The 81,256-nt window shown below is 67.7% G+C and carries 44 protein-coding genes; 22 read left to right on the top strand and 22 right to left on the bottom strand.

The window, feature by feature from the left end:
• The first annotated feature begins 138 nt into the window (after positions 1–138).
• Entirely contained in the window at positions 139–918 is a 780-nt protein-coding gene (locus tag ABZW96_RS30110; RefSeq protein WP_355079110.1) for a purine-nucleoside phosphorylase, read from the top strand.
• Positions 919–2,415: a phospho-sugar mutase gene (locus ABZW96_RS30105; RefSeq protein WP_355079108.1), complete on the top strand. Its 1,497-nt coding sequence runs from the start codon at positions 919–921 to the stop codon at positions 2,413–2,415. It abuts the gene before it with no gap.
• A gap of 11 nt (positions 2,416–2,426) precedes the next feature.
• On the opposite strand, the gene upp is transcribed toward ABZW96_RS30105, so the two are convergent.
• Complete coding sequence (gene upp, locus ABZW96_RS30100; protein WP_355079106.1) at positions 2,427–3,050, bottom strand: uracil phosphoribosyltransferase; 624 nt, start codon at positions 3,048–3,050, stop codon at positions 2,427–2,429.
• Between the two features lie 145 nt (positions 3,051–3,195).
• Here upp and ABZW96_RS30095 point away from each other — a divergent pair, with 145 nt between their 5' ends.
• Genes ABZW96_RS30095 through ABZW96_RS30075 form a run of 5 tightly spaced genes read left to right on the top strand, consistent with a single transcriptional unit; the run spans position 3,196 to position 6,601 of the window.
• Positions 3,196–3,516, top strand: coding sequence for a hypothetical protein (locus ABZW96_RS30095; protein ID WP_355079104.1), 321 nt, complete (start codon positions 3,196–3,198; stop codon positions 3,514–3,516).
• A gap of 4 nt (positions 3,517–3,520) precedes the next feature.
• A complete protein-coding gene (locus tag ABZW96_RS30090) occupies positions 3,521–4,633 on the top strand; it encodes a C40 family peptidase (protein WP_355079102.1) in 1,113 nt (370 codons plus the stop codon).
• Complete coding sequence (locus ABZW96_RS30085) at positions 4,630–4,971, top strand: hypothetical protein (RefSeq protein ID WP_067803443.1); 342 nt, start codon at positions 4,630–4,632, stop codon at positions 4,969–4,971. Before ABZW96_RS30090 ends, ABZW96_RS30085 begins: the two co-directional genes overlap by 4 nt.
• Positions 4,968–5,315 carry a YbaB/EbfC family nucleoid-associated protein gene (locus ABZW96_RS30080; RefSeq protein WP_355079100.1) on the top strand — a complete coding sequence of 116 codons (348 nt, stop codon included), beginning with the start codon at positions 4,968–4,970 and terminating at the stop codon, positions 5,313–5,315. The genes ABZW96_RS30085 and ABZW96_RS30080 overlap by 4 nt, the downstream gene beginning before the upstream one ends.
• A 26-nt stretch (positions 5,316–5,341) precedes the next feature.
• Positions 5,342–6,601: a primosomal protein gene (locus tag ABZW96_RS30075; protein WP_355079098.1), complete on the top strand. Its 1,260-nt coding sequence runs from the start codon at positions 5,342–5,344 to the stop codon at positions 6,599–6,601.
• On the opposite strand, the gene ABZW96_RS30070 is transcribed toward ABZW96_RS30075, so the two are convergent.
• The 3 genes from ABZW96_RS30070 to ABZW96_RS30060 all read right to left on the bottom strand — a co-directional run bounded on the left by ABZW96_RS30070 (position 6,602) and on the right by ABZW96_RS30060 (position 10,230).
• Complete coding sequence (locus ABZW96_RS30070; protein ID WP_355079096.1) at positions 6,602–7,258, bottom strand: hypothetical protein; 657 nt, start codon at positions 7,256–7,258, stop codon at positions 6,602–6,604.
• A 107-nt stretch (positions 7,259–7,365) separates the two neighbouring features.
• Positions 7,366–8,463 carry an adenosine deaminase gene (locus tag ABZW96_RS30065; RefSeq protein WP_355079094.1) on the bottom strand — a complete coding sequence of 366 codons (1,098 nt, stop codon included), beginning with the start codon at positions 8,461–8,463 and terminating at the stop codon, positions 7,366–7,368.
• Between the two features lie 477 nt (positions 8,464–8,940).
• Entirely contained in the window at positions 8,941–10,230 is a 1,290-nt protein-coding gene (locus ABZW96_RS30060; RefSeq protein WP_355079092.1) for a thymidine phosphorylase, read from the bottom strand.
• 15 nt (positions 10,231–10,245) lie between these two features.
• Between ABZW96_RS30060 and ABZW96_RS30055 the strand changes: the two genes are divergently transcribed.
• Complete coding sequence (locus tag ABZW96_RS30055; RefSeq protein WP_355079090.1) at positions 10,246–10,434, top strand: hypothetical protein; 189 nt, start codon at positions 10,246–10,248, stop codon at positions 10,432–10,434.
• Here the strand turns inward: ABZW96_RS30055 and ABZW96_RS30050 are convergent.
• Positions 10,431–10,832, bottom strand: coding sequence for a cytidine deaminase (locus ABZW96_RS30050; RefSeq protein ID WP_355079088.1), 402 nt, complete (start codon positions 10,830–10,832; stop codon positions 10,431–10,433). The genes ABZW96_RS30055 and ABZW96_RS30050 overlap by 4 nt on opposite strands.
• A 276-nt stretch (positions 10,833–11,108) precedes the next feature.
• On the opposite strand from ABZW96_RS30050, the gene sdhC reads away from it, so the two are divergent.
• Genes sdhC through ABZW96_RS30030 form a run of 4 tightly spaced genes read left to right on the top strand, consistent with a single transcriptional unit; the run spans position 11,109 to position 14,500 of the window.
• A complete protein-coding gene (sdhC, locus tag ABZW96_RS30045) occupies positions 11,109–11,507 on the top strand; it encodes a succinate dehydrogenase, cytochrome b556 subunit (RefSeq protein WP_083863252.1) in 399 nt (132 codons plus the stop codon).
• A 2-nt stretch (positions 11,508–11,509) separates the two neighbouring features.
• Positions 11,510–11,941, top strand: a complete 432-nt coding sequence (locus tag ABZW96_RS30040) for a succinate dehydrogenase hydrophobic membrane anchor subunit (protein ID WP_039796191.1) — start codon at positions 11,510–11,512, stop codon at positions 11,939–11,941.
• 16 nt (positions 11,942–11,957) lie between these two features.
• Positions 11,958–13,727, top strand: coding sequence for a succinate dehydrogenase flavoprotein subunit (gene sdhA / locus ABZW96_RS30035; RefSeq protein ID WP_355079085.1), 1,770 nt, complete (start codon positions 11,958–11,960; stop codon positions 13,725–13,727).
• Positions 13,727–14,500, top strand: coding sequence for a succinate dehydrogenase iron-sulfur subunit (locus ABZW96_RS30030; RefSeq protein WP_355079083.1), 774 nt, complete (start codon positions 13,727–13,729; stop codon positions 14,498–14,500). The genes sdhA and ABZW96_RS30030 overlap by 1 nt, the downstream gene beginning before the upstream one ends.
• Positions 14,501–14,613: 113 nt before the next feature.
• Here ABZW96_RS30030 and ABZW96_RS30025 read toward each other — a convergent pair whose 3' ends face one another.
• On the bottom strand, positions 14,614–15,105 hold the full coding sequence (locus tag ABZW96_RS30025) for a helix-turn-helix domain-containing protein (RefSeq protein ID WP_355079081.1): 492 nt from the start codon (positions 15,103–15,105) through the stop codon (positions 14,614–14,616).
• A 94-nt stretch (positions 15,106–15,199) separates the two neighbouring features.
• Here ABZW96_RS30025 and ABZW96_RS30020 point away from each other — a divergent pair, with 94 nt between their 5' ends.
• Entirely contained in the window at positions 15,200–15,700 is a 501-nt protein-coding gene (locus ABZW96_RS30020) for a hypothetical protein (protein WP_355079079.1), read from the top strand.
• Between the two features lie 419 nt (positions 15,701–16,119).
• On the opposite strand, the gene ABZW96_RS30015 is transcribed toward ABZW96_RS30020, so the two are convergent.
• On the bottom strand, positions 16,120–16,392 hold the full coding sequence (locus ABZW96_RS30015; protein ID WP_355079077.1) for a hypothetical protein: 273 nt from the start codon (positions 16,390–16,392) through the stop codon (positions 16,120–16,122).
• A 747-nt stretch (positions 16,393–17,139) separates the two neighbouring features.
• Between ABZW96_RS30015 and ABZW96_RS30010 the strand changes: the two genes are divergently transcribed.
• From ABZW96_RS30010 to ABZW96_RS30000, 3 genes are all read left to right on the top strand, one after another.
• Positions 17,140–17,793: a hypothetical protein gene (locus ABZW96_RS30010; protein ID WP_355079075.1), complete on the top strand. Its 654-nt coding sequence runs from the start codon at positions 17,140–17,142 to the stop codon at positions 17,791–17,793.
• 149 nt (positions 17,794–17,942) lie between these two features.
• On the top strand, positions 17,943–18,377 hold the full coding sequence (locus tag ABZW96_RS30005) for a YbaB/EbfC family nucleoid-associated protein (protein WP_355079073.1): 435 nt from the start codon (positions 17,943–17,945) through the stop codon (positions 18,375–18,377).
• Positions 18,378–18,540: 163 nt separating this feature from the next.
• Positions 18,541–62,535 carry a sigma-70 family RNA polymerase sigma factor gene (locus ABZW96_RS30000; RefSeq protein WP_355079071.1) on the top strand — a complete coding sequence of 14,665 codons (43,995 nt, stop codon included), beginning with the start codon at positions 18,541–18,543 and terminating at the stop codon, positions 62,533–62,535.
• Positions 62,536–62,541: 6 nt separating this feature from the next.
• Here ABZW96_RS30000 and ABZW96_RS29995 read toward each other — a convergent pair whose 3' ends face one another.
• The 3 genes from ABZW96_RS29995 to radC are packed head-to-tail and all read right to left on the bottom strand — an operon-like array spanning position 62,542 to position 64,960.
• Positions 62,542–63,570 carry a HEAT repeat domain-containing protein gene (locus ABZW96_RS29995; RefSeq protein ID WP_355079069.1) on the bottom strand — a complete coding sequence of 343 codons (1,029 nt, stop codon included), beginning with the start codon at positions 63,568–63,570 and terminating at the stop codon, positions 62,542–62,544.
• The gene (locus ABZW96_RS29990) at positions 63,564–64,250 is read right to left on the bottom strand and encodes a HEAT repeat domain-containing protein (RefSeq protein ID WP_355079120.1); all 687 of its coding nucleotides are present in this window, start codon (positions 64,248–64,250) and stop codon (positions 63,564–63,566) included. The genes ABZW96_RS29995 and ABZW96_RS29990 overlap by 7 nt, the downstream gene beginning before the upstream one ends.
• A 38-nt stretch (positions 64,251–64,288) precedes the next feature.
• Positions 64,289–64,960: a DNA repair protein RadC gene (gene radC, locus ABZW96_RS29985; RefSeq protein ID WP_355079067.1), complete on the bottom strand. Its 672-nt coding sequence runs from the start codon at positions 64,958–64,960 to the stop codon at positions 64,289–64,291.
• A gap of 198 nt (positions 64,961–65,158) precedes the next feature.
• Here radC and ABZW96_RS29980 point away from each other — a divergent pair, with 198 nt between their 5' ends.
• The gene (locus ABZW96_RS29980) at positions 65,159–65,458 is read left to right on the top strand and encodes a hypothetical protein (protein ID WP_355079065.1); all 300 of its coding nucleotides are present in this window, start codon (positions 65,159–65,161) and stop codon (positions 65,456–65,458) included.
• A gap of 15 nt (positions 65,459–65,473) precedes the next feature.
• Here the strand turns inward: ABZW96_RS29980 and ABZW96_RS29975 are convergent, their stop codons facing one another.
• Entirely contained in the window at positions 65,474–65,671 is a 198-nt protein-coding gene (locus ABZW96_RS29975; protein WP_355079063.1) for a type II toxin-antitoxin system VapB family antitoxin, read from the bottom strand.
• Between the two features lie 107 nt (positions 65,672–65,778).
• Here ABZW96_RS29975 and ABZW96_RS29970 point away from each other — a divergent pair, with 107 nt between their 5' ends.
• Together ABZW96_RS29970 and ABZW96_RS29965 are read left to right on the top strand one after the other, a co-directional pair.
• On the top strand, positions 65,779–66,300 hold the full coding sequence (locus tag ABZW96_RS29970) for a DUF4396 domain-containing protein (protein WP_355079061.1): 522 nt from the start codon (positions 65,779–65,781) through the stop codon (positions 66,298–66,300).
• A 128-nt stretch (positions 66,301–66,428) separates the two neighbouring features.
• Entirely contained in the window at positions 66,429–67,325 is an 897-nt protein-coding gene (locus tag ABZW96_RS29965) for a phenylalanine 4-monooxygenase (protein WP_355079059.1), read from the top strand.
• A gap of 19 nt (positions 67,326–67,344) precedes the next feature.
• On the opposite strand, the gene ABZW96_RS29960 is transcribed toward ABZW96_RS29965, so the two are convergent.
• Both ABZW96_RS29960 and ABZW96_RS29955 read right to left on the bottom strand, forming a co-directional pair.
• Positions 67,345–67,956, bottom strand: a complete 612-nt coding sequence (locus ABZW96_RS29960; RefSeq protein WP_355079057.1) for a TetR family transcriptional regulator — start codon at positions 67,954–67,956, stop codon at positions 67,345–67,347.
• Positions 67,946–69,460 carry an MFS transporter gene (locus tag ABZW96_RS29955; protein ID WP_355079055.1) on the bottom strand — a complete coding sequence of 505 codons (1,515 nt, stop codon included), beginning with the start codon at positions 69,458–69,460 and terminating at the stop codon, positions 67,946–67,948. Before ABZW96_RS29955 ends, ABZW96_RS29960 begins: the two co-directional genes overlap by 11 nt.
• Positions 69,461–69,580: 120 nt before the next feature.
• On the opposite strand from ABZW96_RS29955, the gene ABZW96_RS29950 reads away from it, so the two are divergent.
• Positions 69,581–70,882 (top strand): D-alanyl-D-alanine carboxypeptidase family protein, encoded by a 1,302-nt coding sequence (locus ABZW96_RS29950; RefSeq protein WP_355079053.1) that lies wholly within the window; start codon positions 69,581–69,583, stop codon positions 70,880–70,882.
• 5 nt (positions 70,883–70,887) lie between these two features.
• On the opposite strand, the gene yhjD is transcribed toward ABZW96_RS29950, so the two are convergent.
• The 3 genes from yhjD to ABZW96_RS29935 form a co-directional block, all read right to left on the bottom strand.
• Positions 70,888–71,916 carry an inner membrane protein YhjD gene (gene yhjD, locus ABZW96_RS29945; RefSeq protein WP_355079118.1) on the bottom strand — a complete coding sequence of 343 codons (1,029 nt, stop codon included), beginning with the start codon at positions 71,914–71,916 and terminating at the stop codon, positions 70,888–70,890.
• 79 nt (positions 71,917–71,995) lie between these two features.
• Complete coding sequence (gene trpS / locus ABZW96_RS29940) at positions 71,996–73,027, bottom strand: tryptophan--tRNA ligase (RefSeq protein WP_355079051.1); 1,032 nt, start codon at positions 73,025–73,027, stop codon at positions 71,996–71,998.
• A 21-nt stretch (positions 73,028–73,048) separates the two neighbouring features.
• Positions 73,049–74,017 (bottom strand): oxygenase MpaB family protein, encoded by a 969-nt coding sequence (locus ABZW96_RS29935; protein ID WP_355079049.1) that lies wholly within the window; start codon positions 74,015–74,017, stop codon positions 73,049–73,051.
• A 102-nt stretch (positions 74,018–74,119) separates the two neighbouring features.
• Between ABZW96_RS29935 and ABZW96_RS29930 the strand changes: the two genes are divergently transcribed.
• The gene (locus ABZW96_RS29930) at positions 74,120–74,755 is read left to right on the top strand and encodes a TetR/AcrR family transcriptional regulator (RefSeq protein WP_355079047.1); all 636 of its coding nucleotides are present in this window, start codon (positions 74,120–74,122) and stop codon (positions 74,753–74,755) included.
• A gap of 9 nt (positions 74,756–74,764) precedes the next feature.
• On the opposite strand, the gene ABZW96_RS29925 is transcribed toward ABZW96_RS29930, so the two are convergent.
• The 3 genes from ABZW96_RS29925 to ABZW96_RS29915 are packed head-to-tail and all read right to left on the bottom strand — an operon-like array spanning position 74,765 to position 76,526.
• The gene (locus ABZW96_RS29925) at positions 74,765–75,259 is read right to left on the bottom strand and encodes a barstar family protein (protein ID WP_355079045.1); all 495 of its coding nucleotides are present in this window, start codon (positions 75,257–75,259) and stop codon (positions 74,765–74,767) included.
• A complete protein-coding gene (locus tag ABZW96_RS29920; protein WP_355079043.1) occupies positions 75,259–75,753 on the bottom strand; it encodes a ribonuclease domain-containing protein in 495 nt (164 codons plus the stop codon). The genes ABZW96_RS29925 and ABZW96_RS29920 overlap by 1 nt, the downstream gene beginning before the upstream one ends.
• Entirely contained in the window at positions 75,750–76,526 is a 777-nt protein-coding gene (locus tag ABZW96_RS29915; protein WP_355079041.1) for an exodeoxyribonuclease III, read from the bottom strand. Before ABZW96_RS29915 ends, ABZW96_RS29920 begins: the two co-directional genes overlap by 4 nt.
• 62 nt (positions 76,527–76,588) lie before the next feature.
• On the opposite strand from ABZW96_RS29915, the gene ABZW96_RS29910 reads away from it, so the two are divergent.
• Positions 76,589–77,479: an alpha/beta hydrolase gene (locus tag ABZW96_RS29910; protein WP_355079039.1), complete on the top strand. Its 891-nt coding sequence runs from the start codon at positions 76,589–76,591 to the stop codon at positions 77,477–77,479.
• Positions 77,480–77,851: 372 nt separating this feature from the next.
• On the opposite strand, the gene ABZW96_RS29905 is transcribed toward ABZW96_RS29910, so the two are convergent.
• The 3 genes from ABZW96_RS29905 to ABZW96_RS29895 form a co-directional block, all read right to left on the bottom strand.
• A complete protein-coding gene (locus ABZW96_RS29905) occupies positions 77,852–79,102 on the bottom strand; it encodes an acyl-CoA dehydrogenase family protein (protein ID WP_355079037.1) in 1,251 nt (416 codons plus the stop codon).
• A gap of 26 nt (positions 79,103–79,128) precedes the next feature.
• Positions 79,129–80,004 (bottom strand): SDR family oxidoreductase, encoded by an 876-nt coding sequence (locus ABZW96_RS29900; protein ID WP_355079035.1) that lies wholly within the window; start codon positions 80,002–80,004, stop codon positions 79,129–79,131.
• 82 nt (positions 80,005–80,086) lie between these two features.
• Entirely contained in the window at positions 80,087–80,962 is an 876-nt protein-coding gene (locus ABZW96_RS29895) for a MaoC/PaaZ C-terminal domain-containing protein (RefSeq protein ID WP_355079034.1), read from the bottom strand.
• Positions 80,963–81,256 lie beyond the last annotated feature (294 nt).

Genomic DNA, 81,256 nt, shown 5'->3' with positions numbered 1-81,256 from the left:
GTGGCACGATCCGTGCCGCCGAACCGCGGCCGCCGCGTACGCGACGAAGGAGCAAGCGGCGGTCGCGCACACGCGAGCCATAAGAGGGCCGCGAACACCCAGCGCCGCAGGCGCTGGAAATCCACTATCGTGACGATCATGCTTGCCGAACAGGCCGCCGAGGCGATCGCCGAACGTACGGGAGTGTCACGCCACCGGGTCGCGGTGGTGCTGGGGTCCGGCTGGCAGGACGCGGCAGCGGAGATCGGGGCGCCGCGGGCGTCGGTGTCGATGCCGGAGCTGCCCGGTTTCGGGAAGCCGACCGCGCAGGGCCATGTCGGCATGATCCATTCCGTCCAGGTGGACGACAACGCTGTGCTGCTGTTGATGGGCCGCCAGCATCTCTACGAGGGGTATCAGCCCGCCGATGTGGTGCACCCGGTGTCGGCGGCCGTGGCCGCGGGCGCGGAGATCATCGTGCTGACCAACGCCGCGGGCGGTATCCGCTCCGGTCTCCGGGTGGGTGAGCCGGTGCTGATCAGCGACCATCTGAACTTGACCGGCCGCACGCCGCTGGCAGGCGCGACCTTCGTCGACCTGGTCGACGCCTGGGATCCGGAGTTGCGGGCGCTGGCCAGGGAGATCGACCCGAGCCTGGCCGAGGGCGTCTACGCGGGGCTCACCGGGCCGCAGTACGAGACGCCCGCCGAGATCAGGATGTTGCGCACCATCGGCGCTGATCTGGTCGGCATGTCCACCGTGCTCGAGGCCATCGCCTGCCGCGCGCTCGGTGCGCGGCTGCTGGGCATCTCGCTGGTCACCAACTTGGCCGCGGGGGTCACGGGCGCGCATCTGTCCCATGCCGAGGTGCTCGCCGAAGGCCACGCCGCCGCGCCCCGCCTCGGCAAACTGCTGCGCGGCGTGCTGGAACGGGTGTAGATGCTGCGCTTCGGCACGGCAGGCCTGCGCGGGCCGCTGCGCGACGGCCCCGACGGCATGAATGTCACCACGGTGAGCCGGGCGACCGCCGGCCTCGTGGCGTGGTTGCGTGATCGCTGCCTCGGGGGCGGCGCGGTGGTCGTCGGCCGCGACGCCAGGCATGGTTCCGCCGAGTTCGCCGCGGCGACCGCGGAGATCTTCGCCGCCGCGGGCTTCCCGGTGACGCTGCTGCCGCGTCCGCTGCCCACGCCTGTGGTCGCGTACGCGGTGCGTGAGTTGGGCGCGGTCGCGGGCGTGCAGATCACCGCCTCGCACAATCCGGCCACCGACAACGGCTACAAGGTCTACCTCGACGGCGGGTCGCAGTTGATCGCCCCGGCCGACGCCGAGATCGAGCGCTGCATCGAGGCGGTCGCCGAGCCGATCGACCGCGTGCCGGTCACTCCCGCCGACGACGACCTCGTGCGGCGTTATCTCCACCGCGTCGCCGCACTGCCCGCCCGGATCGGCGGATCCGGCGCGCGCGCCGGAATCCGGATCGCGCTCACTCCGCTGCACGGCGTCGGCGGCGAACTCGCTGTCGAAGCGCTCCGCGCGGCGGGTTTTCCCGATGTCCATGTGGTCGATGACCAGTTCCGGCCGGACCCCGACTTCCCCACCGTCGCGTTCCCGAACCCGGAGGAACCCGGCGCGACCGATCTGCTGCTCGCGACGGCGGCACGAGTCGGCGCCGACGTGGCGATCGCGCTCGATCCGGACGCCGATCGGTGCGCGGTCGGCGTCCCGCGGCCGGACGGTGGCTGGCGGATGCTGCGCGGCGACGAGACCGGCGTGCTCCTCGGCGACTGCGTGCTGCGCACCGCCCCGGATGATGCGCTGGTGGCGACGACCATCGTGTCCTCGCGGCTGCTGTCGAAGCTGGCGCCCGCGCGCGGCGGCCGCTACGCGGAAACGCTCACGGGATTCAAATGGCTGGCTCGGGCGGGCGACGGCTTGGTGTACGCCTACGAGGAGGCGATCGGCCACTGCGTCGACCCGGCGGCGGTCCGGGACAAGGACGGCATCTCCGCGGCCGTGCTGGCCGCCGACCTGGTGGCCCGGTTGAAGGCCGCGGGCCGCGACCTGAACGACGAACTCGACGACTACGCGGTGGAATTCGGCCTGCACGCGGGCGATCAGGTGTCGTTGCGACTCGCCTCGGCCGCGGCGGCCGCCGCCGCGGTCGAGCGGTTGCGGACGGATCCGCCGCACGAGATCGCGGGCGAGCCGGTGGAGTACACCGATCAGCTCCGCGTACGTGGCCGGATGCGCACCGACGCGCTGATCTTCCAGGGTGTTTCGTCCCGCGTGGTCGTGCGCCCTTCCGGCACCGAGCCGAAGCTCAAGTGCTATCTGGAGGTGATCGAACCGGTCGGCTCGCGCGCCGATCTTCCGGCCGCGCGAGCCGCCGCACGCGAACGCCTCTCGGCGCTGCGCGACTTCTGCCGGAAATTCTGACCCGCAGAGGTTCAGCGCGGGCCGAATTGCCTGTCGCCCGCGTCGCCGAGACCGGGCACGATATAGGCGTTCTCGTTCAGGCCCGCGTCGACGACGGCGGTGACCAGACGCACCGGCAGACCCGAATCAGCCAGTGTCGCAATTCCTTCCGGAGCAGCGACGACGCACACCGCGGTGATGTCGGTGGCGCCGCGTGCCGCGAGCAGCTCCAGGGTGTGCCGCATCGAGCCGCCCGTGGCCAGCATCGGGTCGAGCACGAAGACCGGCAGCCCGGCCAGATCCGCGGGCAGTGATTCCATGTAGGGCACCGGCAGGTGCGTGTCCTCGTCGCGGGCGAGACCGACGAATCCGATTCTGGCGTCCGGGATCAGCTCGGCGGCCGCGTCGACCATGCCGAGTCCGGCGCGCAGCACCGGAACCAGCAGCGGCGGGTGGGCCAGCCGGACGCCTTCGGTGGGAGCGACCGGGGTGACGATCTCGAAGCGCTCCACCTCCGCGTCGCGCAGCGCCTCGTAGATCAGGATTCCGGTCAGATCACGCAGTGCGGCACGGAAAGCCGGATTCGGTGTTCGCTCGTCCCGCATGGTGGTGATCAGGGCGGCGACGAGTGGATGGTCCACGGTGTGGGTGCGCATGAGGGAACGATAAGGTCGGTCGCGGACGCCCCGCCGGACGCCACCGGACTTTTTTTCCGAAGCGGCGGAACCGAAACGGAACAGCGCGCGTCGAACCAAGTGGATGACGTACTCTGCCTGGGAACAACAGATGGGGGAAGCTCTGATGCGAAAGATGTCGGCGGACACCGAAGGCATCGCGGCCTACGGTGCGACCGCGCACGTCATGGCCGGTGAGATGGCGGCGGCGGGGGTGAGCGCGGCGGCGGCCGAGCCCGCGTTGCTCGGCCCGATCATGGGGTTGATCGGCGGTGACTTCATGGCGGCCTACGCCGCGGCGCACGCCGGGCACGTGGCCTCGATCGGGCAGCTGTCGGCGGTGCTGACCAGCATGGGCGGCGCGGCCACCGGGTCCGCGGCCGTCCTCACCGAAACCGACGCCGCCCACGCCGGAGCGCTGCGGAGCGCGGCCACCGAGCTGGAGTGAGCGCGTGATCGATGTCAACGCACTGGCCCAGCCGATCCTGGACCTGCTCGCCAGCTTCGGCAGCGGTGTGCTGCCCGCGGGCGGTCCCACCGACGCGCTGCGCAGCACCTCGACCGTGGTCGACCAGATCCATCAGATGGGCCGCGACAGCATCAACGAGATGAACGCCGCGTGGGACGGCCGCGCCGCCGACGCGGCCACCGCGAAAGCGCTGCGCGTGCAGACCACCGCCGCCACCATCTCCGATCGCGGCAACGACATGGCCACGGTCGTGAACCAGGCCGCGGGCGAGGTCGAGACAGGTCAGAAGGAACTCACCGACATCGCGCAGTCGTTTGTGAACACCGCGGCGAGCATGGGTCCGGTCCTGGCGACGCCGGAGGGTCTGACGGTGCTCGTCGGCTCGGCGATCGACCACCTCAACCAGGCGCTCAACGTCGTCGGCCGGGTGCAGAACGAATTGCAGACGCACACCGCGTCGATGAACGACCTGACCCCGCCGCCGCCCACCACGTCGCTCGCCGGTGTGCCCGCCGCCGGCGTGCAGCAGGCAGCGTCCGCCGCGTCCGGCGTGCTCAACGGTGCGGGGTCGTTACTGAGCACCGTGATGGCCACACCGCTGCAGTCGCTGTCCTCGCGCAGTTCCAGTGGCACACCCGGCACGTCGTCGGGTACGCCCCGGCCGGACACCGGTTCGTCGGGGGCGCCCGACGACGGCAAGGGCGTGAAGATCACGCTGCCCGACGGCAGCGTCGTGGAGGCCCCCAACGAACAGGCCGCCACAGCGGTCCGGTCGGCGATCGGCGCCGTCGGCACGCCTTACGTCTGGGGCGGCAACAGCCCGGGCGCCGGATTGGACTGCAGCGGGCTCACCAAATACGCCTACGGCGAGGCGGGCGTCGACCTGCCCCGGCTCGCGGCCGACCAGGGCAACGGGGCCACACCGGTGTCGGCCGGTGACCTGATGCCAGGCGACCTCGCGATCTGGGACGGCCACGTGGCCATGGTGATCGGCAACGGGCAGTTCGTCGAGGCGGGTGACCCGGTCCAGATCAGCTCGATTCGAACGGAGAACTCAGGCATGGACTTCCACGGCTTCTACAGGCCGACGGCATGACCCGACCCCAAGTCCCGAATGTCACGGTCGCGGCCAGCAGCAACCGGTCGGGCACCATCTCGGTGCGCGCCACCGACCAGGGCATGCCGGTGGAGATCAAGTTCGAGCGCAGCGAATACCGCTACGGCGCACAGTCGCTCGCGAACGAGATCCTGCGGCTCACCCAGCGTTCCGCCATCGCGGCGCGGGCGCGGCGGCGCGAACTGCTCGCCGAGGCGGGCATGCCCTCGGACATCCTCGACCGGCTCGGCCTGCCCACCCGCCAGCAGGCGGTGGACGAGCTGGACCGGATCGACGACGCGGACACGGGACCGACGAGCTGGATGAGGCCGGTATGAGTGCGGAAATGGACGCCTTGGTCACGTCGGCCACCCAGAAACTGGAGGCGCTGGAAGCCGCGCTGTACGGACTGAAGCAGGTACGAGGGCGGTTCACCTCGGAGGACGGCGCGGTGAGCGTCGAGGTGAACAGCGATGGCGCGCTGGTCGGCCTGACCTTGGCGGAATCGGTCACCTCGCTGCCGCCCGCGGAGGTCGGACAGTTGATCGTCTGGGCGTGCAGACAGGCCGCCGAGGACGCCGGCGCACAGCGGTCCAAGGTCGTTGCGACACTGAACGAGTCGTTCGTCCCCGCGGCGGAGCCGCCCGCGGGGACGAATGGGGGCGGGCCGGATAGTGCCTGACGCGGAAGGTCGATAGGCTTCCGCACATGGCTTCTGGAGACATCGTCCCGATCGAGCTCGGCCTGACCGACGGCGATCTCGTCACCTTGTGGGCACCGCGCTGGCGAGACGGTGACGACGAGTGGGAGGCGTTCCTCGGTCACGAGGACGCCCTCTACGGTTTCGAGTCCGTGGCGGAGCTGGCCGCATTCATCCGCACCAACGCCGACAACGACCTGGTGGACCATCCGGCCTGGAAGGTCATCGCGGGTCTGTCGGCGGTCGAACTGGAGCCGGAGGAGAACTTCTCCTTCGACCTGGTCGCGGTGCCGGAGCTGGCGGCGGGCGAGCCCGACGTCGACACCGTCGCCGAGCTGGAGGACACGCTCGGCATGGTCCGCAACATCGGCGAGGTGTGCGAACTGGAGACGGTGACGAAGTTCTTCGGCTCGCATCCGGTGCTCGGCGCGCTGCCCGGCGGCGTGAGCGCGTTCGTCGGTCGCGACGGCGAGGAGCTGTGGGACCAGATCGGCGCGGCCATCGCCAAGGGCTGGGACGACGTTCTGGACGCCATCGACTCCGTGGTGCGGACGCCCGAGGTCGACGCCGAGGCGGTCGCGGTCGCCGAGGCCGAACTGCTGGCCGCCGAGGAGAACGTGGTCGACGCCGACGACGCGGCCGACAGCGACGAGGACGAGGAGTTCGAGCCCGTCGACCTCGACGAAGAGGAAGACGACGAGGACGAGGAAGACGAGGACGAATCGTTCTGGCACGAGGTCGGCATCGACCCGGTCAAGATCATCACGTCCGAGGGCAGTGTCTTCACGCTGCGCTGTTACCTCGACGACGAGCCGATCTTCCTCGGCTCCAAGGGCTCGATCACCGTGTTCTCCTCCGAACGGGCGCTGGCCCGCTACCTCGCCGACGACCACGAGCACGATCTGTCCCGCGTGAGCACCTTCGCCGATGTGCAGACCGCGGCGGTGGACGGCTCGCTGGAGGTCGAGGTCACCGACGAGAACGTCTACGTGCTGCCCGGCTTGGCCGAGGACCTGGCCGAAGGCCCGGAGGCGGTCGACATCGAGCAGCTGGACCTGGCGGTCGAACTGTTCACCGACGCCGCCGACTACGCCGACGACGACACGGTGGAACAAGCCCTGGCCCAGTCCACCCCGCTGGGCTGGTATGTCTCCTACCTGCTGAACCCGGACCCCACCCGGCTGGCGCCCAACCCGCCGTTCGCCGCCGAGTCCCAGGCCTGGCGGGAACTGGAACGCAACCTGGAGTCCCGGCTCGACAAGCAGTAATCAGGTCAAGCGGATCCAGACCTGCTCGGCCTGCCCGAGCAGGCGTCCGTCGGCGCTGTAGACCGCGGTCGAGGCGAAGCATTTGCGGCCCTGCTCGCCGTGGAACTCGCCCACCACGACGCAGCGCTCGTCGACGTGCGGGATGCCGTGCACCGTGGCGGTCATCGAGCCGAGCAGCGCGGGACGTTCGAGCATGCCGGGCAGCGACCAGCCGCCAGGGCAGTCCATCGCGGCCCACAGCAGCGGCGGCCCCAGCGGCACGGTGGCGTCGGGCACCCACGGCGCGGCGACTCGGTTCTCATCGAGCCTGCCGGGTTCGATGCGCAGACCGTCCGCCCGGCAGCTGCCACAGACGAAGCAGGAAGCGAACATCTCGATGCTTGTGTAGCTGCGTGTCGCCTCCACCGCGTCGTCGAACGCGACATGGCGCGGTGCGTCGCGTTGGAGTTCGCCGCCCTTCGACTCGGCGATCAGTCTGTCCCCGTCGTAGAGCCGTTCGCCCCGCACGTCGAGCGGCGTCTCCAGGGGCGGCGGACTGCGCAGTACCACGGTGACGGCCTGCTCGGGGCGCCGGTCGGCGAGCAGACCGGCCACGTAACCACCGTTGCCGGAGTCGGGCGGTCCGTTGAATCGGCGGGGGATGCGCAAAGTCGCCATAATCGCCACGCTAGCGAACCGGTTGCCGACTGTGGAACCTCGCTGCCGCGCGGTGATCCGGCGCCGCCTACCCTCGTGCGCGCCCGCATTCCGTCTTATGAACAGCGCTACCCGATGAGGACCGCGTATCCGGGCTTGATGATGTCGTCGATGATCCGCAACCGCTCGGGGAACGGGATGAACGCCGACTTCATGGCGTTGATGGTGAACCGTTCCAGGTCGCTCCAGCCGTAGCCGAACGTCTCGACCAGTTTGAGCATCTCCTGGCTCATGCTGGTGTCGCTCATCAGCCGGTTGTCGGTGTTGACCGTGACGCGGAAACGCAGGCGGGCCAGCAGGTCGAAGGGGTGCTTGTCCAGCGAGGGCACCGCGCCGGTCTGCACGTTCGACGACGGACACAGCTCCAGCGGGATGCGCAGGTCGCGGACATAGTTGGCGACCAGCCCGAGCTGTGCGTCCTCGACCGCGCCGGGCACGGTGATGTCGTCGGTGATCCGCACGCCGTGGCCGAGCCGGTCGCAGCCGCAGAACGCGAGCGCCTCGTGGATGGACGGCAGGCCGAAGGCCTCGCCCGCGTGGATGGTGAAGTGCGCGCTGTTGGCGCGCATGTATTCGAACGCGTCCAGGTGCCTGCTCGGCGGGTAACCGGCCTCCGCGCCGGCGATGTCGAAACCGCCCACTCCGCGATCGCGGAAGCGCACCGCCAGCTCCGCGATCTCCCGCGAGCGCGCGGCGTGCCGCATCGCCGTGAGCAGACAGGTCACCACGATCGGGTGCCCGTCCTCGGCGGCGGCCGCCTCGCCTTCGCGGAACCCGGTCAGCGTGTGCTCGACCACCTCGTCCAGCGTGAGACCGCGCTCCAAGTGTTGTTCGGGGGCGAAACGCACCTCCGCGTACACCACGCCGTCGGCGGCGAGGTCCTCGGCGCATTCGCGGGCGACCCGGCGCAGGCCCTCGGGGGTCTGCATCACGGCGACGGTGTGCGCGAAGGTCTCCAGGTACCGTTCCAGCGATCCGCTGTCGGCCGCGTCGCGGAACCAGGCCGCCAGCGACGCCTCGTCGTCGGCGGGTAGATCCTCGTAGCCGCACTGGGCGGCGAGGTCGAGCACCGTCGCGGGCCGCAGGCCACCGTCGAGGTGGTCGTGCAGCAGCGCTTTGGGCGCTTGGCGGATCGAGGCGAGGGTCAGAGGCATCGGTCCAGTCATGTATCGACGGTAGCCGCAGCGGGCCGAAACGGCAGCCGACTTCGGCCGTAACAACCATCTCGTTGCCCGCCGGATGCTGCCCGGTCCACAACCGGACACCGACCGGTTCTGCGTCACCCGCGCGTCACGTGTGCGGCCCACGACAGGCCGGAGTACCGCAGCCCCTCGGACCGGCCACCGACGCAGGGACCGTGGACCGCAAGCGCGTATGTGCGCTGATTCCGGATCGGGAGCCTGGTGATCCTCACCCCTTACAGAGGCCGAACGGTCGAGCCTCTTAGAGAGGCCGAACGGTCGAGTACGGCGGAGGCCCGGCCGGGACAGGACGTGTGGAGCAAGCAAGCAGGTGAGCCGCTGGACCGGTGTGGGCGCCGAGACGAGCATCGACATTCCCGCCGAGGTGCGACCCTGAGCCCACGAGACGGAACGATCCCTTGACCGCCCATTGGTCAGGCCCGAGGGGACACCGCGGACAGCTCAGGACGTGATCCGATCGAGAACCAGCTGGCCCGGAATGGGCACGGCATCGGTTCCTATGGTGACGGCGTCGCGCAGAGCTTCCATCGCGCCGGGGAACGCCTCGGGAGTATCGGTGTGCAGAGTGAGCAGCGGCTGTCCCGCTGTCACGGTATCGCCCGGCTTGGCGTGCATTTCGATGCCCGCGCCGAACTGAACAGGATCGCCCTGACGCGCCCGGCCCGCCCCCAGACGCCAGGCGGCGATGCCGACACCCAGCGCATCGAGCCTGGTCAGGACGCCGTCGGCGTCGCAGCGCACAGTCTCGGTGTGTTTCGCGGTGGGCAGCTTCGCGTCCGGGTCGCCGCCCTGGGCGCGAATCATCGTCCGCCAGTGATCCATCGCCCTGCCGTCGGCCAGCGCGTCCGCGGGGTCGGTGTCCAGCCCGGCCAGCGCGACCATCTCGCGAGCCAAGGCGATGGTCAGCTCGACGACGTCGGCGGGACCACCGCCCGCGAGCACCTCCACCGATTCGGCGACTTCCATGGCATTGCCCGCGGTGCGGCCGAGCGGGGTGTCCATGGCGGTGAGCAGCGCGACCGTCCGCACACCCGCGTCGTCGCCGAGTTCGACCATCGCGGTCGCCAGCTCGCGCGCCCCGGCGAGGGTCTTCAGGAACGCGCCGGAGCCGACCTTGACGTCCAGCAACAGCGCCGCGGTGCCCTCGGCGATCTTCTTGCTCATGATGGAGCTGGCGATCAGCGGGATCGATTCGACCGTGCCGGTGACGTCGCGCAAGGCGTAGAGCCGTCGGTCCGCGGGCGCGAGGTCGGCGCCTGCCGCGCAGATCACCGCGCCGATGGCCGGATCGGTCAGGAGATCTCGCATCCGCGACGCGGGCACGTCCGCCTGCCAGCCGGGGATGGCTTCCAGCTTGTCCAGGGTGCCGCCGGTGTGACCGAGACCGCGCCCGGACAACTGCGGCACCGCCGCGCCGCACGCCGCGACCAGCGGTGCCAGCGGCAGCGTGATCTTGTCACCCACGCCGCCGGTCGAGTGCTTGTCCACGGTCGGGCGCGGCAGACCGGTGAGGTCCATGCGCCGCCCGGACGCGATCATCGCGGCGGTCCACCGCGCCGTCTCGCGCCGCGTCATCCCGCGCCAGACGATCGCCATGGCCAGCGCCGACATCTGCTCGTCGGCCACCGCGCCGCGGGTGAAGCCGTCGACCACCCAGTCGATCTGCGCGTCCGACAGCTCACCGCCGTCGCGCTTGGTCGTGATGATCGAAACCGCGTCCAGTGCCGTCACGGTCGACAGTTTGGCATGGGCCTGCGCGCAGCCGAGTTCTCGCCGATGGGACGCCACCCGCAGCGCTGCAGGTCTCCGGGCGCGCCGAAGCCGAGATCATCCGGCGGATCCGCCACGATCTACGAGGGCAGACGCACACGAATCGGTATGACCGGCGGTCGCGAGCCGGGCGACACCGGCAGCGTCGCCGAGGTGCTCGCCTAGACCTGCCCCGCGTCCAAGTCGTCGGGGCCGAACGCGTCCGGCAGCAGCGTGCGCAACGGCACGGGCCCGGCCTTGTGATCAACAAGGAGATCGCCTCCACTGTGCTCGTGGAGCAGTTGGCGGCAGCGCCCGCAGGGCATCAGGATTTCGCCGCGAGAATCGGTGACGGAGATGGCCCGAAGACGCCCCCCACCCCCCGAAATCAAGTTACCGATGAGTACACATTCGGCACACAGGCCCAAACCGTATGAGACATTTTCCACATTGCAACCGCTCACTGTTCGACCATCGACACTGAGAGCCGCGGCGCCGACCGGAAACCGCGAGTACGGCGCATAGGCGTTGTGCATGGCTTGAAAAGCATTGTCGCGCAATAATTTCCAGTCGATTTCCGACACAGAGAACCCCTTCGGGACCGAGCCGATCACGGCCGCGCAAGGACCACGACGGAACCCCGCACCCATCAAGAAAGGTAAGCCTAACCCGATCCGGTGTCGCGCAACGCACGGTACGCCGAATTAGTTCCGGGATTGCTGGAGGATTAGAGTCCAGAACAGATCGGTTCAGGTTCCCTGCGACGGGCCGGAGTACAGCCACCTGGGCATTCGCCCGCCACGCCGTCGGCGTCGGATCTGAAACCGGGTCCATCAACGACGTTGGAGGCACCGCACTCTATGACCACGATTGAAGCTCCGGCCCAGCCGAAGCGGAAGACGCTGTACCGAGGCGACCCCGGAATGTGGTCGTGGGCGCTGCACCGGATCACCGGCGTCACCATCTTCTTCTTCCTCTTCGTCCACGTGCTGGACACCGCCCTGGTGCGCGTGAGCCCGGACACCTACAACGAAGCGATCGAGACCTACAAGACGCCCATCGTGGCGTTGATGGAGATGGGCCTGGTCGTCGTCGTCCTGTTCCACGCGCTCAACGGCGTCCGCGTGATCCTGGTGGACTTCTGGTCCAAGGGCCCGAAGTACCAGCGCCTGATGCTCTGGATCATTCTCGCGATCTGGTTCCTGCTGGCCGTTCCCGCGATCGGGCGCCAGTTCTTCTACCTGTTCACGGAGCACTGAAAATGAGCGCACCTGTCATCGGAAAGTCTTACGACCGTCCGGCCAGCCTGGACCTGCCGCGTTCGCCGCGCGCGCGCTCGAACAACAACTTCGAGAAGTACGCCTGGCTGTTCATGCGTTTCTCCGGCCTGCTGCTGATCGTGCTTGTACTCGGCCACATGGCGATCATGCTGCTGCTCGACGGCGGCGTGAAGCGACTCAACTTCGCCTTCGTCGCAGGCCGCTGGTCCAGCCCGTTCTGGCAGTTCTGGGACCTGACCATGCTGTGGCTGGCGCAGCTGCACGGCGGCAACGGCCTGCGCACGGTCATCGACGACTACTCCCGCAAGGACTCGACCCGCTTCTGGCTCAAGACCCTGCTGGCCGTCTCGATGATCCTGATCATGGGCGTGGGCACCTACGTCATCTTCACCTTCGACCCCAACATCAGTTAGGAACAGGCCCCCTCGCATGAGTGAATCTCGTCCTGTCCAGGAGCACCGCTACGACGTCGTCATCGTCGGCGCGGGCGGCGCGGGCATGCGCGCCGCGATCGAGGCCGGCCCGCGTGCTCGGACGGCGGTGCTGACCAAGCTGTACCCCACCCGCAGCCACACCGGCGCGGCCCAGGGCGGCATGTGCGCCGCGCTGGCCAACGTCGAAGAGGACAACTGGGAATGGCACACTTTCGACACCGTCAAGGGTGGTGACTACCTGGTCGACCAGGACGCCGCGGAGATCATGGCCAAAGAGGCCATCGACGCGGTGCTCGACCTCGAGAAGATGGGCCTGCCGTTCAACCGGACGCCCGAGGGCAAGATCGACCAGCGGCGCTTCGGCGGGCACACTCGCGATCACGGCAAGGCCCCGGTTCGCCGCGCGTGCTACGCCGCCGACCGCACCGGCCACATGATCCTGCAGACGCTGTACCAGAACTGCGTCAAGCACGACGTGGAGTTCTTCAACGAGTTCTACGTGCTGGACCTGGTGCTCACCGACACCGATCGCGGCCCGGTCGCGACCGGCGTGGTCGCCTACGAGCTGGCCACCGGCGACATCCACGTCTTCCACGCCAAGTCGATCGTGTTCGCCACCGGCGGTTCGGGCCGGATGTACAAGACCACCTCGAACGCGCACACCCTGACCGGCGACGGCATGGCGATCGTGTTCCGCAAGGGCCTGCCGCTGGAGGACATGGAGTTCCACCAGTTCCACCCGACGGGCCTGGCCGGACTCGGCATCCTGATCTCCGAGGCCGTCCGCGGCGAGGGCGGCATCCTGCGCAACGCCGACGGCGAGCGGTTCATGGAGCGCTACGCCCCCACCATCAAGGACCTCGCGCCGCGTGACATCGTCGCCCGCTCGATGGTGCTCGAGGTGCTGGAGGGTCGCGGCGCGGGCCCGAACAAGGACTACGTCTACATCGACGTGACCCACCTCGGCGAGGACGTGCTCGAGGAGAAGCTGCCCGACATCACCGAGTTCTCCCGTACCTACCTGGGTGTGGACCCGGTGAAGGAACTGGTGCCGGTGTTCCCGACCTGTCACTACGTGATGGGCGGCATCCCGACCCGCATCCGCGGCGAGGTGCTGCGCAACAACAGCGACGTCGTCCCCGGCCTCTACGCCGCGGGCGAGTGCGCGTGCGTCTCGGTGCACGGCGCCAACCGTCTGGGCACCAACTCGCTGCTGGACATCAACGTGTTCGGCCGCCGCGCCGGCATCGCCGCCGCGGAGCACGCGCAGCGCAGCGAGTTCGTCGAGCTGCCGGAGAACCCGGCGCAGATGGTGCAGGACTGGCTGACCCAGCTGCTGAGCGAGCACGGCGACGAGCGGGTCGCCGACATCCGCACCGAGCTGCAGCGGTCGATGGACAACAACGCCTCGGTGTTCCGCACCGAGGACACGCTCAAGCAGGCGCTCACCGACATCCACGCGCTCAAGGAGCGCTACGCGCGGATCACCGTGCAGGACAAGGGCAAGCGCTACAACAGCGACCTGCTCGAGGCCGTCGAGCTCGGCTTCCTGCTCGAGCTGGCCGAGGTCACCGTGGTCGGCGCGCTCAACCGGAAGGAATCGCGCGGCGGCCACGCCCGCGAGGACTACCCGGACCGCGACGACGTGAACTTCATGCGCCACACGATGGCCTACAAGGAGGGCTCGGAGCTCCTTTCGGACATCCGCCTGGACTTCAAGCCGGTGGTGCAGACCCGTTACGAGCCGATGGAGCGTAAGTACTGATGACTGCTGTTGCCGAAGCACCCTCTTCGCAGACGCCCGCTCCGGTCCCCGAGGGCTCCGTGATGATCACCGTCAAGGTGGCCCGGTTCAATCCGGAGGACGACAAGGGCGCGCACTGGGAGTCCTTCCAGGTGCCCGCGCTGCCGACCGACCGCTTCCTGAACCTGCTGATCTACATCAAGTCCTACTTGGACGGCACGCTCACCTTCCGCCGGTCCTGCGCGCACGGCGTCTGCGGTTCCGACGCCATGCGGATCAACGGCGTCAACCGGCTGGCCTGCAAGGTGCTGATGAAGGACATGCTGCCCAAGAACGGCAAGTCGATCACCGTCACCGTCGAGCCGATCCGCGGCCTGCCCGTGGAGAAGGACCTCGTGGTGAACATGGAGCCGTTCTTCGACGCGTTCCGCGCGGTGAAGCCCTACCTGATCACCTCGGGCAACGAGCCCACCCGCGAACGCATCCAGAGCCAGGCCGACCGCGCCCGGTTCGACGACACCACCAAGTGCATCCTGTGCGCCTGCTGCACCACCTCCTGCCCCGTGTACTGGAGCGACGGCAGCTACTTCGGCCCGGCCGCGATCGTGAACGCCCACCGCTTCATCTTCGACAGCCGCGACGAAGCCGCCCGCGAACGCCTCGACATCCTCAACGACGTCGAAGGCGTCTGGCGCTGCCGCACCACCTTCAACTGCACCGACGCCTGCCCCCGCGGCATCGAGGTCACCAAGGCGATTCAGGAAGTCAAGCGAGCGCTTCTGTTCACCCGCTGATTTCACGGACCCAGCCGAACCGAAGGCCGCCTCCATCGATGCGATAGAGGCGGCCTTCGCCGTTTGTGAGGCGGACTGCTTCCATCGGCGGTCACTGGCATCCTCAGCCGAGGTCAGACCGGGTTCACGAGATGCGCCCCGGGTCCGGGTGTGCGGCGGATCGTCGAGGGTGGCAAATGGGTGTGGCCACCGGCGCATTCGAGGACGACGCGGACCGGCTTCTGGCATTCCTCGCCGCTTTCGGTCTGGTGGCGGACCACTACCGAGGGGCCCTGCGGATCTGCCAGATATTTGTCGCCCCATTCGAGTAAGGCGATCAAGGTCGGTCGCAGATCCAAGCCGCGCTGGGTGAGGCGGTACTCGTAGCGCTGGCGAGTCCCTGGTTCCCGATAAGGAATTTTTTCCAGCACGTCGGCTTCGACGAGGCTGTCGAGCCGGGCCGAGAGCAGATTGCTGGCTATGCCCAAGCGGTCGCGGAACTCGCTGAACCGTCGCGCGCCGTCGAGCGCCTCCCGCACGATCAGTAGCGACCAGCGTTCTCCGATCACCGACAGCGCACGTGCCACTGAGCAGTTGACGGGGTCGATGCGCGGTGCGGACGTCATGCGGCCACGATACCCATCTGAGTTGACTTTTTATATCCAGGGTCATACGGTGCCGCCATCTGAGTTTCATAACTAAACCTAGGAGGCGGTCGGCATGCCCATGCTCGATGTCTACATCCCTGCGGGCACCTTCACTCCCGAGCGCGAAGCAGCCCTGCTGAACCGAATCACCGAAATCCTCATCCGGCATGAGGGTTTCGACCCGTCGGACCCGATCACACGCTCCGTGTCGTGGGCCTTTCTGCACCGGCCGGCCGCCGTGTTCGTCGGCGGCGCGCCCGCGGAAGCCCCACGGTACAAAGTGGTGCCGTCCGTACCGGAGGGACAACTCGACGCGATCCAGCGGGCCGGTGTCGTCCGGGAGATCACCGAGGCCATCCTCGACGCCGAAGACGGCGCGTGGCCTCGTGACCCCGGCCGCATCTGGGTCTTTCCCACCGAGATTCCCGAAGGACACTGGGGCGGTTCCGGCGAAATCAAAACCTTGAAGGACATCCTGGCCCGATTGACCGGCGGCAACCTCGACCAAGCCTCCGCACTAGCCACCGAACGAATCACAGCCAGCCGACTCGAACGCGATCGGGCTCCGCGATGACGACGAGTGGCACACCAGCGAGAGCTCTACTCGACGTTTGCCACAGCCATGTGCCGCTCGCGGGGGTCGGTGCGGGGGTCCCGTCGGGTCCGGGTCATCGAGCGCGCTCGTGAGCGCCACCGTCGTCTCGTCGCCGGTAGTTCGGCGAGCGCCAGGACCGCGCACAGCCGGATGTCGACATTGTCGGAGTCCAGGCCGGCCGCCACGCTCGCCACACTGTCACCGCCCGCTCGCGCAAGCGTCCAGCGCAGCAGCGCCCACCGCACACGTTCCCGCCGACGAGAACACCAGCGCACGTCGCATATGCTTCGGCTCGGGTCGGCCCAGCGCGTGGCGGTTCGCCGATGCGCGACGTCCCGTTGAGCAGCCGAAGACGGCCGGGCCGTCTCGATATCGACCTAGGGGGTCGCGTGGCCGAATCACTGTCGGTCGACCCGGCCCAGCTGCGCGAATCGGCGCAGGAGCTGCGGCAGGCGGCCGAAGACGCCGAACGGGTGGCGAACGAGCTGAAGGCGGCACTCGCCGACGAGGGTGAGTTCTGGGGTGACGACGAAGCCGGCGAGACGTTCGCCCACACCTACAAGCCCGGTGCCGACCGTACGTTGGATGGGTTCGACGACCTCGTCGCGGACATACGGGCGATGAGCTCCGCGATGAAGGATGCGGCCGATGCGTTCGAGGACCGAGACCACGACGGCAGGCGGAACATCCGAAACTCGGCCGACGATGGCATCCCGTACACGAACGCACCGAGCCAGAACCGGTCGGCAGGACCCATTCCGCAGACGACGTCTAGCGAATCTCTCAGTCCCACAGACGATTCCGTACGGTCGCCGGGCACGTTCGATCGCACGGCGAACGGAGACTCCGCCCGTCCGCAGCCGGACACCCCGAACGACCGCGTCGATACACAGCAACCACCGACATCCGGCCAGCAACCCCCGACACCCGGTCAGCAGCCCGCGAATCCTGGCCAGCAGCCCGCAGAGTCCGGACAGCAACCTCCGGAATCCGGACAGCAGGACGATTCGACGACCAATCCTCCAGAAACCGAATCGCAGGACAAATCCGGTGACCAACCCCCGGCGGCCGAGACCGGATCGCCGACGACGCCCGGTAACGGCGCAGAGCGGCAGGGAGCGCCGGCGGATACACCGACGAGGCAGCAGGCGGGTCCACAGACGATGCCGGGCGGCCGCAAGGACGCCGGCAAGCCGCCGGCGGGTACGCCGTGGACGCGGAACGGGTCGGGCACCCCTTGGGCAAAGGCTCCGAGCCCCTCGGCCGCGCCGGCGAACGAAACCCCGCCTCGGATATCTCCTCCGCGCACCCCGGACCGCCCGCCCGCGGGCAAGAAGCCGGAGCCGGCTCGTCTCGGGCGGAAGCGGGCCCCGAAACCCGCAGGCGTGCGGGCTCACCGAGCAACCGATGCCGAGGCCATGCGGATCGCTCGGGAGATGGCCGCTCGGCACAACATCGAAATTGTCGGATTCGACGCGGCGGGTATCGCCGCGGCAACGGTCCAGGACATCGCCGATGCTGTCGACACCGTCCTCCCGCGGATGCCGGTCGTGCTGCGCGGAGTCGAGATCCGGGATGTGACGGATTCGCTGTCTTCCGTCGAGGATCGCAGCACGGCAAAGCGATCCGGTGAGGTGGCGCCGTGGATCGTACTGGCTCACGCTGCTGTGATCGATCCTCGGACGTTGGCCGGCCGTTCCCGGGCGACGACCCGATCCGGTCCTCCACGGCGACCGATGTATGCCGCGATCCTGCGGGAACTCGGCGCCGCGATCGACCTCATCGGCGGGTTCCGGGCGCACAAGGAGGCGCAACGCGCGCTCATCACCGAATACGTGCGGATCGACGACCCCCGAGGCCAGACGCTGAGCCGGGTGGTCGCCGGCTACAAGCGGTGGCGGGCGCAGCTCGGCGACGACTGTTTCGAGCAGGGTCTATTCGTTCCGGGCAGGGCGCTGGCCGAGGGATTCGCCGCGGTCGAATCGAGTGACGACGAGGCCAACGGCCCGCAGAAGGTGCTGGGTCGGCTGCTGGTGACGATGTCGCGTGCGGCGGTGCCGGACCGGCGATGAGACCCGCCTCGGCCCGGGCGGTCGGCGTCTGGTTCTTTCTCCCTTCCCACCAGCGGTGAACCACGCACCTGTCGGTCATCATTATGGGCACGTTCGGAGGTCCGCGGTCGTCGCTGTCCGCTGAGGAATTCGAGTCGGAAGGTCGTGGCATGGATCGATGGGAGCGCGAAGGCCTGCGCTCGGCCAACAACGGCATGCGCAACCAGCTCGAACATCTCCTCGACTCCTTCGAACGTCAGCAGGGTCGGCTCGCCGATGTGTTCCGAGAACTGGAGAATGCTCGCACGCAGGCGAGTTCTCCCGACCAATCGGTAGAGGTGACGGTGGACGCCGCCGGCGTGCTGACGGACCTGCGCCTCACGGCCGCGGCGATGCGCCAGACACCGGAGCAGTTGAGCAGGGCGATCGTGGAGGTCACCCTAGCCGCGGCGCACCGGGCGAAGCAGCAGGCCGAGGCGCTCGCCGCACCCATCGACGACGACCTCGACGACCTGCCCGACCTGCCCGATATCTCCCCGGGCGCCCCCAGCCTCAACGAGATTCGCGCTTTCTTCCGCAGGGACAACGAAGGTTCCCCGAGATAGTACGGGGCCGCGTAGTGCAGATGATGCTGCGTACCTGCCGACGACCGGAGAGGAACCTCCCGCAGGCGGAAGGACACGGGATTCGGGTGCGACCGTGCGATGGCGGCGGCAGTAGCGTTCCCGGAGCCGCTTGCCGGACACGCATCGATGAACGCGTGCCCACATGACGCTGCGGTTGCCGGCCTGGCTCCCCCCGGTCGTAGTGATGTGTGTCGCCGGGCACTTCCCTCTGGGCGACGAGGACGCGGAACGACGCGCCGCCGACGCTTGGTCGGATAAGGCCGAATGGTGTCGTGAGCAGGCTGAATACCACGAAGCCAAGGCAAAGCCGCCCGAGGGCTCACACGGCGAGACCGTCGCCGCGATCGCCGACAAGCACCGGCGCACGGCCGAGCGCTTCCGACAGCAGGCCACCAATTGCGACAGCCTCGCCAGACAGCTCTACGAGAGCGCCAACGCCACCGAGCTGCAGAAGATGGTCATCATCAGCATGGCCGTGATCCTGGCCATCCAGCTGGCCCGGTGCGCCCTGATGTTCGCGGCCGGTGGTCCGATCCAGGCCGCCATTGCACAGATGGCGACCCGGACCGCGGCGCAGCGCGCGTGGATGAGGTTCGTGGCGTTCCTTTCCGGACGCGGTGCGGAACTGGCGGCGGAACGCGGCTCGATGGTGCTGCTGCGCAACGGAGTCGTGATGGGAGTAGCGCTGGGCGGCGGCACCCAAGCCGGCGCCCAGGCGATCCAGGTTGCCAAGGGCGACCGCGAACAGATGGATTGGAAATCCATCGGCGTGGCAACGGCCGCCGGCGGTGTCGGTGGCGCCCTCGGCATGCTGTTCGGACTCTGGGCGGGGCCGAAGGTCGCCACCATCGGCGCGAACGCCAACAGCACCGCGGGGCGGGTGGCCCTGCAGCTCGCCGGCACCACCATGGTCGGCGCCGGAGCCGGAGCCGTCGGCGCTCTCGGCGGCACCGCCGTCTCGCTTGTGCTGTCCGACCAGCCGTTCAGCCGCAAGGCCTTCACCGAGGGCCTGATCCCCGGTATGGGTAGCGGATTCATCGGCGCGGCAGCCTTCGCGGCACAGGGGATGCGCAGCCGGGCACCACTTCCCGACACGACTGCCGACCCCGCTGCCGCACCGGAGGTCACCAGGGCCGAGCCGTCGCCTGGTTCGCTCGTCGACGCACTGCGCTCGCATGGCATCGTCACCGCTGACTTCGATCCGAACAACCCCTCCCACACCCATCAGCAACAACAGATCGACAATCTTGTGGCGCTGCTGCGCCAAGCCGGGGCAACCGCGGACGCACCAGCCCGTCCCACACTCCCGTTGAACAATGCCGACTGGCAGCCCGCGAATGTGCCGAATGTGTCGCCCGACAACCTCAACCCGGTCAAGTCTGTCAAGCCGCCCTCCGACGCTGTTGCCACACCTGCTGATCCGGCCCCCGCAGGGACAACGCCGAAAGCTGACGGAGGCAATCAACAACCCGATGTGTCGCCGCCGAAAGAGTACAAGCCGCGTCCGGAGCAGCCGTTCTCCGTGCCGAACAACAGCATGGACTGGGAAGCACCCGCGGGCATGCCCGGCGCCCTGATCGACAACGTCAATCCCGTCAAGACCGTCACCTTCCCCGCGGCCGCCATCGCGTCCACCATCAACCCGGTCGGCGTGCCGAGCATCGGGACGGATCCGACATCGGCGGAGGCGCCCGGGTCACGGAACGCTCCCGCCGCACGACCGGATTCCGACACCGTGGGCGCCGCTGAAGCTCCTGTCGACGGGGAACTGCCTCCAGCACCGCACGACTCGAATAACAGCACCGCCGAGAACGCGGGCACAGCACGGCAGACCACCGAACATGATCGCCCTGCAGCCGGGCCGGACCACTCGGGGCGACCACACCCCGCGGACACCGGCGAAGACAGTGCTCGACCGGCAGACGTCGCGCCCGGGTCGGCTCACGGCAACCGGGTCGGCTCCGAGAAATCACCGGCGGCACCGCATTCGCCGGAGCACGCCGCGGTGCCGGACAACGCCGCCGCCACGGCCCGACCGCATCCCGGCGGCCGGGACACGGCGGGCGAGGGGCCGGCCGGACGAGGCCGCGCTGTCGCGGATGCCCGAGGCGACGATCCGGCGGGCGAGGGGCCGGCCGGGCGAGGCCGCGCCGTCGCGGATGCCCGAGGCGACGATCCGGCGGCCGGGCCATCGTCATCGGCACGGCAACGAGGTGTCGCAGCGGACGAGGAAGCCGCTCCGCGCACCGTCACGGCCGACCCGCACGACGCATCGGCGCAACAGAGCACGACCGTGCCTGCGACCGAGCGCCGAGGGGCACAACGGGTTCCTGGCGTGGCCACCGATCCCGAGCCGGCCGTGCCCGAGCTGGTACCGGCGGCGCACAAGGAATCGGCCGACGGCCTGTCTTCGGACCACGACGTGTCCCCGAGTATGACGATCACCATCGACCAGTCGCCCGCTCCACAACGCGGTGATTCCGGTCCGCGCTCCCCCGGCGGGGACAGGTTCGTGGACGCGGGCGGGCAGCAGCGCCAGACCGCGCAGCCGTTGGGCGGCCCGGCGCGACCTGCCGCAGGCGCCCAGCCCGGCACACCCGCTGCCGGTTCGCCGGGTGCTGCCGGAGGCAATCGGCCGCCACGTGTGTCGGCCCCGAAGGCTGCTGCCGCGGAGCGCCCTCCCGCCGTCGAACCGGTCCGAGGAGCGCGCGGGCCGGCCGAGGACGGCCATGCCCCCTCAGGGTCGGCAACCGCTCACGCCACCGACAATGACAACCGGAACACACCACCCTCGGCCGCCGAACCGGAGTCGGAGCACGGTCGCACGGCTGACGGCACCACAGGCGACGAGACCGCGCGAGCCACGCATCCGGGCGAGGCGAACGCACCGGAGCACGCACTCCCGGCCGACGACAGCGCGAAAGGGCAACAGGCCAAAGGTCATCCCGATGTAGTCGACGAGGCGGGACCATCGAAACCGAAGCCCGGCGAGTCCGATACCAGCGGAGACGATATCCCCGGCGGTCGAGCGGCCGACGACAGTGCGAGTGAGCAGCAAGCGAAGACTAGATCCGATATCCCCGACGACACGGAGGCGCCACCACCCGAGTCCGAATCCGCTCGCGCACAGAGAGATTCGGATGCTCCGCCCACCGCTCGCAACGAAGACCCTGCCGCGGACGCGCGTGCGAGGGCGAGAGCCGAGGTAGAGCAGCGTAATGCGGCCGAGCGGCAGCAGAACGAGCTGGTGCGCGAACACCACCGGCAGCGTGTCGAAGTGGCGGCCGAGCGCGAGCGGGCCGCCCATGCCGAGCTGCAACGGCAGGAGAAGGCCGTACGGGTGGCGGAGCAGCATGAGCGGGCCACCCGCGTCGGCTTCGGCGACGAGATACGCGATCTGTTCGGGCGGGGCACGGCGGAGGATCGAGTGGCCGTCGAAGCCGCGCGGGCCGCTCAGGAGCAACTCCGCCAGGCTCAGGCGAAGTTGGCCGAGTGCCGGGATGCGTACGAGGCGGCGGTAGCCCAGCATGACGCCGCAGCCCATGCCAGAGCCCGTGACCTCGTCGAAATCTCGGACAACGCGGGCGTTTCGCTGATGAACGACTACAAGGCTGGGGTGCTCACCGATCGCGACGCTGTGTTCGACGTCGTTGCGCAGGAGCGAGTTCGCGCGGCCTTGGATGCCGGTCGCGCCAACGGGGCGTTGCGAGAGCCGGGCAGCACAGCTGACGGTACGAGCCCGATGGCGAACGCCGCACCGGAGTCGTTGATCGACGCGATGGTGCGGGGATCCATCGAGGAGCGCATCGCGGCGATGACCGAGTGGATTCGCCGGGGCGACGACCGGCATCGGCTGGTGCGAGAGACACAGGTTGCAGCGTTTCTGCTGCTGAAGCACGGCCCGGTCGATATGAAGACAGGCGAGGGCAAGACCATCGTGATGACGATGAAGAAGCTGGCCGATGCCATCGATCACGGCACCGCACATGCATGGACCAGCAGTGACCTGCTCGCCGGTGAGCTGGCCGCTGAGTTCGAGGCGTTCGTGGCGCGGCCGGAGGCGGATATCGGGATCGATGTGGTCCGGATGGATCAGGACGGTCCGTTGCCGGATCCGGTGCCCGGCCGTAGCCGGATCATCGTGGGCACGAAGGAGGACTACCTGTTCCGGGCGTTGAAGGTCGCGGATTCGATGATGAACGAGCTCGCGGCCAGTGGCATGTCGCCCCAAGAGGTGACGGCACTGCGGGACTTCCTCAACACGAAACCGTCTATCGATCTGATCAAGGAGAGGCTGGATACCGCGGCATCCGATCACGGCCTGGACCTCCGGTACGACCCGTTCCCGGCGGGCAAGCTCACCGTCGACGAATTCGACACCATCTTCGACGGCAATTCCGAATGCGTACTTTCCCCCGGGGCGGCGGAGGAGGCCCCACCCGAGGTGGTCGCCGAACTGCAGGGGATCTGGGATCGGCTGACGACAGCAGAGCGCGAACACGGCTTGACGGCAGCGGATTTCAAGAGGCCGGAGAACACCCGGGGAATGTGGGCCGCGGAAACGACCCCGGCCGCGGTCGCCAAGCTGGAGAGGGTGGCGGGTGGACCGGTCACCGCCTCGGAGCTGAAGCTGTACGCCGATGCCGCCAACGCCCGCTGGGGGCTGGAGAAGGGCACGCACTACATCACCCGGGCGGACGAAGGCGAGGGCGCGAAGATCGGCATCCTCGCGCACGAAACCAACGACAAGGCGATGTGGGACAGGACGAAGTCGACCGAGGTGCGCTGGCAGGACGTCGGTCAGTTCGTCGACCTCAAGGAAGGGCTGCCGGTCCGGGCGAATCAGGAACATTCGCTGCGCATGTCGGATCAGCAGTTGATCGGCAGCAAATTGCTGTTCGAGCCGTCTGGTTTGTCCGGGACCATGAAGGGCGTCGAGGGCATCACCTACGACCTGTACGGCGTGGGGCCGGTGCCGGAGCTTCCGACATTCTATACATCGCAGCGGGTCGTGGAACCGCCGAAGTTCTACGAGAACACGCATTCGAAACTTACTCAGCTGGCCCGCGACATCGTCAGGGACGCACATGTTGTCGACGGGGAGCAAACGGGCCGTGCGCAGTGGGTCGTGTGCATGGACAACGGCGAAATCCGGGGCGACCCGGATGCCGGGCGGATCGGACTGATCGACCTGCTCCGCACGGCGGCGAAGGAAGAACACGGCGAGGCATTCGAGCTGAAGTTCGAGGTGGTCGATGCGGATTTCTACGCCGAGCACGGCGGTAGCAATGCCGACGCCGAGGCCCTGGTCAGGCAGAAGATCGAGGAATTCGGGGACAAGGGCACCATCTATATCACCAACAAGGACGGAGGCCGCGGCGCCGACCCGACACCGTCGCAGGAGGTGATCGATCTCGGCGGTGTCGACGTCAAGGTCAGCGGCGGGCCGTCGTACTCCGAGCGGGTGAACGACCAGGTCGACGGTCGTGGCGCCCGTGGCGGATCCGGCGACGACCGGGAGCACGGTGGCACCCCGGGTTCGGCGGTGCACTACGTCTCCCCCGAGGACTTTCTCGGCAGGGTCACCGACCACGGCGTCACACAGCAGGTCGTCCAGTACACGGAAGCCGTCAAGGCCCACCGGGCCGCCCAGGAACAGCACGAAGCCCTCAACACCGAGGCGACGCGCATCGAACTGAACAGGACCGAAACGGCGCTGCGAAACGCAGAGTCCGACCTGTGGAAGCATGCCGTCCCGGCGATGAAGGACGCCGTCGAGCAGAATCAGCTCGCCTCCAAGTACGCGAGCGCCAACCAAGCCAACGCCCCACCCACGGACGCACATGGCACCGCGACCCAGCAACCCCAGCAACCCCCTCCCCGATCCGCGGGGACCGCGGCTCCGCATGCGACCGGTCCACATGCGACCTCGCACGCGCCTGCCGCCACCCACAACGGCACCCCCGTCCCGACCGCCGCAGGCCTCGCCGCCGGGGCAGCATCCAACCTGGCTTCCGGTAACCCACCGGTCGCAGCCAACCTGCGTGACGAGCACGGCGACAGCACCCTCCGCCATCTCCTGCGGGTGCTGGACGCACCCGGCGGACAGGCGGCCGCACCGTTGCTGCCGGTCGCGCAGGCCGTCCGCGACGCGACATTCGATCAGGTCGAGTCGCAAGGGATCCCCATCGGCACCGACATCGCCGACCACGTGCGCGAGACCGCACGAAATCTGTTGCACACCAGCCTGAATCGACTCGATCCGGCGCAGCGTCAACTCGTCACCGACGCCGGGACGGTGCTGCAGCAAGGACACCGGCTCGAAGACGCGCACACCGCAGCCGTCGCCCAGTTGGTCGCGCAGGTGCCGACCGCCCAACCCGTCCTCGCGGCCCCGGTGGGTACCACCGTCCCGTTCGACCAGCTGCCTCCCGGCGACCGCACCGAGACACTGCAGCGGGCGCAGCAGGGCGATCGGTCCGCCGCGCAGGTGCTGGACCGCCATTTCGGCCCCGCCACCGCCCAGGCCATGTGTGCCGTACTCAGCGGGGATGCGGAGCACGGCACCCCACCCGCGCGGATCCAGCTCCTGGCGCACGCCGTCGCCCGGGCCACGCTCGGCGCCGCCGAAGCCGGTGGCTGGCAAGTTCCCCCGGGCATCGATATCGGCGACTGGCTGCTCAGCCGAGCGCGAGACACGTGGCTCGACAGCCTCAATCACCTGAATCCCGCCGTACGCCGACTCGTCAACGAAGCGCTCGATCCCAAATTCCGCGGCGACGACCTCACCGACGCTCAGGTCGCCCTGTTCGGGTGGGTCGCGCAGGAGATCGCAGTACAGGCGACCGACACGACGGCCTGGCAACGGCAACCATGGGCCGAGAACCGCGACCGTGCGAACTCCGCGAGGACGGCCGAGGCAGATCGAAAAATCAAGCAGGCCATTGCCCGACAGTTGTTCGAGACGTTCGGCATCGAGGTGCTCGGACTGGACAAGCCGGGGATCTCCGTCGACACGGCTCTGTCGATCAGGAACGCGATAGTCGACGGTTTCGCGGCTGGACAGGAGATCAAGCTCGACGTCGTACTGGTCGCCCCCATGGTCGGCAGTACCGGCGCCTGTATCTGGACTCCCGAAGGCATCGAAAAGGACGCCCCGACCTTCATGGTCCTGAACGAGAACCTTTTCGGCAACCCGGACAGATTCCGGAACGCCATGCGGAAGGCGGTGCAGGCAGGCCACCTGATGGCACCGACCGGCGATCCCGCATACGACGCCGTCAGTCATGAGATGGGCCATCTGCAGGATCGAGCCGCGCGGAAGGGGCTCTACGACGAAAAGCCGATTGCTCATCTACGAGACGGAGCCGTCCAGGGGAAGGACTACGAAGACTCCAAAGAGGCACGAGCATTCGGATTCCTGTACACGCATTTCGCCGAGTTCAAAAAGGCCGGCATGCTGCCACCGGACCTCGATTTCGATGATTGGCTGGGCCAGCTCGACTCATACAGCACAAGTAAGAAGAAGCGCACAGAAGAAGATCGCCTGTACAAGGCCTTCGTATCGTGGATGAATCAATTCGAAAGTCGAGAGGCTTTCGACAAATGGCTGCAACGAGCCGAGGTATCACGGGTTATCGGTCCGCTGCGCCGGGTTTTCGGCGGGGATACAGAAGACGATCGAGCGGGCTGGGCCGATATGAAGCTCGTATACGACGCTTGGTTGCAGCAGCTCGATCCCCACACTCGCAGGCAAATACTCGCCGACGAACACGATCCAGCCCATCCCGATCCGAACTCGGCGGCGAAGAGGGAAGCCCTGGGCACTTACGAACCTGCGCTCGGCGAACTCAAAGTGTTCAATCCGGCGGAAGCACTGGCCGAGGCGAACAATGCGTTCGGCAGGACCGCACCGGCCGATCGCACACATCCCGCCTACGTCCTGCAAGCCCTGCTTCGAGACATTCCGTATTTCCAGGTGTTGCGGGAAGCCGAACAGCGCAATGCCCTGGTGCAGGCGGACTATCGCGGTCCGGTCCCGGCCGCGTCAGAGTTCGGCACGAGCATCGCCTCGAACGGCCCGTCCGCATCCCTGGCCGCGAGATGGCGCGCTATGTCCCCCGCCGCGCGCGCCGACTACGCGGAACAGCAAATCGCGTACTTGAACCCCGAGGCCGGTTTCGTGCTCGACGAGTTGGCCCGGCTCCAGGCGGAGCACCGCGCCACGGTCACATCGACCCCGGACCGCACCGCACAGAAGCCCGAACCGCGAACGCCTCAAAGCCATTCATCGCGTGCGGCGACCGGGCGACCTGACGGCAGGTCGGCGTTCCCACCGGAGTTCTGGCAGCAGCACAGCCGGTCCCACGCGCGGGCAGCTTTCCCGGCCCCGGTCCACCTCGGCGACCCCGACGATGCGCAGCCGGACCCGACGCGACCCGTCCCGGACTTGCCTCGCTCAGTCCAGGCGTCCAGGCGTGCTGCTTTCGACAATTTCCGGCGGCAGATCTTGGCGGTCTACGTCGCCGGCCCGTCGATCGAACGGAGCGATGCGGTAGCCCGCGCCCTGGCCGATGCCGACCCCGAGGATCTGCGGCGCGCTCTCCGCGAGGGCGGGCTCGACCCGAACCAGCAGCGGGTGCTCCGCCAGTTCTGGCCGGGCCAGTCGGACCGGATGGCCGCAGCGGTGCTACCGGCTCTCGGCGAGGACATGGACCCTCTGCTGTGGGCTGCGATTCGCAAATTCGCCTCGGCAGTCGCTCGCGTCCGGGCATCCGGAGAATCTCTCGCACAGGTGGTTCCGGAACCAGATCGGACCGAATCCGACGCTCCGATCCCCGACAGAGGCGGGCTGACCCCCCGGGAGCTCGAGGTGTTGCGCCTGAGTGCGCGCGGCCTGTCCTACCCCGAAATCGGCCCGCTGATGGGGATCTCGCACAAAACCGTCCAGAGTTACGCCCGGCATGCGTGTGCCAAACTCCGCTGCCCGAGTGTGATTCCCGCGGTCCTCGCGGCAGATCGGGAGGGATGGCTGGACGAACCATCCGGCCCGCACGTCGACGTCGAATTCTCTCCGGACGAGGTCGCCATTCTCCAGCTGGCGGCGAACGGCCTGGACAATCGTGAAATCGCTACCGAGCTGGCGACGACGCGGTATCGGGTGCGGACGTTCATGGCCGCGCTCCCCGGCCGGTTGGGTGTCGAGGGCAGGCTGCCCGGGCTGCTGGCGGCACAGCGGCAGGGGGCGTTCCAGCCCGGCGATCCCCACTCCGCGGCAACGCGGAAGCACGTCGACCTGTCTCCGCGCGAACGCGAGGTTCTCGACCTGGTTGCGGCCGATCTCACAGATCAGGCGATCGGTGACCAGCTGGGAGTTACGGCAGCTACGGCACGGGGCTATCGGGTCCAAATCCAGGCCAAGCTGGGCACCTCGGATCACGAGGAACTCGCAGACCGGGCGCGTAGCCTCCAGTCGCCTCCCGCAGAGGCGCGGACCGTCGAACTGAGTGAAGTCGAGGCGCTCCTGCTCCATCTGGTCACCAAGGGAGCGCCACCCGAGGCCCTCGCAACCGCACTCGGCATGCCGCGGAGCCAGTTGGATCCCTTGCTGGTGCAACTGGCCGACAAGATCGGTACGCGCGGCAGGATCCGGGTGTCGGCGCAGCGACGAGAACCGTCATCGCAGCACGAGAGGCTCGAGGCGCTGGCCGAGTCGCTGCCGGGCACGAGCCGTGATCCGGCAGCGGTGTCCTGGGCCACGTTGCGCGCCTTCCGATCTCGGATCGCCACCCGCCCGTCCGAACTGACCGGGCGTGAACCCGAGGTGCTGCGGCTGGCCGCGCAAGGCCTGTCACTCAAAGCGATCGCTCGCACGTTGGGCGGATCACACGCCACCGTGATCAACGAACTCGACAGCATCGCGGTGAAGCTCGGAACCCCTGATCGGGCCGTGCTACTGATGGCGGCGCAGCGGGCATGGTCGGCGGAGCACCCGGAACCGATACCCGAACCGACGGCCGACGTCGGTCTGACACCGCAGGAGACCAGTGTCCTGCGCCTAGTGGCCCGGCGGTTCACGAACCCGGCTATTTCGGCAGAGCTGGGCCTCTCGGTGCCGTTGGTGAAATACATCCGGCGCGGCCTACGCACCAAACTCGGTATCGACGACACCGCCGGGCTGGTCGCCTGGGCACTGCACAGCGGTATCGCCGTCGACGATCGCGCGGACGCCCCGGACCCGGAGTTGCAGGCACGCGTCACGGACGCGCTGCGGCGGGCAACGGCGACGGATACCGACCGAGAGTCGACACCCGACTCCCACGAGGCCTCGTCCATCCCCGCCGGCATCGACCGATCCGGCGAGGCACCATCGGCCCAGTCCGCCGAAGTGGCCTCGGACCCGGCCCAGAGCGCGCTGGCCGAGCAACTCCGGCTGCCACCCGCTGCGGTGACGCGGGGAGCTGTACGCCTCGCCCTCACCCTCGTCGCGGAACAGACACGAGCCATGCCCACCGCCGCGACCGGCATCGACGGTCAGGAACTGAGTCGATGGATCCGGTCCCAGCTCGAACTGCACGCGGATCAGGAAGCGGCCACTCACGAGGGCGCGCTTGCGGAGCTGGAGCGGCGCGACGACGAAGAATCCGGACCTCTGGATGCGGCCGACCCTGAGGCTGATCCACTGGACCAGAACGGTTTCGGCAATCGGCGCCGGACCCTCGACCAAGAGTTGCGGGCACTGCTGGGGTTGCAAGACCTGAGCCCGCCCCGGCCGATGACCACGGGCGAGGTGCTGGCCGAGCTGTACTGGATCACGAGCCTGACGGACTCGCCGGAGGTGGAACACCTTGTCGCCGCGAGTGAGACCTTCCTGTGTGCCACTCTCGAACCGCTGGCGGCAGTCCCGCTGGATCCGGTCCAGATCCACACGCTGCGCAGCCAGCTGGCGCAGCAGGTGGGCGTCGCCGACGACGAACTGACCCGCACGCACGCCGAAGTGCTGGCCGCCGACGAGACCGTCGTGCCACAGACGCGCCGTCTGGCGGAGCGCTACCTCACCCTGCGCCCGAGCCAAACCGAGCAGAAACCGACACGAGCCGATATCGCCCGGCTGGCGGGTGTGGGCAACTCGTATGTCAGCAACGTGTTCAACGGACGATTCGGCGTCAAGAAGCCGTGGCACGGCGAGACTACGCAACGCGTCCTGGCCGCGGCTCACCGGTTGGGTGTACCGCCGGACCGCGCGGACATCGCGGCCCTCACCGATCCGAACTTCGTGACGCGTCGCGTTCGTCCGGCGCGCTGGATCGGCGACGAGTTCGTCCCCGCGCGGATCAAGCCGCAGCCGCCTCGCGACACGTTGGCCGACGCAGCGGGTGCGGCCAAGGCCACGGTCCGTGATGTGGTGAAAGGCTCGGGCACGCACGATGACATGCGGCTGGTGCGCAGTGCGGCCGACGAGATCGGCTTCTGGTATCACCCGGACGGGCCGATGGGAACGTTCGACGCGATCACACTGTCGGAGAGCGAATTCCACGTGCTGCGCCTGATCGCCGACGGCATCACCGAAGATTCCCTCGCCGCCGTGCTCGGGATGACGCCGGACCAGTCGAACCGGCTGCTCGTCCGACTGGCCGAGCGGGTGGGATTCGAGGGGCCCGTCCGTATGCCCACGAACGCACAATCGAGCGGTTTGCCCGACGGCACCGTGCCGTCGTCCCCGAAGCGCACCGATCTGTCACCTCAGCAGCTCCAGACTCTGCGACTGGTGGTGGCGGACTTGCCGTATACCCCCATCACGGGCACGGTCCCCGCGGACACCGTCCAGGCGTTCCGTTCCGCCCTCGCGGAGCAGCACCCCACCGCACTCACCGGCAGGGAAAGGGAAGTACTCGCGCTACTCGCCGAGGGCCTGACTTCCGGACAGATCGCGGCCAGGCTCGGGTTGTCCCGCAACACGGTGAACGGGTACATCGCGCGCGCGGAAATCAAGCTGCATACCGACGGCCTGCGTCCCACCGTGCAGGCGGCGCAACAGCACGGACTCACCGGAGAAGCAGGTGCCGACCAGCAGCAGGTGAGAATGCCACACGCCGAAGGCAACACCGACGAAGACGGGGACACACCGCGGCCTGCCGCGACAACGACCTCCGGCAACCGCAATGACCCCGTCGCGATCGACCTCGATCCCGACGAGCCCGACACAGGCGACTCGGAATCGGCCGACTCGCAGACGCCGAGTCCCCCGTCAGCTCAGGTCGGCCTGCCGGACGCGGCTATGACGGTCGTCTCTGGACAGCGCCCGCTGACCGAACGTCAGCGAGCAGTCCTCACCTTGCTCGCCGAAGGCAAGAGCATCGCGGAGATTGCCGAACACCTGCAAATATCCGAGGCATCGGTCAAGAACCACACCGAACGGATCTGCCGCAAACGCGGGGTATCGAACCGGAGCGAGTTGCTGGCGACGCTCACAACACGGTTCGACAGCATCGAGGATGTCGATATCGATGAGCTCGCGGACACACTGGTTGACCCTGGACAACTTCCGCTCACCGAACGCCAGCGAGCAGTCTTCACCTTGCTCGCCGAGGGCATGAGCAATACAGAGATCGCTGAACGACTGCAGATATCCGAGACAGCGGTACAAACCCACGCCGAGCGGATCTATCAAAAAGTGGGGGTCTCGGATCGGCGCGAGTTTCTTGCGTCGCTCACATCGCGTTCCGGCAGTGTCGAGGAAGCCGAACCACTGTCCGTCGATGAACTCACGGACGGATTGGAATATGACTGGCTCGGGCTGGACGGCCTGCCGCCGGCGGACTCGCCGCGCTATGCCGAGCTCAGGCACGCGGTCGAGCGACGCATGCCGGCGGTGTTGCGGGATGCGGTGGATGGCGACCTCGCAGCGCTGCTGCGCGCAATAGCCCAATTGCCGGAGGAACGGCAGCGGCGGTTCGCCGAGTCGTACTACCTGCATGGGACGCCGCGGCATCGGATGGTGCGAGAGCTGGGCATCGAAGTCAACACGTTCAAGAACCTGCTCGAAACCGTCCCTCCGATACTGGCGAAAGTTGTGGCCCGAGGAGCGGTGTTCGAACTCGGTACCGACATGCTGCCACCGCCCGGATCACCGGAGTATGACGACCTGCGGGCGGCGGTGGAGGCCCGCCTGCCCGCTGAACTGAGGGAAGCAGTAAACGGTGACCTTCCGGCACTGCTGGAAGCTATCGCCGCGCTTCCCGATGTCCCACGGCAATACGCTGAACTCGACTACCTGCGGGGATTGGCCACTGGCGAGATATGGCGGGTCATGGGCCGCGTCCGGGGATCGCTGCGAGGTCAGGTACCGCGGACGTTGATCAGGTGGCTGTCGCGGGGACCGATATTCCAGGTAGGGGTCGACGAGCTTCCGATACCCGGATCCCGCCGGTATGCCGAGCTGCTGCTGGCAGTCGAGGCACGCGTACCGAGCGAGGTGGCCGCCGCGATGAGGGGTGATCTGGCGGCGTTGCTCCGCGCGATCGAACGGTTGCCCAACGAGCCACGGACATACTGTGAACTTGTGTACTTCGGGGGTGTGCGCCTCGAGGAGATCAGCGACGCTTTGGGACACCGCACGAGGCGAGACGATGCTTGGGTATTGCGGAGCGCAGCACCCCGTCTCGTGGCCGACCTTCGCCGCGAGGCAGGCACGATGCGGCTGCCATCGGCGTCGACACGTGGTCACCTGGCCGAGAAGTTCGGCGTGGACCTCAGTCGGCTTCAGACGAATCCGCTCGCGGGCAACCGAGCACGGACCGAATCCGAGGCCGCACGCGCGCTCCTGGCCGACCTGCTCGGCATCGCTCCGAATCTACTGCGCCACGGGCTGGTACGCCAAGCGGTGAGCACCGTGCAGGCGCAACTGCAGACTATGAGTTCGGAGGAAGTTGCCCAGGCAGTCCGCGGCGGGCTGGTCACAGGGCTCGGACCGTGGATCGCGAATCGCATTCGGTTCGACCGGGAAATCCAATCGTCGACGGCCCAGGCGATCGATGACGGAGCGCTGTCCGCAACAGAGCGAAATCGCCTGTATCGCGGAGGCGAACAGCTCGATTCCGAGCTCGCACAGCTACTCGGCCTTCCGGAATTGCGCCCGTTGCCCGACGACGCCACCGAGCTGCCGACCGAGTTGTATCGCGTCGCGGAAATCAGTGACTCGCCGGAAATCGCGACGCTCGCCGCCGCCCTCGAGAACTTCTTCGTAGGGCACGACATCGACAGGTTGGCCGAACTCTGGGATGCCGACAACCGAACCGAACGCCATGTGTTCCGCATGTCGGAGCTGCTCGGCACCGGAACCACCGGCGCCCGCTCCCCTTCGGCCGCGCCTACCAGCGGTGACGCCGAGGAAACCCACCCCGGTCGGCGCCTCGACACTCAGAAGATCGCGACGTTGCGTGCGGAATTGGCCGCCGCATGGGGAATCGACCCGGCCCGGGTGCAGCAGGAGCCGGTCCGGCAGGGTCTCGACCTCGTGCAGAGCCGATTACGGGCTCTGGGCCCGGACGGCTGGCGCCGAATCGCCGAACAGGGACGGATACCGGACGTACTGTCATGGGTTGCACGCCGAATGGCATCGGATCCGAGCGTCCCCAACCCCGAACTGAATCAGCAGTTGGCCCAGATTCTTTCGACCGCCGGATGGGGGGCTACCTACGCGCCGCCGGCCGACGATCCGTTGGCCGTGCTGCGAATGGTGGCCGATGCGACCGGAACACCGGAACTCCGTCATGTGGTCGAAGTGGCCGAAATCTTCCTCGAGCTCGATGAGCGCGATGCTGATCGGAGGCCGACGAAAGCGGACGTGCAGCGGCTCGCCAACGTCGACCAGCGGTCGATCGGGCATGTGCTCGACACCTACGCACAGCGCGGCAAACCCGCGCGCACCGAAGAAGAGCAGCGCGTCCTTATCGCAGCACAGTGGTTCGGGTATCCGATACCGCCCGGCTACGACAAGGTCATTGATCCCGCGTTTGCGCGCGACCGGTTTACTCCGCCGCGCTTCGTCAATGGTGGCTTCCTACCGGGAAGCTTTGCAGCGCAACCTTCACCGGCCAGGGTCGGGCGTGCGGCCGGCGTCGACAACAAGAAGGTCAGTGCGGTCTTCAGAGGAACCATCGCGGCCGACTCGGATGTCGGGCGGCGGGTGCTTGCCGCTGCCGATCAGCTCGGGTTCTGGTACCCGCGGGCACAGGAGATCGAGTTCGCCCATCTGCACGCACTGCGCACCGAACTGGCCGAGCTGCTTGGTATCCAGCCCCATGCGATAGATCACGCGTACGTGCGAGCCAGGCTTCGCAGGCTCACCGCGGTGAACATCCCGGACCTGGACCGATTCACCGAGCTGGCTGAAGCTTTTCTCGCACTCGGTGTTTGGGAGTTGGACCGGCAGCCCTCCGCCGTGGACGTGGCCAAGTTGGCGGGTGTACATCCCACCGCGGTCGGCAAGGCGATGAATCGCACCGAACCGACCCACTCCGAACTGGAACAGCGCATTCTGGTCGCCGCGCACTGGCTCGGCTACGAGATCCCGGCGCATCTGCGCATCACAATCGATCCGGACTTCATTGCGGAACGGTTCACCCCGCCGACACTCGAAGACGGCGAGTTCCTACCCGGAACATTCGTGGAGCAGCCCTCCCGCGCCCAGGTCGCGCAGCTATCCGGCGTCGACCAGTCGACGGTCAACGGTGTGCTTCGGGGCAGCATCCCGGCGCAAACCGAGCGAGCGCGTCGTGTACTCACTGCGGCTTCGGCACTCGGCTACTGGATCCCGAACGAATCGCAGGTGTTCGAGCCGCTACCGGACAGCGATGCGGATACTGCCGACACCGCGGACGCGCCGCCCTCACGCGAAACGCCCACGACGGCCGCCACGCATACCCCCGCAGGTGTCGCTGCGGCCCTGCAGAACAGCCTGCCCGGCGCGGTCAAGCAGGTACTCGACCATATCGATGTCGAACTGCGATCGATGACCGACGCCGAGCGCCGCGACGCCGCCGACCGAGCCGACCTCACCCGGCTCCCCGGCTGGGTGGTCGACCGCCTCGCCCATGAAGCCAAGGCTCAGGAGCTCGCCCGCGAAACCACCACCCCCGAGCAGCGCGCCGAATGGCAGCACCGGGCAGAACAATTCGACCACGAACTCGCTCACATCCTCGGCCTGCCCCAGCCAGGAACCGGATGGACCGACCGCATCAGCAGCGACCCGCTGCACCACCTCCGCGCCCTCACGCGCCGCCCGGACGCGCCCGCCGAACTCCTTCACCTGGTCGACACCGCCACCCGATGCCTGAATCTGCAGGACATCGCCGCGGCCGTCGAACCGCTGCACCAGGCGCTGGCCGACTGGCCCATCGCCGAACACACCGACCGGGCCGCCGCGATCGCCTGGGAGCTCGCGCTGCAAGCCCGCGACGACGGCGGCGGGACACCCGAAATCTCCGCTGCCATCCACGGACAATCAGGTCAACGCTGGATCGAGATCCACGTCGGCGACGACAGCCGCACCCTGCCGGCGCGCGAGAGCGGCGACCGCCCCGGGTGGCGCGCCGTCGACCTTCTCGACACACACACCGAAACATGGGGATGGGCGCTGCCCCGCGACAGCGGAAAACAAGTCTGGTTCAAGCTTTTCGAAACGGCCGACACCAACGACCCCTCGCAACCACCCCACGAACTCATTCTCGACCTGTCCATACCGCAGGGCTCCTTGCAACAGGGCCCGGGCCTCGCGCGGCGAGCAGTACGACAGCGCTTGCGACAGGCCGGTCACCCTGATCCCTACGACCTGACGGTACTCGTATCCGACCTCGTCCAAAACGTCTACCGCTACGCCGACCAAGGCGACGCCAGGGTACGAATCCGGATCGACGGAAGCACGATTCGCGTCGGAATCACCGATACCAGCCGTGGCCTACCCGCGCGACAAGAGGCAACCACCCAGGGCACCGTCAGCGCCGCCGCTTTCACCGATGACCAAGCCGCCGAATGGGACGGAACCGGGATCGTCGCCGACACCCACGGTTTCTTCCTCGGCATGCTCGAATCAATGGCCTCGGTCTGGGGTGTGATCCTGGAACGCGCCGGCGGCAAAACCATCTGGTTCGAAGTGCCGATGCCGCCACCTACGGCGTCCGGCACTCCCACCGATCAACCACCGAACACACCCGCATCCGATCCGAACACTCCCGGATCGATCGGCATCGACCTGACCGGACTCGGCCTGGACCCTTCGACCGCCAGCTCGAACCCCGATCCCACCGACGCGAACGACGAGACGCGGAACCGGTCCACCCCACCCACGGACACCGACAGTCGGCGCCAGCCCACGCCCGGCACCCGAATCGACCCGGTCGCCCTCGCCCTCGACCCCGACGAACCCAACGCGCCGGAACCCGCCACACCGGAACCGCCCGAACAGCCGGCTTCCCCCCAACGAGCGTCGACGAACCCGAACGAACACGATCCGGCTGCACTGCCCACAACCCAGGAACTGGTCGCGGATCCGGAAAAACTGAAGACGTTGCGGCAGGAAGTCGACGCACTGCGGCGGCAACTCCTCGAGCTCAGCAACGGACGCGCGGATCTGTCGAGCGCGGCAGCGGTGGACAGGTTGCTGGGGGCGCTGCTGCAACTCGGGCGAGAAGGCAAGCTGAACCCCCGCCAGGCCCGCGCACTCCCGCTGGTCGAGGAGTATCGCGAGAAGTCCGGTCTCCTCGACGACGCCGAACGAGTCCGCGGCCAATACCGGGAACACAAGGCGAATGCCGCTCACCAGACGGATCAGCCGGAAGGCATTCGGCCGACGGAATCGCGTGGACCGGATCCCGTCGCCATCGATCTCGACCCCGACGAACCAGAGACATCGAGCACGCCTCCACCCGGCGCTCCACGGATCCACCCCCACCAGCCGGTGAATTCGAGCGAGCACGCAGCCACCGGTCCCGATGAAAGCCCTCCCGCAGGCCGTCAGCCCGACAACGCGGAATCCCGTGAAACCGCGCAGTTGCGGGCACTCCGTGATGCGGTCGCCGCGAGACTCTCCGGCGCAGTCGAGGTTTCGAACGATTCCGTGCTGAATCGAGCACCCGCTCTGATCGATGAACTGGTGGCCTTGCGGCGCCAGCCGGATGCGCAGGTCCCGGCGGAACGGCTGCGGTTGCTGGAGCAGTTCGCGCATCAGATGTCGGCATGGCTGGCCTGCGCGGACGAAGCCGCCGAGGAAAACGCCGCCTACGAGCAGGGGCTGCGGGAAGGGACACCTGCCGTCCTGCGGGCTCGGCAGGACGCCGCGGAGATACGGCTCGGATCGGCTCTCGCCGCCGTCGCGGAGGTGTGGGCACAGACCGGCCCCCGAACAGACACGCCTATCGTGACCCGGCCCGCGGACCACCTCCGGCCAAAAGAGACAAAACGGCTGCGCGAGGTGGCCGAAACGATCTTCGGGGAGATGGTGGCCGCAGGGGCACCGCTCGATGCCGTGAACACCGCTGACCGCCAACAGCTCGCCGAGGCCACGCGACGCTATAACGCGCTATGGGATATGTCGCAGTGGCTGGAGGAACTGCTGACCTTCGCGGAGCAATTGGATACGACACGGATCGGCCGGGAGCGCCTCTCGTTCCTGCTCGACCACTTCCGCGCGATCTCGGAGCTATTGGCAGCAACCCAGATGCGCGACACTGCGGCCACCGCCCTGGCCGCTGCGACCGATCGACAACGACGACTCGCGCAAGCCGCTGAGAACTATGGCATAGCCGACCGCGTGGTCCGCGCTATCGCGGAGATGCTGGGCGAACCGCGGCATCGCGCGACGACCACTCCCCCGGCGGCGCAACCCGGCGCACTCGTCGTCTGGCCCGGCGCGGACGGACAACCCGACTTCATCGCGCAGACGCAGCCCCGGCAGCACGATCCCACCGAGCCCGGTCCCGGCGAGTCAGCGTCGCCTGATCGAACCCCCGAGGACCGCGCAGCGCAGCCCGGATCGGAACACCCACGGGGAGACCATGTCGAGGAACCCCGCGGCTCCGAGGAAACCGCACCGCGGCGCTACGTCGAGCAGAACCTGACGGTGGAGGACCTGGGTGCGGTCGCGGCAGCGAGCGATCGAGGCGCGCACGCGCACAACGAGGACGCCTTCGCCCTGATCCGAGCGAATGTCGGTGGCGAAGAGGCCACCGCACTGATCGTGAACGACGGTCTCTCCCGGCCGAAGGGCGGTCGCCGCGCCTCCGCCGCCGCCAAGGCAGCCGCCCACGATTTCGTGGTGGCGGCGCTGCGGCGGGCCGACCGCGACGGCCGGATCGATCCGGTGGCCGTAGTCGAGGGCGCCGTGGCCGCCGCCCAGGAGGCGGTACTCGCTTTGCCCCCGGAGTCTCCCGCGGCCGAGCCGCCCGCCACCACGATCGTGGTCGCGTTGATGGAGTCGGGACGGCTCACCATCGACTGGGTGGGCGACAGCCGCGCGTACTGGATTCCGCTGGACGGCGGCCCGCCGATACAGCTGACCAGGGACGACTCGAAGGTCCAGGATGTGCTGGACGTCTTCGACGACACCACTCGTGAAGAAGCCGAACACTCGGCGATCGGCGGGCCGGGTCTCACCCACAACCTGGGCCGCTCCCTGGATGGGCTGAAACCGCGCAAGAAGGCCCGAGACGTACGCGGCGACGGTGTCGTCCTGGCGCTGACGGACGGCGTGTGGGAACCGATCAGCCCCGACGACCCCGAACCCGTCGCGGCCATCGTCCGGCGGTCGCTCGCCGAAGCCCCTGGCGATCTCGGCGCCGTCACGCGCGCACTGGTTCGGGCAGGCATCGAAGCGGGCACAACCGACGACGTCACCGCCGCCGCGGGATTCCTGTCGGCCGCGAACATCGACAACCCCATGAATACGGCGACGGACCACGACGGACCCGCGACCCCGGCCGATCGCGGCGCTGACCCCGTCGCGATCGACCTCGATCCGGACGAGGCCGATCCCACGCCGGTCAGGCCACGACAACCCGGAACCACCTCGCCGCGGAACTCGCCGGATCGCGCTGGGGCACAGCCGGGCCCACAGCACGGCACGACCAACGAGGCGAACACTGCCGGCCGAGTCGGCACCCCGTGGGACACCGCACTGCGGCTGCGGCAGGTCCTCGAGCAGCATGTCGCGAGCGGACGACCGGAACTCGCGACCGCCCTGCTCCGGCAACGGTTCGAGCCCGAGATTTCGCGCCTTGCTGCTGATTTCGGGCAGCAGGCAGCGCACCACATCGCCGACGAGGTATGCGCGACGGCGATCGCACGCCTGGGGCGGCTCGGTAACCGAAATATCGAGTTGTGGTTGAATAACATTGCGCGAGAAAAAATCTCGCACCACCGCAGTTTCGCGGGCCCCTGGTACAGCATCCGGGAGTTCGTTTCCGAATGCGCGCGACTCGAGCAAACCGATCCCCTGCTCCAGCTGCTGGCCGAAGCCCGAACCACGGATGTGCGGCGCATCTTGGAGGGGTTGCCGAGCCACCGGCGTGATCGTTTGATCCGCGCCTTCTGGCCCACGAGTCCGGGCACATCACCTACCTCGCCCGACGGCACCGAATCCGATCGCGATGCGCTCTGGGTCGCAGCGCGGCAATTGGCCACAGCGGTGGCGACCGCGGCCAACTTCCCTGCCCGGCTACCGGTTCGGGCCGCAAGCAGCGCACCTCGGATCGCCCGACCCAGCAGCGCCGCCGCGACGACGTCCTCGCCCTGGCTCACCAGCAGGGAACTCGAGGTGCTCAACCTGATCTACCAGGGTTTGACCCCTGCGGAGATCGGGAGACGGCTGGGCGTCGACCCGAAGGCGGTCACGAACTACCAGAAGAGTGCGGCCAAGAAGTTCGGTACCACCGGCGCGATCCGGACGGTCCTGGCGGCCAAGCGGCAGGGGTTCGTCCACGACGGAAATCGACCACCAGCCGGTACGGTCCGCCTGGACCGCGAGCAACGACAACTTCTCCAGTTGATGGCCGATGGCCTCACGGATCAGGCCATCGCCGAGGTGCTGGGCGTGGCCAAGCTCACCGTCAAGCGCCGCCGGGCCCGGATCGGCGCCGTACTCGGCGAGACGAAGCGAACTCCGATGCTGATGAAAGCCGTGCGGCTGGGAGCCTTCGACGAACCTGCGAGCGAAGACACCACGCCGAGCGCACCCCGCAGACCGGACACCGTCGCCATCGATCTCGGCAACCCCGACGAACCTGACGCACCCAGCCCCGCACCGGAGGGATGGACGGGCGACGTGACCGGATCTCCCGCCGGTGCGCCGATCGAGTTGCCTCGCAGCATACGTCGCCTGCTCGAGGCAACCCGGCACGAACTGGAGGAAGTGGCGGAAGAAGCACTGCGGCCGGTCCGGGACTCCGGGAAAGACACCACGCACCTCCATGCTGAGGAAGCCGAGGAGATCGCACGGGCAATCAACGAACTTCGCGCCGGACAGCGCCTGCGGTTCGCCACGATGCTGCGCCGACAGGTGCTCGATGCGGAGTCGGCTCAGCTGCTGACCGAAGTGCAGTTGATGCGCGAAGTTCGCGAGCATTTCCGCTTTCTGAAGCCCCATATCGACAACGTTCACCGGTACGCGGCCGAGGTCCGCACCGCATCGGCGGTCCTCGCCGCCCGTGAGGTGCTCCGTGCGCAGGGCCTGCAACCCGTTCACGACGATCAAGGAAGGTTGGTCGACGGGATCGGGGTTCTGCCGGGACGCCGGATCGTGGTGGCGTCACCGCTGCTCGGCCAGCAGAACCTGCTGGATCTGCAGGTACCGGGCCTGCGGGAATGGGCAGCGCGCGAGAACGTGACGATCGAGTACCAGCGGGCATTGATCGGGGCGGACGACCAGGTAACAGTCGAACCCGTGTCGGGTGTTCACGACGAGCTGGAAACGGGACTCCGCTTCTATCGAAACCACGAGGATGCAGCGTGGATGAACGGGCTCATCGACGAACGATCCTTCAAAGAAAAGGTCGAGGAAGCGGAGCGGTCCGGCAGGAAGTCCCCCCCAGAATTACTCAAGGACTATACGGATGATTACACGACTTCGATCTTTGTTTTCAAAGTCACTTACAACAACGGCTTCCGGGTCATCGAGAAGCATGTGAGGGACAAGACTCAAGCCAACGCCGAAGAGCTTTCGACAATCATCCTTCAAGCCGCCGGCGCACGACCACCAGGATTCTTGCGCCGCAAGGATCGCGTGTTCTTGGTCGAGTACGTGCCGGGGGTCGAAGCCGATAAGATCACCGCCAGCGGCAGAGATGAGTGGGCACAATTCTTCCACACACCCGCCGCGCAGCGGCAGGGCCTCGGCGACACCGCGATCCGCCCGTGGGATCGACACGAGGGCGGAAATTGGCTACTCGAGCGCGGTATACATCTGCGCCCCATCGACAACAGCAACGGATTCGTAATTCCGTGGACGAAAGACGGATTCACCGATACCGACTGGATGAAAGAGGGATTCGTCAACCATTTCGTCAAGGCGATCAATGGCACGCCGACATGGGTCCGGCACAATTACCCGCGCGCCAGGATTCAAGAAATGCGGCGAAAGATCATCGACGCGGAATCGGAATTCGCGCGGCTGGAGCATGAATCCGCCTATCCGGATGTTCTCGAAATCCTCGCCAAAATCGAAGAGAACGCGGTGGATCCGGGAGTACCGCACGTCGGCCCTTCTGACGTACTGCACATTCTGGCGCGGATGCGTGATGAGCTCGCCGACAAGTTCGAACTCGATGGTGAGCGCGCCGACTGGACTCCGTCGGAGTGGCGCCGTGCGGTCACCGATCTGAAACAGCAGTATGCCGACCATATCGATCCGCTCGTCCGGCGTTATGTCAACACCTTGGACGGGCTGGTCAAACTGCATCTGCACGCGCAATTGAACGTCGTGACCGCTGAGGATCTCGGCGCCGGTCGACCAGACGTGGTCACCAACTATCTGGACAACCTGTCGCAATGGCTCACCGAGCTGGAGCAGGACTCCACCCCCACGCTTCTCCTCGGTGAGTCCGACGAACAATGGCAGGCCCGGTTCGATCGCGAAATTGCCACGGCAGCGGACGACGACGAGCACGCACCCCCAACTGATCGGGGTCCGGATCCTGTCGCCATCGATCTCGGCGACGCCGATGAACCCGACACACCTGCGGAGCAATCAACTCGGGGCACCGCGACGCCCGGCGCCACCCCGTGGTCTCGACCTGTACAGAGCGAGACGCCGCCGAAAACCGCTGCGCTCGAGGTGCGCCTTTCACGGCCCGATCCCACCGCATCGGAGCCTCGAGCAGGCGGCTGGACACCCTGGAAGGACAGAGCGTCCCTCACCGAGGCCGCGCGGAACGCAGGCAGCATTCGGAAAGAGGTCGTGCCACACTCTCGGTCGGAGCTGCAGGCACCGCCGACCACCGCGCGCATCGATTCGTTCGACGAATGGACCCGGGAACTTCGAGACCTGGGAATCGACACCGAACAGATGATGTCGGACCTGACGGAAATCTGGGACTACGTGCGCCTCGACCCGAAAGTCCACGCGACGTTCGGGAAGAGAATTCAGGAGCTCATGGATGAGTTCCCGGACATCGGCATGGCTACCGCACCCGTGTCCATGCCCGATTTCCTCCGGTACGGCCTGCCGGGCATGACCAGACGGGAACTCGTGTCTGCCGTCGCGAACGAGGTGCGAGGAATCATCGAGACATCGGCGATGGGACACATCGTCGAGCAAGAAATACCTGACAACGTACGGGTCGCCTACCAGAAAGTGGCCGGGTCGCTCGAACTCGCCCGAGTCGGGTCGACCCGACAAGAGTTCCGGGTGTTCACGCGACTTGTGGAAGGCAGGGACTATAAAGAAATCGCGACGGAGCTCGAAGTAACGCCGTGGGCGGTGCGGAAGTACATCACATCGATCTACGCCAAATTCGGCATCGAGGCGCGCAGCGGGCTGGAAGCAGCAATCCGCGCCCGCCACGCCGACAGCACCGCCGCGGCCACCTCGCGCAATTCCGCGGCGCCGACCGAGATCACCGATGAGACATCGCAAGCCGACAAATCAGCGCGCCGCCCCGGGGGCATCGACCCGGTCGCGATCGACCTCGGCGATGACACCGAGTCCGAGCACCCCGCACCCGCGCAGCCGAACACGCACGAGGCCCGGGACGACGCGAACATCCCCGAGCGGTGGCGCCTGGAACGTGCCTGGGATCAAGAGCGGATCGCCGCAGTTCGCGCGGGCGACCCCGGCGCTTACAACGAGCTGTACGAGCGGTACTACGGATGGGGTCTCGGTACCGCCATGGAGATTGTCCGCGACCGATCCGACGCCGAGGACATCGTGGCCGACTGCTTCGCCGACCTGCTCGTGAGGATCCGCCGAGGTGACGGGCCAGAGCTCAGTTTCGGCGCCTACCTGCGCACGGCCGTTCGTCACCGGGCGTACGCCGCCAGCGCTCGCGCCGGCCGGCAGGTCCCCACCGACGATATGGCCGCACTCGATCGAATCCAGCTGGGCGGCGATCGAGCACCGGAGGTCTCCGAGGAAACCCCTATCGGTCTGGCGTTCGAATCGATGCCCGAAGAATTTCGCACGGTGCTCTGGCTCACCGCGGTCGAAGGCTACTCCCCAGAGGAGGTAGCCGACCACCTGGGGGCTGCGCCGAGTGAAGTGAACAACCTGATCGCTCGCGCACGTGCCGAGCTGGGTCGGAAGTTCGCGGCGGAAATGCCGCAACACGGCCCGCTGATCAGGGCATTGGCCGCGCTCGCGGCCGACGACGTAGACCTCACCTCAGTGCTCGCCGAGGGCGGCGAAGCGCTTGCGATGGACGACGAACGCCTGGCCACGGATGTGGCCGTGATTCGAACAGCCCAGCATGAGCGGCCCGAACTGCTCGGCAGCGTAGTTCGACGCCTTCGCACCGGCCCGCGGGAATACTTCGTCCGCTGGTTCATGGGGCAGACGGTGGCCGACATCGCGGCCGCCACCGGGCGCAACAACGACCTCATCCGGAAGCGGCTGCACAACGCGGTTCGCACGGTGTCGATGGCGTTGTCCCACGTCGGATCTCCCGCTCTGCGGCGCTCCGAACCGCATCCCAGCGGACGCACCGATGAGGAGATGCTGCTGCTGGTCGAGGCGGTCTGGGCTCACGACCGAGATCTGCTGGAACCGGTCACGGGGCCGGTAACCGAGGCCGAGCAGGCAGTTTTCGACTCATACTTCCGGCAGGGTCGGACAGTGCCCGAAATCGCGACGGCGCTGGCCTGGAGGCCGAAGCGAGTTCGCCGCATGCTGCACCGCATCGCACGGCGCATGGCCTCGACCCTCTCGCCGGAGGTCGTGGAGCGGTACCTGAGTGGCGGACCCCTCCGGCGGGCCACCCAGGTCGATGTCGCCCGGGAAGCGGGAGTCAGCACGATAACTGTGAAACGAATCCTCGCTGGGCATCCGGATGCCGGACCGGAGACGATCGAGCGGGTCCGGGCGGCCGCGCGCCGTCTCGGTGTGCGACATGGGCGGGCCGGGATCGTCGCCGATGGCGAAGAACAGACGTCGAATTCGCCGGTTCCCGTTGTACGCATCGATCACGATCGAGTGCCGTACCACCAGCGGGGTAGGGAGTTGCAGCTCGTCCGCGGGACGTCGAAGGATGAGTTGCGGCGCCTGATCCCGTTCCTTTCCGAGGGAGACCAGAACGTCGCAACGCTGCTGCTCCTGGAAGGGCTGTCCGTCTCCGTCACGGCGGAACGATTGGGCCGCCCGGCTACCTCGGTGCAACAACGCCAACATGACATCGCCGACCTGCTGGCGGCAATGCTGTTGTCGGAGAATTGGGAACTACTGCTGGTCGAGGCGGTCCACGCGCACGAGCCTGCGATATTGGCAGCCTGTTTTCCGCGACTCACCCGTCTCCAGCAGCAGTATGCCGATCAGTACCTGACACAGGGCCTTTCGACACTTGACATAGCGAGGACCCGGGGTATCCAGCAGACCACCGTCAACAAGCTGCTGCGACGAATTGCCCACATACTGGCGAGAGAACTCCCGCCCACATTGGTGCGGCGCTATCTGAGGGCTGGCCCACTTCGTCGAGTGACTCTGGCGGACATCGCCATTCGGGCCGGAGTGGCCGAGGGGACGGCGCGCCGGGTACTCGCGGGCGGACACGCCGATCCGAAGACGGAGCAGCGGATTCGGACGGAGGCCGCTCGGCTCGGATGGGCAAGTAGACGTCCCGGCGTCGTGGTGGACAATCCAGACGAGAGGTCACCGGTCCCGGCGGTCCACGAGGGCACCGCCGACTATCCGCGCCGCGGCAGGGCGTTTCGGATCATCCGATCAGCGCCAACGGAAGTGCTGACGGAATGCATCAATCGACTTCCGCGGGACCTGCGAACAGGCGGCGCCCTGTTGTACTCCGACGAGCTGACCATCGAGGAGAAGTCGAAGGCGCTGGATTTGTCGCCGGCGCGGGTCGCCGCGCTGCGGCAGGCCGCCGCGCCACGGCTGGCGACATTGCTGTCCGTCGGTGTGTTGCTGACCGACGGCTCGGCGATGTTCCTGATCGAGGCGATCGCGGCGCACTACCCGGATGTGCTGGGGCCGTGCTACTCGCAGCTCTCGGGCACCGAGTGGGAATACGCCGAGCTGTATCTGGTGCAGGGTCTCTCGCAACCCGAAGTCGCTCGAGCGACGGGCCGCAGCCAGAGCACCGTCAAGGGCGCGCTGTATCGGATCGCGCACGTGCTGGCCGGGGAACTCCCACCAGAGCTGGTGTCGCGCGTGCTGAGCCGAGGCCAACTCCGACGAGTGACGCTCGACGATGTGGCCACTCGGGCGCAGGTGAGCAAGGCTCAGGCGGATCGCGTGCTCAACGGTCGCGGCGGTACGAATCCCGAGACGACGAACCGGGTGCAGGCGGCCGCCACCGAGCTCGGCTGGACGCAGCAGCGGCGCGGCATCGTGGTCGTGACCGAGACGGGTGTCGAGCCGATCCAACCAGCGAACATGACGCCGACGACGCGAACCACTACCTCCGATACGCAGCCGACCTCGACCGCTGATCGCATCGACCCGGTCGCGATCGACCTCGGCGATCCGGACGAGCCAGCGGGCAACGAGCCCGCTGCGGAACTCGCCACACCGAGCGCGGACGCGGTATCGCGGTTGAGCCCGGCGGAGGTCGGTGTATGGCTGCGCGACGAACTGCGCCGACTGACGGGCAAGCCCGACGTCGAGGTCCACGAATTCGACCGGCCCGATCTCGACCCGGAGACTGTCCGTGAGATCGCCCGGGCTCTGGTCGACATGGCCACGCAGCACCCGCAGGTCGATATCGGCATCATCGACATCGGCTGGCTCTCGCCGAAGGTGGGCGCGGAGACGATGTCGAAGACCGATCCCATCACCGGTTCCGTCACAACCGAATGGATGACATTCAACGCCGATTTGGCCGCGAATCCGGAGGCACTACATCGGTGGATGCAGGACCGAATCGCCTCCGGTAAGGCGCATCCCAGCATGGCCGACCGTCCTGCGTATGCGATCGTCGTGCACGAGTTCGGCCACATGCTCGACTACGCGGGACGGCGGGAGGCCAGATACCGTGCGGAGGAGACGCTATTCGATCATTACAAGGCGAATGGTCTGGGAGAGCGGACTTACGCGGCGTTCACGACCTGGCTGCACCGCTACCTGACCGTCTACAGCTTCGACAAGAACGGCTATTTCAATCCGACCGAGGCGTTGGCCGAGGCCTTCGTCGATGTCGTGCTCAACGGCCGCGACAGTGTCAACGAGCCGGTGGGGCTGCTCTATGACCTGCTGGTGGACTCCGTCGCCGCACCTCGAACAACGGCTGACAGCAGCGAGGTGGACCACTCACCGGACCCTGAGCCCGAGCCGGAGGTTACGCAGATCATCGGCCAGATGCGCGACCTGGAGAGTGCGCTCGGGCAACTGGCCGACAGCGGCGGAATGATCGACCCGACCGTGCTGCTTCGTATCCGTGCGGAATTGGACGCCCTCGTGGACGACCGACTGGCGGCCCGTCCTGATACCGCGCGCCGGCACGATCAGACGATTGCCACGCTGCTGGGTTTGACCTCTCGCTCGGACCTCACCGAGAGCGATGTCCAAAAGCTCGCCGAGATCGTCCCGATGAAACGCAGCCGGATGTCAGGGTTGTTGCGCGGGACGAATGATCGCTACGTCCAAGCGCTGCGTGCGGCGGCCCGTTCGGTGCTCGCGGATCTGGACGCCGACCGGCCTTCGCGAATGGCCGTGGACCTGGCTATCAGCGAATTCTTCCACGGTCTCCGTGCCGAGGTCGACAAGGTGATGCCGAAGTTGCACTCCGGCAGAACCTCCGAGTGGACCGTGCAGCGCTTGCTCGACAACAGCCGTTCGATGCTGGCCGCTGCCGAGGCCGCTCGGCGGGCCATCACCGACGCGTGGCGCCGCATCCCTGAGGATCGGCTGCTGCCGCTGTTGTCGGAACTCGCCCGGGGCCGGCTCAGCCGAGATGACGTCATCCATGCCGTCGTCGCCAGATTCCCTGCGCCGCTGAGTGTGTCGGGCGGCGTCCGGGAAGCGCTGCGCCGGGCAGAGAATGCGGTGTTGCGCAGCTACACCGATGCCGCGGTGCGCGGCTACGTGTTCGGGGAGCAAGACGCGCGGACCATCACGGCCTTCGAAGAGGCCACAGCGAGGGTGCGCGCTGCGGTGGGTCTGCCGGAGACCGATCGGGACCTGGTCGCCGAGGTGCGCGACGCCGCGGCGATCCGGCCCGACTCTCCGAACGCCGCACATCCGTCGACGCGCACCGGAACGACCCCGGGCAACGGCGCCGACCCCGTCGCAATCGACCTCGGCGACAGCGAGCACGAACCCGAACCACCGATCGACAACGCCGAGTCCCCCGACCCGTCGGCCGCGCGGGCGAGTAGGACGGCAACCGAGATCGTGGCCGCCCTGGAGCACGCCGACTGGCTGCCGATGGAGGTCAGGGCCGCTGTAGGTGATAACCGGCGAGCGTTGGCCCGGCGGGTCGACAGACTTCCCGATCTGCAGCGAGAATGCCTGCGCCAGAAACTCGTCGAGAGGCGCACGACCGCTGCGGTGGCCAGCCTTCTGGGCAAGAGCCGCGGGGCCGTCACCATGGCCCAGCGCCGCGCCATGGCGAGCTTGTCCGAGATGCTGCCGCCCGGTTCACGCGCTTGGCTGCAGGCTCCGCAGAAGACAGCGCGGAGTCAGGCGGCCGAGCAGGACAGGACGATCGACACGACCGCGCCGCCCGTGATCTCCGAAGAAGACGCGGCGCTCGACGACGAAATACGTGAGCTGGAGCGTGCGCTCGGCATCGAGACCGATGCCGAGCGCACACTCGAGCTGACGTTGTATATGGACGACAAATTCCGGAACGTTGCCATCGCGGCGGGTGTGTCTCGGCCCGAGTTGCTTTTCGGACGTAAGGAGTGGCTGAGCTGGCTGGAAGCTCGCCACTACGCCGAACAGCATCTCGGCGATGAGCTGAGCGTGGAGTTCATCCTGAAATTGCATGAGCTGCTCGGGCGGCGGACGGCACCGGAGTCGGCAGGAAAGTTCGACGGCCCGGACGGGACGGCCGCGGACGTCGCAGCGACGTGCGAGTGGTTCAACGGCGCGGTGAGCAACCCCGACAAAGACCCCTACGAAGTAGCCACAGACCTCGAGCTGTGGAGCATTTCCGGGCGTCACGGGGAGGGCGACTATCACCGTCCGCTGTCCAGGATCCTGCTGAATTGGGCGCTCGAAAAGCAAGGGAAGCACCCCAGCGCCATTCCGGATTTCGACGAAGATGTCCTCACCATGCGGGACGAATGGGTGGACACGGTCAAGGCGGGAAGCCTGCGGTACCGACTGCTCGAAGCCCAGGTGGAACAATCCGCGGGTATCGCGGATCCGGTGGCACTGCTCGGTCTCTTCGGTGCGCGAGAGCGCTACCGCCGCATGGGTGGAAGGCCCGCGCCGTTCGTGCCGGGAGAAGAGCACGATGCCCTCGCTTGCAAGCGACTGCTGGCCACGCTGCTGTCGGACGCGCCGCTGCCCGAAACCGACGAGCAGGTACTGGCAATAGTCGACCGATCGCTGCGTGAGGGGCCGAACGGGGGCGGCGACCCAGCGCCCCAGCCGGATAGCACCCCGCACGAACCCGCAAAGCCAACATTATCCGGTAATCGCATCGACCCCGTCGCCATCCACCTCGGCGATAGCGATGAGTCCAAGCGAACGACAGCCTGGTCCGCAGAGCCGAGCCGGACCACCGACGAGACGGTGCCACTGCCGGAATCCCTGCTCGAGCCCGCGGACGACACTCCGCCGCACGCGCCCGGTGCTCGGATGTCCGCCACCGAATTCGCCGCGCGGCTTGCCGCGGCCGAACGCTCCGGGCCGCCTGTTCGGACCAGCCCGAGCCACATGTACAGCCAGAACAGCATCACGGAGCTGCTCACCTATCCCGACGGTTTCGCGGTGGTCGAGAAGAGCTCGCTGTCGGCCCAGGCCCGTGCCGCCGAGATCCTGGTGTCAGCGATCGGCTATGCGGTCGAGGCGCCCGTACCGCCGGTGATCCCCGCTCCCGACCGTGCCGATGCCGTGCTGATGCCGTGGCTGCCGGGCGACGCCGACCTGGACATCAATGCGCTGGAGGCGTTGCGGAACCATCCGGACGCGCGCCAATTGGGTTTCCTCGATGTGCTGGTCGACAATTGGGACCGACTGGACAACGTGTTGCGCGACGGAGACCACTACTACGGCTTGGACCACGCGTATGCCCTGGAACGGCTGCTGGACCCGAGTTCGAGCCCGCTGTCGCAGCTCTACGTCAGTGATGTCGACATCCACAGCGAAGCCGATCCGTACGAATGGGTGACCAACGACCGTAGCCCGTCGGAACTCGATCGGTACCGGCGCGCCATCGCCATGCAGCAATCGCTGTTCGTGGTGTACGGATCCGTGGACGGGTATCGCCGCGTGCTCGCGCGACAGGACAAGATGTGGGAGCACTCTCGCGACATCGCCGCGCCACAGAAGAAGCCAGTCGCTCAGAGCTCGGACGAGACACCGCCGGATGCCGACCAAGCTGTGGCCGACGCCCGCAAGATCGCCGAGTTCTGGCGGAATTTCCTGGAGTTCTTGGTCCGCAGCGGGATCGTCGCGGCATCGGACCCGGCCCTCGATGCACTGGCCCTGGCCCGTACATCGGATGTCCGGGACGCCTTGACCACCCTTACCGAACGCCAACGACGTCTCATCGAGCGGTATTGGCCGCTTCTGTCGAATGACCCGGCTACCGGGCAGGCAGAACCCGGCGGTCTGGAGACCGACCCAACCGAAGTGCTGGATGCGACCCGCGCGCTCGCGATCGCCGCGCTGGCGAAGATCCCCCCAACGGAATCCGACCCCGTCGCCATCGACCTCGACGACAGCACGCCCCCGTCCGACGCCGAGACCGCTCCAGCCGAACCAACTCCCGACTCCCGCTGGGCCTTCGGCACCGCCGAGGGCGCGGACGGATCCACGCTTCCAGCTGATCCACACCCCACCCGACCGGAGAACGAGCACGCGGCGCGGGCAATCGCCGCACTTCGCCATCAGTTCGGCGAGCACGCGACACTGCGGTCGCTGGTCGAGCGCGTCGACCCCGATGAGGTAGTCGATGCTGCCCGGGCCCGCGCCGGAAGGAATGCGCGCTGGTGGTTCTCGCTGTCCACCGAACAGCAGGCGGGGATGGTGGCGGTACACCCCGCCCTGATCGGCAATACCGACGGCATCCCGTACACCGTGCGCGATTACGCCAATCGCCGGTCGATCACCCGGCAGCTCACACAGCTGCGCCGGATCATCGGGCACCGCGGGCTCACCGCCGCGGAGAAGGCGCATCTGCTCAACCTGGAGACCACCCGGGATCAACTGGCCGAAATCGAACGCCGCGTCGAGGACTTCGGGTCGCCGCCGGTACAACTGCTCGCCTACGACGCCGAGAAATACGACGGCAACGGCCGGATCTCCGTGTCCATCGGAGACGCCGACGAAGCGACGAACGTCACCCGCCATGTCGGCGGCTTCGGGACCACGCTGCGGTCACTGCTGTACCGATACGGGTTTGCGGGTGCGCAATACGAGATGACCTCACGGTATGCACCCGAAGAGACCGTGGCGGCCATCATCGATATCGGCTACGAACACCCGACCAAACTGCTGAAGGGAACGGTGCCGGTTCTCCCGTTCGATCCCCTCTATCACCGGTTCGCCGAAGTCGGGGGCTATGTCGTGGCGCGAGATACCGTGTCCTACAACAGCACTCGCGAGTCTTTGGCAGAGCATCGGGGCACCGCGCTGCCACGACTGCACACTCTCCTCGGACACAGCTACGGCTCCACGACCGTGTGCTACGCGGGCCGGGACGCTCGGCTGGCCGGCGAGATCGACCAGGTGGTTCTGACGGCCTCCCCGGGCGCGGGTCCGATGACTCGGGCTACCGACTTCGGTATCGGGGCCGAGAACGTCTACGTGCTGACGGCGACCCGTGATCCCATCGCCTGGCTCGGCGCCACCGCTCCCGACCGGCGCGGCCGATTCCTCAACCGCGGTCTGGGACCGGATCCGGCCGGCGAGTCCTGGGGAGCGGTGCGGGTCACCGCGGAGCCACCGAAGACACCAGAGTTCCGCAAGCGCATGCAGGTCCATCAGGGTTACAACTCGTATGCCGATATCGAGGCCCGGGTGCCGACCGAGTCGCTGGACAATATCGGCCTGATCACCGCGGGTCGTGGCGCCGAGGCCACCCGCGCCGAACATCGGCCGGCCCGAGGGGGCCGCGGTCCGGCGCTTCATGTCACCGATCCGGAACGCAGGCGAGCCGCCCGCACCCGCGCACTGAACGACGGCTTCGCTCCGGCGGAGGCCGCCGAAATCGAGCAGCTCATCGCTGAACTGCTGACCTTCCGCGACAAGGACGGCAATCGTCCGTTCGCCTACCTCGAGAACATGCCGATTCCCAACGCCGCCGAACCGTCCGGGCCGGATTGGGTCGCCAACCGCGGGCAGTGGCTCCGGGCGCTGCGCAAGGGCGACCGCGCCGCGCTGCGAACCGTGGAACTCACCGCCAAAGATGCCTTCGAACTGAAGCGCTTGCTGCGACGCTCCCCCATCTACCTGACACTCGCGCTGGTCGTCGCAACCGGTTTGAAAGCCGAACAGCTACTGGGTATTTCCGACCGCGGACCGCTGTTGTTCAAACAGGAGAAGAGGATACAGGGGAACGAGACGATCACCGTCTGGAAGTTCCGGACCATGCCGGAGGACGAGCCGGAAGGACCCACCAGCAGCGCCGCCGTCGACCGGGCCATGCCGTTCCAGCGGTACCTGCGTGACACATCGCTCGATGAACTGCCGCAACTGCTGTCGATCGCGACGGGAACCATGTCCTACCTGGCTGGCAGACCGATGCTCGACGGCGACCGTGTCCAGATGCGGAAAGTACTCACACCCGAGGAATACGAATTCTGGGAGCAGCACCGCAAGAACGACCTGTGGTCGGCACTGCACTTCCCCGGCTGCCGCGGTTTCGACCGCGAGTCGCCGGAGTATCTGCGCACCAGATATCTCGCGGCCCGACTCTATTCGATGATCGGAAGCCGGTCGGTCGACGAGTACATGCTCGAGGTGATCGACCAGTACCTGCTCGGCATAGTTGGCAGCCAGGGCCGAGTACTGATCCAGAAGCTCGCCGCCCACCTGCATGGCCGTTTCCTCTCCAGCCCCGGTGCGAGTACGGAGACGACCGATGTCGCAGCACAACCGTCGCTCGACGCCGAACCCACGCAATCCCCCGATGGTGACACCGATCGACCGGCCGTGGACAGCGGCGCGGCGCAACCGTCACCCACCCCGGTGGAGCCCGCGCCCGACGACCCGCTGGTCGAGCGGATCCGCGGCGTCAACCCACTGCGCAACCGGGACATCAGCGCCGAGTGCACCCTCGCCGCCGACCTCCGGCTCAGCGGGCGACCCGACATCGTCGCCGAACCGTCGGAAACAGGACGAGTACCCGGTGACGACAGTCGATCCCACGTCCGGTTCATCCAGGCCCACTACGACACGACGTTCCAGCACGTCGAGAGCTGGACCGACCTCGAACAGCAACTCCTCGACGCCGGCCACCTGGCACGCGGCATCATCGCCTACCGCCATCAACCCTTCGGAGGTTCGCAAGGCCACACCGTCAACGTCGTCAACTACCACGGCAGCATCCGCTACGTCGACGGGCAATCCGGCCGAGACGTCACCAAGAGCATCCACGCACTGACCAACCGACTCACGGTACCCGCGAGCCACCGCAACCGACCTCCCGATATCGACGCCCACTTCCTCCGCACCGACGGCCACTACACCGGATCCCGCCCCGGCGCACCGGGTGTAGCGAGGCCCGTCCCTGGCCCGCCCACGGTTGATGAGCCCGCCCGCGGGCCTGGGGACTCCGACCGGGACCCGCAAAGTTCGCCGGAATCCGGAATTTTCCCGGGCACGTCGAGCACCCGCGGTAACACAAAGACCCCCGGCAACAGCGTCGACTCCGTCGCGATCGACCTCGACGACGAAGACGCCGAGGACGATAATTCTGCCGAAGGTCCGCCGGCCGACGCTCCTGTGCATCCGCTCGACGGCGCTCAGGTGGTACGGCTGATCCTCGACGGCCCGTCGGTACCCGTGCAATGGCAACCGGCCGCGCAGCTGCCGGACAGTGTGCTGCTCGCCGCGGCCGTCGAGCAGGATGTCGACCTGGACGCGATCCGTCGAAGGTGGGAAGAGCTCCAGGAGGAGTATCCGGAATCGGGGTGGCGTATCGGCGGAGGGCTGTTGTTCCGTGGCGACACACGTCCGCGCAGCGACCTGTGGGCGAACGGGTTCGTCCCGCTGTCACAGCGCGACGGCAGGGTTGTCTACACGACGGTGCGGGTGAATCGAGCCGCCGATTACGGCGAATCGGTGCTGGTGGACGACGAGACCTCGGAGTGGACCCTCGTCCATCAGATCTACGTCGTCGACGCGCCCGGCGGATTCGGAGTGGTGGACGAGAACGGCGGTGTCGTCTCCGTGCACTGGCCGGGAGGCCTGCGTAGCGATCGCGTCATGGGCTGTTTCGAGATCCCCGCGCAGATTTGGCGGGGCAATTTCGCCGCACTTGCCGACGAATTACCGCAGTACTGGCGCCCCAACCCCGGATACTTGCCGGACGGCCCCACCGATACAGGGACGACTCCCGGCACCCCCCAGGACCCCGTCGCGATCGACCTCGGCCCCTACGACGACGACGCCGAGGGCCGCGATGTCGTCGTTCCCGGGCACGCCACCGGTACCCCGGCGGGGGTTGCCGAGCTGGTGGGCGAGGATCTGTCGTTTCGCGGCGATGTCGCCGAACAGCTTTTCGCACAGCACATCCCGGAGGGCGAGCCGCCGGTGACGACGACTCGCGCCGCCTGGGAGCGGGATGTCCGCCGTGCGGTGCGCGGTGCGGAGGCGAGGCTCGCGGGCCTACGCCCCGGCCCGGGGACGGAATCGGGATCGGGCTTGCTCGGCCTGCCGCCGTTGTCCGAGATGTTCTGGTCACGAGAAGATCCGGAGGACGACGGCGCGCAGCCTGTCGGCCTGCACAGCCCGCCGATACTCGACGGCCTCGTCCGGGACAGCGCACAGGCGGGATCGCATGAGAATCACACCGCATTCGGCCCACCCGCCTGGGTGTACGCGGCATTCGCCGTCCGCAATCCCTGGCCGCCCGAGGTACGGCCGCAGGTGCTCAACTGGTGCATGCAGCAGATTCGGCAACGGCACTACGGCGCCGGGGAAGCCGACTTCCACCGCTACCTCGCGGTCGAAGCACGAATCGCGGCCATCCGCCAGGCACTCCAGGCGCCCATGGACATCGCTACCGACCCGGGCCGGTACACCGATCTGGTGTCGGCGTTTTCCACGAACCTCACCTTCGTGCGCCGCGAAGCGGCCATCGGCCGGGCCCTCCTGAATCGTGGGAAGCTCAGCGCCGGGTCCGAGTACGTGGCCGGCCTGCGTCGGGAAACGGAACATCGACCGGTACCCGAGGACGAAGGTCAGCGTGTGCTCGAAGCCTTCACGAGGCACCTGTCCCGGGGACGGCCGTCGAACCTCGACGCCTATATGACACCGGCACTCGATGAGCCGCTCCCACCGCGGCTCGGGTCTTCGATTCGAAGATTGCTGGAGAACCGACGGCAGGTCGAGTTGAGCATCGCTATCCAGCCTCCGGCGACACAGACACAGCGCAGAACACACAGACTGAACGTGACTGGCGCCGCCTACGAGCCGGACCCCGCCCGCGAGGGGGCGGTACGCCTCCGCATGCGCGCCGCGGTGATGATCGATCAAGCTGAATTCGGCGATACAGACCTGATTTTCGAGCTCGATGCCTCCGGAATCGTCACGGCTTACGTCGAGCCCGGCCCGGCCGGCGACTTCCTACCGGAGTATCGGTCCGCTCGGGGCGGCAAAGGACGAGGGTCGTTCCTCGACTTGGTTCGGCACTTCGTGCGCGGCATCGGCGCCGATGTGCTGCGGGTGAAGGTGGCCGACGACGCGGGCGCCGCGGAACTGTCCGGTCGCGACCTGCTGTCGCGCGCGGGCCTCGCACCGGTCGAGAACGCGCCGCAGTGGCTGAGCGAACGCTGTGCACCACCGGCGGTCGCGGCCGAGCCCGCCCCTTCGGGCCTGGACCGACGACTCACTCGCGAGCAGGTGCTCGGATTGATGGAACAGGTCCGCGTGACCTCGCCGCACGAGTCCGAAAACCAATGCGGTGTCTGGCATCTGCCGCTGCCCGCCGGGCCGGGCGCGACCTCGGCACCGATGGTGACGGTCCGGGTGTACCTGGACGAGGCGGAGCGTTTGGGCTTCGATCTCGACTCGCTGGCCGTGCCGGCGGCGGAAGCGTCGGACCTGTTCCACCAGGCCGGGGTGCGCGGCCCGCGGCTGCTCTATGACTCCGAATCGTCGCCGATGGCACTGGATTTCAAGACCCGCGTGACGATTCACGAGCACATCGCGGGCGATGAAGTCCTGCCGGACGAGGGTTGGGACCGCACAACCGAGGACGTCTTCCTCGAGTTGTCTCGACTACACGGCCTGTCCTCCACTCCCCACACGAAGCATCTATGGGACCGGAAGCAAGAACGCCGGGTGCTGGCACTGGAGCACGGCGACTTCGACCACAGGCTGGACACGCTGATCGGCGGCGTCCCGCTCTTCGTCTTGTGGCAGCCGACGCTCGTCAACGAGGGCAGCGAGCTGATGGGCTTCACGCACGGCAACCCGATCCGCCGCAAGATGCGGCGCGGCGCCGACGGCCGCATCGGGTTCACCGATTCGAAACTCGCGCAATACGCGCCCATCGCATGGGATTGGGCCCGGTATTACCTCGTGAACGACTGGGCCGACGACGCCGAACGACGTGCTGTGCACTCCGAAATCCGCACGATTCTGCAATACCTATACGGAGACGGTGTCGGTGACGAACTGGTAGCGGACTTCGAGCGCTACGTGCTGCTGGAGGCACGCAAGTCGATCATCGGCGATGCCTACCGGCTACCCAAGAAGATCGCCACAGGGTTCGCGACAATCGAGGAGGTGCTTCCGGACTTCTACCGGAACGTCGCCCTCGTCCGCCGCGCCGCCGGGCAGGACCCCATCTCCGAGGAGGCGGTTCACGATCTGCTGGCGGAATGGGCGCTACGTGAGCTGGAACTGCTGGACACGTCCGCCGCCGCGGCGACTGCCTGGGAGATTCCGCCGGCTCGCGCGACGGAACCACGCCGGTGGATGCGGCGGTTGCTGCACACGGCCGACAGGGAGCTCGGTGCCGGTCACCACGATGTGGACAAGTCGGCGGCACTGGCCGCCGTCCAACGCTGGGACGGACCGCGACGGCTGGAGCCGGTCAGGCTGCGGTGGCTGGGCTCCCCGGAGGGCTTCCTCACCGCCGTCGTCACGGCTGCGGTCGTGGAAGGCACACGCATCAGCGGCGAGGTCTATTTCACCTTTGTCACGGATGCCTCCGGCCGGATGGTCGCAGATTGCGTCGGCGACCTGGAAGCCCAGAAGGTCGAACCTCTCGTGCTCGACTTCGTTCGTGACGCGGGCGCGGACCGGCTCCGGGCGGCGTTGGTCAGTGACTGGGCGGCTGCGGCTCGGGCCGGATTCGACTTGAACAGGGAGCATCCCGGTGAGAGAGAAGCAATCCGCGAGGCCTTGTGCGACGCCATAGACGACCTCGAACAGCGCGTGCCGACCGTCCCGCCCGGCGTCGCAGAAATAGGCCGAAGGTTGCGAGCAGGTGACCTCCCTACGCTGAGGGAACTGTGGGATGCCGGGCTGGTCGACGCCGGCGTTCCGCTCGAGGAGATCCTCGCACCGTGGGCCGCGTGCATCGACATGGCCGACGCACCTACTGCCGCGGATATCGAATGGAGCCAGCCGAAAGCGCGGCCGGTCGTAGCCATCCCCACGGACCCGCCCGCACAGGAAACGTTGCTGGACAACATCAAACGAGAAGGCCGCGGCACCCTGGACTCGAAGGTTGCCGCCAGGCAGATCCTGCGGGCCCGACTCCGAGCACCCGACTACGAGGGAAACAACAAGCGGACGTGGCGCTATCGAGACGACAACGGCAACCGGATAGTCGTGCACCAGGTACTGCCGACGACCACAGGTGAAAAAGACCTCACCCGCAACCCCGATCCGTCGCACCGGAATGTCCGCTGGTTCCATTGGCTTCCGTTCGATGCACCCGATGCCGTGCAGCTTGCCGGAACTGTGACCGATGTTCCCGCACGGGTATACCGGTGGCGCGATTACTACGTGGAGGAGTATGCCGACGGACGCACCCCGGAGCCGGATGATCCGAACTGGGATCTGATCTTGAACAAGATGTTCGAGGCGAAGCGACGTCTGCTGGATATGCGGCTACCCCCGCATCTGCAGGTGCGGCCTGTGACCGAACACCTCCACCTCTACCTGGATCAGCAGCGCCGCAACTACCGTCGCCGCGCGCCCTGGCTGGATCGGCTGTTCCGCCTCGCCCCGCATCAGGCCTGGTCGCCGGATACCGACGACGCGATTTGGCGGCCGAGCCTCAATCACAACGACATGACGCTCAGCAACCTGCGAATCGACGACGAGAACGACACCGCGACGCTGATCGATTGGGACAATGCCGCCGTCACCCACCCGCTGTGGGATTACGTGACGATGCTGTGGTCGAACTGGCCGCCGGAGATCGCCGAACAGGTCGAGAACAAGATCAGAACCGAGGTTCGCGACCTCGAGGCGAACGGGCTGGTCGGACCGGGCGCCGAAGCGGAACTGGATCGGCTGCTGACAATGGGTTGCCTCGACTCGCTCTACGCCGATTCGCGCAATTTCGTCCAGCAGATCGCGGAGGATGCCGGCAAGGCCGACCGGCTCACCGGACGGTTCTACTCCGACTATCGACGGCTGTGCCGCCTGCGCGGATGGGAGCCGGAGTCGCCGAATGTCGTTCGCACGCTGATGCTGGAAGCAGTGAACGAGGTGTGCACGAGGCAGGGGCTGCCGACGCTGCCGAATGAGCCTGCGGCGCAGCCGATCCGGCAGGCACCATCATCCGCGGAACGTCCGGAGGCCGTCGCGCCCACGGCACGTCCGCATCCGGCTCTGCCGGCCGCCGAGGTCGCAGGCGACACCGAACTCCTGGCTGTCGTGAACGGTCTGCTGGATCGACGGTACGGTCCTCGCGACTACGCCGTGACACCGACCGCCGCACGGTACACCGACAACGCCGGGAATCGGTGCTTGACCGTATCAGCCACCATTGTCGCCGGGGGCACGTGGCGCGTCGGCGAATCGGGCGACATGCGTTTCCATGTCAGCCAGGGCGGAGCCGCCGAGGGCCTACCGGGCGTCGATGAAGCGGGCGATATGCGTTTCCATGTTCGCCGAGACGAAAATGGCCGGGTCACGGTGACTTTCGACCACCTGGTGGTCGACCCGGCCTTCGCGGGCGGACACTTCGCGCAGCACTTCGTTCCGCAACTGCGCCAGTGTGTCGGCACGGATGGCCGGGTCATCGTGCCCGTCAACGGCCCGACCGGCTTCACGATTGCGGCACAGCACGGTCTTCGGCTGGATTCCGATCCGGACCATCTGGCCGAATCGCGGGAGAGCACGGCGCACCTGCTGAGCACCGACCCGCGGGAACTCATCGCCGACCCGATGCTCGACCGGTTCGACCGGCCCGCCGAGGCACGACCGACCTTCACGGAGCTGGCCGCGTATCTCGAGCCGTCATCACAGCAGTGGCCGCAGGACCGCAGGTGGTGGGGCGTGCTGGACAGTGCGTCCACGGACGTTTCCGATCCACTCCCCGGTGCGGCTCCGCGACCGACAGCCCGGATGGCGTCCATCGGTGCCGAGACCGAGGATCCCGCGTTGACCGGAACCGACATCGAACTTCTCACCACGCTGTTCCGCAACCGAGCCCACTTCGCCGGGAATCATCATGGGGTCTGGATCTTCGAGCTGAACGGCAGGAAGGTTGTCATCCGGGCGTCGATCAATACGCCGAATCCCAATTTCGATCCCCGGATCGGCCTCACGTTCGGGGAATCCGCCGCGGTCCAGCTGTGCCGGAAGGCCGGTGTCCGGGTACCGGCGCTGTATCACGTCGGTGCCCAGGAGTCCTATCCCGAGCATTACCTGTTCCACGAGTACCTCGACGGGGAACACCCCACACCGGATGATCCGTGGCAAGACGTCGCGGAGACCGTGTTCCCGGCGCTCGATCGCCTGCACGCCTTGCACGCCGAGCACTGGGCCGAGGCCGAACCCGAGCAACAAGTACCCACCACCCGCGTCGAATGGGAGCAGCGACTGGTTCGCGAGGTGGCACGGATCCCCCTGGAGTTCGACACCGATGATCGGCTGCACGGCGAACTGGGTCTGCCCGGCCTGTACGAGATCTTCGCCGTGCGGCCCGCAACGAACGACGATATCCAGCTCGGTGTACTGCACGGCGATCCGACCTTCCTCAACATGAAGCTGGGCCCCGATGGGGCCGGGCTGCTCGACCTGGAACTGACCCAGCCGGGATCGCCGGTGTGGGATTACGTGGCGTTCGCGACAAGGAACCCGTGGCCTACCCCCACCGTCCGGAACAAGGTCATGAACTGGTGCCGGGCGCGGCTGCGGCGCGACCACGGCGCGGACGCTGCTGCGGACTTCGACCGATATCTGGTGCTGGAAGCATGGAAATCCGTTGCCGGAGACAGCTTCCGGTTGCCGCTGCTGATCGCCCGCGACCCGAGTTTCCTCGCCGACGCGACGGATGCGTTGCACCGCAACCTGAAGGTCGTGTTCGCGGCCGCGGGTCGACGGGCACCGGATGAGACCCAGGTGCGTAGCCTCTTGCAGCGATGGTCTCGCCAATTCGTACGGCAACGCGAAAACCACCTGACAGCGTCGGATTCGGCTACCGACCGATCGGCAGCCGTCGAACCGGCTACCCAGGCGACGGATCCGGACACGTCCTGGCTGCCGCGGCTGTCGGTGCGCGAGTTGCTGATGCGGGCCACGATCGGGCACGACCGCGCCGCAGCGGAGGCCGGCCTGTCCGAAGCCATCGCCACCCTGCGGTGTGCCGACGGACCTGCCAGGCTGGAAGCTCTCGCGGCGGAATACGAGTCGCTCGATGACGCTGACCCGGGCGTGGTGAGCCGCATTCGGCTGCGCACCGTGCTGATGGACGGCACCCGCGAATACGGCGAAATCACCGTGCGTTTCGACCTCGACGAGTACGGACGAGTCACCGCACGTCCGGAACCCATCGGCGCCGACCTCGATCGCCTCGCCGCCGACTACGGCGGCCCGTACCTCCTCGGACCGGCCGAAGACCTGGCCCGGCGGATGGGCGCCGATGCGATCGAGGTCGAGGTTTCGCGCAAAGACGGCGTCCGAGCGGCGCGGTGCGGTTACAGCTGGGTCGCCGAGCCCGGCGGGCAGGCCGGGCCGAGTGCGTGGTTCGCCCGGCGATGGGCGTACAAGGACCTCACCGATCCAGCGCTGCCGACCACCCCGATCACATTCCGCCCTGCCCTGCGCCGCCCGCAGGGCACCGACTACCTGCTCGACATCGCCGAACCGGTCCACGACGGCGGCTTGCAGCTCGACGATGCGGCCCGCATGCTGATCACCGTCGTGACGAATTCCCCCGATGTCGCCGGCCATTACACGGAGGTCTGGTGCGTCACCGACGGCGGCGGAAAGCCGGTGAAGGTGCGGCGCATCGTCGCCACGCCTGGAGACAAGGATCTGGCCGCCAATCCCACGCATCCGAAACTGCTCGCCGGAGACCGGCTCGTCGACCAGGTCGCCCTGGACGACGAACGCGCGGAAGGTCTGGCCCGGCAGGCAGGTGTCGACGTACCGACGACGATGGCCCACTCCGACGACTACTCGTTCCGCGAAATGGGCCCCGGCCGCGTCCCCACGACCGGTGACCCGGACTGGCCACGGACTTTGCGCGCCCTGCTCCGACAGTTGCGGCGGTTGCAGGCGGTCGAGCTGCCCGACGATCTGTCGGTCCGCACCGTAGCCGACCAGGAACAGCTGTACCTGAGCATGCAGCGGATCAAGCAGGAACAATCTCATCCGTTCCTGCACAGCATGCGAGTACCGCTGCCGCACGAGATCTGGGTGCCGGGCGACACCACCTGGACGGCCGGGCTGAGCCACGGCAACGCCACCTTCCGCAACCTGTGGGTCCGGCCCGACGGCGAAGTACGCCTCGACAACTGGAATCTCACCGGCGTCCGGCACCGGTTGTGGGACTACGTGACCGTCTTCTGGAACTCATGGCCGCCGGAGGCCCTGGCCCGGGTGACGATCATGGTGGAGGACGAAATTCGCGACCAGCACGGTGAATCCGGAGTTCGGGAGTTCCAGCGGCTGCGCGCCATGGCCGCCCTCGACTCGCTGTACACCGACTCCCGATACTTCGTGCGCAAGATCAGCATCGACCCCGCCACAGCCGGCCCCCTGACACGTCGCTTCTACTCCGACTACCTCGCCCTGTGGAGCTACGCCGAGACGACCGGGCAGTGGCCGTCACGGGGAACGCGACTGACCTATCAGCAGGTCCGCGACCTCATGCTGCATGCAGCCGACCCGAGCCGGCCCCGCCCCGACCTGCTGAGCACCGGTCTCGACACCACAACGCACTCGACTCGGCGGACCACCGTCGCACCGGACCCGAATCTGTCGGAGGTGCCGGCCATCCCGGATCTGCTCGCCGAACCCCCGGCCGAAAGCGAGTTGCTACCGAGATTGTCCGGCCTGCAACGGGAGTACGGCCTCGAGCTCGAGCTCCGGCTGACCCGTGTCAACTATCTGCGCACCGACGACGAGTCCATCTCCGGGATACGGATCCGCGGCGTGTTCGTCAGCCGTGGCGAGAATCCGGCCGAGGCGGGCGATCTGGATCTCTCCATCGAGTTCGACGAAAACGGCTGGCTCACCGCACGATTCGACAAGCTGTGGATAGAACCATGGCAAGCCCACACCAGAGCCGGTGACCAGGTCGTCTCCCCACTCCGCGCTTACCTCCGTCGGTCCGAGGTGGAAGATGTGACCTTCACGGTGCACGGTCGCCGCGGGGCTCGCGCCGCGATCAGGCACGACCTCGACTGGAACGGCGTCACCGATCCCGACCATCTCGCCGCAGGCATGCGGGCGCTGAGCAGCCGCATCCGTGCGGATCTCGCCTTGGAAGCGGACGCTGTGATCACCCGGGAGTTGCGACAACTCCTCGACGAACTGGATAACCCACCGAACGACGCCTCACCGAACGACCGCTACCCCACCCTCGCCGAAATCGACCGCCACCTGCCGAGGGGAATGCACGCGGCCGACTTCTTGAAGGGATTCCACTGGATCGGCCACACCACGCCGTGAGAGCTGTCAGGGTTGCCCCGGCTCCCCGCCGTGTCGTGCTACGAGCGTTTCCACGAGGGCCGAGGCTATGGCCGCCACAGCGCGATCCTCATCGCAGGACAGTTGCCGCAGGGTATCCAGCGCGATGGTCCCCGGCATTTCAGCGAGCGCCTGGGTCAGTCGGATTCGCACCGCCGAGTCCGCCGCATATGCGGTGAGCTGTTCCACCAGCGCACTTATGATCCGATCCGCCCACTCCGCGTCCTGCGCCAGCGTTCCCAAGAGTTCGGCCGCCTCGACGTCGTTCGGGCCTTCGACCACCGTGTCGACAAGCGCGGGCACGGCCCGGGTCACGCCGCGCCCACCCAGGGCGAGAGCAGCGTGTCTGCGGACCGTCGTGTCCGGGTCCTCGAGGGCGTCCGTGAGCGCCGCGGTCGCCTCGTCGCCCGGCAGCTCGGCGAGCGCGAGGACCGCGCGCCGCCGGACGTCGACGTCCTCGGAGCCCAGGCCGGACGCCACGCTCGCCACCCCGTCACCGCCGGCCCGTGCCAGCGCCCACCGCAAAGCCCCGGCCACATACGGATCGGATTCGGTGAGCACCGCCTCGGCCAGCAGTTCGGCAGGCACCGCTACGTCCTCGGCCGGCGCCAAGACGGCCTGCTGCCGCCGGGCGGGGCTCTGCGAACCGAGTCCGTGCAGCAGTTCGATGATGCGCAGGACGTCTTGCCAGCGGGAGGGCTCGGTGGAATCGACCGTACGAAGCCGCTCCAGGAGTTCTCGCTCCCGGTCCAGTCGTTCTCCGGCTTTCCGAATGAGGTCTCCGACCAGCGCGGACGGGGTGAATGCGGCATCATCGAGAGCGCGCCCGATCTGGCTCAGTGACAGCCCCAGGGAGCGCAGGCCCTCGACATGGAAGATCCGCCGGATGTCTTCCGGCGAGTATTCCCGGTAACCGCCCACGGTGCGGCCGGTCGGTCGGACCAGCCCGAGTGAGTCGTAGTGCCTGAGCATGCGGGCGCTCACTCCCGAGCGGCGCGCCACCTCACCGATCAGCACGCAGTCGTCTCCTCCCGATCCGGGCCGAGCGCGACGACCCGCCGTGCCCCGTCGACGGCGAGGTCGAATCCGGCGTCCGGATCGCGCAGGAGCCGCTCCGTGGCGCGCGCATGCGCCCGCACCGTTGGATCGGGATCAGCCATCGCGGTCCGGAGGACCGGCTCGACCACCTCCCCGAGCGCGACCAGAGCGCGGCTCAAGCTCAACCGTACCTCCCGGTCTCCCCGGCCGAATTGCCTGGCCAGCTCCGCGCCCAGCCATTCCGTCGCTTCGTGGGGCACGAGAACGACGGCAGCACGCCAGGCACTTCGCGCGACTTCAACGTCGGCATCCTGGAGCAACGAGCTCGTGATCGCCGGCCACGCGCTCGGATCGCCGATCTTGGACAACGTGTGCAACGCTTGGCTCCGGGCCTGCGCACGCTCGGAACGCACCTCCGTGAGCAGTCTCGGCACCGTGAGCTCCGCCGGGAGCCGAGTCAGGGCCCACGTGAGCATGTCCCGCACGAAGAAGTCCGGCTCGATCGCGGACCGCTCTACCAGCGCCTCGATGAAACCGGGTTCGGGATGCGTGCCTACCGCCAGCGCCGCCTGCAGCCGCGTCGACGAATTCGCGGCCGCCAATGCGTCGAGCAGCCGGGTGTGCTGTGTATTCCTGTGTGTCGAATTGATGGGGACCACCTCCGACAGCCAGTGAAAGCCTTGACACAGTGAGAAGGTCAAGCGAACTTCGGTGCGCTCGTCCACCTCTCCCCCGCGATGACCACGTGGTCGAGGAAGCGGAGGCCTACGGTGTGGGCGGCTTCGGTGAGGAGGGTTGTGGTGTGTCGGTCGTCGGGGCTGGGGGTGAGGTCGCCGGAAGGGTGGTTGTGCACAATGGCGAAGGCTCGGCCGTCGTGGCGCAGGACGGTGTTCAGGATTTCCCGGACGGGGACGACGACCTGGTCGACAGCGCCTTCGGCGACGAAGACCTTCTGACGGAGGCGATTCCGGGCGTCGCAGATCAGGACGAGAAGACGCTCCACCCTGGCGCCCGTGAACAGCGGGAGGGCGGCGGCGGCCACGTCGGCGGGACTGGTGAGCCGGATCGACGTGTCCGGCCTGCCACGTGCTCGTGCGCCGAGGTGGAAGGCGGCGATGATCGCGGCGGCCTTCGCGACGCCGATGCCCGCCCGGCGCGACAACTCCTCCGGCCGCGCGGACGCCAGCCCGGCGAGACCGCCGTGCTCGACCAGCAACTCCACCGCCAGGTCCAGCGCGCTCGCACCGCGCCTGCCCTGGCGTAGCAGCAATGCGAGCAGCTCCGCGTCGCTCAGCGCGTGCGGCCCGAGCGCCAGCAACCGTTCACGCGGCCGCTGCGTCACCGGCACGTCGACTAGAGAGACCGCCATGACTCCCACCCCTCGGTCACGCCAACAGTGCCCGGGATTCTGCCAGGGGCCACCGACACTCAGGCCAGAACTCGACCGCGACCCTCACCTCACGCACCCCGTCAGCTCAGCAGCGGGACGCCGACCCGCGACACCCATATGCTGGCTGATATGCGGTTCGGCAACCGAGTCGGTCACGAACTGGGGAGTTGATGCGCGATGTGGTACCTGAAGGCGCAATGGCACCACGATTTCGACGACGAGCCGGTGGAGCTGTTCAGCGAGATCGGCGACGACGGTTTCGAGGTGCGCAAGGTCGAGGTGTTCCGGGACGGCCACCGCGACTGGGCCGATTCCGGTCGCGGCACAGGCACCACCGAACTCGGGCAGATCCCGGTTCCCACGCCGGACGAACTGAACGCCGAGACCGAGTTCACCGCACTCCAGATCGACGCCAGGGAGTTCGACGAGGTCTGGCAGCGCGCTCTCGAGGAGCGGCGGCCCACTTCTCCCAGATAACCGGTTCCAGAAGGCCTAGCGGTCCACCACCGCGACGTCCGGTAGCCCGACGAACATCTTCGCGGCGAGCCGCTGCAGATTGTGCAGCTGGCGCTCGTGCACGACGATCCGGCGCAAGGCCTCGTTGACGGTGGCGTCACTGGTCGACGTGCCCATGATGGCGGCGGCCGCGGCGAGCAGGTCCTGGTCGAGATCGATCCGCACGGATTTCATGCGCCCTCCTTCATACTTTCGCCATCTTGCGGCATAACGCCCGTTCATGTCCGGCAAATCGAGAACTCGGCCTTGTGCAAATACCCTACGGGGGTATAGTTCCAGTCATGGAACACAGGCACCACCCGTCGGCCGAACACGTCTCGCACGCCGCACCCGCCGGACAACACAGCGCGCACCACGGCCCCGCTACCTGGCGGATGGCGGCGATGGCGACCCTGCACTGCCTCACCGGCTGCGCCATCGGCGAAATCCTCGGCATGGTGATCGGCACCGCGCTGGGCTGGAACAACACCTCGACGATGGTGCTGGCCATCGTGCTGGCGTTCGTGTTCGGCTATGCGTTGACCATGCGCGGCGTGCTGCGCGCGGGCCTGCCGTTGGCGGCCGCCGTCGGCACCGCGCTTGCCGCCGACACGGTGTCCATCACGGTGATGGAGATCGTGGACAACGCCGTGATCCTCGCCGTTCCCGGCGCGATGGACGCCCACCTGGACACGGTGCTGTTCTGGACCACCCTCGCCTTCGCCTTGGCGGTGGCCTTCGTGCTGACCACGCCGGTCAACAAGTGGATGATCGGACGCGGTAAAGGCCACGCGGTGGTGCATTCGTTGCACGGCGCGCACTGATCAGCACGCCGTCCGATCCCGGCCTTCGGTTGTCAGGATGGCCCCAGGAAAGCCCGTTCAGCTAGGCAGATTGCTCAGCTGAACGGGCTTTTGTTGTCGGCGGGTGCCTGCGGTGCTTGCATCGAGTCATGTTCAGCGAGGCGCAGTTGTACTCGCCGGTGACCCGCACCGGCGACGGCGACGTGACCGTGCACCTGAGCGATGAGCACCCCGGTGTGCACGATCCGGAATATCGGGCCCGGCGCAATGCCATCGCCGCGCTGGCACTGGACCATGCACCGGGAAAGCCGACACCCCACATCGCCTACACCGACGAGGAGCAGCAGGTGTGGCGGATCGTGTCGGCCGAACTCGCGCGCAAACATCGCACCTACGCCAGCGCGGAGGTGCTAACGGCCGCCGAAGCGCTGTCGTTGCCCACCGATCACATCCCGCAATTGGACGAGGTGTCCGCGGCGCTCGCCCCGCTGACCGGATTCCGGTACGCACCGGCCGCCGGACTGGTGCCGCTGCGACAGTTCTTCGGCTCCTTCGCCGATCGGATCTTCCACTCCACGCAGTACATCCGGCATCATTCCGCACCGTTGTACACCCCGGAGCCGGATGCCATCCACGAGATCATCGGGCATGCCACCCAGATCGCCAGCCCGCGCTTCGCGGCGATCTACGCGACCGTCGGCGCGGCGGTGGCGCGCCTGAGCACCGATCGCGCGTTGAAATTCCTTGCCGACGTCTTCTGGTTCTCGATGGAATTCGGCGTCGTCCGGGAGCGCGGCGAGATTCGGTGCTACGGCGCGGGCCTGCTGTCGTCCTACGGCGAGATCGAGGAGTTCCGGCACGCCGAACTACGCCCGCTCGACATCGCCCGGATGGGTACCGCGACCTACGACATCACCCACTATCAGCCGACTCTCTACTGCGCGGACTCGATCGCCGAGATCGAGGACGTGATCGGCGGCTTCTTCGCGACCATGGACGACGACACGCCCGACCGTTTGCGGCAAGCCAGTCCGGCAGGCGCGTGATAGTACGGCCGGGGAACTTTCAGGACTCGCGCTTCGGCGCGAGCGGCATGCCCGCATCCAGGAAATCCAATGTGCGGGTGATGTTCTCGACGTTCAACGGCGTCATCGTCGCCATGCCGAGAGCCGCGCCCGCCATCGCGCCCGCTGCCACTCGCACCTCGAAATCGTCAGCGGCCCGGCCGAGATGATCGGCCAGCAGGCTCGCGATGAGGTCGATGCTGCGGATGATCTCCAGGCCGATGGCCGAGCGCAGCTCCGGCACGTGATAGAGCAGCGCCTGCCGCTCCTGCTCGAACGCCAGCTCGGCGGCGGCCAGATTGCCGAAGACCTCCAGCACCGCGTTACGAAATGCCGCCATCGGCCCGATGTCGCGCGGCTGACGCCGCAACGCCTCGATCATGGCCGGATCGAGGTCGTCGGCGAGCACCAGCTGTTCCTTGGTCGGGAAGTAGCGGAAGAAGGTGCTGGGCGAGACATCGGCGGCAGCGGCGATCTGTTCGATCGTCGTCTCGTTGTAACCCTGCTCGCGGAACAGCCGGAAGGCCTCGAGGCGAATCGTCCGGCGGGTCCGTTCCTTCTTCCGCTCGCGCAGACCCTGCGCCGTCCCGCTCGCGGGTAGCTCAACCGACATGGATCGATTCTGCCGCACCCGGCTCCGGCGCCCGTGCGGGTTGCCGTGTGCGCACCAAGGTCGCCGTGAGCACCGCCGCCAGCACGCATAGCGCGGCGCAGGCCCACAGCATCGCGCCCATGCCGCCGAGGAAGGCCACCTGCACCTGGTGCAGCATCGACGGATCGCCCAGCTTGCCCGCCGTGGCGACGCCCGCGTTCACGCCGTCGGAGATCGGTTCGCGGTTCAGCTCGCCCAGTTCTGACCGGTACCGAGTGGACAGCACGGTGCCGAGCACCGCGACGCCGATGGTGCCGCCCGCCTGGCGCAGCGCCTGCAACAGCGCGGAGCCGGACCCGGAGCGCTCGGCATCCAGATCACCCATCGCCATGCCCATGGCCGCGGGCATCACCAGCCCCATACCGGCGCCGAGCAGCGTCAACCACAGGGCGGCGAAGCCGTAACCGCTGTCCACGGTGGTCAACGCCCCCAGTGCCAGCGAGCCGGCCAGCAGCGCGAATCCGGCGGCCACCACCACGCGCACGCCCAGTTTCGGCAGCGCTTTGTCGACCAGCCTGCTGCCGACCAGCAACCCGGCGATCAACGGAAGCAATCGCAGGCCGCTGCCGAGCGCGTCCACGCCGAGCACCGCTTGGAAGTACTGCGGAACGGTGAAGAACATGCCGAACATGGCGAAGTTCACCACGATCGAGAAGGCGGTCCCCCAGCGGAACCCGTCGGCGGCGAAGAGCCCGAGATCGACCAGCGGATGCGTGGTCCTGCGCTGCCAGAGCAGGAACGCGCCGAGCAGCAGCACACCGGCCGCGATGATCGCCCAGGCCGGGCCGTCGCCCCAGCCTTTCTCGCCGATCCGGATGAAGCCGTAGGTGAGCCCCAGCATGCCCGCGGCGGACAGCGCGACGCCGGGCAGATCGATCCGGAAGCGCTGCGCGCTGCGCGATTCGGGCACCAACGCGGCGACGGCGCACGCACCGATCACGACCATCGGCACGTTGATCAGGAACACCGAACCCCACCAGAAGTTCCGCAGCAACCAACCTCCCACGATCGGGCCCAGCGGTAGGCCGATCGCGGTGGAGGTGATCCAGATGGTGAGCGCCCGCTGGAGTTCGGCCGGTTCGGGGAACATCGCGGGCAGCACCGACATCGACAGCGGCATCATCGCCGCGGCCGCGATGCCGAGCACGACGCGCGCCGCGACGAGCTCGCCGGGCGAGGTGGCCACGGCGCACGCGATGGACGCCACGCCGAACAGCACCAGCGCGGAGAGCAGGAACTTCTTGCGGCCGTAGCGATCGCCGAGCGCGCCCGCGGGCAGCATCACGGCGGCCAGCGCCAGCGTGTAGGCGCTGCTGAACCATTGCAGCGCGGCGGTATTCGCGTTCAGGTCGACGGCGAGCGTGGGCAGCGCCACGGTCAGCACGGTGACATCGAGCCCGATCGTCAGCATCGCCACGGCCAGCGCGCCGAGGGCGAGCCAGCGACGGGATGAGTCGTTCTTCATGACGCCTCCAGAAATGGTAGCTACATCATTTTGATAGTAGCTTTCACTTAGTAGATACTGTCAATACCGTCGCGGGGATGGACTGCCCGATCACCGGACCGCTCGCTAGGCTCATCGGCGATGAAGATCACTCGCCGTGCCTTGCTCTGTGTAGGCGCCGTCCTCGCCGTCGCCGTGTTCGGAGCGACGGCCGCGCCGTCCCTCGCAGCGCCGAGCACCACCACCCCGTTCACCACCCCGAACACCGACGGGTGCCCGCAGAAGACATCGCCGCCCGCACCGATCGACACCTCCGAGGTGCCCGCGCCCGGACAGCCGACCCCCACGCCGCTGCCGATCCCTTCCCCGCCGATCGGGGGAACCCGCCTCGGCGAGTGCGGAGTCGTACTTCCCAAAGCCGCGCCGCCCGCTCCGCAGGACATTTCGGCGACGGCCTGGCTGGTGGCGGATCTGGATACCGGAGAGGTGCTGGCCGCGAAGGACCCGCACGGTCGCTACCGGCCCGCGAGCACGATCAAGGTGCTGCTGGCCACCCTGGCGCTGCGCACGCTGAATCTGGACAAGGTGGTCGTCGGCACGCAGGCCGACGCCGACGCCGACGGCACCCGGGTCGGCATCGGCCCCGGCGGCCGTTACACCAACCGACAGCTCATGCAGGCGTTGATCATGGCTTCGGGCAACGACGCGGCGCATGCCATCGCGGCGCAGCTCGGCGGCGACGCCGCGACCGTCGCGAAGATGAACGACCTGGCGAAGTCGTTGCGCGCCATGGATACTCGCACGGCCACTCCGTCCGGGCTGGACGGCCCCGGCATGAGCACCTCGGCCTACGACCTCGCCGTGCTGTTCCGCGAGGCCATGACGGTCCCGCTGTTCGCCGAGCTGATCCATACCGAGCAGGTCGACTTCCCCGGCTACCCCGCCGACCCCGCCGTTCCGGGCGACACCGACCGCCCCGGCTACCCGATCGGCAACGACAACCAGCTGCTCTACAACTACGACGGCGCCCTCGGCGGCAAGACCGGCTTCACCGATGACGCGCGCCAGACCTTCGTCGCCGCCGCCCAGCGGGGCGGCCGCAGGCTCGCCGTCACTCTCCTCAAGGCCGACGTGCGGCCGGTGCGCCCATGGGAGCAGGCGGCCCGCCTGCTCGACTACGGATTCGCGCTGCCCCGCGGCGCCTCGATCGGCAATCTGCCCGGCGCGGTGGTACCCCAGCGCGACCAGAGCGGAGCCACCCTCGCCGCGCCGCCCACATCGGGAAACGACCCGGCGATGTCCTCGTCGCCGGGCAGCGACCCGTCCGCCATGCCACACACCGGAGATCGCCGCACCGGCGCGCGCACCGTACTGATCATCGGCGGTGTCCTCGTGATCGCCGCGCTCGTGCTAGGGGCACGGCGGGCCACCCGGCGACGCTGAATCGATCACCGCCGGTCCGACCTGCGTAATCCGGAAAGAGTCAGGGCGGCAAGCGCGCCCGCGCCGAAGAAGGCGGCGCCCACCCCCATCGAGACGTCACGCGCACCGACCCGCGGCGCGATCACGGCCGGCCCGGGGGCGGGAATCTCGGCTTCCGGCTCGTTCTCCGCGGCGGTGGCGGCCCAGGCCGTGGCGAACAGGACGATGCGGTAGGTGACGTAACTGAACACCATCAGACCGATGATCGAGCCGAAGGTGGCGCCCGCCGGGCTGCTGAGCACCGATTGCAGGTAGATCGAGGCGACGATCTTGAACACCTCGAAGACCAGCGCGGCCAGACCGGCCGCCTTGGCGGCACTGGCCAGCGTCACCGGTTCCCGGGGCAACCGCGCGATGACCCAGGCGAACACCGCCCAGGAGGCGAGGAACCCGAGCGCGATCGACAACAGCGACAACAGCAGGTCCGCGCCCGGCAAATCGCCGAGGCCCAGATTGTCCAGCAGTTGACTGCCGAGCGAACTCGACGCCAAGGCCGACAACCCCAGCGAGACCGTGAACGCGAGGCCGAGACCCACCAGCGCACCCAGATCGGAGAGCTTGGTCATCAGCCAGTTGCCGTCCGGAGACTTCTGGTCCCATTGCTCGGTGAGCGCGGCGCGCAAATTGGCCATCCAGCCGAGGCCGCTGTAGACGCCGGTGATCAGGCCCAGCGCGCCGACCGTGCGCCGGGAGTCGACCGCCTGCTCGATCAAATCGTTCAGCTGGGTGCCGAACGAGCCGGGAATGTTCTCGACGATCTTGGCCTGCAACTCCCCGAGCAGATCCGGATTGCTGGACAAGATCACGCCCGCGACCGCGAAAGCGATCATGAGCAGCGGAAACAACGACAGCACAGTGAAATACGTGATGCCCGCCGCGTAGTAGTCGCCCCGCTGCCGCTGATAGCGCCCCGCCGCGCGAACCAGATGGTCCAGCCACGGCTGCGCCTGGATCCGGCGTTGGATCCCGGCTTTGACATTGTCGATCACCTGCACCATTCGCCCCTTCGACCGAGAGACCTCACACCGGTGGTACCCGGTCGGGCGCGCGACAACCGCCCAGGCGAGCGGCCGCCTAGCGACTCAGCAAGCCCACCCGGTCGTAGACCTGCGCGAGGGTGTTGCCCGCGATCTCTCGCGCACGCTCGGCGCCGGCCGCGAGTACGCGGTCGAGTTCACCCTGATCCGACATGTACTCTTGCACCTTGGCCTGCAACGGCGTGACAAATTCGACCAGCGCGTCGGCCACGTCGGCTTTCAGCTCGCCGTAACCCTTACCCTCGAAATCCTTTTCCAAGGTGACGATCGGCGCACCGGTCAGCGAACTGAGGATCACCAACAGGTTGCTGACGCCCGGCTTGAGTTCCGGGTCGTAGCGGATCTCGCGTTCGGTGTCGGTGACCGCGGATTTCACCTTCTTCGCGGTGACCTTCGGGTCGTCGAGCAGGTTGATCAGACCCGCGTCGGTGGAGGCCGACTTGCTCATCTTCGCGGTCGGGTCCTGCAGGTCGTAGATCTTCGCCGTGCCCTTGACGATGTGCGCCTCCGGCACCACGAACGTCTTCTTGAACCGAGAGTTGAAGCGCTGCGCAAGGTTACGGGTCAGTTCCAAGTGCTGACGCTGGTCCTCGCCGACGGGCACCTGATGGGCGCGATAGAGCAGGATGTCCGCGGCCATCAGTATCGGGTAGGTGAACAGGCCTGCGGTCGCGTTCTCCGCGCCCTGCTTCACCGACTTGTCCTTGAACTGGGTCATCCGGCTGGCCTCGCCGAAACCGGTGAGACAGCTGAGCACCCAGGTCAGCTCCGCGTGCTCGGGTACCTGGCTCTGCACGAACAGGGTCGACTTCTTGGGGTCGATGCCCAGCGCGAGCAACTGGGCGGCGGCGGCGTTGGTGCGGAGCTTCAGTTCCTTGGGGTCCTGCGGCACCGTGATCGCGTGCATGTTCGGGATGAAATACAGCGCGTCGTAGTCGTCCTGCATGGTCACCCAGTACTGCAGCGCGCCAAGGTAGTTCCCTAGATGGAACGAGGAGCTGGTCGGCTGGATCCCGGACAGAACCCGCTGTTTGCGTTCGGCGGCCGGGCTGGGCGCAGGACTCGACATACTCCGATTTTCGCATGCGGCTCAAGCCGAATTTCGCTGCACCCAGTTGCGCGGGTCCACCCCGGGCATGCTCGGCCGTCCGCCGCTGACCAGTTCGTGTTCCCGCTTGGACAGCATCTTGTAGACCGGCGCGCTCGGCCCGGCGAGCGTGCCACGCAGCACCGGGGGCACCAGCGGAACCGACACGTGCGCGGTGCGGACCGCTCGGGACAGTCCCTGGTAGGCGACCTCCTCCGCCACACCCCAGCGCATCCCGTACATCCGGCGGATGCGTGTCGGCAGGCTGCCCTGTACCAGCAGGTAGAACGCGGAGGTGACCTGCTGCAACGGCACACCCTGCGAGTAGGGGACGCGCTGTCCTGCCAGGTAGGAGCCGACCAGCCGCGCCTCGTCGGTGAGGAACAGTTCGCCGGAGGCGAGGTAGCCGTCGAAGAAGGCACGGAACTCCGGATAACTGGCGGGCGCCGCGTCCGCGGGCATGCCGAACAGCTCGCCCCAGCGCACGTAGTCCTGGTAGAGCCCTTCGCGCTCACCGTCGGTCATGGTGCGCACCAGCAGGTCGTACATCACCTCGGCCGAGTCGAACGTGAAGGCCATGGTCATGAACATGAGGTGCGGGTCGAGCGCGGAGTATCCCGTCCCCGCCGGGTGCTGCACACCGGCGTCCTCCGGCAGCGTCCCACGCACCTTGACGTGCCGTTTCCTGGTGAACGCCAGCGCGCGGTCGGCCTCGGCTCTGCTACCGAGGAACACCGCCTCGAACAGGCGGCCGGTCAGCGCGAGCCGGGTGTAGGGGGTCATGCGGTGCTCGGTGTTCTCCGCCGTGCCGACAAAGAGCAGCGGGTGCACCGCCCCGATCACCAGCGCGCGCAAGCCGTAGGTCAGTCCCACCGCCCGCTTGCTCATCACCCGCCGGACCATCGAGTGGTCACTGAAATAGCCGGGCTCGGACATCGCCGCCTCCTCATCGAGCACATCTGGCAATAGCATCCACCAGAACCTACCTTTCTGGCAATACTCCATGCCAGAATGTTGCACGCGGGTCGATCGGGCGACAACCACGGTGTTCAGCGAACCTGTAAGAATCGAAGGGTGACGGCGCAGCGGACTTACGGGGGCATCTCCGCCGAGGAGCGCCGGGCGCAGCGGCGTGCGGCGTTGCTGGAGGCCGCGCTGGAGATCATCGGCACGGAGGGGCTGGCGAAACTGACCGTGTCGGGGTTGTGCGCGCGGGCGGGTCTCAACGAGCGGTACTACTACGAGAACTTCGACAGCCGCGACGCCGTGCTCACCGCCCTGATCGACGGGATCGCCGCGGAACTGGCGGCGGCCATCCTCGCGGCCGTGCGCACCGCCGCGCCGGACACGCGCGCGACCGCGCACGCCGCGATCACCGCGGGCGTGCACCTGCTCACCGATGACCCACGCAAGGCGAAAGCCGCCCTGATCGCGGGCATGGCGACGCCGGAACTGCGCGCCCGCACCACCGAGACGGTGCGAACGTTCGCGCGGATGGTGGCCACCGAGGGCACGGACTTCTACCGGATTCCGGATTCCGGCCCGGCCGCGGTGGTCGAGTTCCGGGCCCTCTACCTGGTCGGGGGGCTGGTGCAGACGCTGACCGCCTGGCTCCAAGGCGACCTGGATCTCACGCGCGACGAATTGATCGAGCAGACAGTCGACGTGTTCGTCCTGCTCGGCGAGGACATGGCCGGCAAACTGCGGTAACAGCCCTGGTCACAGCCGCAGGGACACGTCCTCCAGATCGGGCGCTTCGCCTTGCAGGACGACCCGGAAGAGCACGTCCCGCCGCGACCAGTAGGCCGCGCAATCGCGCATGGCCTCGGCGAACCAGTCACGCTCGACGGGCTCGTCGGCGAGCAATCCGGCCGAGTCGCGCACCACGGCAACGTATCCGGCCCCTTCGCCGAGGAAATCGTCCAGATCACGCAGGCACTCGTCGAACGCGTCCTTGTTCTCCCCGAAGTAGTACGGAAACTGGAACGCGGCGGCGAACTCGTCGAACAGGCGCGCGGTGGTGGTCATCTTCGCGCCGCGCAGTTCACGCACCAGGTAGCCCGAAGGCGCTTTGTCCCGCACCCCGCTGAAGTCGGCGGCGTCCACCGCGAGCGTGCCGAACGTGACACGCGGCGGGGTGAGTGCGGCGCCGGGCGGCGCGTCGTCGGCGTCGGAGCGGGCAAGGAACTGCGACAGCGTGACGGTCTTTGTCATCAGCGCATCCTCGTGAAGGTCTTGTAGTGATCGCCGGTGTACCAGGCCGAACCGTCGCTACCGGTGACGATGCGTTCGGCGTCGCGGGATCGGCCGGACTGCTTGGGATTGACGTCCCATTCCTGATAGATGATCGGCTTACCGGAGCCGTCGGCGGCGGGCAAGTCCCCGCCGCGGTTCTGCCATCGCTCACCCCCTTTGGTGCCGGGGGCGTTCGCCGAGCCCGGCCACCGGCCGGCGTCGATCTCCCGCAGCGTGACGTACGCGCGCTCCGGAACACCGGACGCCTGAGTGACCGGCGACGCGCTGTCCGCACCGCGCGGCGCGGCGGCGGTCGGGGTGGCCGCGCTCGTCGCGACGGTGGTCGCGCGACTCGCCGGGGTAGATGTGGTGGTAGCGCCACCGTCGTACAGCGCGAGCACCGCGGCGAGCACCACCAGGGCCACCGCGACCAGCAGGCCGACACCGCGCTTGATCGGTCGCGCCCGGTTCATCGGTACTGCACCGTGACGGGCGCGTGGTCCGACCAGCGTTGATCATAGGTAGCGGCGCGCTCGACCACCGCGTCCTTGGCTCGGGTGGCCAGCTCTCCTCGGGCGAGGTGGTAGTCGATGCGCCAGCCGCTGTCGTTGTCGAACGCGCGGCCCCGGTAGGACCACCAGCTGTAGGGACCGTCGCCCGCCGGGTGCAACTGCCGCACCACGTCGACGTACCCCGCGGCCAGCAGCTCATCGATCCACGCCCGCTCCTGCGGCAGGAACCCGGCCGACTTCAGATTGCCCTTCCAGTTCTTCAGGTCGCGCTCGGTGTGGGCGATGTTCCAGTCCCCGGCGACCACGAAATCACCGGTTCGCGCGGCGAGGTAGGCGCCGAGTTCGGCCATGAAGCGATACTTCTCGTCTTGACGCACCGTGCCCGCGTCACCGGAGTGCACGTAGACGCTGGCCACGGTGACATCGTCGAAATCGGCCTCGAGATAGCGGCCCGCCGCCGCGAACTCACTGCTGCCGAAGCCGACTCGCACGGCGCTGGGCGCCCGCCGGGACAGGATGCCGACACCGGCGCGGCCCTTGGACTCCGGTTCGGCGTGCGACAGCTGCCATCCCGCGTCCAGCGCGGGCGCCAGCGCGGCCCGGACCTGCTCGTCGGTGGCGCGAGTCTCCTGCACGCAGACGATGTCCGCCTCGGTGGCCGCGAGCCAGGCGAGCAGCCCCTTGCCCGCGGCCGCGCGGACACCGTTCACGTTCACTGTCGAGATATACGGCACACCACGACCGTACAATGCTGGTCAGATGAAGTCCCTTGGACACTGCCGTCCAGGAAGGGGTGATGACGATGTCGTCCGACACCTCCCAGTCCTCCTCCGCCCCCGCGCGCGGATCCACCCGGGCGAAACAGCCCCAGCCGATCAAGGCATTGCACGTGGGATCCGGCGATCCCCTGCTGTTGCTGCACGGATTCATGATGTCGCCGCACTGCTGGGAGCAGACGGCGGCGCGGCTGTCGACGCACTGCGAGGTGTTCGCGCCCGCGTTCGCGGGCCACTGGGGCGGCGCGCCCACCGGAGGCCCGTCGGTGGACGTGGGTTCGCTGGCCGACCGGATCTGCGAGCAGCTCGATGAACTGGGTTGGCGGACTTGCCATATCGCGGGCAACTCGCTCGGCGGACTGGTCGGCGTCGAACTCGCCCGCCGCGGACGCGCCCGCACCCTGACGCTGATCGCGCCCGCGGGCGGCTGGCACGCGCCCTCGCTGACCCAATGGCGGGTCAACCTGAAATTCCTCTCCCTGATACCGCTCGTCGAGATCGGCAAGCGCATGGGCGGATTCGTGATCGGCAACCCACTCGCCCAGCGGGTCGCATTGCTCGCGTTGAGCAAACAGGCCTCCGCGGTGTCCCGGCGCGACGCCGCGGCCGCGCTCGCCGCAGCGCTGCATTGCCCGGCGATGGTGCCGATGATTCTCGGCGCGATGCGGGCGCCGGCACAGGACGACCTGTCCACCCTGCGTACGCCCGTCCGGCTGCTGCTGTCGGAGTACGACCGGGTCATCCCCAACCGCGTCTACGCACGGCGCTACCTGAAGGAACTGCCCGAATCCGCCGACCGCATCCTGGTCAACGGCGTCGGCCACGTGCCGATGCTGGAAGCGCCCGACCGCATCGCCACCCTCATCGCCGAACACGTCTACGCCAGCCGCACCCGGCTTCGGGCTGTGTAGTTCGGCCGCGACTTCGTCGCGGACGCGGCGGCCGCTCGGACGCGAGCCGGGCCGCGAACGGAACAGGCTCGGTCTCGCTTCGCTCGAAAGACGTAGTTATGGTGCGCTGAGCACGTCGGCTTTCGAGTTCAGCACCAAGTGCACGCGGCCTCCCGAGTGCCCGTTCCGACACGCCCGAACGCGGCGACGGTGGGTGATGATGACCGCTCTATGGCCAGCCGGCCACTGATGCAGTGGACAAACCGGGCACGAGCCGGATCGTCAACCGGCTGGGCTCGGTCTCCCCGCCCACGACCGGTGGTCGGGCCGATTCGGTTGCGCGCGGCCGTAGCTCACCGCGCAGTGCGTACGGCGAGCCAGCCGATTCGGAAACTACTGCGCGAGCAACCCTTTCGCGATGTGGGTCACCTGGATCTCGTTGCTGCCCGCGTAGATCATCAGTGACTTGGCGTCGCGGGCGAGTTGCTCCACGCGGTACTCGGTCATGTAGCCGTTGCCGCCGAACAGCTGCACCGCTTCCATGGCCACCTCGGTGGCGGCCTCGGAGGCGTACAGCTTCATCGCGGAGGCCTCGGCCAGGGTCGGGGGTTTGCCCGCCCGTCCCCGCTCCAGCGTGTTGAACACCATGTTCTGCACGTTGATCCGCGCGATCTCCATCTTCGCCAGTTTCAGCTGGACCAGCTGGAACCGTCCGATCTCCTGGCCCCAGAGCTTGCGGTTCTTGGCGTACTCCACGCACAGCCGATGACACTCGTTGATGATGCCCAGCGCCATGAAGGCCACGCCGACGCGCTCGGCGGTGAAGCTGGACCTGGCGCTGTCCCTGCCGTCGCCGCCCTTGTGTTCTTCGGTTTCGCCGAGCAGGCGGTCCCGGCCGAGGCGCACGTTGTCGAAGAACAGCTCGCCGGTCGGTGAGGAGTGCAGGCCCATCTTCTTGAACGGCTTGCCCTGGGTGAGGCCGGGCATGCCCTGGTCCAGCACGAAGGCGAGCACCTTGCGGTCGCGCTTGTCGCCGCCCGCGCCGTCGTCGAGCTTCGCGTAGACGATCATCACGTCGGCGAAGGGGCCGTTGGTGATGAACGTCTTCTGGCCGTTGAGCAGGTAATCCTCGCCGTCGCGCTTGACGTAGGTCTTCATGCCGCCGAACGCGTCGGAACCGGAGTCCGGTTCGGTGATCGCCCAGGACGCGACCTTCCGCATGGTGACGATGTCCTCCAGCCAGCGCTGCTTCTGCGCCAGCGTGCCCCGCGACATGATCGTGGTCGCGCCGAGACCGATGCTCACGCCCATCGCCGAGACCAGACCCATGCACACTCCGGACAGCTCGCCGATGAGCACCGCCATCAGCGATTCCTGCCCGGCGAACGGGCTCGAGCCGGATGACTTCGGCTTCCGTTCCGCTTCGGCGGGAGCGCTCTCCCGCGCCGCCTGCCTGGCCAGCATCTTCTGCACGGCCTCGCCGCCCATCACATCGATCCCGAACTCGCGGAACAACTTCCGGATCACGGGGTACGGCGGCAGTGCACCGCTGTCGAGCGCGTCCAGATTCGGGCGGATCTCCTTGTCGATGAACGCCCGGACGGCATCGCGGATCATGACATCGGTCTCGGACCATTCGAACATCGTCGTTCTCCTCACATTCCCCGAGGTCAGGGCAGCCGGGCGGCGATGTCGTCGATCAGCCAGGGCCCCTCGGTCTCGATGGTCTTCACATCGTGCCAACCGGCCAGCTCGGAGATCGCGCCGCCCTGCACCGCGAACACCTTGCCGGTGATCGGGCAGTCTTCGGCGGCCAGGTAGGCGACCAGCGGCGCGATATTGGCCGGGGCGAAGGCGTCGAACCCGCCGTCGGACTCCTCCGCTTCGGCCGCCAGCATCTCGCCCATGCCGGGTGTGGCCAGGGTGAGCCGGGTGCGCGCGATCGGCGCGATCGCGTTGACCCGCACGCCGTAGCGCGCTAGTTCGTCGGCGGCCACCAGGGTCAGCGCGGCGATCCCGGCCTTGGCCGCGCCGTAATTGGCCTGTCCCGGGTTGGGCAAGGTGGTGCCCGACGCCGATGCCGTGTTGATCACGGCCGCGTTCGGCTGATTGCCCGCCTTGGACTGCTGCTTCCAATATGCGGCGGCATGGTGCAGCACCGCGGCGTGGCCTTTGAGGTGCACGGCGATCACCGCGTCCCATTGCGACTCGTCCATGCCCGCGATAAACGCGTCACGCAGGATGCCCGCGTTGTTGACGACGACGTCCAGGCCGCCGAACTCGCTGACCGCTTGCTCGACCAGTTTCTGCGCACCGTCCCAGGTGGCGACGTCGTCGGTGTTGGCCACCGCCTTCCCGCCCGCGGCGACGATCTCGCGCACCACCTCCTGGGCGGGACCGGCATCGGTCCCCTCGCCCGCGTTGCTGCCGCCGAGATCGTTGACGACCACGGCGGCGCCCTCCTTCGCGAACAGCAACGCGTGCTCGCGGCCGATGCCGCGACCCGCGCCGGTGATGACGGCGACCCGCCCGGCCAGTACGCCCATGTGTTGTCTATCTCCTGTAGTCGTGCCGAATCCGGCGAAGGGGAAAGGGCGCGGCGGACACCGTGCCGCCGCGCGATGGATGTCAGTCGGCGATCTCGGCCAGTCCGTCGCTGAGCACGACATCGTCGCCGCGCACGGTCTCGAAGGCGTAGCGGGTGACGCCGTCGGCGGAGCCCGCCTTCCAGATGCGGGTCTCCAGATCGTCGCAGGGAAAGACCAGCTTGGCGAAGCGCACCGCGAAGCGCCGGAGCCGGTGCACATCCGACTCCGCGACCTCGGTCAGCACCGCCCACGACGCGAACGCCATGGTGCACAGCCCGTGCGCGATGATGCCGGGCAGTCCGGCGTCCTTGGCGACCTGCTCGTCCAGGTGCAGCGGCACGGGATCGCCGGACGCCGGTGCGTAGCGGAAGGTCTGGTCGTGGTCCACGTGCTGCGCGACGACGGCGACCGGGTCCTGCTCGCGCAGCCGTTCGTCGAACTTGTGCGCCGGAGCGGCCGCGCCAACCGTCTTGCCCGCATCGATGTTGCGGAAGAAAGCGGTGAGGTATTGGTCGTTGACCGGTTCTCCCGCCTCGGTACGGCATTCGATGCGAATGGTGATGGTCGTGCCGTTGGGGCGGCTGGTATAGCCGATCGCCTTGGCGCGCGACACCAGCCGGTCGCCGGGGCGGATCGCGCGGTGGAAGTGGAAGTCCTGCTCCCCGTGCACGACCCGGCCGAAGATGTCCATCGGCGCGACGTCGATGACGGGCATCATCATGGCCTCGAAGACCGGGACGATGGCGAAGACCGGTCCGGCCACCGTACCGGCCAGGTGCGCGGCGATCGGATCGTTCGTCGCGGCGGCGTACTCCGCGACCCGCTCGGCGGTGACCGCGAACCGGTCCTCGTCGGACCACGTCTCCAAGCCGCTGTCGTCGAACTCGACTGTGCGGGCGCTCGTTTCGGCGCTCATGCCGCATCCTTTCCGGCACGAGCGTGGCCATGCGTGGTCACGCTCCGCTGCCGCCTCCGGGCCTGACCGCTCATGCTGTTTCCTTTCCGGCACGAGCGGGGCCCTGCGTGGTCACGCTCCGCCGCCGCCTCCGGGCCTGACCGCTCATGCTGTTTCCTTTCCGGCACGAGCGGGGCCCTGCGTGGTCACGCTCCGCTGCCGCCTCCGGGCCTGACCGCTCATGCTGTTTCCTTTCCGGCACGAGCGGGGCCCTGCGTGGTCACGCTCCGCTGCCGCCTCCGGGCCTGACCGCTC

The sequence above is a fragment of the Nocardia sp. NPDC004168 genome, from assembly GCF_040610355.1.
GTDB classification, from domain to species: Bacteria; Actinomycetota; Actinomycetes; order Mycobacteriales; family Mycobacteriaceae; genus Nocardia; species Nocardia sichangensis.
Note: the sequence above shows the minus strand (reverse complement) of the source record. Positions and strands in the feature narration are given on the sequence as shown.

Coding starts and splice junctions, on each gene's coding strand:
- ABZW96_RS30110 (WP_355079110.1), top strand. CDS start 139: ATGCTTGCCGAACAGGCCGCCGAGGCGATCGCCGAACGTACGGGAGTG.
- ABZW96_RS30105 (WP_355079108.1), top strand. CDS start 919: ATGCTGCGCTTCGGCACGGCAGGCCTGCGCGGGCCGCTGCGCGACGGC.
- upp (WP_355079106.1), bottom strand. CDS start 3,050: ATGCGCACCCACACCGTGGACCATCCACTCGTCGCCGCCCTGATCACC.
- ABZW96_RS30095 (WP_355079104.1), top strand. CDS start 3,196: ATGCGAAAGATGTCGGCGGACACCGAAGGCATCGCGGCCTACGGTGCG.
- ABZW96_RS30085 (WP_067803443.1), top strand. CDS start 4,630: ATGACCCGACCCCAAGTCCCGAATGTCACGGTCGCGGCCAGCAGCAAC.
- ABZW96_RS30080 (WP_355079100.1), top strand. CDS start 4,968: ATGAGTGCGGAAATGGACGCCTTGGTCACGTCGGCCACCCAGAAACTG.
- ABZW96_RS30075 (WP_355079098.1), top strand. CDS start 5,342: ATGGCTTCTGGAGACATCGTCCCGATCGAGCTCGGCCTGACCGACGGC.
- ABZW96_RS30070 (WP_355079096.1), bottom strand. CDS start 7,258: ATGGCGACTTTGCGCATCCCCCGCCGATTCAACGGACCGCCCGACTCC.
- ABZW96_RS30065 (WP_355079094.1), bottom strand. CDS start 8,463: ATGACTGGACCGATGCCTCTGACCCTCGCCTCGATCCGCCAAGCGCCC.
- ABZW96_RS30055 (WP_355079090.1), top strand. CDS start 10,246: ATGGGCCTGCGCGCAGCCGAGTTCTCGCCGATGGGACGCCACCCGCAG.
- sdhC (WP_083863252.1), top strand. CDS start 11,109: ATGACCACGATTGAAGCTCCGGCCCAGCCGAAGCGGAAGACGCTGTAC.
- ABZW96_RS30040 (WP_039796191.1), top strand. CDS start 11,510: ATGAGCGCACCTGTCATCGGAAAGTCTTACGACCGTCCGGCCAGCCTG.
- sdhA (WP_355079085.1), top strand. CDS start 11,958: ATGAGTGAATCTCGTCCTGTCCAGGAGCACCGCTACGACGTCGTCATC.
- ABZW96_RS30030 (WP_355079083.1), top strand. CDS start 13,727: ATGACTGCTGTTGCCGAAGCACCCTCTTCGCAGACGCCCGCTCCGGTC.
- ABZW96_RS30025 (WP_355079081.1), bottom strand. CDS start 15,105: ATGACGTCCGCACCGCGCATCGACCCCGTCAACTGCTCAGTGGCACGT.
- ABZW96_RS30020 (WP_355079079.1), top strand. CDS start 15,200: ATGCCCATGCTCGATGTCTACATCCCTGCGGGCACCTTCACTCCCGAG.
- ABZW96_RS30010 (WP_355079075.1), top strand. CDS start 17,140: ATGCGGATCGCTCGGGAGATGGCCGCTCGGCACAACATCGAAATTGTC.
- ABZW96_RS30005 (WP_355079073.1), top strand. CDS start 17,943: ATGGATCGATGGGAGCGCGAAGGCCTGCGCTCGGCCAACAACGGCATG.
- ABZW96_RS30000 (WP_355079071.1), top strand. CDS start 18,541: ATGACGCTGCGGTTGCCGGCCTGGCTCCCCCCGGTCGTAGTGATGTGT.
- radC (WP_355079067.1), bottom strand. CDS start 64,960: ATGGCGGTCTCTCTAGTCGACGTGCCGGTGACGCAGCGGCCGCGTGAA.
- ABZW96_RS29980 (WP_355079065.1), top strand. CDS start 65,159: ATGTGGTACCTGAAGGCGCAATGGCACCACGATTTCGACGACGAGCCG.
- ABZW96_RS29975 (WP_355079063.1), bottom strand. CDS start 65,671: ATGAAATCCGTGCGGATCGATCTCGACCAGGACCTGCTCGCCGCGGCC.
- ABZW96_RS29970 (WP_355079061.1), top strand. CDS start 65,779: ATGGAACACAGGCACCACCCGTCGGCCGAACACGTCTCGCACGCCGCA.
- ABZW96_RS29965 (WP_355079059.1), top strand. CDS start 66,429: ATGTTCAGCGAGGCGCAGTTGTACTCGCCGGTGACCCGCACCGGCGAC.
- ABZW96_RS29960 (WP_355079057.1), bottom strand. CDS start 67,956: ATGTCGGTTGAGCTACCCGCGAGCGGGACGGCGCAGGGTCTGCGCGAG.
- ABZW96_RS29955 (WP_355079055.1), bottom strand. CDS start 69,460: ATGAAGAACGACTCATCCCGTCGCTGGCTCGCCCTCGGCGCGCTGGCC.
- ABZW96_RS29950 (WP_355079053.1), top strand. CDS start 69,581: ATGAAGATCACTCGCCGTGCCTTGCTCTGTGTAGGCGCCGTCCTCGCC.
- trpS (WP_355079051.1), bottom strand. CDS start 73,027: ATGTCGAGTCCTGCGCCCAGCCCGGCCGCCGAACGCAAACAGCGGGTT.
- ABZW96_RS29935 (WP_355079049.1), bottom strand. CDS start 74,017: ATGCTATTGCCAGATGTGCTCGATGAGGAGGCGGCGATGTCCGAGCCC.
- ABZW96_RS29925 (WP_355079045.1), bottom strand. CDS start 75,259: ATGACAAAGACCGTCACGCTGTCGCAGTTCCTTGCCCGCTCCGACGCC.
- ABZW96_RS29920 (WP_355079043.1), bottom strand. CDS start 75,753: ATGAACCGGGCGCGACCGATCAAGCGCGGTGTCGGCCTGCTGGTCGCG.
- ABZW96_RS29910 (WP_355079039.1), top strand. CDS start 76,589: ATGACGATGTCGTCCGACACCTCCCAGTCCTCCTCCGCCCCCGCGCGC.
- ABZW96_RS29905 (WP_355079037.1), bottom strand. CDS start 79,102: ATGTTCGAATGGTCCGAGACCGATGTCATGATCCGCGATGCCGTCCGG.
- ABZW96_RS29900 (WP_355079035.1), bottom strand. CDS start 80,004: ATGGGCGTACTGGCCGGGCGGGTCGCCGTCATCACCGGCGCGGGTCGC.
- ABZW96_RS29895 (WP_355079034.1), bottom strand. CDS start 80,962: ATGAGCGCCGAAACGAGCGCCCGCACAGTCGAGTTCGACGACAGCGGC.